The organism is Planotetraspora silvatica, from assembly GCF_016863315.1.
In the GTDB taxonomy this organism is placed as follows: domain Bacteria; phylum Actinomycetota; class Actinomycetes; order Streptosporangiales; family Streptosporangiaceae; genus Planotetraspora; species Planotetraspora silvatica.
On the sequence record NZ_BOOQ01000024.1, the window covers coordinates 167,605 to 249,891 of the forward strand.

An 82,287-nucleotide genomic window follows, 5' to 3' on the forward strand; every position below is an offset into this window, starting at 1 on the left:
CACCGCCCACCCGCGCAGGACCGGTCCGCGGAGCCCCACGTAGAGCCGGTCGCCGTGCTCGTCTGCGACGGCGGCGATGCCCTCGATGTCGAGGCCGTTGTCCTTGCCCGGCAGCTTGAGGAACGGAGCCAGGTGGGGATCGTCGGAGAGCATGTCGGCGAGATTGTCGTGGCCGGAGAGGACGGCGGCCCTGCGATGGCCGTCCGCGCGCACCGGTTCGCCGCCTTGAAGCGGCAGACGCAGGAGCACGAACCGGTTCTCCTCGCGGATCACCGTGGCCAGCCTCTTGCGGGCCCTGTCACTGGAGTGGCCCGGTTTGGCCCGCTTGCGCTTGAGGCTGTGCGAGCCGATCGCCCAGAGCCAGCCGTCGGTTCTGGCCAGACCCTCGATGTCGGCCTCCGCCTCCGGCCCGGCCGGGAGATCCACGAAGTCGGCCAGATTGAAGGTGCGCTGCTCGTCATAGACGCCGTCACGCAACGTCAGCCGCTCGATCGTCGCCGTCTCGTCGCCCGCGATCCACAGGTGCCGTCCGTCCTGGCGGACCGCCGACAGGTTCTCATGAGTCCTGGCGCTCCGGGCGCCCGTATGGAAGCGGAGTTCCACGCAATCTTCACGGTGCACCCCTCCCATCATGACCTCCGGCCGCCAGAAGAGAGCGGCCCGTTCGCTACATAAACCGCCGGAGAGGTGCCCGTGACGGCATGGCGGCAAGCCGGGGCGGCACGGGTCAGGGCAGCCGTGCGCCGGTGAACAACGTGTGGACGGCGGGTTCGAAGAAGACCGCGATGTGAGCGAGACCGGTGGTGTCCATGGTCAGCACATGGACGGCGTGCGGCCGGGGAGTGCCATCGTCCTCGTGCAGGTAGGCCATGACCGCCGGCTGTCCGTTCGCCGCCGTGGGCACCATGGAGAAGCGGCCCGGCTTGCGGAGAACGCGGGTGGCGAAGAATCCCGCGACCGCGCTCCGGCCACGGAACCACTCGACCTGAGGGGGCATTTCCAGAGCGATGTCGGCGCGCATGAGCCGTGTCAGGGCGCCGATGTCGGCGCTCTCGAACGCGGCTACATATCGATCGAGCAAGGCACGCCGGCGTGGTTCCGCAGGTTCGACGACCTTGTCGGCGATGGGCGCGATCTGGGCGATCTGTGCTCGGGCCCGGGGCAGGGCGCTGTTGACCGCGGCGGTCGTGGTGTCCAAGACCTCCGCGGCTTCGGCCGCGGACAGGGAGAGCACATCGCGAAGGATCAGCACCGCACGCCGGATCGGTGGCAGGTGCTGCAGTGCGGCGATGAAGGCGAGCCGTACGGACGTTCGCGTGTCGATGACGGCGGCCGGATCGGAGGCGCCTGCCAGCAGGGCGTCCGGAATCGGCTCCAGCCAGCTCGGCTCGCCGGGCTCGAAACCGTGAGCAGAGGGCATGATCCTGCGCGACCTCTGCTCCAGCGCCGTGAGACAGGCGTTCGTGGCTATCCGGTACAGGTAGGTGCGCACCGAGGAGCGCCCTTCGAAGGCGTCGAAGGAACGCCAGGCCCGGAGAAACGTCTCCTGCACCAGATCCTCCGCCTCGTGCACCGACCCGAGCATGCGGTAGCAATGCACAAGCAACTCGGTGCGGTAGGGATCGGTCAACGCGGCGAACCGGGTCGTATCCGGGCTCATCGTGCCAGTTTGCATCATTGTCTCCTCGCGCCTGCGTACACATACAGACCGTCGTCCCGCACGGAAATCAGCACCCGGACGATGACGAGTTCTCCGCATCGCGGTGGTCTGTATCGGTGTTCGTATCGACGACACAGGAGCTCAGCATGCGACTGCACGACAAGAACGCGATCATCTACGGGGCGGGCGGGGCGATCGGCGGTGCGGTGGCGCGCGCCTTCGCCCGCGAGGGAGCGAGGGTCTTCCTCACCGGCCGCGACCTCGGTCCACTCGAGGCCGCGGCCAAGGAGATCTCCGCTGAGGGCGGGTTCGCCGAGGCGGCGCACGTCGATGCGCTGGACGCCGCGGCGGTGCGCGAACACGCGGACGGCGTGGCACACCGGCACGGCGGCATCGACATCTCCTTCAACGCGATCGGCCTGCCGCAGGCCGGCATCCAGGGCACCGCGCTCGCCGACCTGGAGTTGGACCGCTTCCAGGCACCGATTCACGCCTATCTGACGTCCCACTTCCTGACCGCACAGGTGGCGGGGCGGTACATGACCCGCCAGGGCTCCGGGGTGATCATCACACTCACCGCCGCGCCCAGCCGCGCCGCCGCCCCCTTCGTCGGGGGGATGGCACCCGCCTGGGCCGGGGTGGAGGCGCTGACCCGCGTCCTCGCGGCCGAACTCGGCCCGCAGGGCGTCCGGGTGGTGTGCCTGCGGCCCGACGGCATCCCCGAGACGGCGACGATCGACGTGGTCTACGGACTGCACGCCCAGGCGCTGGGCATCACGCGCGCCGAGTTCACCGATGCCATGCGGGAGCGGACGCTGCTCAAGCGGCTCCCGACACTCGCCGATGTCGCCGGAGGAGCGGTCTTCCTCGCCTCCGCCGACGCAGCGGCGATGACGGGCACGGTGGCGAACCTCAGCGGTGGCTCACTGGTGGACTGACGGGCGTCGCGCTCACCGGGGCGGGCAGGGTGGTGGTTACCGTCAGCCCGCCCTCGGCGTTCGGTGCCGCCGTGACCGTGCCGTCGTGTGCGTCCACGATGGACCTGACGATGGCGAGGCCCAGACCGGTCGACCTGGACCCCGCGGCGCGGTCGGACTTCAGCCGCTGGAACGGCTCGAACAGCCGGTCGACCTCTGCCGGAGGGATGTGGTCGCCGCTGTTGCGTACGCAGATGACGGCCTCCCCGTCGCGGTGAGCGGTGACCACCTCGACCCAACCGCCGGGACGGTTGTGCCGGATCGCGTTGTGCACCAGGTTGCCCACCAGGCGATCCAGCAGAGCCGGGTCGCCCTTGACCGGGGCGGGGCGCAGGTCGGTGGTGATGGTCAACTCGGCGCGTTCGGCTTCGCCGTCCGCCTCGTTCAGCGCCCCGGCCACCGCGACCGCCAGGTCGTACGTTTCAGCGGCGATGACGCCGCTGTCGCTGCGGGCCAGGGCCAGCAGGCCGTCCAGCAGGCGTTCGGCCCGGCCGGTCGCGGTGAGGACGCGGTGTGCCATGGCCTCCCACTGCTCGGGCGCGTTGTGCCGCTTGGCCAGCTGGACCTCGGCACCGGTACGCACGATCGCCAGCGGGGTGCGCAGTTCGTGCGCGGCGTCGGCGACGAACCTGCGCTGGCTGTTGAAGGAGGCCTCCAGTCTGGACACCATCTCGTCGAAGGTGTCGGCCAGCTCCTTGAGCTCGTCATGTGGCCCGGTGAGCGCGACACGCTCGTGCAGCCGGTCCTGCGAGATCCGCCGAGTGGCGGCGGTGAGTGTTCGCAGCGGCCGGAGCATGCGCCCGGCGACGATCCAGGAGACACCGAGCCCCAGCACGGCCGTGACGGCCAGCGCGATCGCCGAGGTGCCGACGGTGCTCAACAGCGTGTCCCTGCGCAACCGGGCGACCTCGGCCATGTCGCGCTGGTAGGACACGTACCTGTCGTCGGCCATCGCCGCATCGAATTCGATCACTTTGTCGTGCCACACCGACATCTCGACCTGGGACGGGGCATTGATGTTGGTATAGAGGCTCTTGTACAAGAGCGCGTAGTTCAGCGCGAGGAGTGCGGCGCAGGTCGCCACGAGCACGACCGCATACACGAGGGTCAACCGCAGCCGGATCGACGGGTGCTTCCACCGCGGCCTCATAGCCGGTACCCCGCGCCGACGACGGTCTCGATCAGCGGCGGGTCGCCCAGCTTGCGGCGCAGCCGGGCCATGGTGACCCGGACGGTGCCGGTGAACGGATCCGCGTGCTCGTCCCACGCCCGTTCCAGCAGGTCCTCAGCGCTGACGACGGCGCCTTCGGCGCCCATCAGGACCTCCAGCACGGCCAGCTCCTTCGTGGTAAGCGGGATGACGCGGCCTCCGCGGGTGACGACGCGCCGAGCGGTGTCGAAGGTCAGGCCGGCCCGCTGGAGCACCCGCGGAGCGTTGTTGGCCCGGCGCGCCAGCGCGCGGATCCGCAGCACCAACTCGTCGAAGACGAACGGCTTGGGCAGGTAGTCGTCGGCGCCGAGCATCAGACCGGCGACCCGGTCCGCGGCCTCCCCGGCCGCGGTGAGCATGAGGATCCGGGCGTCGTTGCCGCCCCCGGTCAGTGCGATGCACACCTGGTCGCCGTGGACGAGCGGCAGGTCCCGGTCGAGCACGACCACGTCGTACCTGTTCGCGGTGGCCTTGTGCAGGCCGTCGAGGCCGTCGGCCGCGAGGTCGACCGCGATGCCCCGGTCCCGCAGCCCGTCGGCGACCTGTACGGCCAGCAGCATCTCGTCCTCGATCAGCAGCACTCGCACACTGACATCCTCCCTGCTTCAGCAGTTTGGGCAATCGGGGATTACACCGGCGTTACAGGCGCTGTGACGGTGCCGTCGCGAGCCGGCTGCTCCACTGGACCCACCGAACCAGAGGAGATCGCTGATGAGAAAGAGATTCCTGGTCGTCTGCCTGCTACCACTCCTGCTGGTCACGGCGGCCGCCTGTTCGCAATCGGATGACGGCGAGGGCGTGGCCTCGGTGGCCGGCTCCGCCGCACCGAGCGCGACGCCGAGCCTGAGCGAGCAGGAGCAGGCGATCAGGTACGCGCGGTGCATGCGGGAGCACGGCGTACCGATGCCCGACCCGCAGGTCGTCGACGGCGACGTCCGGATGGGGGGTGGGTTCGACAAGGAAACGCTGGACCCGGACGTGGGGGCCGCGGCGCAAGAGGCGTGCAAGCAGTACGAGCCTGTCATGCCCGCCGGTCTGGCCGTGGTGAAGGCGGAGTTGGCCCGCGAGGAGTCGCGGTGCATGCGGGAGCACGGGGTGGAGGGCTTCCCCGACCCTGACGCCGAAGCCCATGTCGACGTCTCCGAGCAGGTCCGCAGGGATCCGCAGTACGACCAGGCGGAGGCCTTCTGCAGGGAGTACATCCGGTCGTACCGCCCGAGCGCGGAAGCGACGCCGAGGTGACGAGCCGATCTGGAGCGCGGCGGCGCGGCCGCGCCGCCGCGGTGGCCGGTACGGTCGTGCTCACGGCGGGGGCGGCGACCGCCGCAGCGGTGGGGTTCGGCGGAGACGGCACCGATACGCCGACCATGGCGGACCTGCCGCCGGCCACCGCTCAGGTGACCCGGCAGACGATGCTGGACACCGACGAGGTGCCCGGCGATCTGGGCTACGGCGCCACGACAACGCTGGCCGGCCGGATCGCGGGTGTCGTCACCGAGGTGCCGCTGCCCGGTGACGTCATCCGCCGAGGCCGGCCGATCTACCGAGTGGACGACCGGCCGGTGGTGTTGATGTACGGCGCGGTCGCCGCGTACCGGACACTCGGCCCGGGTGCCGTCGGCACGGACGTACGGCAGCTCGAAGACAACCTGAGGGCCCTCGGATACGGCGGGTTCACGGTGGACAAGACGTACACGGCGCTCACCGCGGCCGCGGTGAGGCGCTGGCAGAAGGATCTGGGCCTGCCGCGGACCGGCCAGGTCGAGCAGGGGCGAGTGCTGTTCGCTCCGAGCACGATCAGGGTCGATGCCGTCACGGCCGGGGTCAACCAGTCCACCGGCGACGGGCAGGAGGTGTTGCGGTACACCGGGACCGGCCGCCAGGTGACGGCCCGGCTCGCGGTGTCCGGGCAACGGCTGGCCCGTAAGGGGATCAAGGTGCAGGTCCAGATGCCCGACGGCAAGAAGGTGACCGGCCATGTGGAACGGGTCTACTCGGTGGTCGAGCAGCCTGCCGACGCGGGCAGCGAGGCGGAGACCTGGATCGAGACCGTCGTCTCGCTGAACGACCCCAAGGCTGCCGTGGGGATCGAGGCGGCCGTGGTCACCGTTGTCTTCACTGCGGCCGAGCGCGAAGACGTGCTCGCCGTGCCAGTCGCGGCGCTGGTGGCTCTGGCCGAGGGCGGCTACGGCGTCGAGGTCGTCGAGGGATCCGCCACGCACTACATCGAGGTGGAGACCGGCCTGTTCGCGAACGGCCAGGTCGAGATCACCGGCGACGGGCTGAAAGAGGGCATGACCGTGGGAGTGCCGCGATGATCGAACTGACCGACGTGACGAAGGTGTACCCCGGTGACGTGCACGCGCTCGCCGGCGTCACCCTGAGTATCGGCGCCGGCGAACTGGTCGCGGTCGTCGGCCCGTCCGGCTCGGGCAAGTCCACCATGCTGCACATGCTGGGCACGCTCGACCGGCCCACCTCCGGCCGTGTGGCCGTCGACGGGTATGACGTGTCGCGGCTGTCCGACAGGCAGCTGTCGGCCTTGCGTGCGAGCCGGATCGGCTTCGTGTTCCAGCAGTTCCATCTGGCTTCTGGCGTACCGGCGCTGGACAACGTGGCCGACGGCCTGCTCTATTCCGGAGTCGGCCTGAGCGAGCGGCGGCGGCGGGCCGAGGCGACGCTGGAGCGGGTCGGGCTCGGACACCGGCTCGGCCACGAGCCGCACGAGTTGTCCGGTGGCGAGAAGCAGCGGGTGGCCATCGCCCGGGCGGTGATCGGCGATCCCGCGCTGCTGCTCGCCGACGAGCCGACCGGCAACCTCGACTCCGTTTCCGGCCACGGCGTCATGGCGGTGCTGCGGGAGCTGCACGCCGCCGGTACCACGGTCGTGGTCATCACGCACGACCGTGAGGTCGCCGCCGGCCTGGACCGGCACGTGCACATGCGCGACGGCCGGCTGGTCGGCGACGGCGCCACCGCGCCGCAGGTTGCGGGGGTGGCCGAGTGATGACCGCGCCACAAACCCGCGCCCGGCTCACGCCCGCCCGGCTGGCCCCACGTGACGTGGTCCGGGTCGGCGCGGCCGGGCTGCGCACCCGACCGGCCCGGGCGCTGCTCTCCGCGCTGGGCATCGCGATCGGCATCGCCGCGATGGTCGCGGTGGTGGGTATCTCGTCCTCCTCCCACGAACAGCTCAACCGTCAGCTCGCCGCGCTCGGCACGAACCTGCTCACCGTCTCGCCCGGACAGGGCCTCAACGGCCAGGACGCGAAGCTGCCCGCCGAGGCCGAGGCGATGATCGCGCGGATCGGCCCGGTGACCGCAGTCTCGGCGACGGGGACGATCCGCGACGCCAGGGTGTACCGCTCCGACAAGATCCCCAAGGTGGAGACCAACGGGCTGACCGTGTCGGCCACCCGTTTGAGCCTGCCGCGGGCCGTCGGCGCGACTCTGCGCGGCGGCGTCTGGCTGAACGCCGTCACCGGCCGGTACCCCGCGGCGGTCCTCGGCGCCGACACGGCCGAGCGGCTCGGCATCGGCCGGCCCAGCCCGCAGACGGAGATCATTGTCGGCGGCGAACGGTTCACCGTGATCGGCGTGCTCAACCCGGTCACGCTCGCGCCCGAGCTCGACACGGCCGTCCTGATCGGCTGGGAGGTCGCCACCGGCCTGTTCCGCTTCGACGGGCGGGCGACCACCGTCTACACCCGGTCACGTGACAGCCAGGTCGAGGCGGTACACGGCGTCCTGGCCGCCACCGCCAACCCGCAGACTCCGGGCGACGTCAACGTGTCCCGTCCCTCGGACGCGTTGGCCGCGAGCCGAGCGGCCGACGTCACCCTGAACGGGTTGCTGCTCGGCCTGGGCGCGGTGGCGCTGCTGGTGGGCGGTGTCGGGGTCGCCAACACCATGGTGATCTCGGTGCTGGAACGCCGAGCCGAGATCGGGCTCCGCCGTTCGCTCGGCGCCACCCGAGGGCAGATCCGGGTGCAGTTCCTCGCCGAGTCCCTCCTGCTGTCCACGCTCGGAGGCGTCGGCGGGGTCCTGCTGGGCATCGCCGTCACCACCGGATACGCCGCCTACCAGACCTGGCCGTCCGTCGTGCCGGCATGGGCGACGGCGGGGGCGCTCGCCGCCACTGTGATCATCGGCGGTGCCGCCGGGCTCTACCCCGCGATCCGCGCGGCCCGGCTGCACCCCACAGAGGCGCTGGCCGCACCATGAGACGTGTGACGCACGTCATATCGATCCCATGTCACGGAAAGGAGGGCGGCTTCCATCTCGTGGTCGTCAGCACGAAGAGAGAGGCACCACGATGAGCACTCGGCACGAAGCCGGCAGGGCCGCGCACCGCGTTCTGGTCCTGGGGGCGGGGTACGCGGGCATGGCCGCGGCGATCCAGCTCGCGGCGCGGGTCAAGCGGCGCGAGGACGTGCGGGTGACCCTGGTGAACCCGCAGGAGCGGTTCACCGAGCGGCTGCGGCTGCACCTCTCGGCGACCGGGCAGCAGGTCGCCGAGATGGACATCCCGGAGCTGCTGGAAGGCACGGGTGCGCAGTTCGCCCGTGGCTGGGTGACGGCGGTGGACCCGGACGCGAAGACCGTCCGGATCGACGACGACCGGGTGTTGCACTACGACACGCTGGTGTACGGGCTGGGCAGCTTGGCCGACACGGCGGCGGTGCCGGGCGTGGAGGATCACGCCTACAACCTCGACAGCGTCCAGGACGCCGAGGTGCTGGCCGACCGGTTGGCCCGGCTCGGCCGCGGCACGGTCGTGGTCGGCGGCAGCGGGCTGACCGGCGTCGAGTCGGCCGCGGAGATCGCCGAGCGGCACCCGGAGCTGAACGTCGTGCTGCTGGGACGGCGGGAACCCGGTGCGGCCATGACCCCGAAGGCCAAGGCGTACCTGCAGGCCGCGCTCGAACGCCTGAACGTCCACGTGCGCGGCGGGATCGAGGTGGTGAAGGTGCTGCCCGGCTCGGTCGAGCTGGCGGGCGGGGAGAGCATCGCCGCCGATGTCGTCCTGTGGACGAGCGGCACGCGGGTGTCGCCGCTGGCGGCCGCCGCGGGTCTGACCGTCGACGAGCGCGGCCGCATCGTCACCGACGCCGCGCTCCGGTCGGTGTCACACCCGGACGTGTACGCCGTGGGCGACGCGGCCGCGATCCGCCAGGGCTACGGCGTCATGCACGGCACCTGCCAGGGCGGCATGCCGACCGGGGTGCACGCCGCCGTGTCGATCTTCCGCACGCTGAACGGCAAGCAGCCCAAGCCGTTCCGCTTCGGCTATTACCACACGCCGGTGAGCCTGGGACGGCATGACGCGGTCGTTCAGTTCACCCACCCCGACGACAGCCCGCGGCGGGTGCATCTGACCGGCCGTATCGCGGCACGGTATAAGGAGACGGTGACCGCCTCCCCCTGGCCGACTTACGGCCGCATGAAGAAGATGCCGGCCTCGGGCGCGTTCTGGCCCCGCGGCGGCCGCTTCACCCGTATCCGGGGCGTGCGGTGACCCACGTGTCTCCGGACCACGACCAGCAGGTGTTCAACGAGCATCGCAACCTGCTCTTCTCCGTGGCCTACCGCATCCTCGGCAGCGCGGCCGATGCCGAGGACGCGGTCCAGGACGCCTGGATCAAATGGTCGGCCGCCGACCGTTCGCAGGTGACCGATCCCAAGGCGTACCTGGCGCGGATCGCGTCGAACCTGGCGCTCGAACGGCTGCGCTCGACCCGGCACCAGCGCGAGACCTACGTCGGGCCGTGGCTTCCGGAGCCCATTCTCACCAGCGGCGACACCGCCGACGACATCACCGGCGCCGAGTCCGTGTCGATGGCGATGCTGGTGGTGCTGGAGACCCTGAGCCCGCTCGAGCGCGCGGTGTTCGTGCTGAAGGAGATCTTCGACTTCGGCCATGCCGAGATCGCGGAGGCGGTCGGGCGTTCCGAGGTCGCGGTGCGCCAGGCCGCGCACCGCGCTCGCGAGCACGTGCGGGCCCGGCGGCCGCGCTTCACCGCGGACCGGTCGCGGCAGCGCGACGTCACCAAGCGCTTCCTGGCGGCCGCGACCGGAGGGGACATCAACACCCTCATGGAACTGCTGTCTCCTGATGTCACGCTGTGGACCGACGGCGGCGGCAAGGTCCGCCAGGCCCTGCGTCCGATCATGGGCGCGCAAATGGTGGCCGCCTGGTTCGCCGCCATCGGCAAGGTCACCTACCAGGGCGTCGAGCCCGCCGACATGAACGCCGAACTGGTCGAGATCAACGGCGGCCCGGGCATGGTGTTCAGCGGCCCGGGTCGTGTGATCGCCACGGTCACCTTCGACTTCGACGCCGACGGCCGCATCATCGCCGTCCACAACGTCGCCAACCCCGACAAACTCCAGGCCGTCGCCGGCGGGACCACCCACGACGTCAGCACGCCCTGAGAGTGTCCCTACAGCGTTGGCGCGAAGTGGCTCCCGGCGGCCTCCCCGGACTCGGCCTGCTTCACATCGGACTGCTTCACATCGGCGAGAACGCGGTCGAGAAGCTCGCACAGCGTCTCGAGCTCGCCGGAATTGAGTCCGGCGAACCACGTGGCGACGGCGGCGTGGTCGCCGACGTTCCGCTCGCGCCAGTACTCCGTGTTGGCGGACGTGGTCATCAGCCTGCGGCGGCGCCGGTCGGCGGGGTCGGTGGCGATCTGGAGCATGCCCTTGCGCTCCAGGGACGCGACGAGCTGGGCGACGTTCTGGTGCGTGCTGCCGAGCACGGCCGCCGCCTCCTTCAGTGACGGTTCGCCGAGTGCGTCCACCACGGTCAGCAGCGCGGCCTGCTGGGTGGTGAGCCCGTCCCCGCGCAGCCGGTCGTCCATGAGATAACGCAGTCGCTGGGCGAGGGCGAGGACCGCTCGGAAGGCGTGCACGTGCGGCTCGGGGGCCTTGTACGGCTCAGACATAGGCAATATATTACCTAATATGATCGCCCTTGTCCCTCATTGCGGATACCTGTCGGAGACCTCGCGGATGCTGGACATCCACCACGCACTGCGCCGCCGCGGTGCCCAGGTCCGGATCGCCACCCATGGCGGCACGCACGAGAACCAGCTCCGCGTGCCGTACGACGTCATCGAACCGCGCATGGACCACGAACGCTGCGTCCGATTCGTCCAGAACGGTCTCGGGCTCGGCCCTCCTGACCAGAGCATGTACACCGATGACGAGCTGCGTGAGCACGCGCTGGCGGAAGCCGCGTACTTCCGGGAGCACGGCGTCACGGTCGCGGTCACCGGGATCGCGCTGAGCACGCTGCTGTCCACACGACTGGCCGGGATCAAGCTGGTGACCGAGCACGCGGGCTCCTGGGTGCCCCCCGTGCTCGACCCGAGGGTTCTGGAGCTCACCTGGTACTGCGACGGCTTCAACCGTGTGGCCGACGAGCTCGGCGTCCCCCGGATCCCCAGCCTGCCCGAGCTGTTGTGCGGAGACCTGACCCTGGTGCCCGAGGTGCCGCAGGTGCTCGGCATACCGGCAGACGAGCTGGGGGACGGGTTCCGATACACCGGCCCGCTGTTCGCCCACCTCGACCTGCCCGTTCCCGACCGGGTGTCCGCGTTCCTCGACCTGCCCGGTCCGGTCGTCTACGTCGCGCTCACGTCCACCTCACCCGACCTGATCAGGCGCATCGTCAGGCAGCTGCACACCCGGGTCCTGGTCGCGGGGACCGTACACGACCTGGCCGACCTGGCCGGAGACGACGTGCTCGTCGAGGGCGTGCTGCCCAGCCACCTGATCATGCCGAGGGTCGACCTCGCGATCACCACGGGCGGGCAGGGCAGCGTTCAGACCGCGATGGCGTCCGGGACCCCGCTCCTCGCGGTGCCGCTGCAGCCCGAGCAGCAGCACAACGTCGACCTGCTTCACCGGCTCGGGGCGGCCGAGGCGCTCGATCTCGACCAGGTCGGCCCGCAGGTCGACGAGATGCTCGGCAGCGGGTCGCATCGCGCGGCCGCGCGACGGATCCAGTCCTGGTATGACGAGGTCGACGGCCCGGATCGGGCCGCGGAGGCGATCATGGAGTTCGCGGCCGCACGATGACGGCAGGCAGGGGGCAGGGGATGGCCGGCCGCCCCACGATCGGGAGACGGCGGCGAATTCCGGTGGCCTGGTCACGAGCGGACGGTTCGTACGTCAACGCCCGGCGGCAGGTTGATCACGAATGCGGAGCGGGGCGAACAACACATGATCTCGCCTCATCTCTCTGGCATGAGGAATTCGGCCCTGGCCTGGCTCGGTCACCCCCTGACCGTCATCGCCGTGGTGATCCTGCTGCTCAACGACCACGTTTTCAAGCCGCTGTGGCCGGGCCCGGTCACGGGCAAGCTCAGCGACCTCACCGGGTTGATCGTCGCCCCGCCCCTGCTCAACCTGTTCATCTGCCGCCCCCGCGTATCCATCCTGCTCACCGGCGCGGCCTTCACCCTGGTCAAGACCACCGCCGTCGGCGCCGTCCTCGCGTCGGAGGCCTGGACCCTCGCCTGGGGTCCCTCCCGGGTTCTGGCCGATCCCACCGACCTCATCGCCCTCCCCGCCCTGTACGCCGCCTGGTGGACCTGCAATCGCCCCGGCGCGCGAGCCGTACGGCTGGCACGGGCCGCGGTCCTGATTCCCGTCACCGTGCTGGCCGTGGCGGCGACCGGCCAGGCGGACATCTTCCGGCCGTACAGCGCCCATGCCGTCGACGTGGTCGACGGCATGATCGTCGTGTCGATCCGCGGTGGATCGTCGATGGGCCCGCGCGTGACGAGCTTCGCCTCCAGCGACGGCGGGAATTCGTGGTCGAGCTGGGCCGTCCCGGTGCCGTCCGATCCGAGGGCGTCGGCCTGCGTGCCCGGCCGGCCGGACCGCTGTTACCGGATCGTCCCCACCCGGCTCAAGGTCGAGGAGTCGAGGAATGGCCGGTGGGCGACGGCGTGGGAGGTGTCTCCCAGTGGACAGGACCGGCTGACGAGAGCTCACGCGACTGAGATCCCCGAGGACACCGAGGCCGTCGCGTCCTTGGGGATCGCGATCCAGAAGTTCTCCGGCGGATACGTCGTGGTCGTCGCCAACGGCGCGGACGGGATCGCCCTGCGGGACACGTCGGGTGCCTGGCGCCGGCTGGGCTGGGCGGAGGACGGGTTCGACTACTCGAGCGCGGTGCCGCTGACGGCACCGGGGAGATATGAGGACTCCGTTCCCATGGCGGCGCTGCTGGCAGCCCTCGCGGCGGGACTGGTGGCACTCGGATGCGATGTGCGAAGGTTCGGCTTCGCCGTGGCCGCGCTGACGCTGTGGGTGGGAGTCTGGTTGTTCTATACGGGGACGAACACGCCGATCCTGTTCAACCCGTTCGCCGTCCTCCTCGCCGTGGTGCTGGTCCCCGTCGGAGGGGTCTCCATGATGGTGAGCGCCGTGCGGGGCGGCATACGGATCCGGGCGTGGGCGATCAGCACGGCCACCGCGGCCGTCGCCTACTACGTGGTCATGATGCCCTTCTCCGCGTGGAGCGCCGGGTGGCTGGGGTACTACTCACTGGCGTCCGGGCTGTCGATCGCCCTGGGGATCGCGGTGGCCTCCGCGGGAGCCCTCGCGGTGATCAAGCTGAACACGCGGCGACCGGCGCCTCGCTTACAGCCACACGCCGATGACCCGGATCAGTGATCTATTACACGATGTGATGTGAAGTACTACGCTTTGTCGCCCGACCTTCGCGCAGAGATAGATCACCTGCTGTCCGAGCTCGAGTCCGTTCGCTGGGAGAACTCATGACGGTGATGACGGGCCTGCTGGACGCCCTGGTCGACGACGCCGGGCTGTTTCCTCCGACCTCGCTCGACATGAGATCGGCGGTAGACCGTCATCGCGGTGACCTGGCCGCCGCCGCACCGATGCTGACCCACCGCCTCCTGTGCCCGGCGGCGCGCATCGGTGAGCTCATCGCGGAACTGTCGGCGGGCGATCGCCTGCGAGTCATCCTGATCGGAGGCGACGACCCGGCGAGGACACAGGACGCCATCGACCAGGTCGTGAGCGACGGCCGGCTCACGCTCGCCGCTGTGGAATGGGCCGTGACCCCCCTGGCGCGACACCGACTCGGCGATGGCCCGCCCTCCAAGGAACAACCCCGTGAGGGCTCACTCGGCGAGGCGCTCCAGGTCGCCCTCCATGCGCTGGACGCGTCACAGGCGGGTCCTCAGGTGCCGTTGTTCGCCGAGGCGGCGGACATCTCAGCCGCGCCGGCCATGACCGCGGCGCTGGCCGGACGCCCGGAGGCCGAGCGGCCGGTCGGACTGAAGTTGCGCTGCGGCGGTGTCCGGGCGGAGTTGTTCCCGGCCCCCGCCGACCTGGCCGCCGCGTTCGTCGTCGCGGCGCGCGCGGGCATCGCGGTGAAGGCGACCGCGGGCCTTCACCACGCGGTCCGCCATGTCGACCAGGCCACCGGGTTCACCCATTACGGGTTTCTCAATGTGCTGCTCGCCTCGGCGCAGGCTCAGCGAGGTAGGCCGGTGTCCGAAGTCGAGGCCGTCCTGCGGGATGACGACGCCGAGAGGCTGGCCACGCTGGCCCGGTCCTTCACGACTGAGGAGGTCCGGCTTGTGCGTGCCGGCTTCTTCTCCTACGGGTCGTGTGACACCTCCCTCCCGGTGCGAGAGGCGGCAGGACTCGGCCTGTCCGTCTGAGCCCGGCGTGGCGTGACCGAGCTCCCCATCCGGTGCCGGGAACCGCTCGGCCGCCGACCTCGCCGGTGGCGTCGGCCACCCTTGGCGGTGCCGGGGGCTCAACCGGTGCCGGCGACGAGCGGGTCTTCCAGGAGCCGTTCGAAGGCGAGTTCGGCGGCGCCCATCAGGGGGACGTCGTCGCCGAGCGCCGGGGTGCGCAACCGGATGTGGTCCCGGCAGCCGGGCAGCGCCATGGTGCTCAGCCGGTTGTGGACCTGGGCGGCGCCGGCGAGGTACAACTCGCGCAGCGTGCCGCCGAACACCACCATGTTCGGATTGAAGATGTTGACCAGGTTGACCACGCCGAAACCGAGCCAGTCCGCGACGTGCCGGATGGCGGCCTCGGCCTCCCCGTCGCCGTCCAGCGCCGCGTGCATGACGGCGAGGACGGCGTCGCGACCGGTGGCACCCGCCCGCCCGGCGCGCTCGAGCAGAGCCTGCTCGCCGATCTCCGTTTCCCAGCAGCCCCGGGAACCGCACCCGCAGGCGCGGCCCTGCGGGTTGACGACCATGTGGCCGGCCTCCCCGCCGTAGCCGCCGTGCCCGGTCACCCGTCGGCCCCCGGCGATGATGCCACTGCCGACGCCCACGTCGCCGTGGAGGTAGATGACGTTGTCGTAGCCCGCCGCGGCGCCGCGGGTGTGCTCCACCAGGGCGCCGACATCGGCCGCGTTCGCGACGACGAGGGGGTGGTCGTGGCCGAGCGCGGAGCCGAGTGCCTCGCCAACTGTTCCGGCCACCCCGCCGACGGGCGAACTGATCCGCACCGCGCCGTCCGCGCCGCGCACCATGCCGGTGACGGCCACTCCACCGCCGACGCAGCGGGAGTCGGCGGGCGCGGCGCGCTGCATGTCCCGCACGAAGCCGGCCAGCGTGCCGACGGTCTCGAAGATCCGCAGCCCGGGTGGGCGATCCGCGGCGCGACTGTCCAGGATCTTCCCGCCGAGGCCGACCCGTGCGGCCCGTAGCCGGTCCACCTCGATGCTCATCGCGTACGCGTGCACGCGGGACGACCGGGGCCGGACGACCAGTGACGGCCGACCGGCACGGCCGGTCTTGCGGGGAATCTCCTCGCTGACCAGATCGGCGGTGGTCAGGTCGGCGGTGAGGGCGCCGATGGTGCTGCGGTTGAGCCCGAGCCGGTCGGTCAGTTCGGCCCGGGACGTGGCGCCGTGGATGTGCACGTACCGGAGTAGCGCGCCCAGGTTCCGCCGGCGGACCTCCTCCTGGCTGGGGGCGGCGATCGTCAGCGCCATGCCGCGCCCTCGCCGGTGCTACGTCGCCCTTGATGTGAAATCGCGGTCACGGGAGAGGTCCCTTTTCCGATCGGGCAACGCCGTTAGACGACAATGTGGGTCCCCGTCGTCCGGGGACCCACGATTTGCCTGACTTCAGCCGAGCGCTGCTACTTCGTGAGCGGGGCCAGGTTGGGGTCGTTGGCGTACGCCTCGACGACGTTGTCCTTGGTCACGATCATCGGGGGGAGCAGGAACGACGGGACGACCTTCACCCCGTTGTTGTACGACTTGGTGTCGTTGACCTCGGGGGTCTTGCCGGCCTGCAGGTCCTTGACCATCTGGATGGTCTGCGCGACCAGGTTGCGGGTGTCCTTGTTGATCGTGGAGTACTGCTCACCGGCGACGATCGACTTGACCGACTCCACCTCGGAGTCCTGGCCGGTCACGATCGGCAGCGGCTTGCCCGCACCCTTGACCGACGTGATGATGGCGCGGGCCAGCGTGTCGTTGGGGGAGAGCACGCCGTCCAGGGTCTTGCTGCTGTAGGTGGAGGTCAGCAGCGAGTCCATCCGCCGCTGGGCGTTCTCGGCCTTCCAGCCGTCGGTGGCGGTCTGCTTGATGTCGGTCTGGCCGGAGCCGACCACCACGTCGCCCGAGTCGATCTTCGGCTTCAGCACGCTCATCGCGCCGTCGAAGAAGACCGCCGAGTTGTTGTCGTCCGACGATCCGGAGAACAGCTCGATGGTGTACGGGCCCTTCGCCTTCTTCTTCGCCATGCCGTCGAGCAGGGCCTGGCCCTGGAGCTCGCCGACCTTGAAGTTGTCGTACGCGACGTAGTAGTCGACGCCCTGGGTGTTCTTGATGAGACGGTCGTAGGCGATGACCGTCGCGCCGGCCTGCTTGGCGGCCTCGACCTGGGTGCTCAGCTGCGCGGCGTCGGTCGCGCCGATGACGATGACCTTGGCGCCCTTGGTGGTCATGGCGGAGATCTGCGCCTGCTGGTCGGCGACGGTCGTGGAGGAGCCGGCGTACTGCACGTCGGACTGGAAGCCGGCGTCCTTCAGGCCGTTGGTGAACAGGTCACCGGCCAGGACCCAGTTCTCCGAGGTCTTCGCCGGCAGGGCGACGCCGATCAGCGAGTTGGCCGGGAAGCCCTTGGCGGCCTCGGTCGAACCGCTGGTGGCGGTGGCGTCGCCGCCCGTACGCTCGGAGGAGCAGGCGGTGAGCGACAGCAGCGCGATCGCGCCGGCCGCCACGCCCCTGACGAGGATATTGCGCATTTCAGATGCCCTTCTTCGATGGAGGACGGGGCGGAGGCTCCGTCCGTGAGGAAGAACGGTGGCCGTCAGCCGGCCACCGGACTCTTGCCGCGTTCCTGGCCCGCTTCGGCGGGAGATTCGGCGCCGGTCGGTGTATCCCGGCGGAATGGGCGCATCAGTGAATCGATGACTGAGAAGCGCCCCTGCTTCTTGTTGTAGGCGTCGAACGCGACGGCCAGCAGCAGGACCACGCCCTTGATGATCTGTACGCGGTCGGACCCCACGCCCATCAGCTGCAGGCCGTTGTTGAGCACGGCCATGACGAGGCCGCCGACGATCGACCCGCTGATGGTGCCGAGGCCGCCGGAGACGGCCGCGCCGCCGACGAAGACGGCCGCGATCGCGTCCAGCTCCCAGCCGATGCCGTCCTGTGGCCCGGAGGCGGCCGAACGGGCGACGAAGATCATGCCGGCCAGAGCCGCCAGGACCGACATGTTCATCATCACCAGGAAGTTGACCCGCTTGAGCTTGACGCCGGACAGCTCGGCGGCGCGGGCGTTGCCGCCGACCGCGTAGATGTGCCGGCCGCCCGCCGTGTTGCGGGTGACGAAACCGTAGATCACGACCAGGACGCCGAGGATGATGCCGGAGATCGGGAAGCTGGTTCCGACCCGTCCACCGGCGAACTGCAGGCTCGCGAACACCACGACGACGAGCGGGATCGCGATCCGGATCACCGAGATCCACATGGGGGCGACCTCGGCCTGCATCTCCCGCCGGGTGCGGCGGCCCCGCCACTCCCGGACGACGACCGCCACGCAGATCACCAGGCCGAGCAGGAGAGTGAGGTTGTTGTATCCGGTGTTCGGGCCGACCTCCGGCAGGAAGCCGGCGCCGATCGTCCTGAACCCTTCGGGCACGGGGATGGTGTCGGCGTTGCCGATGTACTGGTTGCCGCCCCGGAACAACAACATGCCGGCCAGGGTGACGATGAACGCCGGCACCCCGACGTACGCCACCCAGAAGCCCTGCCAGGCGCCGATGAGGGCGCCGACCACCAGGCCGATCAGGATGGCCACGAACCACGGGACCGAGTATTCCTGCATGACCTTCGCGACCACGATGCCGACGAACGCGGCGATCGAGCCGACGGACAGGTCGATGTGCCCGGCGACGATGACCATCAGCATGCCGATGGCCAGGATCAGGATGTAGGAGTACTGGCTCACCAGCGAGATGAGGTTGCCGGGGTTCAGCGTCAGACCGTCGGTGAGGATCTGGAACAGCAGGACGATCGCGACCAGCGTGAAGATCATCCCGAACTGCCGGGCGTTGGAGGTCGTCCCTCCGAACAGGGACTTCTGGAGTTCTTTCACGCGGCTCATGCTCGTTGCGCCTTCTTCACTGAGGTCATCTGCTTCAACAGGAGTTCGGGGTCGGCGTCCTTGCGGAGGATTTCGCCGGTGATGGTCCCCTCGAACACCGTGTAGATCCGGTCACACAGGCCGATCAGCTCGGGCAGTTCCGAGGAGATGACGATGACGCCCTTCCCCTGCTCGGCCAGCCGCTGGATGATGCCGTAGATCTCGTACTTGGCGCCCACGTCGATGCCGCGGGTCGGCTCATCGAGGATCAGCAGGTCGGGGTCGGTGAACATCCACTTGGCCAGCACGACCTTCTGCTGGTTGCCGCCGGAGAGCTTGGTGACCCCCTCGTCGACGGTGGGGGCCTTGACGCGCAGGCTCTTGCGGTAGTTCTCGGCCTCCTGGTACTCCCGCACCTGGTCGACCACGCCGTGCTTGGAGATCTTGGACAGCTTGGCCGACACCATCGAGGTCTTGATGTCGTCGAGCAGGTTCAGGCCGATCGCCTTGCGGTCCTCGCTGACGTATGCCAGGCCGTGCTCGATGGCGTCCGACACGGACTTGAGCACGATCTCCTTGCCGTCCTTGAAGATCTGCCCGGATACGTAGGTGCCGTACGAGCGGCCGAACAGGCTCATCGCCAGTTCGGTCCGCCCGGCGCCCATCAGGCCGGCGAACCCGACGATCTCGCCGCGGCGCACGGTGAAGCCGGAGTGCTTGGCCACCAGGCGCTCGGCGGAGATCGGGTGCCGGACCGTCCAGTCGCGTACCTCGAAGAAGACCTCGCCGATGTCCGGGGTGTGGTCCGGGAACCGGCTGTGCAGCTCCCGGCCGACCATGCCCCGCACGATGCGGTCCTCGTCGACGCCGTCCGCCTTGATGTCGAGGGTCTCGATCGTGCGCCCGTCCCGGAGGATGGTGATGGAGTCGGCGACCTGCGCGATCTCGTTGAGCTTGTGGGAGATGATGATCGAGGTGATGCCCTGCCGCTTGAAGCCGCGGAGCAGGTCCAGCAGGTGCTGGGAGTCGGCCTCGTTCAGGGCGGCGGTGGGCTCGTCGAGGATGAGCAGCTTCACGTCCTTGGCGAACGCCTTCGCGATCTCCACGAGCTGCTGCTTGCCCACGCCGATGTCCTTGATCAGCGTGTCCGGGTCCTCTTCCAGACCGACCTGGGCCATCAGCTCGACGGCCCGGCGGTTGGCGATCTTCCAGTCGATCACACCGCCGCGGCCCGGCTCGTTGCCGAGGAAGATGTTCTCGGTGATGGACATGCCGGGCACCAGCGCGAGCTCCTGGTGGATGATCACGATGCCGGCGTGCTCGCTGGCCCGGATGTCGGAGAACCGGCTCTCCGTGCCCTGGTAGAGGATCTCGCCGGAGTAGGTGCCGTACGGGTAGACCCCGCTGAGCACCTTCATCAGGGTGGACTTTCCGGCGCCGTTCTCCCCGGCGATCGCGTGGATCTCGCCGGCCCGCACCACCAGGTTGACGTCGGACAGCGCCTTGACTCCGGGGAACTCCTTGGTGATCGAACGCATCTCCAGCAGGACGGGTGCGCCGCTCATGACCAGCTCACCTCACTCCGGGCCCGTCCCGGGTACGGCTGCGGGGCGGCGGGGCCGCCGTCCCTGGGCCGCCGGAGGGATCCGCGCGCGTCCGGCTGCAGGGGGCCGCGCCACGTCTCCAATGACATTGTTGCCTCCGGGGGTCGACATCAGTTCAGACAACTTTGACCGCAGCCTGAAACATATTTCGAAGACGAGGGGCTCCACAAAGCCCCGATTCGCTCATTTCTCGAACGATTCGCCTGTGCGGGGAGTGATCGGCGTGTGCTGGTGCCGCAGTCGTGCGCGGTTGCGGGCCGTGGACGACTGTCGACCAGGCCCGGAAGCCTCGTCGTGGGGGGCCGGCGACGATGTCCGCTGGGAACGATCGTGCAGGGACGCTTGGCCCCGGCACCGGCTGACAGGCGTCTCCGCGCCTGCGTGGAGTTCCTGACCGGACACGGTACCGCAGCAGGAGGAGCCGGCGAACATAACGATTGTGGTTCCTCCTATCGGTCGTGACATCGTTGTCAGGCAGGCAGCGGATAGAGACTGCTACCGCGTTACGAGAGTGTCAACTGGACTCGTTCCAATGTGGCCGTTTCGTAACGCGCTTTCGGCGGTCCCGAGGCTCTCACCTCGCATGATCCAACCGGGCCATGGCCCAGCGGGCCCCGCTCACGCCGGGCCGCGGGCGGTCGGTCGTGCCGCGATGACCGCTGTGCGTGACCGGCCGGTCCCGGCTCAGCGCGGCGGGGCGCCCCGCGCCACCAGTTCGGTGGGGAGCACCACCGTACGCGGCCAGGAACGGTCCCCCTCGATCCGGTGGAAGAGCAGTTCGGTGGCGGTCCTGGCCAGCTCACGAGTGTCGTAGGCGATCACCGTCAGCGGGTACGGCACCAGGCGGGCCACGTCGAAGTCGTCGAACCCGAGCACCGCGGCGTCGCTGCCGCGCCGGTGCAGTTCCTCGATCACGCCGAGGGTGATCCGGTTGTTCAGGGAGAAGAAGGCGGTCGGCGGATCCGGTCCTTCGAGCAGTTCGGAGACGACCCGGGCGGCCGCCAGCGGATCACGGACGCCGTCGCGGACCAGCCGGGTGTCGTACGGCACGCCGGCCGGTGCCAGCGCGTCCTGCGCGCCGTCGAGCCGCTCACGCATGGTGTAGACGCCGATGGAGTCGAGCAGGATGCCGATCCGGCGGTGGCCTGCCTCGACGAGCCGGCGGACCCCGGCCCGCGCGCCCCCGCGGTTGTCGAGCAGTACCGTGTCGGCGAGCAGCCCGCCGGCCGGCCGGTCGAGGAAGACCATGGGGGTGCCGAGTTCGATCTCGGCGCGCAGGAACGAGTGATCGTCACCGGCCGGCACCACGAGCAGCCCGTCGACACGGCGGGCGCACATGTCCCGCAGCAGTTGCTCCTCGCGCGCCGGATCCTCTTCGGAACTGGCGATGATGAGCATCGTGTCGTGTTGCCGGGCCACCTCGGCGGCGGCTCCCGCGATCGTCGCGTAGAACGGGTTGGCGATCTCCTCGATCAGCAGCCCGATCGTGGCGTTCGTCTGCCCGGAGCGCAGCGAGCTGGCCAGGGGGTTTCGGCGGAAGCCGAGCTCGGACACGGCGGCGAGCACGCGTTCGACCAGCTCGGGCTGGACGTGCGGCGCGTTGTTCACGACCCGCGAGACGGTTTTCAGGCTCACTCCGGCCAGGTCCGCCACGTCCGCCATGGTGGGCCGCCTCGTACGGCCGACGTCGCTAGCCATGAAGGAACCATACCGGCTCTGACCGCTATTGTGACAACGTTGTCCAAGCCATAGGAGCGCCGCATGTCCGATCTCGCCCTCGCCGTCGACATCGGCGGAACCAAGGTCGCCGCCGCCCTGGTCGCCGCCGACGGGACCGTCGCCGAGCGCGGGGTACGGGCGACGGTCGTCTCACCGGACCCCGAGGTGGTCTGGCGACCGGTGGCCGAACTCGTCCTGGAACTGCTCGCCGTGGCCGGCACGGCGCGGGTGGTCGGCGTCGGCGTGGGCTCGGCGGGCCCGATCCACCTGCCGGAGGGTTCGATCAGCCCGGTCAACATCCCGGCTTGGCGCCGCTTCCCGCTGCTGCACCGTCTCGCGGAGTTGGTCCCCGGGGTCCCGGTCCGGCTCGCCGGCGACGGCAGTTGCGCCGCTGCGGGAGAACACTGGCGTGGTGCGGGGCAGGGCGCCGACGACCTGCTGGGCATCGTCGTCTCCACCGGCGTCGGGGGCGGCCTGATCCAGGCCGGGCGGATGGTCGGCGGCCCGACCGGCAACGCCGGGCATATCGGCCACGTGGTCGTCGACCTGGACGGAGTCCCCTGCCCGTGCGGGGGACGTGGCTGCGTCGAGGCGATGAGCAGCGGGCCGAGCATGGTCGCGTGGGCGCTGGACGCCGGGTGGCGGGCGCCCGTACCGGCGCCGACAGGGGTGGACCTCGCCACCGCGGCCCGGGCCGGCGATCCGCAGGCGTGCGAAGCGTTCCAGCGTTCCGGCCGTGCCCTCGCGGCGGGCATCGTCTCGACGGCGGCCATCTGCGACCTGTCCCGGGTGGTGATCGGCGGCGGGGTCTCGGCCGCCCACGACCTGCTCTTCCCGCCGCTGCGGGCGGCCATCGCCGAACACGGCCGGCTGGAGTTCCTGCGGGGGTTGACGGTGACGACGGCGAGTCTCGGCAACGCCGCCGGTCTGGTCGGCGCCGCGGCCCTGGTGCTCGCCCCGGAGGCGTACGCCGGCCGCGGCGTCGCCTCGCTCGCCTGACCAGACGGACGACCACGGGAAAACGAACGGGTTGTTTCGCGGAGGTTTCGCGGTGAGTCTTGACAACGTTGTCTCAGAGGAACCAGGCTAGCCGCGATCTCCAGCCGGGTGCGCCCTTCCGCGAGCCCGCCATCCCCTTGTGGAGCTTCCGCATGGTCCAAGACCTCCGTCCCTACTCACGGCAGCGGTCGCGGCGGGTCTCGCCGCCTTACGGCACTCCTCCCGGCGCCGACCCACGCTGACCCCCCTCGGAGCCGAACCGCTTGGGCGCGGCCCCGGGCCGGCATACGGCAAGCCGGCCTGGGTGCCCCCACAGGCGACTCGCGCTCCGTCGCAGTCGATCGACTGCGGCAGCCAGGGTCTTCATCCCCCGACGATCGACGCTCTCGACCTCCATCGAGTCGAAAGGCCCCCGTGATGTCACATTCCCCCTTTGCCCGTCTCTTGTCCCTGAGACGGTTGGCCGCCGCGGCCGCGGCGCTTTCACTGCCGGTGTGGGTGCTCGCCGCCGCACCCTCGGCGAGCGCCGCGGCGCAGCCCGGCGACTTCAGCTCCTCGTTCGAGACGGCCGACCCGCAGCCCGCGGCGAGCACCGTCGAGAGCGCGAACGGCAAGCCGGTCCAGGCGAACCTGAGCGGATCCAACCCAGGACTGCCCGGTAGCGTGCTCGGCCAGGTCGGCGTGGTGACCGCGAGCGCGGAGAACCCTCCCGGCGAGGTCGTCGCGAACCTCAAGGACGACGACTCGTCGACCAAGTGGCTGGCGTTCAGCCGTACCGGCTGGGTCACCTACCGGCTGTCCCAGCCCGTCGTGGTGAAGAAGTACGCGCTGACCTCGGCGAACGACGCGCCGGGCCGCGACCCCAGGGACTTCACCGTCCAGGGGTCGAACGACGGCAGCGCGTGGACCGACCTGGACGGCCGGACGGGGGTGAGCTTCAGCGGGCGGTTCGCCACCAACACCTACAGCTTCACCAACACGACCGCCTACAGCTACTACCGGCTGAACGTCACGGCGAACTCCGGTGACTCCATCATCCAGCTCGCCGACTGGAACATCAGCGACGGCTCGGACGTCGTGCGGCCGGCAACCCCGATGGTAAGCGTCACCGGCCCGGGTCCGGTCGACGGCGCCAACATGAAGCCCGGGGCCGGATTCACCGGGGTGACCACGGTGCGGTACGCGGGCTACGCGCAAGCCGGCGGCCGCGCGTACGCGACCAACAAGCTGTACGACGTCGACATCCCGGTCGGGCCCAAGACCCGGCTGTCCTACAAGATCTTCCCCGAGTTCACGGCCGACGACCCGCGGTACCCGTCCACCTACGTGGCCGTGGACCTGCACTTCACCGACGGCACCTACCTGAGCAGCCGTTCCCCCCTCGACCAGCACGGCTACCCGCTCACGGCCACCGGCCAGGGCGCGGCGAAGGTGCTGGTGGCCGACGAGTGGAACGCGGTGCAGTCCGAGATCGGCGCCGTCGCCGACGGCAAGACGATCGACCGCATCCTGCTCGCCTACGACGACCCCCAGGCGACGGACTCGACCCGCTTCCAGGGCTGGCTCGACGACGTCGTCGTGACGGGCGTCGCCGCCCCGATCGACGGCTCCCGCCTGACCAACTACGTCGACACCCGGCGCGGGACCAACGCGACCGGCGGGTTCTCCCGCGGCAACAACCTGCCGATCTCGGCGGTGCCGAACGGCTTCAACTTCTTCACGCCGGTCACCAACGCCGCGGCCAACAACTGGGAGTACGACTACCAGCGGGCCAACAACGCGGCCAACCTGCCCACGCTGCAGGGTCTGGAGATCTCGCACGAGCCCAGCCCGTGGATGGGCGACCGCAACCAGATGTCGGTCATGCCCGTTCTCGCTGGCGGTCCGCTCACCGGAGCGCCGAGCAACCGCGCGGTCGCCTTCAGCCACAACGACGAGATCGCACAGCCGGACTTCTACTCGGTCACGCTGCAGAACGGCCTGAACGCGCAGATGTCGCCCACGGACCACGGCGGCATCATGCGGTTCACCTTCCCGGCCGGGCAGGCCGCCGGAAGCCTCGTCTTCTACAACGGCACGTTCACCATCGGCACGGACGGCACCTTCACCGGCTGGGTCGACAACGGAAGCGGCCTGTCGGCCGGCCGCAGCCGGATGTTCGTGTCGGGCACCTTCGACCGGGCGCCGACTGCGACCTCCGCCACGTCCGCCACCTTCGACACCTCCGCGACGCGGCAGGTGGAGCTGCGCATCGCGACGTCGTTCCTCTCGGTCGACCAGGCGCGCAAGAACCTCGACTTCGAGGTCACCGGCAAGAGCTTCGACCAGATCCACGCCGCCGCCACCGCGGCCTGGCAGGACCGCCTCGGCCGGATCGAGGTGCGGGGCGCGAACGACACGCAGCGGGTGACGCTGTACTCGAACCTGTACCGGCTGAACCTCTATCCGAACTCGCAGTCGGAGAACACCGGCACCGCCGCCAAGCCGCACTGGCAGTACGCCAGCCCGGTCTCGGCGCCGACCGGCACGTCGACCGCCACGCAGACCGGCGCGAAGATCGTCGACGGGCAGATCTACGTCAACAACGGATTCTGGGACACCTACCGCACGGTGTGGCCCGCCTACTCGCTGCTGTACCCGGACATCGCGGCCAAGATCGCCGACGGGTTCGTCCAGCAGTACCGTGACGGCGGCTGGGTCGCCCGCTGGTCGTCCCCCGGCTACGCCGACCTGATGACCGGCACCAGCGCGAACGTCGCGCTGGCCGAGGCCTACCTCAACGGCGTCAAGCTGCCCGACCCGCTCGCCGCGTACGACTCCGCCGTCAAGGACGCGACCGTCGCCTCCGGCCGCAGCGAGGTCGGCCGCAAGGGCATCGAGACGTCGCTGTTCCTCGGCTACACGCCGACCTCCACCGGCGAGTCGGTGTCGTGGGCGCTGGAAGGCTTCATCAACGACTACGGCATCGGCAACATGGGCGCGGCCCTGGCCAAGGACCCGGCCACGCCGAAGTCGGAGCGCGCCAGGCTCAAGGAGGAGTCGGAGTACTTCCTCGAGCGGGCTCGCAACTACGTCAACCTCTTCGACACCAAGACGAAGTTCTTCCGCGGGCGTGACGCCGCCGGCAACTTCCTGACCGGCGACCCGCTCGACTGGGGCGGCGTCTACACCGAGACCAACGGCTGGAACTTCGCGTTCACCGCGCAGCAGGACGGCCAGGGCCTGGCCAACCTGTACGGCGGGCAGAAGGCGCTCCAGGACAAGCTCGACCAGTTCTTCGCCACCCCGGAGAACGCCGACCGCCCCGGCGGGTACGGCACCACGATCCACGAGATGCTCGAGGCGCGCGCGGTGCGCCTGGGCCAGCTCGGCATGAGCAACCAGCCGTCTCACCACATCCCGTACATGTACGACTACGCCGGGGCTCCGTCGAAGACCCAGGCGATCGTGCGGGAGATCCTCCAGCGCCTCTACGCCGGCGGTGAGATCGGCCAGGGCTACCTGGGCGACGAGGACAACGGCGAGATGTCGTCGTGGTACATCCTCAGCTCGCTCGGCATCTACCCGCTGCAGGCCGGCTCGTCCAACTGGGCCATCGGCTCGCCGCAGTTCACCCAGATGACCGTCCACCGCAAGACCGGCGACATCGTGGTCGACGCGCCGGACAACAGCACGAAGAACGTCTACGTGCAGAGCGTGAAGGTCAACGGGAAGACGCAGCACTCGGTGTCCATCGACTCGTCCGAGCTCGCCCGCGGCGGCAGGATCGACTTCCAGATGGGCTCGAAGCCGTCGTCCTGGGGCACCGGCAAGCACGACGCCCCGCCGTCGCTGACCAAGGGCGACGAGGCGCCCCAGCCGTTCCAGGACACCACCGGTCCCGGTCTCGGCACCGCGACCGCCACCGGCGGGCAGGACGCGTCGAAGCTGTTCGACGACACGTCGACCACGCAGATGACCTTCGCCTCCGGTACGCCGCAGGTGAACTGGACCTACCGCGGCGGCAAGCAGAAGCCGGCGTACTACACCCTCACCTCGGGGGCGAGCGCGGGCGACCCGGGGGACTGGCGTCTGCAGGGCTCCAAGAACGGGATCACCTGGACCACCGTCGACTCCCGTAAGGGAGAGGTGTTCCCGTGGCGGAACCAGACCCGGTCCTTCAAGATCGACCATCCGGGGCGGTTCACGCAGTTCCGCCTGGTCGTGACGAAGACCGTCGGCGGCGCGCAGACGAACCTCGCCGAGATCGAGTTGCTCACTGGCGGCGACGTCCAGCTCACCGGGGACGACATCGCGGTGACCGCCGTGAGCGGCGTCCAGGCGAGGTCCGGCGCCGCGGTGTCGGCACCGCTGGCCACCGTCACCGGAGGCGACGCGAGCGGCTACCAGGCCACGATCGACTGGGGTGACGGCACACCGGCCACCCCGGGCACCGTGACCCTGAGCTCGCGGGGCGTCTACGGCGTCAGCGGCTCGCACACCTACGCCACGCCGGGTTACTACCAGGCCGGTGTGACGGTGACCGACGGCGACGGGCAGGGCTCGGACACGGCCGGGGTCCAGGTGGCCTACGCGCCGAGCTCCGGCCTCACCGCGGCCTTCGACACCGTCTGCATCGGCGACCAGGGTGTCGTCGCGGCGAACTGCGACGCCAAGTCGTGGGCGTACTCCCGCGCCGCTCTCGCGGACGCCGGCGTGACCCAGGGCGAGCGGCACGACGTGCCCGGCACGGCGCTGCACTTCACGCTGCCGGCGATCCCGGCGGGGCAGGCTGACGACGCGACCGGCAACGGCAAGACGATCGTGCTCGACCTGCCGGACGACGCGAAGAGCATCTCGTTCATCGGCGTCGGCACGCAGGGCAACCAGAGCACCACGGGCACGGCCACGTTCAGCGACGGCAGCACCGCTGTCATCCCGATCCAGATGAGCGACTGGACGCTGGGCGGCAACCCCAACGGCACGCCGTCCTACGGCAACATCGTCGTCGCCAAGACCGCGTACCGACTGCTCGGCACGAGCCGGGACGGCGCACAGCCGTTCCTGTTCGCCACCGCGCCCTACCAGATCCCGGAGGGCAAGAAGCTCGTCTCGGTGACGCTGCCGACGCAGACCGGCGACCCGGGCTCGGCGGGCAGGATCCACGTGTTCGCCGTCGCCGACGACGGCACGCCGGCCCCCGCGCTCGAGACCACCGCGCCCCAGGCCCAGAAGGCCACCGCGGGGCAGGTCCTCTCGGCGAACCTCGGTTCCGTCGCCGGTGGCGTCCCCGGCTCGGCGGGCTACCACGCCCGCGTCCAGTGGGGCGACGGCACGGTTCCGGACGACGCCGCGGTCGACCCGTCCGGTGCGATCACCGGACGGCACACCTACGCGCAGGAGGGCACCTACACGGTCCACGTCACCACGTGGGACACGCTGTCGAGCAGCACCGAGTCGTTCACCGTGACAGTGGCGCGGTCCGGACGGCAGCCGTCGATCGCGGTGTCCGCCTCGGCCGTCGCCGGTGACCCGATCACCGTCAACGGCAGCGGGTTCGCCGCCGGCGAGCAGGTGACCGTCAAGCTCGACACCGATTCGGCGCGCAGCCTGACGGTCGCGGCCTCGGCGGCGGGAGACGTTCACGCGTCGGTCGCGGCGTCCGACGACGTGCAGCCCGGCCGGTACGCCGTCACCGCCGCCGGCGCGTCCTCGCGGACACCGGCGACGGCCACCGTCCAGGTGACCGAGGAGCCCGCGGCACCGGTTTACCGGCCGGAGGCGCTCGCCTCCGCGACCTCCGGGCCTCGCGGTACGGCGATCGTGATCGACGCCAACGGGTTCGCCCCGGGCGAGGCGATCACGATCACCTTCGGTGACGGCCTGTCCGCCACCACCGTCCACGCGAACGGCGACGGCGTCGTCTCCGGACAGACCGTCAGCGTTCCGGGTACGGCCAAGCCGGGCTCGACCGAGATCACGCTGGCCGGCGCCGACTCGGCGACCAAGGTCGGACTGTCCTTCACGGTCACCAGTCCGAACTGATCCGAGGTAGTCCAGAACCGCCGGTGGGCGGGGCCGTCATCACGGCCCCGCCCACCTGTGGTTTCCGATACAACCGGGTCTGCACGCGGCTCACCGTGACCGGACGGCCCGTCGCGGTCGTGGGGTGTTGTCGCACCCGTGCGGAATACTTGCTCGGTCATGGCTGATTCATTAGACGGTTCGAGGGCTCTGGATCTGGATGCGCCGGCGATCGGCGACAGGTTCCGGCTGTTCAACTTCACCCGCAGAGATGATCATGTCGCCTACCTGTGGGTGCTGCGCGCCATGGAGCGTCTGCGCGCGGTGCATCGCGTCCAGGTGGACGGCGATGACGTGATGGCGGCGCTGCGGGATCTGGCGCTGGTCCACGATGAGGTTCCTCAACTGGACACGGGCCTGCGGAGCCGCTTGGACGCCCTGGCCGACGACGGGATCATCCACCGGCTTGAGGACGCGTCCCGGGCGGGAACGCTGGAGCGCTACCGCAACAGGCAGTCGGTGTACCAGTTCAGCGAGCTCGGCTACCGGGCCTTCGTCGCGGTCGAGGATGTGCTGGCCGCCAGAGTCCGCGACGCGAACCTGTCCCGTCTGGTGTTCTCGGACATCCTCGACGACCTCAAGGCGCTGGCGGCGGCGAACCGTACGGGGGACCAGGAGCAGGTCTATCGGCGACTCTCCCGGTTGAACCAGGTCATGGAAGACATGGTTCGCCGGTCCGCTCAGTTCCATGTGACTCTCAACCAGATCGTCAACTCCACAGAGACCTCACCCGAGCTGTTCCTTCGCTACAAGAACGCCCTGCTGGTCCACATGAGCGACTTCATGGCGGAGCTTGATCGCTACCTGCCGCGATTGGATCGAGCGGTACGGGACGTCGAGGCGACCGGAGTCAACACGATGCTCGTCCGGGCGGCCGACGCCGACGACCGGCCCTTTCTCGGCACCGTCGAACGGATCGAGGACTGGAAGAGACGCTGGCAGGCATTGCGGGCATGGTTCACCTCGACACCGGGTCAGGAGTCCGGGGCCGCTGATCTGCGGCGCGCGACCAGGGCGGCCGTGTCGGGCGTGATCGCGCTGCTCCGCCAGCTCACCGAAGCCCAGCGCGGGGGCGTCAACCGGGCTTCGGAGCTGCGGCATCTCGCCCAATGGATCTGCAACGCCCCCGATGAGGACGCGGCGTACGCGCTGGCGTCGGCGGCGTTCAACGTCGGCTCGGCGCGCCATCTCGGTGGAGCCCACGACGACGTCGAGGAGATCTCGTCGTCGGCCACGTGGTGGGATGCGCCGGGGATCGAAGTCGCACTCACACCGTTCCGGACGGGGCGGCAGGCCGGGCCCGGTCTGCCGCAGCCTGTCCGCTCCGACACGGGACAGCGGGCCGATCTGAGGCGTCGCCAAATCGCGGTCAGAGCAGCCGAGAGGGCGGCCGCCGAGAGCCTCGCGGCACGCGGAGCCCATGACCGCGTTCTCGACGAGGCCGAGACCAGGGTGTTGATGTCCTTGCTCACCAGAGCGCTGGAGGCTCGGTCGGTCGTCGCCGGGCGGCTGAAATCCGGATCCGGGAGCGACGACACCGTGCTGATGCGACTCGTCCCGGATGTGAAGGGCGGCGCCGTCCGGACTCCGCACGGCATGCTGCACCTGCCGGGATTCGCCTTGGAGATCGTTTCGCGTTCCGGGAGGGCACGTGGCTGAGCCACGGGCGGCGGCCGAGGTCCAGGCCGGCGATCTCGGCGCGTACCAGGACGCGGTTCGACTGGTCCTCACCAGTGACCTGATCACCGCGGTTCACCCCCGGCCGGGAGTCCTGGAGCGGGTGTTGCCGTGGGCGGACGAGCTGACGCGTGACCTTCACGATCTGTTCGGTTACACCTTGATCGCGACGACCCGGCACGTGCGGTTGGTCCGTCAGCTCGACACCCTGAATCCGTCCCGGGGGAAGATCTTCACCAACAGGGCGGGTAAGGCGTTCGATCGTCGGCGCCTGGCGTATCTCTGCCTGATCATCGGCTCGTTCCAGAGGTCACGGGTGGAGATCAGCCTGGCCGATCTCGTCCGTCAGTTCGGCCCCGTCGCCAACTCCATCGAGGGGCTCGGCTTCGATCCACTCGTCCCCGGCCACAAGGGAGCAGTCGTCGACGTGCTCGGCTGGCTGGTCGAGCGGGGAGCGTTGAGCCTCTCCGACGGTTCGATCGAGGCATGGGCACGCGGCGGCGGGGGCGACGCCCTGTACGACATCGATCACGACATCTGCGCGATGATCTTCCGGCCGTCGCGTCCGCTGCAACATCTGACCAGCGCGGCCGGCTTGCTGGACGGCACCGGATCCGTCGAAAGAAGGGCGCGGAGGCTGCTGCTGGAGCGCCCGGTGGTCTACTACTCCGACGTCGACGCGGACACGGCCGCGGTTCTCCTGCGCGACGATGTCGCCGAGAACCTGGCCCGGCTCACCGGTCTCGTCGTCGAGCGCCGTGCCGAAGGCGTCCTGCTGGCCGACCCGGTGGGACGGTTCACCGACCGGCCCTTCCCCGGCAGGGGCGCGGTCGTCAACCGCGCGGCAGGTCTCCTGATCGCCAGGATCGCCGACCTCCTTGAGGAAGGCGGCGTGCTGGGGCGCGTTCAGGCGCCGACCGAGGCCGAGGTGCAGCAGGATCTGCTCACACGGATCGACTCGGCGCTGCCGGAGTCCGGGATCGTCCGTGATCTCGCCTGGTCCGAACGGGTGGAGCCGGCCGGACAGGGTTCGGAAGCGCTCGTCTTCGTGGAGCGGCACAGGCTGGAAGAGCTGATCGGGGAGTTGTACGAGCGGTTCGGCGCGGCCTCCTTCACCGGCGCCTGGCAACAGGATCCGCAGGGGTTGCTCGACGCCGCGGTCGCCCTGCTCGAGGACCTGCGCCTCACCCGTTCCGTACCCGGCGGCGTTCTCGTCCTTCCGGCCGCGGTCCGTTATCGCAACATCTCCCTGGCGATCCCGGCGCCGCCCAAAGACCAGCTTGATCTCTTCGATGGAGACCTGAAATGAAGCGGTTCAAACCGTCCCGTGCCGGTTTGATCAACATCTGGGACTACACGGACGAGGAGTTCGTGTTCGCGGACGGCAGGCTGGTGCTCCGCGGCCACAACGGCTCCGGCAAGACCAAGGCCCTTGAGGTGCTGTTCCCCTTCATCCTGGACGGGGTCGTCGACGCTCGCCGGCTGGATCCCTTCAGCGGTGAGAACCGCACGATGAAGTCCAACCTCCTGTACCGAGGGCAGGAGTCGGAATACGGGTTCGTGTGGATGGAGTTCGCGGCGGGCGCACGGACCGTCACGCTGATCATCGCCATGCACGCCCACAAGGACCGGCCGGAGGTCAAGAGATCGTTCTTCGTGACGGCCAAACGGCTCGGCGTCGACTTCGGTCTCTTGACCGACGATTCCCGGCCACTGACCGATCAGCAGCTGAAACGTGCGCTGGAGCCCGAGGCGTGGCACAGCAGCCCCACCGACTACCGAGACGCGGTCGACACCGCCCTGTTCGGGCTGGGGCGCGAACGGTACATCCAACTGCTCGATCTGCTGCTCGCGCTGCGCAGGCCGTTGCTGGCCAAGGACCTGGACCCGGGCAAGGTGTCCGACACCCTCACCGCGGGACTGAGCCCGGTGCCGGAGAACCTCGTCGAGCAGGCCGCGCGCGATTTCGACAACCTGGCCGCCGTCCAGCGCCAAGTCGACGACCTCACGGCCGCGGACGCCGCCGCCAAGGCATTCCTCGAGTCCTATGCCGGCTACCTCCGAGCCGAAGTGCGTTCTCATCTCGACCGCATCGCGAGCCGTACGCAGCAGGTGGTGAAGCATGCCGGCGAGGTCGCGGTGGCGGGAACCGAGATGCGCCGCGCGGATCTCGCGCGGAGCGAGGCGGAGCAAGCACGTGAGGTCGCGAGCGCGGAACAGAACAGACTCTCCGCCAGGCTGGACGGACTCAAGAAGGACGGCGCGTACACCGCTCAGGGAGAGCTCGAAATCCTTCGTGCGCAGGTCGGCAGGCAGGCACAGGAGATCGTTCATGAGCGGGATGCGAACGCCAGATCGACCACGCGCATAGCGGATCTCCTCAAGGAGGCCGACGACGCCGACCGGCGGTTGAAGAGTGCTCGTGACGGCGCCGGACAGTTCGCCTCCGACCGAGCCGAAGCCGCGAGGCTCGCGGGGATCGTGCATGCGGAGGACGACGATCTTCAGGCCGCCAGGGCGCATGTCAGCGCACGCCGGCAAGACGTGGAGGATGTGCGGGCCTGCCTGCAGAAGGTCGGCGACACGGAGAAGGACCGGCGCCGGGCGGAGCAGGCCGTGGACAAGGCCAGGGGGAGGGCCGAGGCCGCGGAGCAGGCCGTCGAGGCCGCAGTTCAGCACCTTGAGGAAACGCGCGCACAGGCGCTGGAGCGACTGCACGCCTGGGCCGGCAGGTGGTCCGCGGACTCCTCGGTGAGCGCGGACGACCTCGCCGTCCTCGTCGAAGGGCTGGACCGCCTGGGGGAGGCGGGCGCCCCGCGCCTCGCGGAAGTCTTCGGTGACCTGACCGAAGAGCGGCGGACGCTGCTCGCCCACGGCGTGGCGGCGTCGGACGCACGGTCGGCGCGACTGGCGGCGGATCTCGAACGGCTGGCCGCGCTCCTGGAGGAGATCGCGGCTGAACGCGACGACGCGCCCGCGCTCGCCGGCGCCCGGCGCGCCGACCGGACGGTACGGCAGGGCGCCGCGCTGTGGCAGCTCGTACGGTTCGCCGACGAGGTCTCGGACGCTGACGCGGCGGCTGTCGAGGGAGCCCTTGACGCGGCCGGCTTGCTCACCTCGTGGATTCATCCCGATCCGCAGCTCACCGCGGCCGCCGTGGAGCATGCCGAGGCCGACGCCTACCTGGTCCCGGCTCCGGCCGGGCTGCGGCCGAGTGGGCCGACCCTGTCGAGCGTCCTCGTTCCGGAAGATCAGGACCACGTCCCCAGTCAGATCATCTCCGACGTGCTCGACTCGATCGCGCTGACCGACGCGCTCATCGGTTCGGCCGCGACGCCCGCGGTCACCAGGCGAGGGCAGTTCACCTTCGGGACTTACCTCGGCGCGCAGCCGAAGACCGCGGCGGAGTACATCGGCGCGACCAACCGCGCGGCTCGCCGCCGGGCACGGATCGCCGAGTACGAGCGGAACATCGAGGCCATCTCCCGGGACCTGTCGGCTGCCCGGGGGGAGGGCGACCGGCTCAAGGAGCGGCTGAATGACGTGAGCCGGGCCAAGTCAGAGCTCCAGCCAGTGGGCACGGACATTCTCACGGCCGTGAGGACGCTGGCGGAGAAATCGACTGTGCTGGCGTTGGCTCGTGCCGAACACAGCGAATCCACCAAGGCCCTGGACGGTGCCGTCGCCGAGGTGGACGCCGAACGCCGCAGGCTGAGGCAGGCGGCCGGGGACCGGAACATGCCCACCGGAGCGACGGAGATCGAGGCGATCGCCGCGGCGATCACGGATTTCATCACCGCCGCCGAACGGCTCTCCGCGCAACGCACGCACATCGCGTCGTCGGAAACGGACCTCGAGTCGCGGCGCCGTACGGTCGCCTCGCTGGAAACGGAACACCGGACCGCGCGCGACAGCCTGGCCGAGAAGGAGAAGGCGCACGAGAGCGCCGCCGAGCGCCTGACCGCCATGGAAGAGGCGCTGAGCGCGCCGCTGAAGGAGATCCTGAGCCAGATCAACCAGGTGGAGCGGGCATTCGCCGTGGCCGGCGACGCCTGGAAGACCGCGGACACATTGGTCCGCGGCGAGCACGACGCCCTGGTCAGAGCCACGTCCGCGCATGAACACGGGACGATGAGTCTCACTGCCGCACTGGGTGAGCTGCTCGACCAACTGGCGGCGTTCGGGCCGCTCGCTCAGCCCGATCTCCGGCCGGTCCTCGGAATGGGCTCGGGGCCGGCGTGGCCGGACCGGGCGCAGTGGACGGGGCCGGACCAGGGCGTGGCCGAGATCATCGAACGGCCGGCCGACCAGGATGCCGCCGCGGTGATCGGATCCGTCCTGCCGGACGGCACGGCCGACCTCCTCCGGCTGTACGAGGCGGCCACCACGGGACGGCCGGCCGGAGAGACGGCCAGGAAGCGTGCTCGTGACCGGATGTCGGAAGCGCTGAACGAGTTCGGCGACGCACTGAACGCCTGCGAAGAGGACTATCGGCTGGACTGGCAACCAGGGGAGTCCGTGGTCGTCGTGCAGGTTCAGGATGCCGACGGCCGTCACCCGGTCGCCGAGTTCGCGCGGCGCATCGCGGACCGCGCCGAAGAACAGGGCGTCCTGCTGGAGGAACGGGAGCGGACGGTCCTCGAGGACGAACTCCTCGCCGGCCTGGCGCAGCAGATCTTCGACCGCGTTTTCGCCGCGAAGGACCTGGTCAAGGGCATGGACGCCGACACCAGATCCAGACCGATGTCGACCGGCACGACCGTGGGCATCCGCTGGGTGGTGGCCGACAAGATCACCGACTCGGAGCGGGAGATGTCCGAACTCCTGGGACGGGATGGCCTGGGGGCCGCCCAGCTGGCCGATCTGCGCCGCATCATCCGGCAGATGATCCGGGAGTACCGGGCCGGCCATCCCCGGGCGACCTACAAGGAGGTGCTCTCCAAGGTCCTCGACTACCGAACCTGGCGTTCCTTCGAACTCCGGCTCAAGGTCCCGGGGCAGGAGGAGGTGCGGCTCAGCAAGAAGCGCCATTCTCAGATGTCCGGCGGGGAGAAGTCCGCTGCGATCCATCTGCCGCTGTTCGCCGCGGCGAATGCTCTCTATTCGTCGGCAGCGGACACCTGCCCGCGGCTGATCGCGCTTGATGAGGCGTTCGCGGGCATCGACGACATCTACAAGCCGGACCTGCTGGGGCTCACCGTCCGCTACGACCTGGACGCGTTCATGACCGGCCACGACCTGTGGGTCCGGTACGAGACGGTTCCCGCGGCGGCCCACTACGACATGCACAGCGACAAGGCGTCGCACACGGTCTCGGCGATGCTCGTCATGTGGGACGGAGCCCAGCTCATCGACTCCGCGGCCGGGTTCTCCGGCAACGAAGAACTGGCCACGGAACTGCTGGGGTTCACCCCGAGCCGGCGTGTACCGCTTGAGGACGGGTTGCTGGGGCTCGCGGAGCCTGCCCCGGAGGGGACGCGTTGACGGATCCGGCGAAGTTCACGGAACCGGGGTTCGCGCGGCTGATCTCCGCGGCGCGTCGATCACTCGAGCGCACGGGAGGGGATCTGGCCTGGGGTGACGTCCACGTGGCCATCGCCTTACCGTTTGCTAGGTGGTGGCTGGTGTTCCTGGGCGGGGTCGTGGCCCTCGTCGGTAGTAGCCTCGGATTCGCCCATCTCCACGATCGCCGATACCGACGTGGTCCCACACCGCACAGGGCCCACCCTCTGTCCCGGTCCAAGCGAGCGGGAAACACCGGGTAGACACCTACGCGTCGTCTGACAAGCCAGATGATTGACCCATGACCAACGAAAAGCCTCTTCGGCGTCGCAACTCCGCGGCCAGCCGCGAACTGCTGCTCCGCGCGGCGAGCGAGCTGTTCGCCGACCGAGGCTACGACCGCACGACAGCACGCGACATCGGTGAGCGCGCCGGGGTCGACCCCGCGCTGATCGCCCGGTACTTCGGTGGGAAATCGGAGCTCTACGTTGCCGTACTGCGCTCGGAGAAGGAATCCGAGCCCTTCACGCCGATGACCAGTGGCGACCGGCTGTCACGCATGCTGGACCGCATTGCGCTCAGCGGTCCCGGCCCCGTCTACCAGGCGGTCATTCGTCCTTACGACAACTCCGACGCGCAGAGGGTGTCCCTGGAAGAGCTGTACCGAAGGGGCATCACGCCATTGAGTGAGCACCTCGCGGCGCGAGGCGAGGAACAGCCGGAACTGCTAGCCGAATTTTTCTTCGCGATGTTCATCGGGGTGATCCTCAGCCGGCATGCCGGGACCCTCTCCCACCTTGCCGGTACCACTAAAGAAGAGCTTCTTGCTCTCCTTCAGAGCGTCATCCCGATGGACCACACGGGCGACTCCGCGGACCATCATGCGCCGGAACGAAGCCACGGCGGGGGACCCTAGCTGTTGCGCGACATGACGTTGGTGATTCACGGGGACGGCAACGATCAGGGCTCCTACGACGGAACTCCGCTGGTCACCCGCCGCTCATAGTGCCCCGAGTGATCTGTGGGGACGGGTTTTCCTCCGTTCGCTTGACAAGGGGGGTCGTTCGTGCTCTCTTGTCATTAAGCGATGACATCGAACGTTGACATCGCCGATGGCATCACCGAGAGCTATCGGAAGACCTCCGCCTCGGTGATGAGCGCCCGCCGTCGCGACTACGCGCCCAGTTCAGCCTGCTTCAAGCCTGATCCTGGTGGGCCGGCCGAAGGACTCCGCAGAGCTTCAAGCGTCGAAACAGAACATCTCGGATTCCCGGCGCTTCGTCACTCGAGAGAAACAAGATCTCCGATTGGAGTGGACATGAGTTTCCTGGATGGTGAGCGGTGGAACGAGAGCGTCACCAGTGGATGGTTCCCGCTCAGCGGCGGAGTGATCTCTGTGACCGAGCCGGCCACGGGGCGGCAGATCACAAGTTTGGGCCGCGCCGATTTCGGAGACCTGGAAAGGTCGGTGGCGCAGGCACGCGAGGCGCAAGCCGCTTGGGCTGCGAGGCCATTCACTGAGCGGGCCGCCGTCCTGCGGCGGGCGGCCGATCTGTGGACACAGCATTCCGAAGGCGTCCAGTACTGGCTGATTCACGAGGCGGGCAGCGTTCGCCTGAAGGCCGAGTATGAGGTGCACGGCGCTGTCCATGAGTGCCTGGAGGCCGCCGCGCTGCCCTCCCACACCCTGGGTGAGGTCCTGCCATCCGACAGTGCCCAGTTGAGCATGACGGTTCGCACACCTGTGGGTGTCGTCGGAGTCATCTCGCCGTTCAACTTGCCGCTGCTACTGGCGATCCGTTCCGTGGCGCCTGCCCTTGCTCTGGGCAACGCCGTCATCCTCAAGCCTGACCCGCGGACCTCGGTCTCCGGAGGCGTCATGATCGCGAGGGTCTTCGAAGCGGCGGGACTGCCTGCGGGGCTGCTGCACGTTCTTCCCGGAGACGGCGACCTTGGTTCGGCCATGGTCACTCACCCCGGCATACGGGCGATCTCGTTCACCGGCTCCACGCAGGCCGGCCGCGCGGTCGGTGAGCTTGCCGCGCGGCATTTCACCCGCGCGCACCTGGAACTGGGCGGTAACAACGCGCTGATCGTGCTCGGCGATGCCGACCTGGACCAGGCCATGAGCGCGGTCGCCTTCGGGAGCTTCTTCAATCAGGGCCAGGGCTGCGTGATCATCGGCCGGCACCTGGTCCACGAATCGATCTATGACGCGTATGTGTACAAGCTCGCCGACCTCGCGTCCGCACTCGTCGTAGGGAACCCGGAGTCCGAAGGAGTGGCGCTTGGGCCGATCATCGACGCCAGGCAACGCGACAGGATCCACTCACTCGTCACGGACAGTGTCGCCGCGGGGGCCCGCCTGCTCACAGGCGGGACCTATGACGGCCTCTTCTACCAGCCCACCGTCCTCGCCGAGGCAGGTCCCGGAATCCCCGCCTACGACAACGAGGTGTTCGGCCCGGTGGTCTGCGTCACCCCGTTCTCCACCCTCGACCAAGCCGTCGAGCTCGCATCGGACACGCAGTACGGGCTCGCGCTGGGCATCTTCACCGCCGACATCGCAACCGGCCTTTCGCTGGCCGAGCGCATCCCGACGGGCATGGCTCACATCAACGACCAGACACTCAAGGACGACCCTCACGCCCCCTTCGGGGGGATGGGCGAGTCGGGCAACTCCACACGCTTCGGTAGCCCCGCAGCAAATATCGAGGCATACACAGACACCCGCTGGATCACCGTCCACGCACAGGTCCCCACCTATCCGTTCTGACCGGATGGACTCGGGATGACTTTCGTTCGACGGTCGCGGGGGGGTGCGTCACATGCTCGATATGCGACTGTTTGTCGCTTTCTGTGGTCGTTTGGTGTGGGCGGCGACGCGGTATGAGGTCAGGATTGGAGCGGCGTGATGGATACGGGCGTGTACGACCACATAGTGGTGGGCGCCGGGAGCGCAGGCTGTGTACTGGCAGCCCGGCTGTCCGAGGACAGCGGTACGCGGGTGCTGCTGGTGGAGGCGGGCGGCCCGTACAGTGCCGAGATCGCGGAGAAGATCGCGTCACCGCTCGCATGGCCCGAGTTGCTGGACAGCACGGCCTGCTGGGGCGACACCACGGTCACCCAGCGGGCCACCGGTACCTCCACGCTCATTGCTCGTGGCCGCGGCCTTGGCGGGTCGTCCGCCATCAACGCCATGATGTTCGCGCGAGGTCACCGTTCGGGTTACGACGCATGGGAAGCGGCCGGCGCCGCCGGCTGGGCCTACGCCGACCTGCTGCCCTACTTCAGGCGCTCGGAGACGGCGCCCCATCGTGATCCCGCCGTGCGCGGTACGGACGGACCGCTCACGCCGATGCCCGCGGACCCGCTGAGCCCGCTGATCCTGGCCGGCCTGGAGGCTGCGGCTCAGTGCGGGCATCCCACTGCACGGGACGTGAGCTCCGGGCTGGAAGAGGGCTTCGGACACCCTGATTGGAACATCGTCGACGGCAGGCGGCAGAGCGCCACGGACGCGTACCTCGCCCCCGACGTGCGCGCGCGGACAAACCTGCGCATCGTCGGCGGCGCCCTGGTACACCGGCTGATCATCGAGCAGGGCCGTTGCACCGGCATCGTTTACGCGCCGCCCGACGCCCCAGGCACCCTGGCGACCGTGCGCTCACGCCGTGACGTGGTCCTGACAGCCGGCGCTCTCGGCTCCGCGCAGCTCCTCCTTCTGTCGGGTGTGGGACCGCGAGAGCATCTGCGCAGCCTCGGCATTCCCGTCGTGCACGACGCGCCGGAGGTCGGCGCGAACCTCCGGGACCACCCGGTCAGCAACCTCGTGTACCGCGCGGCCAAGCCCGTGCCCTCCGCGGGCAACCAGCGCAGCGAGGCATGGGGATTCTGCCGCTCGCCCTACGCGACGGACGGTCCCGACCACCAGATCCTCCTGGTCGACGCGCCCGGCCACCGCTCGCTCGGTCTGGGCCAGGCATATTCCATGTCCGTCGTCCTCGCGCGGCCCGCCAGCCGCGGGACCGTACGGCTCGCGAGCGCCGATCCGCTCACCCCGCCCCTGGTCGACCCGCGGTACTTGCAGGACGGCGACGACCTCAAGATCATGGTTGCGGGCGTGCGGACCGCACGTCGTATCGGTACCGCGCCCTCCCTCGCCCCCTGGTGCCACTCGGAGGTCGCCCCAGGCCGTGGCGCGGACACGGACGAGGAATTGGCCGCGTTCGTTCGGGACGAACTGGGTAGCATCAACCACCCTGCCGGCACCTGCCGCTTGGGAACGGACGAGCGGTCCGTCGTCGACACCGCGCTACGTGTACGCGGCATCGAAGGGCTACGCATCGCTGACGCATCCATCATGCCGGGCGCCTTGGTCGGCTTCCCCAACGCCACCGTCTACGCGATCGCCGAACGCGCCGCGCAGCTGTTGCGCGATGCCCCGGCACCCGGCGGCAACGTCGCGACCCTCCGAGATGGCTCCCACCATGGGATGAGCGAGGGCGTCGGCGAGTAGCAGGGTGGACTCTTCGAAGATCTCTTCTGCGCGACGGTAGGAGCCGCGCGGGTCTCCCGGCAATCAGGCGGATGAATCCCGAGTATTCCTCGCGATAATCCTTTTCGGGGAGTCGGCGCGGCGGGGACCGGCCAGGACGACGGGGGACGGCGTTCGAGGCGGAATGGACAGCCGGATCAGGAAATGCGCGAGGCCACTAATGGTGTCCACGACCACCTATGACGCTCGGTGGTGCCGTCGACGCATTCTCGGATGTCAGCCCCTTCCCCGCAGGTCTTGACGATCGCCCGCCTGCGGTTAACGTATGGCGTAGGTTCGATCGCTTGTGAAAACGGGGTCCGCGCTGCACACGAAATCCTCGTTTCGTGAGGCAGTGCGATGAGGGGTGCGGAAACAAAAAAGAAATTCACTTAATCAGTCATGCAATGGGGAACGTATTCCGGCCGGCGGATGCTCCTCTTCGTCGAGTCGCGTATCCGAATGGACGGAACCGGCGATGGCAAAACGTGGCGTTTCCCTTCTCGATCTGGCGGCTCCGTTCCCCGGCGCCCAGGCACTGGTTCCGGACGACCTCGCGTCCCGGCTCGAGAACCTCGCCGTCGTCTCGCATCAGGCGACGACCAGTCCCGGCGTGATGATCCACTCCGGTGTCGTCCAGCCCATCGCCGACCTCGGCTTCCCTTCCCTGCGCGACTGGGATGTCGAGGTGCCCGGGCTGAACTCGGGACTGCCGTTCCGCCTCGTCCGCACGCGGACGACCCCCGGCGCCGGACAGACCCTCGAGCCCGCCGGGGCCGCCTCGTTCCTCGATCTCTTCGTCGACCGGATCGCCATAACCGTGCCCGGTCTGCGGCCGGCGACGCTCGTGCCGTCCGCTCCCGCCGTCGTCGCACACCTGCTGCCGGACACGTCTCGGAGCAAGGTCCGGATCGTCGGCTCAGGTGTCGTGCGCATAGATCTGTCGGGCGGCGGCGATCTCGTCCGCTTCGTCGACTGGCCGGACCCGTTCGACCCGTCCGCCCCCTCGGGGGCCGTCTACCGGGTCACCTTCGACCCCGTGAGCTTCTTCATCGGGGGCTCCGAGATCGGGATGACGGTGGACCGCCTGGTGTTCGACGCATCCGCAGAAGTCACGCCCCCGGAGATCATCGCCCGCGGCCAGACACCGGGCTGGCAGGGCATCTCGATCGCGGAGGCGACTCTGTTTCTGCCGCCTGACACGCCACTGGTCGACAAGATCAACGTCGGCGTCAAGGACGTCCTGCTCGGCAGCCCCGCGGGCCTGCAGGGGGAGATCCGGGTGGAGCTCGGGCGCACGCCCATCAGCGGCGCCGCCGTGGGGTTCCTCCAGGATTTCGAGGACTCCGAGCAGCCCAGGACCGTCTCAGGATCCGGCCGGGAGCTCACCGTCCCGTTCATCACAGGGACGCCGAGCACCGGCCGGATGCGCGCCAAGCTCAACCCGTCCGCGCTCGGCGCGTCGACCCACCCGCACATGACGTGGACCCTGCCCGACGGCACCCTCGTCGACCAGGACGACTCGGGCTGGTTCACCACCTCTGTCGGCGAGACCATGAGCGGCCGCTTCTCCGAGGAGGTCGACGGTGAGAAGGTGTTCGACTCTCCGACGAGTTACACCTTCGTCCAGTCCGAGGCGCAGGTGCAGCACGCGGCCAAGGTGAACGTGCACGTCGGCGCGGTCGACATCGCGAACGTCGTCGCCGTCGCCGGTACGGCCGAGGATCTGACCCTGCTGGAGTTCGAATCGGCGCTCAACCCGGCCGACGCCGCGAATCTGCGCTGGCAGCACGGGGACGGCGCCGACGCGCACACCCGCACCGGCCCCGACTTCGTCCTCATCCCGAGCACCGACCCCGGCACGAGCCACGTCGTCGTCACCGACCCGGACGAGCGCACCCGCCGCATCCGCGTCGACGTGCTCGCCGAAGGCGGTCTCCTCATCGGTGCCGAGGACGGCGTCCACGACCGCACCGGCGCGCTCGTGCAGGTGCGCGGCGTCGACCAGACCTACAGCCTCAACGCCTTCCACCGCGACGCCTCTCTCGTCCCGTTCACCACGCCGGCCACCGTCTCCGGCGGCACGGCCACCGTCCCGGACGGCGGCCTGGCCGAGGTCACCGTGGAGCTCGGCATCGGAACCGAGCCGGACGCCCCACCGCCGCCGGTGACGGAGGAAGAGGTCCGCCGGCTGGAGATCCGGTTCGACTACGGGCTCAGCAACCCGAAGGCGTTCGGCGCCTACGTCCCCCGCACCCAGGAGGGCGGTGTGGAGGCCTCCGTCCGGGCCTGGGCGGCGTTCTTCCCCGGTGCCACCTTCGTGGTCATCGGTCGTACCTGCGACATCTCATCGGACTCGTTCAACGCCGCACTCGCGACGGATCGGGCGAACGCGGTCGCGGCGTGGCTGCCGGCCGGTACGACCCTGTCCCGTGGAGAGCAGACAGCGCCGAGCGCGCCCATGGCCGCGGCACAGGACGCCGTCGTCACCGCGCCCCCGCTGACGGACGACGCGAAGGCCGCGAAGCGACTGATCGACTGGGAGTACTCCGAGGAGGAGCGGCGGGCCTGGGGCGACGTATCGACCAACAAGACACGCGAGTCCTTCCGGCGCGCCGACGTCTTCGCCGTCGGCGGCACCTATACCCCCCCGGGCGGCGCGGGCGCCTCCGACCAGCGCCTGCCGACCGACACCCAGGAGCTCGACCCCGCGCTGCGGCGCAGCTACATCCCGGGGGAGGACGCCGACGACGTCGCCCTCCCCGCACCCGTCGATCCGCGTCTGGCCTGGCTCGTCCGCCTGCTCGTACGGTGGGACTCTCCCACGGTCACCGACTGGTCGGACGCCATCCCGACCCAGGCCGAGTTCACCTTCGAGTGGGCGACCACGAACGTCCAGACCGTGCCGGCGCCCGGTGGCGGAGACTCGCCGGTGCCGGTCCGCGCGCCCTCCGAGCCCGTCGGGCAACCCTCGACCGAGGTCTACACGCTGACCGGACGCTGGTCCTACGACTCCCGATCGGGGCAGACGGTCTTCTCGCTCTCGATCGCGTCATCGGGCGACCCCAAGGGCCTCGCGGCGATCGACTCGGAGTTCCTCGCCGTCGCCCTCGCACTGGCCCCCGCCCTCCTGGCCGGGATCGGCGCCTCGGGCGTGGACGGCGGAATGGTGCGGGTCGCCGCGCTCGCGATCGCCGCGGGCGTCCTGTCGAGTGTCGCCAAGGACGGCGAGGTCGTCATCCACGCCGCCGAGATCGAGCATCGGCAGCGGAGCCTCACCGACACCACCGGCTTCCGCACGCGCGTCCTGTTCGACTACACCGCATCGCTGGGGCTCGACATCCAGGCCGCGGGCCTCGGCGCGATCGCCACCGACGACGGCCACCCGCTCAAGGTGCGGTACAAGAAGGTCGGCCTGGAGTTCGACGATTCCAAGACCGAGTGGTACGACAAGGTCGGCCTCGTCTACGAGGACGTGTCGTTCGAGGTGGCCGACCCCGGCCGGTGGCAGATCGACGGACCGCTCGGGCAACTCCTCCAGGTCGTCGCCACCCGCGCCGGCGTCGGCTCGACATGGTTCGAGTGCGACCTGGAGTTCGCCCTCGACCTCGGCGTCGTGTCCGTCACCGGTGCCACCGTCCGGTGCACCTTCGGCGATGACGGCTTCTCGGCGGAACTGCGCGGGCTCGGTGTCGGCGTCGACATCCCCGGAGTGCTGCGTGGTGAGGGCCGGCTCGTCCTCGGAGACGGCGGCGCGTTCAAGGCCGCCCTGGAACTCGACCTCGTCAGCGTCGGAGCCAAGGCGATGGGCGCGCTCGCGTTCGATCCGGCACACGACTTCCTGTCGATCGCACTCGGCCTGGTGCTGCCCGTCGGGATCCCGCTCGGCGCGACGGGCCTGGGCATCTTCGGCTTCCTCGGGCAGTTCGTGTCCAACGGCGCCCGCGCGCTGCCACCCGGCTTCGACGACGACCCTGTCGGGCGTGAGATCGCCTGGTTCCGGGACACCCCGTACGAGAACAAGTTCGCCCCGCTGCGCGGCCAGTGGGCGATCGGGCTCGGCATGATCGTCGGGACGCTGCCGGACAGCGCGTTCACGTTCAACGCGACAGGCATGTTCGTCGTCGCCTTTCCCGATCCGACCGTCGTCTTCGGCATCGACGCCAAGCTCGTCGAGAAACCCGCGGTCGCCCCGTGCACACAGGGCGCCCCTGCGGACCCGAGTCTGAGCATCCTCGGGCTGGTCTCCATCGACGATGAGGCGGTCGCGGTCGGCGTCCGCGGCCGGTACACGATCCCCAAGGTGCTCGAGTTGCTCCTGCCGATCGACGGCTACTTCCCCTACCCGTCCACTCCGAAGGACGCCTATGTCCGCATCGGATCCGACGGTGTGGTCAGCGAGGGACGCCCCGGCGACCCGGTGACCATCAAGCTGCTGCCCGGCACGCTCGACGTGTCCGCCTTCTCCTATCTCATGATCGAGGAGAGGAGGCTCCACCGGCTCGGCGGCGATCCGGCGTTCAACTTCGACGGCTTCTCCGTGGGCTTCGGCGCGGGGTGGGAGATCAGGTGGTCGGCGGGCCCGATCAGGCTCGAGGCGTCGGCGAAGATCCTCGTCGGGTTCGGCACGAACCCGTTCCTGCTCAAGGGCGGCATCTTCGTCAAGGGCGAGCTGAGCCTCGTCGTCGTCAAGGTCTCGGCCAAGGGATCGATCGTCGCGACCGTCTGGGACGACGGCGGCTTCTTCCCCGCGGTCAACCTCAAGGGCGAGTTCTGCGGCTCGGTCTCGTTCTTCTTCTTCTCCATCGAGGGCTGCGTCGGCGTCGAGATCGGAGACCCGATCACCCCGGACGCCCCGCCGCCGCCACCGCCGGTCGGCAAGGTGTCACTCACCGACCGGCGCGGCTTCACGACCGCACTGGCGGCCACCACCTCGCCGGGCCTGGAGCAGACCGTCTGGCCCGACACCGTCCCGGTCATCGAGTTCACCCACCACCTGGCCGTCGACCTGAGCGGCGGCGCGTTCAGCCCCGGACCCGGCCCGGCCGGGCCCGCCTGGTCGGGGACGAGCGAGATGAAGTACGCCTACCGGCTGACCGGAGTCGAGATCGTCCCGGACGGCGGCACCCCGCTGCCGGGTCCGCTCGACTCGGGCTGGTGGCTGCCCACCTCACGCCCGGGAGTCCTGAGCGACGGGGACGTCGCCGTCTCGGAGTCCGAGGGCATGTTCCTCGCCCTGCTCGCCTGGGACCCGGGGCCTTGGACGTACTGGCTGACCGACGGCGGCGCGGGCACGGACGCCGACCCCGCCGGCACTCCGGGCCGGCTCTGCGACCCGCCGGCCCGGCCGAAGCCCAACTGCGTGCTCGGCGAACTCGGCCTGCGCGCCGGCGCTGACGACGTACGCTTCTTGACCGCGCAGGCGGGCGAGCCCCCGTTCCCGTCCCGCTTCACACTCCTCGCCCGCGAACGCGCGTACGGGAGGCCGCTCGCCTCGCTGGTGCCGTTCGTGGCGGCGCAGGGATGGTCCCTGACCCCGGGCCAGGTCGACGCCGGCCCCTTCGGGCACGACGTCTGGTGGCTGGCCGCGATCACCCAGCACTCGTTCACCGTGCGGACGACCGAGTTGCGCGGCCGGCTCGCCCCCGAGATCCGCGACGCCGACCTGTCGCTCGTCGTCTGCCGGGACTTCCGGCACCGGCCGCCGGCGGAGCGGCAGCGGACGTGCGCCGTGGTCGCCGACCGGTTCGGGCCCGGCGAGAACCTCGGCACCGCCAACGCCATCGGGCCGGTGAAGATCGACTCCTACTCGACGGACATGCGGACCTTCGCGGGCGTGAACGGCGTCGGCACGACCCTGCGCTACCCGAACGACGGCATGGCGTTCCACCTCCCGGAGGCGGCCGACGAGGTGCTCGTGACCCTTCACCCGCTCGGCAGTTCCGCCGAGGTGCGGGCCTACGACGCCCGCGGGGCCGTGGTCGCGTCCGAGCAGGTCTCCCAGGGCCGCGATCCGGTCGACGTCGTCCTCACGGCGCCGGGCATCGTGCGGGTCGACCTGTACCGCGGCTCCTTCGAGGTCGGCGTGGTCAAGATCTGCTGGGGTGGCGCGGTCGCCGGGCCTCAGCTGCCGGACGACTCCACGACGGGCGCGTTCCCCGTCGTCATGGGAACCGCGGTCGGGAGCGGCGAGCACGAATGGACCCCGACGGTCGAGCAGGAGATCCGCACCGGGGAGGGGATCTGCTCTCTGGTGCGGTACACCCCGCCCGACGCCGAGGCGACCTGGTCGGCGGTCCGCATCCGTGAGTGGTCGGGCACCGGCAAGAACGACGCCGGGCGCGTCGGCCTGGTCCGGCTGTGCGGCGTGAGCGGGTCCGCCGCCGCGCAGGCGGAGGCCAACGCCGCCTTCGCGGCACACCTGCTGGCCACCATCAACGACCGCGCGGCGGCCGAGGAGCCGGCACGCAAGGACCTGCTCGAGGCGAACCGCGGCTACACGATCAACGTGTCGTGGCAGTGGCAGGGCTGGGTGAAGTCCGAGAGCCGGCCCGAGCCGCCGGTCGTGCCGCCGTCCGGTGCCTGGCAGAGCGGGCCGGTGCAGTCCTACCGGTTCAGGACCGCGGCGCGCGCGGTGACCGCCGGGGTCCCGCCGGCGGAGCTGACCGACGAGCGCGACTTCGACCCGCGTTCCCTCCTGCGCTATCTCATCGCGTTCGAGCCGGACACGCACTCCGCGCCGCACCTGCTCGACGACGCCCTCCTCGTCCACCTCGCCGTCGACCACGGCGAGCAGCTCGCGGCGCTCTACGGGCGCCACCTGCGACTGCGACTTCGCCGCACCGACCCGCCGCCGGGCAGCCTGGCGGAGCAGGACCATCCTGACGACGAGACGATCGGCGTCGTCTGGGGGCCCCTGTTCGACGCCTACCGCCCCCTTGGGCAGTCGCTCTTCCTCCAGGCGATCCGCGAGGCGCCCTGCCTGGAGGAGCCCGCGCTCGGCGGCACCACCGGCGAGATCACCGCAGACCTCGTGCCGGGCGCGTGGTACGACCTCATACTCATGGCGACGCCGGCCGCACGGCCCGACGCCGAGGACGTCGTCGTCTCACGGGCCCACTTCCAGGCGTCGCGCTACCGCGACGCCGGCGAACTCCTCGCGGCTCTCGGCTTCGCCGTCCCCGGCCCCGCGGCGTTCATCGCGCCGGACGCCGTGGTCGCCGCCGCCGTGCCGCCCGCACCACTCGCCGTAGGCGACGGAGACCTCGACGCCGCGCTCGCCGCGGTCGGCCTCGATCCCTGGCCACTGGCCGGCCAGGCGCGCACGTCGATCCTCTGGCTCGACGACGCAGGCACGTGGAAACTCGCGGGCCTGCTGCTCGAGGCGCCGGAGGCCATCGTCCGGACGGGCCGGACGGCGCTCGACGTCACGGCCTGCGCCTACGGCGGGGTCACGCTCGGACAGCGCTGCCGCAACCTCGCAGGCACGCGGGTCCTGCTCACGCCGTCCACGCCGGTCGCCGTGACAGGCGCCGACACGATCACCCTCACCCTGACCCGCACGGTGACGGACAGGACGGGGACGGCGTCCTCGACGACGGTCACGGGCCGCCGGTTCGCGATCGACGTCCCGCGCTCGGTTCGCATGGAGGCCGGAGCATGATCACGAACGGAGCGCCGCCATGGGCCTGAGTCCGTCATGGGCCCTCTCGGGCCAGGCCGTCGACGGCGTGGGCGACGCCCATCTCGCCACCGGCGTGCACTACCGGGTGCTCACCAACCCGCTGCTCGGGCTGCCCGTGGTCCCGCTGTCCATCGGCCGGATAACCCTCGGCGAGATGGCCAAGGGCCACACCCGCCGCGACGTCACGTGGGTCGACTCGCGCGGGAACATGCTCACCGCGCCCTTCACCGTGACCCCCGACAACCCGGTGACCGGCCACCTGCCACTGGGCGAGACGTGCTGCTGGGCCGCACTGGAGGGAACGGCCGCCCGGGGCGGCCCGCGCCCGCCCGTCCCGCCTCGGCCGCCGCGCCCGCCTTTCCTCGTGCCGCCTCGTGCCGGTGAGGATGCTCAGACGGCCGACGTGCGGCCCATCGTGGTGCGACCCGGTGCCGGGCCCGTTCCGCAGGCAGGTCTCCCCGCGTCGTTCTGGGTCGAAGGCGTCGTGGCCACGCCGTACGGCGACGCGCCCGTGGCGATCCGGAGCGCCGAGCCCTTCCACGTCTACGCCTCCCATCTCGAGCGCATCGTCGTCCACGGCAACGGAACCGTGACCGGCCTGTCCTGGCTTCCCGCGAGCGCCGTGGACGTCTTCGAGCGGTTCCGGACCGCGCCGCTGCCGACCGGGCCGGGCGTCCGGTACGCCGGACCCGCCGACGGCGAGGACCGGGGCTTCGAACGCGTCAAACGCGGAGCGCCGGCTCGCTTCGGCATGCACGAGTCGCCACTGGCGGCCTCGCCGACCGCCTGCGCCCCGGTGAGCGCGGGCGAGGAGTCCGACCGGGTCGCCGCCCTCACCGGGGAACTCGCCAAGAGCCTCGACCGGCTGGTCAACGACACCTCGGCGCCGCAGCGGCTGCTCACGTCCTCCACGACGGTCCGGGACGAGAACGGCACCGCTCTCGGCGACTCTCAGCGCTACATCCTCATGGACCTCCTCCAGGGTGCCGTCGACCCCGGGGTCGCCCGTTGGCTGGGCTTCCTCGACGTGGATGAGGACGTCCCGCCCAAGAACGTCGTCGTCGCCTACGTGGTCGACGGCCTGTTCGCCCCCGACTGGAAGTCCGTGACCTCGGGCCGCCTGGACCAGACGTTGCCGTTCGGCACCGTCGTCGAGGACGGCGCCAAGGCCGTGATGGAGATGGCGCGGCGCGCGCCCGAGCTGGCGGACTACGCCGCCCAGGTGGCGAGGATGGGCCGCGGTCCCTTCCTCCAGTTACGCGTCGTCCTCGCCGCGACGGCTGGGGTGCCGCTGGATTCCCCCGCCGCCCCCGGATTGGACACGCCGGCCTCCGGCGACTGGCTGCCCGCGACGGCGCCCACCGCCGCCCGCGAGCTCACCGTCTCCATGGAACATCTCGTGCCGGGCGCGGGCCTCGGGTCGGCGATCGCGCAGCCGTCCGGTGACAAACCCCTCGCGCGCAATCCGGAGGAGCCGAAGGGGCGCCGCCTCCTGCTCACCACCCGCCTCGACGACGCGGCGGTGAGGGCGACCAGCGGAATGCTGGCCGACCGGCTCGTCGACGAGCGGGACGGCTCCTGGCAGGTCGCGCAGGCCGACTGGTTCGGGCGCTGGTCGGCCTGGGCCGGAATCACCTTCGCCGCCGCGGCCCGCCCGCGCCCGCCGCGGCCGGTGTTCACGCTGACGACCCGTCCTCCCGTCGTCCCGACGCCGGTCCCCGCAGGCCCGCTCGCCGGTGCCGTACGCGTCGAGGTGTCCGTACCCCCTGTCAGCGGCCTGCCCGCGGGCGGCCGGCTGCTCCGGCACCTCAAGCTCACGGTCACCTCCGGCGGAGTGCCCGTCCAGACGATCCACCCGATCGCCAGTCCTGCCGCCCCTCCGGAGACGCTCGTCATCGAAGTGCCCGGTCCAGCCCTTCCACCGACGGCGAGCGGCACGGTGACGGTGACCGCCGTCTGGACGGACAGCGCGGGCATCGACTCCGGCACCTCCGAGCCGAAGCAGGCGACACTCCACGACCCTCGGCCGCCGGAGCCCGTGATCATCCCGCCGACCCTGACGTACACCGCGCGACCTGACGCGACGGGCCGCGCCCGCACCGCCCTCCGCTGGACGCCCGGCGCGGGGCAGGCCGCCTACCGGGTCTTCGTCGCCGACGAGACGACGTTGCGCGCCAAGCTCAAGGACACCGCGACCGGCGTCATCGCCGAGGGAGACGCGGGCCAGGCTCCCACGAGCGGGCAGGCCGCGGCGCTCCTCGCGGCGCTCGACGCCGCCCCCGACGCGCCGGCGCGTGGTGCGGTCTGGGACGCGGGCCGCCGTCTGCTTCCCCGGCGATGGTGGCTGCAGCTGACCGCCGAGCCGCTGCCACGACCGGTGAGCGGACAGGCCGTGTTCACCCACGACGTCTCCGGCTCGTTGTCGGTCCTCGTGCTCTACCGCGTCGTGGCGGTCAGTTCCGCGAGCGTCGAGTCCGACTTCGCGACCTGCCCGCTGCTGCCCCGTGCCGTGCCGAACCTCCTCGTCCCGCCCGTGCCGACGCTGGACGTCCTGCCCGTCGTCGACGGCTCGGCCGACCTCCTGGCCCGGCTCACCGTCACCGTGCCTGTCGGGCCGACGCCGGCGGTGCGCTATCGGCTTCGCCGGGCGACGGCCACGACCGACCCCGTGTTCATGCCGGTGGTGGCCGAGGGCGCCATCCCGCCTCGGCCGGTCGGCGCCCCGGCCCCTCAGGTGTTCACGATCCTCGACGCGGGCGCCTCGCCGAGTGAAGCGCGCACGACACTGTCCGCGTGGCTGCGCTACAACTGGCGGGTCGAGGTCCAGGGGGCGCCCGCCCCGGGCGGCGGGCCCGCCGGTGAGTGGTCGGCCCCGTCGGCGGCCGCCTCCACGACCGTGATGCCTCCCGATCCACCGGCGGCCGTAAGCGATCTGACGGTCACGCGTGACGCCGATGGCGTCCATGTCCGCTTCGGACACCCCGAGCCGCTCGCGGGCGGTGCGACCGCCGGATACACCGTCGACGTCTACCGCCAGTGCCCAGGCGGGTCGTTGCGGCTGCTCACGAGCCTGCCGGGCCAGGCGCCGCCGCCGACCGGCCGCGGACCCGACGTCACCGGCTCGTTCGACGTCCTGGACCCCGGCGCCGAGGCCGTCACCGGGACGCTCTACCGGGTGGTCGTCACCGATCCGATCGGCCGGGCGTCTCAGCCGAGCACGCCGCAGGAGGCGCCATGACCGCGCTCGTGCCGGACCCGGGCACCCTCGGGCTGGAGTCGCCGACGCTCGGGCCGTGGTTCTCGACGGACGTCACCCTCGGGGCGCCCGGGGACGACCTCGGGGTGGCGCTGACGATCCCGGCGGGCACCGACTGGCTGCCACCCGCCGCCGGCCTGCTGTCCTTCGCGGTGGCGAGCACCACGCTGCCGCCGATCCTTGCGGGGCTACGGGGACCGTCCGGGACCCCTCCCTTCACAGCCGGACGACTCGTCGCGGTGTTCCGCCTTCTGCCGGAGGTCGAGCAGCGTCTGGCCACACTGCTCTCCGACGTTCCCCCTGCCGACGGCACGACCGCGACCCCGGGCCTCGCGACCCGCGACGCCGTACGCACGTTCGCGCTGGAGTTGCCGGAGGATCCACCGACGCTCGCCGTACTCAAGACCCGGGTGCACCCGCCGATCCCGGCCCTGTCCTCGCCGAGCGAGGAGGCCGGGCACGTGGGTCTGAGCCAGGCCGGGGGCGACGTGGACAACGGCGCCGAGCCGATGACGGACCTCAAGCGTCCGGGCCGGTTCTTCGGTCCGCCCGAGAAGCTCCTGACCTTTCCCACGTCCACCGCCGCGACCCTGTACGCCTTCGACGCCCGGGGGCGGGTGATCGACCCCGGCGCGGTCGCGGCGTGGTGGGCCCGGCTGACGAGGACCTTCACGAACCTCTTCGCGGCGGGCGTGACGCAGCGCACCGCCACGGTCGACCCCCGGCTCACCGTCCAACTCGTCGGCCCCGCCGACGCCCCGGCGTCCGCCGCGGTCCTGTCCCGGCTTGCGGCGACCAACGTGACCGGGACGGGACCGGTGCGCGTCCATGGCGGCGGCGACGCGGCCGCCGCCTTCGCCCTGACGGAAGGCACCGTCGACGACGCGCCCCTGCCGCTGATCGCCGCCATGCCCGCCGGGACGTACGGGGCCGCGGTGAACCTCTGGACCGGCGGCGCCGTCGGAGGGGTGACGCGGGACTTCGTCCGAGTGGCTCTCGTCGACGTCGAGCGGCACCTCACCGGTCAGCCGCGAGTGGCCGAATCGGGTGCGAACGCCGAGGCACGGCGGCGCGCCGACGACCAGAAGCGGGCCTCGACACGCACGTTGGCCGCCCAGGCCACGGCGAACGCCGGTGAGAGCGTGCTCCTCGCCACCGCGGACGCCGCGATGAGCGGTCTGCTCGCCGTCCTGTCCGCCGGGCCGGCGACGATGGTGGCCCCGGTGCTCGACCGGGCCGCCGGAGCACTGGCGGCGCCCACGCTGCCCGCCGCCGTCGCTCCGGTGACGCTGCCCGGCCCCGTGACCATGACGGCGCTGACCGGCGGCGGGACCGACGACGACGGCACGGTGGTCGGGCAGCGGGTGCTCGTGCAGACCACGGTCGACCCGTCACTCGCCGGGGCATGGCTGCGGGTGTGGCCGCAGTACTTCGACTCGGCGACGGGCCGGCACGTGCGCGGCGCCGGCGGTGGGGGGCTGGTCGACTCCACGGGTGTCGCGCGCGCCGTCGTCCGGCTCGCTGACGGCGCGGTGGAGCCGGAGAACAGGATGGGCCTGGACCTCATGCTCGTCACGGCCGCCCAGGCCGTGCGCTACCCGGAGGTCCGCCTGGAGAGGCCGGCTCCCGTCGGCGGCGCCATGCCGTCCCTGTCGTCGGTCACTGACACGGTCGTCGCCTGCGAGAGCGGGCAGTCCTTCGCGGGCGGTGTCCCGGCGGGCGCGCTCGCCTCCGGCCTCACGCTGGTGGCCCTGTCCGTTCCGCCGGCGCTGGTCGACCCGGCGAGCATCTCTACGGCGCAGTGGAGTGCGACGACCGTCGCCGCGAGCCTGACCACCGGGGACCGCGTCCAGCTGACCGAGCCCGCGTGGAAGGGCTGGCGCGGCGGCGAGGACCCCGCGACGCTGTCGGGCTCGGCGACGGCGACGCAGATCCTGCGCACCGGGCTGACGCGGCTCACACAGATCGGTGCGCCACTGCCGACCCAGTCCCGCGACGAGGTGGCGGCGGCCATGCTCTCCGCCACGGCGGCGGACGGCCTCGTCGCCGGGGTGCGACCGCTCGGCGCCCACCATGAGCTGCTGCCTCACCAGAACGGACATCCCGGCGCACCCGCCGACGACGAGCGCCACGGGGCCGGCGCCCGGCTCCGCGGCCCGGCCGTACTCGGGCTCGCCGAGATCATCCGGGAGCGGGTGGCGGGCCCGACGACCGCACTCGCCGCCGACGCCTCGACGCCCCTGGCCACGCCCGCCCTCCCGGCCGTCCCCGCGTCGTGGGCGGCGACCCTGCGCACGGTGGGATTCGGGGTCGAGGCCGAGCCGGGCCTCGTCGAGGCGCTCAACCTCGTCGGGCTGGAGGCCTTCCCGCTCGACGGTCCCGTCGACGCGGTCCAGTCGTGGCTGTCCGCGCGCGGCATCACGATCCCCGGTGGCGTCGGAGGTGCGGCGACGAGCATGCTGCGTGCGGTCGACCGGCGCCTGCTCGGAGCCCGCAGCGGCTACAGGGAGGCGGCGACCGCACTCGCCGCCGCGTTCGCCGGGGCCCAGGATTTCGTCTACCTCGAGACCCCCGCACTCGACGGGCTTGCCGTGGGGAGCGGCGACGCGACACTCTCCGTGTGGCAGGCGCTCGTCGAGCAGGTGCGCGCCAACCCCGTCCTCCGTGTGCTCGTCTGCCTGCCGGCCAAGCTTGCGCCCGGCGCCCCCGCGAAGCTGCAGCGCGTGCGGGACAAGGGCGTTCGCGACGCCCTGGACGCCTTGCGCGCGGCCGCGGGCGAGCGGCTGGCGGTGTTCAACCCGGTCACCGGGCCCGGACGTTCGCTGCATCTGGACGCGACGAGCGTCGTCGTGGACGACGCGTGGGCGCTGACCGGCGGGACGCACCTGTGGCGGCGGGGCCTGAGCTTCGACGCCTCGCTCGCGGTCAGCGTCTTCGACGAGCGCCTGACCGGCGGACGTCCGGCGGACGTCGTCGCATTCCGCCGCGCGCTCATCGCGGGGCGGCTGGGTCTGGCCGCGACGCTGCTGCCCGAGGACCCGGCCGAGCTCGTCGCCGCCGTGCGACGGCTTTCCGCCCGAGGAGGAGGACTTCGGCTGAGCCCCGAAACCATCCAGGCACCAGACCCGATGCCGTCCGAATTCGACGTGACGGTCTGGAACCCGGACGGCTCCCCGGCGTCGTCGTTCGACGCCATGGCATGGATCGGCGCGCTCGTGGTCGACGTCCAGGCCGAATTTCAGGCAGAGATATCAGGATCTCCTTGACCCGGTTTCGCGGTCGCCTTCCGTGGAGCCGGTCCACGCGCGGATTCGCTCCGGGCGTCGATGCTCTCCGCTACGCGGGCTTCGGATGGAATGGATGCATTTCGAATAAATTGTGGCTGATCACCGTGTAGGTCGACTCCGGTGCCTCGATCCACTGGCCGGGCAGGTCACGCAGGGGTTCGGACACGATGACCCGCGCGTCGCCGGACAGATCCACGCGCATGAACACTTCGGGATGCAGGTCCCGGAGGCACTGTGTGGTGGTGCTGTGGAAGAGCGATCGCGAACGACGCTCGGTGGAGTAGCGGAACGCCCACAGCCGCTCGCCGTCCGATGTCGCCACCGTCATCTGGACCGGGTGCTCCACGCCGTGCGCCCGTCCCGTCTTCTCCACGAAACCGACCATGCGCTCCACCGCGGCCGGCGGATCCTCGCGCAGCCCGAACGTGAGCGCCAAGAAGAACATGACCTCCGAATCCGTGGACCCCTCGATCGCCGGAAACAGTTCCGGTTCGACGGCCAGAACGAGGTCGCGTTTGAGCCGGCCGAACTGGGAGATCGCGCCGTTGTGCATCCACAGCCAGTTGCCGTGGCGGAACGGATGGCAGTTCGTCTGCTGTACGGCCGTCCCGGACGACGCGCGCACGTGGGCCATGAACAACGGCGACCGGACGTGGCGCGCGAGTTCGCGCAGGTTCCGGTCGCCCCAGGCGGGCTTGGTGTCCTTGAACACCGCGGGCGGCACCTCGACGTCGTCGTAGTAGCCGACCCCGAACCCGTCGCCGTTGACCGTCTCCGCGCCGAGTCTGGCGTGGAGGCTCTGGTGGATCAGCGAGTGCTCCGGTTCGTAGAGCAGCTTCTCCAGATTGATCGGCGAGCCGGAATAGGCCAGCCAGCGGCACATATGTCCTGTTTGCCCATGAATGTCATGCATGGAACTGGTTCGACCGAATCCGGACGTAGGGGGCCTACGGGGAGGCGCAGTCACTCGTGCGTCGAGCGAGCGCCCTGGTCGGTGAGACCGGGGGCCTCCTCGTGACCGAAGGTGATCACGATGTCCCTGCCGTTGGCGTAGCTGACCACAGGCCGCTGGAGCATCTCGCCCACCCTGCGGGCGACCGCCTGGAACAACTCCACCATCTCCTGGGTGTCGGCGGTCACCCTGAACCGCCCCTTCGCGACGAGCGTCTCGGCGACGTAGGGGACGAAGCCCATCTCGCTTCGAGCCTTTTCCTCTGCACTGAGAGGGGTGCGCCGGGGTGCGGGCTGCGTGCCGAGAGGGTGGGGCATCGCTGTTCTCCTCGTGATCGCCGTTCGTCCAGCATGCCATTCGCACGTCCCCTTCTGGACCGCTGCCGAGCATGGGGAGCCGGCGACCTCGACCATCCCACCCGTTCGCCGCTGCGGACACGGGGGACCGTCCGCAGCGGCGCCGTCGCGGTGAGCAGGGTTCAGCCGATGCGCAGGGGAAGCGTGCGGGGGCCGCGGACCTGGCTGGCGGCCCAGGTCACCGCCTCCGGGTCGTGGAGGCTGAAGTCCGGGATCCGTTCGAGCCAGACCTCGAGGGCGACCCGAAGCTCCATGCGGGCCAGGTGGGAGCCGACGCAGCGGTGGATGCCGAGGCCGAACGCCACGTGCCGGTTGACCTCACGGTCGATGACCACCTCTCCGGCCCGGTCGAACTGGGCCGGGTCGCGGTTGGCCGCCGGGAACGGCAGCAGCACCCAGTCCTCGGCCTTCATGTCGACACCGTTCCAGTGCATGTCCTCCTTCACCAGCCGCGCCATCGTCACCGGGGCGTAGACCCGCAGGAACTCCTCCATCGCGGTCGGCAGCAACTCCGGCTCCGCCACCAGGCGCTCCCGATCAGCCGGCGTCTTCGCCAGATGCCACAGGGAGGCGCCGACGGAGCTCCAGGTGGTGTCGATGCCGGCGATGAGCAGCAGGTTGATCGTGCCGAGGACATGGGCGGGTTCGAGTTTCCGGCCCTGCAACTCGGCGTTGAGCAGGTACGTCGTCAGGTCGTCGCGGGGATTGTCGATGTGGTCGCGGATCTGCGCGAGCAGGTAGTCCGAGAGTTTGGTGAACCGCTCGACGCGCTCCTCGCGCGAGGCGTTGATGTTCTCCAGCGCGTTCTCGACGAACGAGCCGAACTTCTCCGAGTCCTCCTGCGGGAAGCCGAGCATGTCGGCGATGACCCGGGTCGGGATGTGCTTGGCGTATTCGCGTGCGGCGTCGACGACGTCCCGTCCCTCGAAGGCGTCGATGAGCGAGTGGCAGAACGCCCGCGTCCCTTCTTCCTGCCGGGAGACGGCGGTCTTGGTGAAGGCCGGCAGCAGCAGCTTGCGCGCGTCGTGGTGGAACGGCGGGTCGGAGGAGATGGGCGGCGCACCGCCCACCGGCGCGAGTTCCTTGGGGGGCCGGACGTTGCTCACGATGATCGCCCGGGAGGTGAAGTGCTCAGTGTCGTAGGCGATGGCCGAGACGTCCTCGTAGCGGGTGGGCAGCCACGCGCCGCCGAAACGGTCGGTGTGCGCGATCGGGCAGCGCTGCCGCAGGTCGTCCTGGATCGGGTACGGGTCGGCGGCCCACGCGGGGTCGACATGGGAGAAGTCGGTCGCCCAGTCGGAGACGGGATCGGTGACGATCTCACTCTGGTAGCCGCTGAGGAACCGTTCCCTCCGCGATTGTTCGAGGTCGTCGCCGAAGCGGTCGTCCGCGGTCATCGTGAGGCTCCTTCGACGGCGATGGCCCGTTCGGGACAGTTGGACGCCGCGAGGCGTGCGCCGGGCTGCCGGCCCGGCGACACGGCGCCGTCGCCCAGGACCATGCCGTAGCCTTCGTCGTCCTCGCCGAACAGGTCGGGGGCGAGGTCGTAGCAGCGGCCGTGCCCGTGGCAACGTTCGGAGTCGATCTTCACTTTCATTGCCTCGTTCCCGTCTGTGTCGTTCCTGTCTGCGTTGTGCTCTCCGGGCCGTGAGTGGTGCCGGTTCGGGTGAGGGCTGTCAGGACGCGGGACGACCGCTTGGGGGTTTCGGCGGGAGCGGCACCGGTGATGCGTCCCATGGCGGTATCAAAAAACCGTTCATTTGATATGTCAAGGCTCGACGCCGGAGCCGGAGGCGGACCCCCCCAGGAGTTTCCGAGCTTCGTGACGCTGACATGAGTCGCGACTTCACACACTTTCGGCGGCGTGCTCTAATGCTTCTAGAATCAAAATCTAGAATCATCTTCCGATAGTTGAGGATGGGGCATGCCGTACCGGATCTATGTCGACGGTGAGTGGGTGGCGGCGAGCGGCGGCGAGGCGATCCCCGTGGTGAATCCCGCCACCGAGGAGGTCGTCGCCGAGGTGCCGCGCAGCGGCGTCAAAGACGTGGCGCGGGCCGTGGAGGCCGCGGCCGCCGCGCTGCCCGCCTGGGCCGCCCGCCCTGCCGCCGAGCGGGCCGCGCTGTGCGCGGCCGTGGCCGGCGCGTTGAAGGAGCGGGCCGACGAGCTGGCCGACACGATCGTGAACGAGCTGGGCATGCCGCTGCCGCTGACCCGGCTCATCCAGGTGGGGGCGCCCATCAATACCTTCGCCTCGATGCCGGAGGTGGCGGCCGGGATCGACTTCGAGGAACGGCTCGGCGGCTCGGTGGTGTACCGCGACCCGATCGGCGTCGTCGGCGCCATCACGCCCTGGAACTATCCGCTGCACCAGATCGCGGCCAAGGTGGCTCCGGCCCTGACGGCGGGCTGCACGGTGGTGCTCAAGCCGAGCGAGGTCACGCCGCTCAACGCGTTCGTGCTCGCCGACGTGATGCACGAGGTCGGATTCCCGCCCGGTGTGTTCAACCTGGTCTCCGGCACCGGACCCGAGGCGGGGGAGGCGCTGGCCGCGCACCCGCTGGTCGACATGATCTCGTTCACCGGTTCCACCCGGGCCGGGCGGCGGGTCGCCGAGCTGGCCGCGGCCGGCGTCAAGCGCACCGCGCTCGAACTCGGCGGCAAGTCGCCGAACGTGCTCCTCGACGACCTGGACGACGCCGCCTTCGAGGACGCCGTGCGCAAGGGCGTGGGGGCGTGCTTCCTGAACTCCGGCCAGACCTGCTCGGCGCTGACCAGGCTGCTGGTTCCGCGAGACCGCCTGCCGGCCGCCGAGCGGATCGCGGCCGAGGAGGCGCGGACCTACTCGCCCGGGGACCCCCGCGACCCCGGCACCCGGCTCGGCCCACTGGTCTCGGCCGTGCAGCGGGACCGCGTGCGCGAGCACCTGCGCGCCGCGGCCGAGGACGGAGCGACGACTCTCACCGGAGGCCCCGACGCGCCCGACGGGCTGGAGCGCGGCTTCTACGTGCGGCCGACCGTGCTGACCGGCGTCGCCCCCGAGTCGCGGATCGCCCAGGAGGAGATCTTCGGGCCGATCCTGGTCATCCTGCCCTACTCCGGCGAGGACGAGGCGGTCCGCATCGCCAACGGCACCCCGTACGGGCTGGCGGCCGGTGTCCGCGCCGCGGACCCGGAACGTGCCCGCCGGGTCGCCAGGCGGCTCAGGGCCGGGCAGATCCGGATCAATGACGGCGCGCACAACGGCCTGGCCCCCTTCGGCGGCTTCAAGCAGTCCGGGTACGGCCGCGAGTACGGCCGCTTCGGCCTGGAGGAGTTCCTCACCACCACGTCCGTGCAGCTCTGAACCGGGGAAGGCCCATGCGAGGCGTCATCCTGCGCGAAGTCGGAAAACCCGTCGAGGTCAGCGACCGGCTGACGTTGCGGCGGCCGGGTCCGGGAGAGGTGCGGGTGCGGCTGCGCGCCGCCGGGGTGTGCCACTCCGACCTGTCGATGTGCGACGGCACGTTGCCCGCGCCGAGGCCCTTGGTGCCCGGCCACGAGGGCGCGGGGGAGGTGGTCGAGCTCGGGCCGGGAGTGGCCGGTCCGCCGGTCGGCACGCACGTGATCCTCTCCTGGATCCCACCCTGCGGGTCCTGCTACTTCTGCCTGGGCGGTCAGCCGAACCTGTGCGTCACCGCCCGAGCCGCCGCGGGGCCGCCCACGCTGAGCCTCGGTGATGAGCAGGCCCACGCCGCGCTCGGCGTGGGCTGCTTCGCCGAGGAGACGGTGGTCGACGCGCGGGCCGCGATCCCGATCCCGGACGACGTGCCGTTCGACGTGGCCGCGGTGGTCGGCTGCGGAGTGCTGACCGGCGTCGGCGCCGTGGTCAACACCGCCGGGGTGCGTCCCGGGTCGTCGGTCCTGGTGATCGGCTGCGGCGGCGTCGGGATCAACGTGATCCAGGGCGCCAAGCTGGCCGCCGCCGCTCCGGTGCTGGCCGTGGACCGCCTCCCCGGGAAGCTGGAGATCGCCCGGCGGTTCGGCGCCACCCACACGACCACCCCGGACGGACTGGCCGACGCGGTGAACGAGCTGACCGAGGGACGCGGGTTCGACTACGCCTTCGAGGTCGTCGGCCGCTCGGCGACCATCAAGCAGGCATGGCAGGCGACCCGGCGCGGCGGGACGACCGTCGTGGTGGGCGCGGGCAGCCTGGAGGACCAGGTGTCCTTCAGCGCCGCCGAACTCTTCGCGACGGAGCGGCGCCTGCTCGGCTGCCTGTACGGCTCCGGCGACGTGCGCACCGACTTCGGCCGCCTGCTGCGGCTGTGGCGGGCCGGGCGGCTCGACCTGGACGGGCTGATCAGCAGGCGCATCACGCTCGACGACGTGGGCGACGCGTTCACGGCGATGGCGTCGGGCGAGGTGATCCGCTCGCTGGTCATCTTCTGAGCGGCGTCTGACGGGCGTGCCTGCCGTCCCCGCCGTCCCGGCCGATGCGCGACCACGTGGGCGAGCGCGCCGAGCGGCCGGCCGAGTTGGTACGGTCGGCCCAAGACGGCGGCGAGCGGGATCAGGCCCTGCCGCCTGACGCGCCGGCTCACTTTCTGCCTGTTGCTTTCCCTGGGCAGCGCGTTGATCACGCCGGACCTGCACGCCGTCGACGACGATGAGTGGGGGACGTCGCTCGCCCACCTCCGACGACACACAGAGCGGAGCACCCGCGATGAAGATACGCATCGATCCTGAGCGGTGCCAGGGGCACGGCCGCTGCTACGACCTCGCCCCTGAACTGTTCAGTGAGGACGACGAGGGCTACGGCCAGGTCATCGGCGACGGCCTGGTGCCGCCGGACAAGGAGCGCGCGGCCCGCCTGGCGGTGTCCAACTGCCCCGAACGCGCGATCGAGATCAGTTAGCCGTCCGAGATCCGGTGACGGGCCGGTAGGAGGGGCTCTCGTCGTCCAGCGGCGCCGTCCGGGTGGCGCGCCTTCTGCCCAGGCAGGTGAGCACGTTCAGCGCGGCGACGGCCGTCATGCAGCCCAGCGTCCACCGGTAGCCGGTGATCAGGTCGGCGACGGCGGCGGGCGAGACCTGCGACAGGGTTCCGGCGAAGACGGAGTCGTGCAGGACGGCGGGGAGCGGGACGGTGATGACGGACAGGACCATGGCGGTGCCCACCACCCCGCCGGTGTTCTGGAGCATGAGCCGCATGGCGTTGACGATGCCCAGCCGGTTGGAGGGGATTCCGTCGAGCAGGACCGTGGTGTTGGAGGGAAGGAAGAGGCCCGAGCCGAGGCCGATGAGCACCAGGAACGCCGCCATCGAGGCGTAGGGGACGGTCACGGAGATCGTGCAGAGCAGTCCGGCCAGACCGGCGGTGGTCAGCGAGGCGCCCATGACCGTCACGGTCCGCGGGCTCAGTCGTCGCTGCAGGAACCCCGACGTCACCGATGCCGCCATCGCCGCGATCGACAGCGGCAGCACCTTCAGCGCCGCCGGCACCGGATCCTCGCCGTGTACGGACTGGAAGAACAGCGACACCAGGAACACCACCCCGATGCGGGCCACCGAGTTGAGGAACGACGCCGCCGTGCCGAGGGCGAACGGCGGATCGCGGAACATGCGCATGTCGACCACTGGATGACGCGCCCTGCCCTCGCGCAGGACGAACAGCGGGAGCGCCAGCACGAAGACGGCCAGGCCGCCGGAGACCAGCGGATGGCCCCAGCCGAGCCGGGTCACCTCCGACAGCGCCAACAGCAGCCCACCGAGACCGGCCAGGACGAGCACGTTGCCGGGCAGGTCGAGGCCGCGGCCGCCGCCGGCGGATCGTCCCCGGGGCAACACCAGCGCTCCCCACACCAGGCAGACCAGGCCGATCGGCACGTTGTACCAGAACACCCACCGCCAGCCGAGGTGCTCGGTGAACAGACCGCCGACCGTGGGACCGACGAGCTGGGCTATGGAGAACGACGCGGTGTAGACGCCCATGCCCTCGCCCAGCCTGGACCGGGGGAAGGCGTCCGTGACCAGGGCGGCGCTGTTGGTGAGCAGCATGGCGGTGCCCGCGGCCTGCAGGACCCGCAGCGCCACGATGAGCCAGGCGTTCGGTGCGAGACCCGCAAGAAGGCTGGCCAGGGTGTAGGTGGCGAGGCCGGCGAGGTACATCGTCCGGCGGCCGAACATGTCGGCGAGCCGGCCGAACGCCACCATGAGCACGGTCGTGGTGAGCTGGAAGGCGATCAGGATCCAGGCCGCGGCGTCGGCGCCGGCGTGCGTCTGCCGTACGACCTGGGGGAGTGCGACGTTGAGCGCGCTACCGCCGAGTGCGGTGAGCACGCTGGCGAGGCTGACTACTGACAGGATGCGCCAGGCGCGGCGGAGCCGCTCCCTGTCGTCACCTACTTCGGCTGACTCGTCCGTGGTATTGGTCATCGTTCGACCGACATGATCGCGCTCCCCGTCTCTCCGGCATCTCGAGTCGTCCAATTCTAGATCCAAATACTAGAATTGTGCTCGGTTTGATTCGGAGGGGGCCGGATCCGGCGGTCAGGTGGTCGGATCCAGTTGCGGGGCGAAGCGGCGGATCAGGGTGATGGCGGCTTCGATCACCTCGTCGGCCTCGGACCGGGTTTCGCAGACGGCCACCTCGCGACCGGCCTCGCCGATGACGACGGTGAGGACCGCGGCGGTGAGGTGATCGAGGGCGGTGTCGCCGGCGCCGAGGAGGACGGCGTTCTGACGGACCCATTCACGGCCGCGGGTACGGCGCATGAGTTCGAAGCCGGGCGGGGCGTCCCCGTCCATGAACAGCCGCGTGAGGTCGCGCCGCTCCCACGAACCCTGCAGGTAGGCGCGGGCGCCGGCGATGAACTGTTCGACCGGGCCCGTGACGCCCGCCTGCCGCGCCTCTGCCACGCTGGACACGGCGGCCTGCTCGTGGGAGCTCTGATGGTCGTCCCAGAGGGCGAGGAACAACTCGGTCTTGCCGCCGAAGTGGTGGTAGAGGCTGCCCACACTCGAGCCGGCCCGTTCGACCACGTCGGCGACGACGGCGTCGGCGAAGCCGTGTTCGGAGAAGACCTCGCGGGCGGCGTCGAGCATGCTCCGGCGGGTCTGGGCGGTGCGGCTCCACTCCCAGGAGCCGCCCTTGGCGGTGGACTTGCGGGTCATCGAAGCTCCCTGCGTCAGCGGGGTCCCCCAGGGGTCCGCAATTTCTAGAATCAAATTCTACGGCACGGTTGACACGCCAGGAGGCCGGAACCCATTCTGGAACCAATTCCTAGACGCTGATTCTAGAAATGAGTCGGACCATGGACTTCTCCCTGAGCACCGAGGAACGGCAGATCCGCGACACCATCCGCAGCTTCATCGAGAGGGAGGTCATGCCGCTCGAACCCGACGTACTGCGCAACGAACGCGCCGGCCGCCCCGGGCTCGAGCCCCAGGTCGTACGGGACCTGCGGCAAAAGGCCAAGTCGATGGGTTTCTGGGGGATCAACACCCCCGAGGAGTACGGGGGAGCCGCCCTCGGCCCGCTGATGTCGGCGATCATCGCGATGGAGATGGGCCGCACGTTCGTGCCGTTCACCTTCGGCGGCACCGCGGACAACATCCTTTATGCGGGCAACGACGACCAGAAGCGCCGCTACCTGATCCCGACCATCGAGGGCGAGCGCCGCTCCTGCTTCGCGATCACCGAGCCGGGCGCGGGCTCCGACGCCCGCAACATCCGCACCCGGGCGGTCAAGGACGGCTCCGAATGGGTCATCAACGGGGAGAAGACGTTCATCACCGGGGGGAACGAGGCCGACTTCGTGATGGTGTTCGCCGTCACCGACCCGGACAAGGGCGCCGACGGCGGCGTCACCTGCTTCCTGGCCGACCGCGACATGGGCTGGAAGTCCGAGCCGATCCCGACGATGGGCCAGTGGGGCCCGGCCTCGCTGGTGTTCGAGGACGTACGAGTGCCCGAGGAGAACATCCTCGGCGAGTTGGGCAGGGGCTTCGAACTGGCCATGCAGTGGATCGGACAGGGCCGTTACATGATCCCGGCCCGCGCCATCGGCTCGGCCGAACGCATGCTGCAGATGGCCGTCGACTACGCCAAGATCCGCCAGTCCATGGGCCACCCGATCGCCGAGTACCAGGCCATCCAGTGGATGATCGCCGACTCCCAGGTGGAGATCGAGGCCGCCAAGTGGCTCACCCTGTACGCCGCATGGCGAGTGCAGCAGCGCATGGACGCCCGGCACGCCTCCTCGATCGCCAAGCTGAACGGCGCGGTCATGGCCAACCAGGTCGTCGACCGGGTGCTGCAGATCCACGGCGGCATGGGGTACACCAAGGAACTGCCCATCGAACGCTGGTATCGCGAGCTGCGATTGCTGCGCATCTTCGAGGGCACCGACGAGATCCAGCGCCGTACCATCGCCCGCAACCTGCTCAAGGGTCATGCCCGCCTGGGCACGATCGGGGAGTGACATGCCTGTCGCAGACCTCTTCAATCCCCGGTCGGTCGCGCTGGTCGGGGCCACCGACAAGTCGGGCTGGTCGATCAGCACATTGACGAACCTGCGCATGCACGGCTTCGCCGGTCCGGTCCACCTGGTGAATCCGCGCGGCGGCGTCGTCCACGGCGAGCGCGCCCACACCAGCCTGTCGGCCATCCCCGAGCCGGTCGACCTGGCCTACGTGATGGTGCCGACGACGGCGGTGCTGCCGGTACTGGAAGAGGGCGCCAAGCTGGGCATCCGCAGCTACGTCATCCTCACCGCGGGTTTCGGCGAAGTCGGCCCCGAGGGCGCCGCGATGGAGGCGGAGATCGCCGACTTCATCCGGGAGAACGGCCTGACCGTGCTGGGCCCCAACGGCAACGGCTTCATCAACGCCGCGGCCGGCATCACCCCGTACGGCCTGCCCATCCCGCCGCCGCTGCTGCGCGGCTCCGTGGGCGTGGTGCTGCAGAGCGGCGCGCTGGCCAGTTCGGTGCTCGCCTTCGCCCAGGCCCGCAACATCGGCATCAGCCTGCTCACCTCGATGGGCAACGAGACGACGCTGACCGTCACCGACGTGATGGACTACCTGGTCGACGACCCGGCCACCACGTCGATCGCGCTGTTTCTGGAATCGGTGCGCAACCCGGCCGAGTTCGCGCGGGTCGCCCGGCGGGCGCTGCTGGCGGGCAAGCCGGTGGTCGCGCTGAAGATCGGGCGCAGCGCGGTCGCGTCGCACACCGCCCAGGCCCACACGGGTGCGCTGGTCGGCGACGATCGGGTGATCGACGCCGCGTTCCGGCAGCTCGGCGTCCTGCGGGTGCGGTCGCTGGAGGACCTCATCATCACCGCGGGCCTGCTGGCGGAGACCGGGCCGCTGCCGGGGCGGCGGATCGGCGTGGTCACCCCGTCGGGCGGAGCGTCGGAGATCATCGCGGACCGGGCGGAGGACGAGGGGCTGGAGCTGCCGTCGTTCGCGCCGGACACGGTCGCCAAGCTCGAACAGATCGTGCCCGCCTTCGCGACCGTGCAGAATCCGCTGGACGTCACCGGCTACATCCTCATCGACAGGACCCTGCTCGGCCGCGCCCTGGAGGCCGTGTCGGCCGACCCCGGCATCGACGCGATCATGCTGCTCACGGAGCCGCCCCGCACCGCCCCGCGGGACCCGGCCGCCACACTGGCGCTGTACGCGGCCAACGCCAAGCGGATCGCTGAGGCGCCCGTCCCCGTCTTGGTGGTGTCGAACGTCCTCACCGACGTCACCGAGTTCGGCCGTGCCGTACAGGAACAGACCGGCTTCCCGCACGTCGCCGGCGGCATCGAGCACGGCCTGCACGCCATCGGCGCCGCCGTCCGCTGGTCGGAGTATCACCGTGCCGCGCTGGCGGGCGAGGCGGCCGGGTCACCTCCCGGGCCTGCCGCCCGTCATGTCGTCGGCGATGTCGCCCGCCACGTGGAAGGGGCGACCGGCGTCTGGGCCGAGCACCGCGCGGCGACCTTGCTGGCCGAGGCCGGAATTCCGATGGTGCCCTCCGAACCCGTCCACGACGAGGACTCGGCCGTGGCGGCGGCCGACCGCATCGGGTATCCGGTGGTCCTCAAGGCATCCGCCGAGGGACTGGGGCACAAGAGCGACATCGGCGGGGTACGCCTCGGTCTCACCACTCCGGATCAGGTGCGCCACGCCTACCGTGAGGTCGTCGCCGCCGCGACGGCCGCGAGCACGGGTCCGCCCGTGCGGGTGGGCGCGCTGGTCCAGCCGCAGCGCTCCGGCGGGGTCGAGATGCTGGTCGGGGTCGTCCGCGACCCCGGGTGGGGCCTCACCCTGGCGGTGGGGCTCGGCGGGGTGTGGGTCGAGGTGCTGCGGGACACCGCCCTGCGCGTTCTTCCGGTGGGCGCCGACGAGGTACGGCTGGCGCTGACGGAGCTGCGCGGGGCGCGGCTGCTCCAGGGGGCCCGCGGCACCGAGCCCGCCGACCTGGACGCCGTCGCCGATGTGGTGGTGCGCGTGGCGGACCTCGCCCAGAGCCTGGGGGAGCGGCTCGAATCGCTGGAGATGAACCCGCTGCTGGTGGCGGGCTCGCGGGTGGAGGCCCTGGACGCGCTGATCACCTGGCGCGGGTGAGCATGCGCGGGGCCGTTCGCCCTGCGCCGATCCCGCCCGAGTGAGCACCGCCGTGATGACCGCCGTGCGACACCGGTCATCACGGCGGTCTTCGCCATGGAAACACGCCTGCCGTACATGCCGGTGTGAGTGCGGGACCGCCGGCCGCCGGGGTTCGACGGCAGGCGCCCATGCGAAGCGCATCCCCGAAGTGCGTCCCTCGGCGATGACGGGCAGGACTCTCTCACAGCCCCTTGACTCGGACAGTGAGAGAGCGGACGATCCGTAGAAATAAATTCTAGAGTCTCCCTCTAGAACTGGTCACCAGAGCCCAGCTCGACCAGAAAGGCCTAGTCATGAGACTGTCCTATGTCCGTGAGCTCGGCGAGTATCCGACCGGCGCCCGCCGCATGAAGATCCTCACCATGGCCGTCCTGGCCATCCTCATCGGCTCCTACGAAGCACAGATCGCGCCCGTGGTGCCACTGCTGCTCAAGGACCTGCACATGTCCCTGGCGACCTACGGTGCGGTGTCAGGGGTCGCGGTGGTCGCCGGCGCCATCGCCTCCGCGGTGGGCGGCAGGCTCACCGACCGGCTCGGCCGGGTGCGGCTGCTGGTCCCGCTCATGCTCCTGACGGCGGTGTGCTGCTTCGCGATGACACTCGTCAACAGCCCGCGCGACCTGCTGATCGCCCGGATCGTCCTGTCCTTCATCGACGGCGTGGCGATGGCGAGCACCGCGCCGCTGGTGCGCGACTTCTCCCCGCGACTCGGCCGCGCGCAGGCGTTCGGCTTCTGGACATGGGGACCGGTCGGGGCGAACTTCCTCGCCGCCGCCCTCGCCGGCTGGACGCTGCCGATCTTCGACGACTCCTGGCGATCGCAGTTCGTCATCATGGGCTGCATCTCCCTGGTCATCTCCCTGGTCATCGCCTTCAACATCGCCGACCTGTCGCCCGAGTTGCGCGCCCGCATCCAGCACACCGAGAGCGACGCCGCCCACGTGGTCGATCTGGCCCAGCCCGCCAGGGTCCGGGCATTGTTCGCCCAGCGCAACATCTGGGCGCACGTGATCGGCATCTCCCTCTGGCTGGTCCTGTACATCACTTTGTCGCTGTTCGGCCAGACCATGCTCGTCGGAGCGCTGGGCATCACCACCGCGCAGGCGTCCACGGTCATGACGGCCTTCTGGATCCTCGACCTGGTCGTGCTGGTCGCCATCGGCCGCATCTCGGACCGGACCGGGCTCCGCAAGCCGTTCGCGCTGGGCGGCACGGTCGTGGGCGTGGTCATCACCGCCTACTTCGTCTATCTGCTGGGTCAGAAAGACGTCTCGCTCGGTCTGCTGATGATCGTGGGCGCGCTGCTCGGCGGGTCGCTCGCCGTCGCGTACGCCCCTTGGATGGCCAACTACTCCGAGGACGCCGAGGACGTCGATCCCCGGCTGCAGGGGACCGCCTGGGGCCTGTTCGGCTTCATCACCAAGGCCGTCGCCGTGGTCGGTCTGCTGATCATCCCGCCGGTGGTCGAGAGCACGAGCTGGCAGACCTGGCTGATGATCTCACTCGGCTGTCTCGTGCTGTACATCCCCACGATCTTCCTGTTCAACGGCCCCTGGCGGCGCGAATCCGTTCCCGCCGCCCTGCCCGCTCCGGCCGTGCTGAAGATGGATTGACGCGGCCGCGATCGGGCGCACTCCCCGGGAGTGCGCCCGATCAGGCGTTTCCAGCGGCCTGGCTTCCGGAGAGTTCGCCGGCGACCGTATGGGGTCCGGCGTTCTTCGGTGGTGAGGGAGAAAGCCGGCCGTCGAAGGTTCACTTCACACCCATTGTCCTGCCGCTTTGATGGGTGCCCAATTTTTTGGAACACGGCTCTGGCAATACCCTCGGATTGGCGACCCGGGAGCGAGAAGCCGCGGGAATTCTACAATTGTGTTCATTCAACGGAACAGTGAATCGGGGGCGGTGATGGCACGCAAGGCGAACGGCGGAGGCGCCTGGCGATGGAGCCGTACTGCGGAGACCCGGCGGGTGCTCCTCAATGCCGCCCGTGAGGTCTTCTGCGAGCAGGGCTTCACCGACGCGAGCATCTCCGATGTGGTGAGTCGCGCCGGTTCGAGCACCGGCAGCCTCTACCACCACTTCGGGGGGAAGGCCGAGCTGTTCCTCGCGTTGTGGGAGGACCATCGGACCACTCTCGAGCAGGCCGCGGCGGCCGCGGTCGCCGCGGCGCGCGCGGACGGCGAGGACGATCCGCTCAACCTGTTCACCGCGGGCGCCCATGCGTTTCTGGAGGGCTCGTGGCAGCGGCGTGACCTGACCCGCCTGTTCATGGACGGGGACGCCCCACCCGGCTTCGAGTTGATCCGTCGCACCAGCGGCCGGGAATGGGTCCGGCAGAACGCGGTGCTCCTCGGCGCCGGCACCAGTTCGGTCGACCGGATGACCGTCATGGTGCTGACCGGGCTCATCGGTGAGGCCGGCCGGGAGATCGCCACGTCGGCGAGCAAGCGGGAGGCCAACCGGATCGCGGACGCCGCGATAGTGCTGATCCGCCGCCTCGACCCTCTCAGTCGTACGGCTGAGCCCGCGACCTGATCTGGCGGGGCCCCGCGGGTATGTCGGCCGTCGCGGAGCCCGGAGTTACCGGACCGCGCTCCGCATCGCGGACATCGCCTGGGTGAGCCGCCCGCGTCCGTCCAGTACTAGGTCGCCGGGCCGGCGCGTGCGCTGTGCCGGCCGGTCTCCCGCTGATCTACCGTTCGCGGCACTGGCATGTCGCGTAGATCGCTCTATTATCGAATCAGATTCTAGTATTGCGCTCTACTATGCCTGCGATGCGGTGTGCGCGACGGGCATCCAGCGTGACCGGGAGGAACGCCGATGTCCGAGCCGACCGAGCAGGCGCGACTGAGTTATGCGTGGCGGGTGTTGTCGGTCGTGAGCTTGGCGAGCATCCTGATCGCCCTGGGCAGCAGTTCGCTGAACGTGGCGCTGCCCGAGGTGGTCCGGCATTTCCATGCCAGCGCCACGGCCGCGAGCTGGATGTTGTTGTCGTTCATGTTGGCCACCACCGTGTTGATGGTGGTGTTCGGGCGGCTGGCCGACATGTTCGGCCGCCGCTCCATGTATCTGTGGGGGCTCGCCACCTACACCGGCTCCAGTCTGCTGCTGGGCTTCTCCCCGGACGAGTGGTACGTCGTGGGCCTGCGGGTCGTGCAGGCGGCCGGGGGCGCGATGTTGCTGACCAACAGCGCCGCGCTGCTCACCGACGCCTTTCCGCGGCGGCACCTCGGCCGTGGCATGGGCATCTACATCGCCTCCTTCTCTGTCGCCCAGCTCGTCGGCCCCACCCTGGGCGGCTTCCTCACGCACCGGTTCGGCTGGCAGTGGGTCTTCTGGTACAACGTGCCCGTGGGGCTGATCTGCCTCGCCTGGGGTTGGGTCACGCTGCGCCGCACCGAGGGATCGGCCAGAGACCGGGGCATCGACCTGCCGGGCAACCTCCTGGTGCTGGTGTCGCTGGGCGGGCTGCTGTTCGGGCTGTCCCAGGCCGGTGACCGCGGCTGGACGGACCCGGTGGTCCTCGGCGGGGTGGTGGTGTTCGCCGGTCTCGTTCCGGTGTTCGTCCGCGTCGAGCGGCGCAGCCGGCATCCCGTGGTCGACGTGGGGCTGTTCGCCGACCGGGTGTTCGGTCTCAACCTGCTGGCCTCGTTCCTCAGCACGGTGGCGAGGATGGCGGTGGTACTGCTGATCGCGCTCTTCTACCAGGCGGTGCACGGTGAAGATCCGGTGTCGGCCGGGCTGAAGGTGTTGCCGCTGTCCGTCGCCATGATGATCGCCTCGGTGTGCGCGGGACCACTGCACGCCCGGCTCGACGCTCGCGTCGTCGGCCTGCTCGGCAATGTCACGGGTACGGCGGGCCTGGTGGTGCTGCTCCTGTGCATCTCCGCCGACGCCGGGTACGCGCCGATCTGTGGTGGCATGGTGCTGGTCGGTGCGGGCGCCGGGATGTTCATGCCCGCCACCGCCACCGCCCTGCTGGACGAACTGCCCGCCCACCGGGTGGGCATCGTCAACGCCATGCGGCTCATGGTGCAGAACGCCGGAGTCGTGGTGAGCAACGCACTGGCCCTGTCCCTGATCACCAGCCCGTTGCCGGCCGCCCTGCGGCCTGAAGTCTTCGCGGGCACCCTGTCCCGTGTCTCACCCGCGGATGTCGGCCACCTGGTCACCGGCTACCGGCTCACGCTGGGGGTGCTGACAGCCGTCTCCCTGCTCGCCGTGCTCGCCTCATTCGGCGGCCGCCGGAAGGCCGGCAGGCAGGACCGCCGGTCCCGGCCCGAGTCGCTGGCCTCCACCACGGGCTGATGTACTAGTGATCGACTGTATTTTAGAATTTTCCTCTAGAATTTGTTTCATGCGAGATCCGCCCGAATGGGCGGGGTCCGGCTCTGCCAGGGCAGCAGAAAGATCACCAAGAAGGCTGGTGCAATTTCTCGTGATGGGCTTTCAAACCGACGACTACGCGGTGGAGTTCAACCGGCGGGTCGTCCTCGTCACCGGCGGCGCGTCCGGAATCGGCCTGGCCGTCGCGCGGCGTCTCGCGGCCGGAGGCGCGGCCGTCGCCATCGCCGACCACAACGAGGCGGGCGCCAAGCAGGCGGCCCAGGAACTGATCGCCGCCGGTGCGCGAGCGCTCGCGGTGCCCGTGGACGTGACCGAACCCGAGTCCGTCCGGGCGGCGGTCGACGTCACCATGGAGGACCTGGGCGGGCTGCACCTGGCCGTCAACAACGCGGGAGTGGCCGGAAACATCGGCGGGCACACGGGCAACTACGACCTCGCGGACTGGCGCCGGGTGATCGCCACCAACCTCGACGGCGTCTTCTACTCCCTGCACTACGAACTGCCGGCGATCCTCGCCTGCGGCGGTGGCGCGATCGTGAACATGGCCTCCGTCCTGAGCGCCAACGGCCTGCCCGGATCCGCGGCCTATGTCGCGGCCAAGCACGGCGTGCTCGGGCTGACGAAGACCGCCGCACTGGAGTACGCGCCTCTGGGTGTGCGGATCAACGCGGTCGGGCCGGGTTTCGTCGACACGCCGCTCCTCGCGGGAGTGGACCCCGAACAGAAGCAGGCGCTGGCCGGGTTGCATCCCGCCGGCCGGATCGGCCGCGCGGAGGAGGTCGCCGAGTTGGTGGCGTTCCTGCTCTCGCCGCGCGCCTCCTTCGTCGTGGGCAGCTACCACCTCGTGGACGGCGCCTACTCCGCCCGCTGACGTCGGGCCGTCCGCGGTCACCCCGGGTCGATGGTCGCGGTGCCCCGGTCGATCACGACCGTGCCGTCCTGCTTGGCGGTGCGGAACATCGCGGTGTCGCCGTCCACCCACATCGACACGGTCAGGGACTCCCCGGGGAACACCGGCGCGCTGAACCGGCCCGACATCGCGGCGAAGCGGGCCGGATCGGAGCCGGCGAGGGTGTGCAGCAGGGCGCGCCCGGTCACCCCGTAGGTGCACAGGCCGTGCAGGATCGGGCGGTCGAACCCGGCGCGCGCGGCGAACGCCGGGTCGGAGTGCAGTGGGTTGCGGTCCCCGGACAGGCGGTAGATCAGCGCCTGCTCCGGGCGGGTCCGGTAGGTGACCTCGTGGTCCGGCGGCACGTCGGGCACCTTCCAGTCCGAGCCCGGCCCACGTGCCCCGCCGAAGCCGCCCTCGCCCCGGATGAACACCGAACTGCGCGAAGTGATCATCGGCTCCGCCGAGTCCGGATCCACCGCGAGCGCCTCGCTGACCACCAGGGCTCCCGAACCCTTGTCGTAGATGCCGGTCACCTTCGAGGTGATCCGGACCGTGCCGGCCGGCGGCAGCGGCCGGTGCAGCCGGAACTCCTGCTCGGCGTGCACGAGCATCGCCCGGTCGAAGTCGCCCAGATCCCGCCCGCGGGCGCCCTGCGCGGCCAGGACCGCGAACGTGGGCAGGACCTGTTGCCGGACGTCCGCGGAGTTCTCCGTCGTGAAGGCCAGTTCCCTGGTCGGATCGTCCAGTCCCGCGCCGACGCCCACCGCGTAGAGCAGGGTGTCCTTGCTGGTCCAGCTCTTCTCGACGGGCTCGGACTCGACGCCGATCACGTCGTGGTTCAGTGACATGTGCCCTCCTGGATGCCGATCCGCCCGGCCCGGAAATCCTAGAATAATGTTCTATTATTGGATTCGCATGGCTTCCGCTGTCAAGACCGGCAGGGATGTGCCGGATTTCCGGCCGGACGATCAGTCCCCTCTTGACAGTGCCACCCGTCGGCCTAGAAGCTAATTCCAGAACTTCATTCTAAAATCATCCCACCGCAGAGAGGCTGGTGTGGCCATGGGCCGGCTGGACGGACGGGTCGCGATCGTCACGGGCGCAGGCAGGGGTATCGGTGCCTCTGTGGCGCGGCTGCTGGCGCGCGAGGGCGCCCAGGTCGTGGTGAACGACCTCGGCGCGCAACTCGACGGATCAGGAACGAACAGCGGGCCGGCGGCGGGAGTGGTCGATGAGATCACCCAGGCCGGCGGCAAGGCGATCGCCGACTTCTCCGACGTCTCCGACCACGCCGCGGCCGAGCAGCTGATCGGCACCGCGATCGGCGAGTTCGGCCGGCTGGACGTGCTCGTGAATGTGGCCGGCATCCTCCGTGACCGGATGGTGTTCAACATGGCCGAGCGCGAGTGGGACGACGTGATCCGGGTGCATCTCAAGGGCACGTTCAACACCACCAAGTTCGCCGCCGCGCACTGGCGGTCGCTGCGCGACGCCGACGCGCAGAACCGGATCATCAACTTCACCTCGGTCTCCGGGCTGCACGGCGCGCCGGGGCAGCCCAACTACGCGGCCGCCAAGATGGGCATCGTCGGGCTGACCTACTCCTGCGCCAATTCGCTGGCCAGGTACGGCGTCACGACCAACGCCATCTCACCCGGCGCGGCGACGCGGATGACCGCGTCGATCCCGGATGAAAAGCGCCGTTCCCCCGCATCCGCCACCGACGAACACTCGCCGGACAACGTGGCGCCGGTCGTGGCGTACCTGGCCGGCTCCGAGTCCGGGTGGATCAACGGGCGAATCCTGCACTCGGCCGGGTACCAGCTGGCGCTCTACGACAACCCGCAGCCGATCAGCCGGATCGCCGGCACCGGCCCGTGGGACCTCGACACCCTGTCCACTCACATCGAGCAAGCCTTCGGCCCGCTGCTCGGCCGCTGAGAGGGCGAGATGGGCGTACTCGACGGCCGGGTCGCACTCGTGACCGGGGCCAGCAGAGGCATCGGCGCCGCCATCGCGGCGCGGTTCGCGGCCGCGGGCGCCCGCGTGGCGGTCAGCGCGCGGACGACGGCGGCGGGCACCAGCCGGCTGCCCGGCACGCTGGGGGACACGGTGGGTGGCATCCGAGCCGCGGGTGGGACGGCGGAGGCCTTCGCGGCCGACCTGTCCGTGCGGGAGGACCGTGAACGGCTGGCCGAGCAGGTGCGCGAGCACTACGGCGACGTGGACATCCTGGTCAACAACGCCGCGGTCACCTACTTCACCCCGGTGGCCGACTTCACCGAGCGACGCCGGGCGCTCATGTTCGAGGTGCAGGTGGCCGCGCCCATGCATCTGGCGCAACTGGTCATCCCCGGTATGCGGGCGCGGGGGAGCGGCTGGATCCTGAACATCTCCTCCGTGGCCGCCCGGCACCCGGTGATGCCGCCGGGCCCGCACGCGGGGCGGGGAGGCACCGTCTACGGCATGTGCAAGGCGGCCATGGAGCGGTTCAGCACCGGCCTCGCCGCCGAGCTCCACACCGACGGAATCGCGGTCAACTCACTCGCCCCGACCCAGGTGGTGCCCACCCCGGGCACGCTGTTCCACCACCTGACCACCGAGGACGACCCGAACGCGGAGCCGCCGGAGGTGATGGCCGCCGCCGCGCTGGCCCTGTGCCGGGCCCCGGCGAGCGAGCTGACCGGTCGTATCGCCTACTCCCAGCAACTACTGGCCGAGCTCGGGATCGCGCGTCCCACTCGCTGAAACCGTCACCGAAGGAGTTCCGTTGTCCGCCAGAGCAAAGCCGGCACCCGTGCCGACACCGGAGACGCAACCCTACTTCGACGCCGCCGCCGAGGGAGAGCTGAAGATCCAGCGCTGCCTCGACTGCGGCAAGCCGTTCTTCTACCCGCGACCGTGCTGCCCGTTCTGCGCCTCCGACGCGCTGGAATGGATCACCGCCAGCGGCCGCGGCACGCTGTACTCCTACACGATCAACCACCGGCCGGCTCCAGGCTTCGAACAGGACGCGCCGTACGCGATCGCGGTGGTGCAACTGTCCGAGGGCCCGCGCATGATGGCCAACATCGTCGGCATCGAGAACACCCCGGACAACCTGGTGCTGGACATGGACGTGGAGGTCACCTTCGAAAAGCGCGGCGATGTGACCATTCCCCAGTTCAGGCCGGCGGGAAGGGAGGCGATCTGATGGCACGGGGCGACGTGGTGATCGTCGGCGCGGCCGAGACCGACGAGGTCGGCGTGCTGCCCGGGCACTCCACACTGCGGTTGCACGTGGAGGGCGCCCGCAACGCGGTGGCCGATGCCGGCCTGCGCATGTCCGACATCGACGGCATCGCCAGCGTGTCCGCCCCTGGCCCGATCCAGGTGGCGCACACGCTGGGCATCAAGCCGCGATGGATCGACGGAACAGGAGTGGGCGGCACCTCGTTCCTGCTGCACGTCCGCCACGCGGTGGCCGCGATCCGAGCCGGCCACGCGACCACGGTGCTGATCACCCATGGGGAGTCGGGCAGGTCCCAGGTCGGCTCCGCGCGTGGAGCCTTGCCGGCGTCGAGCCCCAACGCCCAGTTCGAGGCGCCCTACGGGGTCCTGGGGCCGCCGACCATGTTCACCATCCCGTTGCTGCGCTACATGAAGGAGTTCGGGCTGACCGCCGAGCAGTTGGCCTACGTTCCGGTGGCGCAGCGCAAGTGGGCGGCCCGCAATCCGCGGGCCCGCTACCGTGAGCCGATCACCGTCGAGGACGTGCTCGACTCGCGGATGATCTCCTATCCGCTGCATCTGCTGGAATGCTGCCTGGTCACCGATGGCGGCGGCGCCCTGGTCATCACCTCGGCCGACCGCGCAGGGGATCTGCCGCAGCCCCCGGTGCACATCCTGGGCACGGGGGAGACCTTCGAGTCGCCGCTGATCTCCCAGATGGAGGACTTCACCACGTCCGCGGCGTTCCGGCGGTCCAGCGCCGAGGCGTTCGCGGAGGCCGGCATCACGCACGGCGACGTCGACCATCTGATGATCTACGACGCGTTCGCGCATGTGCCGATCTACGGATTGGAGGACATGGGCTTCGTCGGCCGCGGCGAGGCCGGGGCGTTCATCGCCGAGGGCAACACCGAGCCCGGCGGAAGGCTGCCGCTGAACACCAACGGCGGCGGGCTGTCCTACACCCACACCGGCATGTACGGCATGTTCCTGATCCAGGAATCGGTGCGGCAACTGCGCGGGCAGGCCGCGGCGCAGGTCCCGGGTGTGGAGATCAGCGTCGCCCAGGGCAACGGCGGCATGTTCACGGCCGCGGGCACGCTCGTGCTGAGCAACCGCACGCCGTGATCGCCCCGCCGGACCCGTCCCGGCCCGTCCCGCCGGGCCGGGTCCGAGTCGACTGTCACGTGCACACTGTCGAATCCGGTGACGCCGTCACCACACTCGACCAGTTGGCCGAGCGGGTGGCGGTCCACCGGATCGACGTGGTGTGCATCACCGACCACAACCACCTGGCGGGCACCCCGGAAGGGCTCTCCCGGGCGATCGGCGCCCGGGCGGTGCTCGGGGAGGAGATCCGCACCCGCTCCGGCGAGCTGATCGGCCTGTTCCTCACCGAACGCGTGCCGTATGTGCTGCCCGCCCGCGAGGTGGTCGAGTTGATCCGCGCGCAGGGCGGCATCGTCTGCGCGCCGCACCCCTACGACCCGCTCCGCGCCGGCGTGGGCGCCGACCTGGACGCCATGTGCGACGCCGGCCTGATCGACGCGGTCGAGGTGTTCAACGCCAAGATCGCCGACCCGGAACACAACCGGGCGGCAGTGCGCACCGCTCGGGCGTACGGCCTGCCCGGTACCGTGGGTTCGGACGCGCACGACCCGCAGGGGGTCGGGGCCGCCTACCTGGAACTGCCCGACTTCGATGGTCCGAAGTCCTTTCTGGACGCCCTGCACGAGGCGGAGCACCGCGGCGAGTACAGGCCACACGCCCCCCGCTACACCCCCGGTCCTCCGGCGGCGTCACGGCCCGGCCGAGACCTCGGATCCCGCGGCCGCTCATCGGGGTCCGCGTGAGATGCCGCGTTTCACATCAGACGTGAACAGCTATCGAGGATGGGTCCCGATGCCTCTTGACCTGCAGATACGCGCCATGCTCGAGCGTGCTGCCGCCGCCCCCGCCATCCCCCTGAGCCAACTGCCGCCCGCCGTCGTCCGCGACGGCTTCCGAGCATCCATCCTCGCCTCGCTCGGCGAGGGCTACGAACCCCTCCCGCTGGCCGAGGTCCGCGACCACACGATCGACGGCTCCGTACCCGTGCGGATCTACCGGCCGCGAACCGAAGCCACAAGCATCCCGGTCGTCGCGTTCTCCCACGCGGGCGGATGGGTGCTCGGCGATCTGGAGACCCACGACGAGGTCTGCCGCCACCTCAGCCGCTCGCTGCCGGCCGTGGTCGTCGCGGTGGACTACCGCCTCGCGCCGGAGCATCCGTACCCGGCCGCCGTCGACGACTACTGGACGGCGGTGTGCTGGCTCGCCGAACACGCGGCCGATTTCGGCGGAGACGCCGACCGTCTCGCCGTGATCGGCGACAGCGCCGGAGGGAACCTCGCCGCCGCGGCCGCCCTGCGCGCGAGGGAGGCGGGCGGCCCGCCTATCGCGGTCCAGGCGCTGGCCTACCCGACGGTCGACGCGACGCTCGAATACGGCACACGGCCGGGCGGTTCGTACACCACCTGTGGTGAGGGCTACGGGCTCACCCTGTCCACCATGCGGTGGTTCGTCGACTGCTACCTTCCCGACCCCGCGGCCCGCATCGTCCCGGACGCCTCGCCCCTGCTCGTCGACGACCTGTCCGGTCTGCCCCCGGCGATCGTGGCCACCGCGGAGTACGACCCGTTGCGCAGCGAGGGCGCGCACTACGCGCACCGGCTCGCTCAGGCCGGTGTCACCGTCACCCACCTCGACCTCGACGGGCTCGTGCACGGCTTCCTCTACCAGACCAGGGTGTCGCGCTCAGCCGACCGGGCCCGAGAAGCGTTCGTGGACGCCGTCCGCGAGGCCCTCGGCGCCCGGCTCGACGACTCGACGGAGGTGCGGGCATGACCGGAACGACCAGCACAGAGCCGATCACCGACGGGGACGACGCCATCCGGCGGGCACTTCTCGACGCCGAGCTTCCCCCGCTGCTCGCGGCCCTGGCGATCGCCACCGATGATCCGGCGCTGCTGCCCGGCCACCTGCGCCCGGCCACGATCAACAGGCTGGTGCCGCAGGGCGGCTACTCCGCGGAACAGCAGGACGAGGCGCGCTCCCTCGCGTTCGCCGCGCTCACCGCGATCCGCGACGGCCGCCTCAGGCCCCGGCGGATGTCGGCGGGCGGCGACGAGATGTTGCGAACGGCGGGGTTCCTGGCCGGAACCGACGCCGAGCGCTACCTGCCGCTGCTGATGGACGAGCTCGCCGCGCCGGACGACCCTGCGGCCCCCCGATGGCAGAAGAGTGAGCTCGCCCCCGATCGCCTCTTCCATGTCGTCATCGTCGGCGCCGGGATGTCCGGCCTGCTGGCGGGGTACCGGCTGGGGCAGGCCGGCATCCCGTACACGATCGTCGAGAAGAACGACGACGTGGGCGGCACGTGGCTGGAGAACACCTATCCGGGCTGCCGCGTCGACGTCAGCAGCCACCTGTACAACTACTCCTTCTTCAAGCACGACGACTGGCCCCATTACTTCTCCAGCCAGGACGTGCTGCTGGACTACTTCCGGGAGTTCGCCGACCGCGGCGGCATCCGTGAGCACATCCGGTTCAGCACGGAGGTCATGGCCGCCGAGTTCGATGACGACACGTGCACGTGGACGGTCCGCGTGCGGACGCCGAGCGGCGGCACCGAGCTTCTCGGCGCCCAGGCGGTCATCTCCGCGGTCGGCCAGCTCAACCGCCCCTCCTACCCGCGCATCGAGGGCAGGGACGACTTCACCGGGCCGAGCTTCCACTCGGCGCGCTGGGACCACGGCATCGACCTGAACGGCAAGCGGGTCGCGGTGATCGGCACGGGAGCGAGCGCCTTCCAGTTCGTGCCTGAGATCGCCCGTACCGTCGGCGGCATGGTCGTCTTCCAGCGCACCGCCCCCTGGCTCGGACCGACACCGGACTACCACGCCCCCGTCTCGGACGGCCTGCGCTGGTTGTTCCGGCACGTCCCCGGCTACGCGCAGTGGTACCGCTTCTGGCTGTTCTCCAGCTCGGTCGAGGGCGGACTGCCGACCGTGGACGTCGATCCCACCTGGCAGGGCGGCGAACGTTCGGTGTCCGCCTCCAACGACGAACGACGTGCCCTGCTGACCATGTACCTGGAGCACATGTTCGCGGACCGTCCGGACCTGCTGCGCGCCGCGATCCCCGACTACCCTCCCGGCGCCAAGCGGATGCTGCGCGACAACGGCGTGTGGGCCGCGGCGCTGAAGCAGGACAACGTCGAACTGGTCACCGACCCGATCAGCCGCATCACCGAGCGCGGGATCGCCACCGCCGAGGGCGAATACGAGGCCGACGTCATCATCTACGCCACGGGATTCTCCGCCTCCGACTTCCTTCTGCCGATGACGGTGACCGGCCGCGACGGGGTGGACCTGCACAAGCGCTGGAACGGCGACGCGCGCGCCTACCTCGGCATGACCGTGCCGGGATTCCCCAATCTCTTCCTGATGTACGGGCCGAACACCAACATCGTCGTCAACGGCAGCATCGTCTTCTTCTCCGAATGCGAGGCGCACTACATCCTCGAATGCCTCCGCTCGCTCCTGCACGACGGGCACCGCGCGCTGGACTGCCGGGACGAGGCGCACGACGCGTACAACGAGATGATCGACGCCGCCAACCGGCGACGGGCCTGGGGTGCGTCCGCTGTGAACAGCTGGTACAAGAACGCCCTCGGCCGTGTCTCGCAGAACTGGCCGTTCACCCTCATGGAGTACTGGGAGCGGACCCGGACTCCCGACCTCGGCGACTACGACCCTCTCTGACATCAGGTTTCGACGCTGATCCCGGGCATCGGGCAGAGCATCTGCTGTTTCGCCTCGAAGTGTTTCGTCGCGCTCCAGGGGACCGTCTTGCCGGGCGGGACCTTCACGAGGGTCTGCGCGAAGTCCAGTGTCGTCGCCTTGGTGGTGGTGAAGTACACGACGATCTTGTAGGTGACCGTCTTCGTGCCGGGATTCTTCGCCGTTCCCTTGGCACCCCAACCGCCCGGTACGGCGTCACACTTCGTCTGAACGATGTTGTCGCGGATGCCGGGGTCGTTGGCGAGCTTCGTCGGGAGCGGGTTCGCCGCGATGTTCGGCGCGGACGGCGCCGGAGTCGGCGATTTCTGCGGCGCTTCGCGCGCGGCGTCCTCGCTGGACGAACATCCGGCGACCAGGGCGGAGGCCAGCATCATCGCCAGGGGGGCCCGCACCACCGAAGGCGACACATATCTCATGTTCATTCAACGAACCCCGCGGTATCTGCGTCGATATCGAATTCATCGGCTGATGCGACTTCGCGGCATCAGGCGAACGGTGAATGTCAGATCGCCCACGATCCTAGGGCCGCTCCCGCCGGCCGGCATTCTTCGTTGCGTATCGATGACCCCGATTTGATGGGATGTTCGCGTACGCGGGATCGAATTCTTTCCGCTCGTCTTTTATGGCGGATAAGGCGGAAATGGCGCCATGCCGGCGTCATGAGCGCAGAGCCGACCATTTCCTGCTCTTCGCCTCCATAACCGCGGTCCTCACCCAATCGCGCTGTCCGCCCAGATCAAACGACGTCAGATGAGGATGCAGGACGGATTTCACGCCGTGGCATCGGTGATGACCGGAGTCGGCGCCGGGACGACCTGACACCTTCACATCGGGGGACAACGCCGGCGTGATGACGGAGTTGATCAAGTGATGGTCTCCACCGGCCCGATTGAGCCGGATGGGATAGGTGATGACGGCGGTTCGATGGGCCTTCAGCGTGCCCTCCCAGGTGAGGGTCGCGGACGTGATCTCCACGCTGCCCTTCGAGGCCTTGACGCCGCCGCGGTACACGCCGTCGTCCAGGACACCGGACAGATCATTCGTGATCTTGACTTCGGTGAGCTTGGACGAGCCGGTGTTGCGGATCCTGATCGTATAGAGGACCACATCACGCAAGCGCGGCTTGTCCTGCGGGCACACGTACTCGGGTATCAACGGCAGCCCCCGGTAGACCGTGACCGTCGCGGTCGAGGCGGTGGAGGTGGTGACCGCTCCCGACGTCCGGCGCCCTGACGCGGTCGCGGTGTTGACGATGGAGTCGGCGGCGATGTCGGCCCGCGTCACCGTGTAGCTGCCGGTGCATGTGGTCGAGGTTCGTGGCGGGAGTGTCGTCATCGGGCAGGTGATCACCGGCCGTGTTCCGGTGCCGGAGAAGGCGGTGTCGGTCGCGGTCACGTCGGTGAGGGTGACGTCCCCGGTGTTGGCGATCGCGTAGGAGTACGTGATCCGCTGGCCTGCCGACGTCACCCTCCTCGGAGTCGCCGTCTTCACAAGGGTCAACGACGGGTCGGCGGTCGCGGTGACCGTCGCGGTCGAGGCGGTGGAGGTGGTGACCGCTCCTGAAGGCAGCGTTCCTGAGGCCCTCGCGGTGTTCACGATCGAGCCCGCGTCGACGTCGGCCTGGGTCACCGCATAGGTGCCCGTGCACATGGTCGAGGCCTGCGGCGCGAGTGTCGTCATCGGGCAGGACACCGCCGGAGGTGTTCCGGTGCCGGAGAAGGCGGTGTCGGTCGCGGTCACGCCGGTGAGGGTGACGTTCCCGGTGTTCCTGATGGCGTAGGAGTAGGTGATCGTCCGTCCGGCCGTTCCCACGGTGCTGGGGGAGGCCGTCTTCAGCAGTGCCAACCCCGCGGCGGGCTCGGCTGTGACGGTCGCGGTCGAGGCGTTCGAGGTGATGGCGGTGCCGGTGGGCGGTGTGGCTGAGGCGGTGGCGGTGTTGACGATGGAGCCGGCGTCGATGTCGGCCTGGGTGACGGTGTAGTCGCCGGTGCAGGTGGTGGACGCCAGGGGAGCGAGTGCCGTCATCGGGCACATGATCACCGGGGGTGTTCCGGTGCCGGAGAAGGCGGTGTCGGTCGCGGTCACGTTGGTGAGGGTGACGTTTCCGGCGTTCATGATCGCGTAGGAGTAGGTGACGATCTGGCCTGCCGAGGTGACCGTGTCCGGGGCCGCCGTCTTCGTGAGGGTCAACGACGGGTCGGCGGTCGCGGTGACGGTCGCGGTCGAGGCGTTCGAGGTGATGGCGGTGCCGGTGGG

The 82,287-nt window shown here is 70.1% G+C and carries 56 protein-coding genes (1 of these 56 only partly in view); 37 read left to right on the plus strand and 19 right to left on the minus strand.

Annotated elements, in window-relative coordinates; all coding sequences use genetic code 11:
- Positions 1-621: the 5' portion of a DUF3616 domain-containing protein gene (locus Psi02_RS19005; protein WP_239094985.1), read on the minus strand. Its footprint begins 387 nt before the window's first position; 621 of the gene's 1,008 nt are visible here — the first part of the coding sequence; the start codon lies at positions 619-621; its stop codon lies off the left edge, out of view.
- A 106-nt stretch (positions 622-727) separates the two neighbouring features.
- Positions 728-1,678, minus strand: a complete 951-nt coding sequence (locus Psi02_RS19010) for a sigma-70 family RNA polymerase sigma factor (protein ID WP_203975908.1) — start codon at positions 1,676-1,678, stop codon at positions 728-730.
- Positions 1,679-1,806: 128 nt separating this feature from the next.
- Between Psi02_RS19010 and Psi02_RS19015 the strand changes: the two genes are divergently transcribed.
- The gene (locus tag Psi02_RS19015; RefSeq protein WP_203975910.1) at positions 1,807-2,598 is read left to right on the plus strand and encodes an SDR family NAD(P)-dependent oxidoreductase; all 792 of its coding nucleotides are present in this window, start codon (positions 1,807-1,809) and stop codon (positions 2,596-2,598) included.
- Here Psi02_RS19015 and Psi02_RS19020 read toward each other — a convergent pair.
- Together Psi02_RS19020 and Psi02_RS19025 are read right to left on the minus strand one after the other, a co-directional pair.
- On the minus strand, positions 2,573-3,787 hold the full coding sequence (locus Psi02_RS19020) for a sensor histidine kinase (protein ID WP_203975911.1): 1,215 nt from the start codon (positions 3,785-3,787) through the stop codon (positions 2,573-2,575). The two genes, Psi02_RS19015 and Psi02_RS19020, sit on opposite strands and share 26 nt — an antisense overlap.
- On the minus strand, positions 3,784-4,434 hold the full coding sequence (locus tag Psi02_RS19025) for a response regulator transcription factor (RefSeq protein WP_203975913.1): 651 nt from the start codon (positions 4,432-4,434) through the stop codon (positions 3,784-3,786). The genes Psi02_RS19020 and Psi02_RS19025 overlap by 4 nt, the downstream gene beginning before the upstream one ends.
- A gap of 124 nt (positions 4,435-4,558) precedes the next feature.
- Here Psi02_RS19025 and Psi02_RS19030 point away from each other — a divergent pair, with 124 nt between their 5' ends.
- The 6 genes from Psi02_RS19030 (at position 4,559) to Psi02_RS19055 (ending at position 10,282) form a co-directional block, all read left to right on the plus strand.
- Positions 4,559-5,089 carry a hypothetical protein gene (locus Psi02_RS19030; RefSeq protein WP_203975915.1) on the plus strand — a complete coding sequence of 177 codons (531 nt, stop codon included), beginning with the start codon at positions 4,559-4,561 and terminating at the stop codon, positions 5,087-5,089.
- The gene (locus Psi02_RS19035) at positions 5,086-6,165 is read left to right on the plus strand and encodes a peptidoglycan-binding protein (RefSeq protein ID WP_203975917.1); all 1,080 of its coding nucleotides are present in this window, start codon (positions 5,086-5,088) and stop codon (positions 6,163-6,165) included. Before Psi02_RS19030 ends, Psi02_RS19035 begins: the two co-directional genes overlap by 4 nt.
- On the plus strand, positions 6,162-6,854 hold the full coding sequence (locus tag Psi02_RS19040; protein WP_203975919.1) for an ABC transporter ATP-binding protein: 693 nt from the start codon (positions 6,162-6,164) through the stop codon (positions 6,852-6,854). The genes Psi02_RS19035 and Psi02_RS19040 overlap by 4 nt, the downstream gene beginning before the upstream one ends.
- The gene (locus Psi02_RS19045) at positions 6,854-8,071 is read left to right on the plus strand and encodes an ABC transporter permease (RefSeq protein ID WP_203975921.1); all 1,218 of its coding nucleotides are present in this window, start codon (positions 6,854-6,856) and stop codon (positions 8,069-8,071) included. Before Psi02_RS19040 ends, Psi02_RS19045 begins: the two co-directional genes overlap by 1 nt.
- A gap of 91 nt (positions 8,072-8,162) precedes the next feature.
- A complete protein-coding gene (locus Psi02_RS19050; protein ID WP_203975923.1) occupies positions 8,163-9,365 on the plus strand; it encodes an NAD(P)/FAD-dependent oxidoreductase in 1,203 nt (400 codons plus the stop codon).
- Positions 9,366-9,370: 5 nt separating this feature from the next.
- The gene (locus Psi02_RS19055) at positions 9,371-10,282 is read left to right on the plus strand and encodes an RNA polymerase sigma-70 factor (RefSeq protein WP_203975926.1); all 912 of its coding nucleotides are present in this window, start codon (positions 9,371-9,373) and stop codon (positions 10,280-10,282) included.
- Positions 10,283-10,290: 8 nt separating this feature from the next.
- Here the strand turns inward: Psi02_RS19055 and Psi02_RS19060 are convergent, their stop codons facing one another.
- A complete protein-coding gene (locus tag Psi02_RS19060; RefSeq protein ID WP_203975927.1) occupies positions 10,291-10,794 on the minus strand; it encodes a MarR family winged helix-turn-helix transcriptional regulator in 504 nt (167 codons plus the stop codon).
- A gap of 19 nt (positions 10,795-10,813) precedes the next feature.
- Here Psi02_RS19060 and Psi02_RS19065 point away from each other — a divergent pair, with 19 nt between their 5' ends.
- The 3 genes from Psi02_RS19065 (at position 10,814) to Psi02_RS19075 (ending at position 14,556) form a co-directional block, all read left to right on the plus strand.
- Positions 10,814-11,932 (plus strand): glycosyltransferase, encoded by a 1,119-nt coding sequence (locus tag Psi02_RS19065; protein WP_203975928.1) that lies wholly within the window; start codon positions 10,814-10,816, stop codon positions 11,930-11,932.
- A 168-nt stretch (positions 11,933-12,100) separates the two neighbouring features.
- Complete coding sequence (locus Psi02_RS19070; RefSeq protein ID WP_203975929.1) at positions 12,101-13,537, plus strand: hypothetical protein; 1,437 nt, start codon at positions 12,101-12,103, stop codon at positions 13,535-13,537.
- Between the two features lie 104 nt (positions 13,538-13,641).
- Positions 13,642-14,556 (plus strand): hypothetical protein, encoded by a 915-nt coding sequence (locus Psi02_RS19075; RefSeq protein WP_203975930.1) that lies wholly within the window; start codon positions 13,642-13,644, stop codon positions 14,554-14,556.
- A 98-nt stretch (positions 14,557-14,654) separates the two neighbouring features.
- Here Psi02_RS19075 and Psi02_RS19080 read toward each other — a convergent pair whose 3' ends face one another.
- The 5 genes from Psi02_RS19080 to Psi02_RS19100 all read right to left on the minus strand — a co-directional run bounded on the left by Psi02_RS19080 (position 14,655) and on the right by Psi02_RS19100 (position 21,758).
- Positions 14,655-15,851 (minus strand): ROK family protein, encoded by a 1,197-nt coding sequence (locus Psi02_RS19080; RefSeq protein ID WP_203975931.1) that lies wholly within the window; start codon positions 15,849-15,851, stop codon positions 14,655-14,657.
- A gap of 149 nt (positions 15,852-16,000) precedes the next feature.
- Positions 16,001-17,113 (minus strand): substrate-binding domain-containing protein, encoded by a 1,113-nt coding sequence (locus Psi02_RS19085; RefSeq protein WP_203975932.1) that lies wholly within the window; start codon positions 17,111-17,113, stop codon positions 16,001-16,003.
- Between the two features lie 65 nt (positions 17,114-17,178).
- Entirely contained in the window at positions 17,179-18,468 is a 1,290-nt protein-coding gene (gene mmsB / locus Psi02_RS19090) for a multiple monosaccharide ABC transporter permease (protein ID WP_203975933.1), read from the minus strand.
- A gap of 5 nt (positions 18,469-18,473) precedes the next feature.
- Positions 18,474-20,021 carry a multiple monosaccharide ABC transporter ATP-binding protein gene (gene mmsA / locus Psi02_RS19095; RefSeq protein WP_239094987.1) on the minus strand — a complete coding sequence of 516 codons (1,548 nt, stop codon included), beginning with the start codon at positions 20,019-20,021 and terminating at the stop codon, positions 18,474-18,476.
- 723 nt (positions 20,022-20,744) lie between these two features.
- Entirely contained in the window at positions 20,745-21,758 is a 1,014-nt protein-coding gene (locus Psi02_RS19100; RefSeq protein ID WP_239094988.1) for a LacI family DNA-binding transcriptional regulator, read from the minus strand.
- Positions 21,759-21,821: 63 nt separating this feature from the next.
- Between Psi02_RS19100 and Psi02_RS19105 the strand changes: the two genes are divergently transcribed.
- The 11 genes from Psi02_RS19105 to Psi02_RS19155 all read left to right on the plus strand — a co-directional run bounded on the left by Psi02_RS19105 (position 21,822) and on the right by Psi02_RS19155 (position 54,760).
- Positions 21,822-22,778 carry an ROK family protein gene (locus tag Psi02_RS19105; RefSeq protein ID WP_203975935.1) on the plus strand — a complete coding sequence of 319 codons (957 nt, stop codon included), beginning with the start codon at positions 21,822-21,824 and terminating at the stop codon, positions 22,776-22,778.
- A gap of 444 nt (positions 22,779-23,222) precedes the next feature.
- On the plus strand, positions 23,223-28,802 hold the full coding sequence (locus Psi02_RS19110; RefSeq protein WP_203975938.1) for a GH92 family glycosyl hydrolase: 5,580 nt from the start codon (positions 23,223-23,225) through the stop codon (positions 28,800-28,802).
- A gap of 159 nt (positions 28,803-28,961) precedes the next feature.
- Complete coding sequence (locus Psi02_RS19115; RefSeq protein ID WP_203975939.1) at positions 28,962-30,500, plus strand: TIGR02677 family protein; 1,539 nt, start codon at positions 28,962-28,964, stop codon at positions 30,498-30,500.
- Complete coding sequence (locus Psi02_RS19120) at positions 30,493-31,827, plus strand: DUF2398 family protein (RefSeq protein WP_203975941.1); 1,335 nt, start codon at positions 30,493-30,495, stop codon at positions 31,825-31,827. The genes Psi02_RS19115 and Psi02_RS19120 overlap by 8 nt, the downstream gene beginning before the upstream one ends.
- Complete coding sequence (locus Psi02_RS19125) at positions 31,824-36,002, plus strand: SbcC/MukB-like Walker B domain-containing protein (protein ID WP_203975943.1); 4,179 nt, start codon at positions 31,824-31,826, stop codon at positions 36,000-36,002. The genes Psi02_RS19120 and Psi02_RS19125 overlap by 4 nt, the downstream gene beginning before the upstream one ends.
- 319 nt (positions 36,003-36,321) lie before the next feature.
- Entirely contained in the window at positions 36,322-36,936 is a 615-nt protein-coding gene (locus tag Psi02_RS19130; RefSeq protein ID WP_203975945.1) for a TetR/AcrR family transcriptional regulator, read from the plus strand.
- A gap of 402 nt (positions 36,937-37,338) precedes the next feature.
- On the plus strand, positions 37,339-38,796 hold the full coding sequence (locus tag Psi02_RS19135) for a benzaldehyde dehydrogenase (RefSeq protein WP_203975947.1): 1,458 nt from the start codon (positions 37,339-37,341) through the stop codon (positions 38,794-38,796).
- Between the two features lie 138 nt (positions 38,797-38,934).
- Positions 38,935-40,536 carry a GMC family oxidoreductase gene (locus Psi02_RS19140; protein ID WP_203975949.1) on the plus strand — a complete coding sequence of 534 codons (1,602 nt, stop codon included), beginning with the start codon at positions 38,935-38,937 and terminating at the stop codon, positions 40,534-40,536.
- A 496-nt stretch (positions 40,537-41,032) separates the two neighbouring features.
- A complete protein-coding gene (locus Psi02_RS19145) occupies positions 41,033-48,217 on the plus strand; it encodes an OmpA family protein (protein WP_203975951.1) in 7,185 nt (2,394 codons plus the stop codon).
- Positions 48,218-48,236: 19 nt separating this feature from the next.
- The gene (locus Psi02_RS19150) at positions 48,237-51,476 is read left to right on the plus strand and encodes a hypothetical protein (protein ID WP_203975953.1); all 3,240 of its coding nucleotides are present in this window, start codon (positions 48,237-48,239) and stop codon (positions 51,474-51,476) included.
- Positions 51,473-54,760, plus strand: coding sequence for a phospholipase D-like domain-containing protein (locus Psi02_RS19155; protein WP_203975955.1), 3,288 nt, complete (start codon positions 51,473-51,475; stop codon positions 54,758-54,760). The genes Psi02_RS19150 and Psi02_RS19155 overlap by 4 nt, the downstream gene beginning before the upstream one ends.
- Before the next feature lie 70 nt (positions 54,761-54,830).
- Here the strand turns inward: Psi02_RS19155 and Psi02_RS19160 are convergent, their stop codons facing one another.
- The 4 genes from Psi02_RS19160 to Psi02_RS19175 all read right to left on the minus strand — a co-directional run bounded on the left by Psi02_RS19160 (position 54,831) and on the right by Psi02_RS19175 (position 57,686).
- The gene (locus tag Psi02_RS19160) at positions 54,831-55,664 is read right to left on the minus strand and encodes a class II glutamine amidotransferase (RefSeq protein WP_203975957.1); all 834 of its coding nucleotides are present in this window, start codon (positions 55,662-55,664) and stop codon (positions 54,831-54,833) included.
- An 80-nt stretch (positions 55,665-55,744) separates the two neighbouring features.
- Entirely contained in the window at positions 55,745-56,050 is a 306-nt protein-coding gene (locus Psi02_RS19165; RefSeq protein ID WP_203975959.1) for a hypothetical protein, read from the minus strand.
- Between the two features lie 161 nt (positions 56,051-56,211).
- A complete protein-coding gene (locus Psi02_RS19170; RefSeq protein ID WP_203975961.1) occupies positions 56,212-57,486 on the minus strand; it encodes a cytochrome P450 in 1,275 nt (424 codons plus the stop codon).
- Positions 57,483-57,686, minus strand: a complete 204-nt coding sequence (locus Psi02_RS19175; RefSeq protein ID WP_203975963.1) for a ferredoxin — start codon at positions 57,684-57,686, stop codon at positions 57,483-57,485. The genes Psi02_RS19170 and Psi02_RS19175 overlap by 4 nt, the downstream gene beginning before the upstream one ends.
- 327 nt (positions 57,687-58,013) lie before the next feature.
- Here Psi02_RS19175 and Psi02_RS19180 point away from each other — a divergent pair, with 327 nt between their 5' ends.
- The 3 genes from Psi02_RS19180 to Psi02_RS19190 all read left to right on the plus strand — a co-directional run bounded on the left by Psi02_RS19180 (position 58,014) and on the right by Psi02_RS19190 (position 60,989).
- A complete protein-coding gene (locus Psi02_RS19180; protein WP_203975965.1) occupies positions 58,014-59,435 on the plus strand; it encodes an aldehyde dehydrogenase family protein in 1,422 nt (473 codons plus the stop codon).
- 14 nt (positions 59,436-59,449) lie between these two features.
- On the plus strand, positions 59,450-60,523 hold the full coding sequence (locus Psi02_RS19185; protein WP_203975966.1) for a Zn-dependent alcohol dehydrogenase: 1,074 nt from the start codon (positions 59,450-59,452) through the stop codon (positions 60,521-60,523).
- Positions 60,524-60,797: 274 nt separating this feature from the next.
- Complete coding sequence (locus Psi02_RS19190) at positions 60,798-60,989, plus strand: ferredoxin (protein ID WP_203975967.1); 192 nt, start codon at positions 60,798-60,800, stop codon at positions 60,987-60,989.
- Here the strand turns inward: Psi02_RS19190 and Psi02_RS19195 are convergent.
- Complete coding sequence (locus Psi02_RS19195; RefSeq protein ID WP_203975968.1) at positions 60,982-62,508, minus strand: MFS transporter; 1,527 nt, start codon at positions 62,506-62,508, stop codon at positions 60,982-60,984. The genes Psi02_RS19190 and Psi02_RS19195 overlap by 8 nt on opposite strands.
- A 114-nt stretch (positions 62,509-62,622) precedes the next feature.
- Entirely contained in the window at positions 62,623-63,246 is a 624-nt protein-coding gene (locus Psi02_RS19200) for a TetR/AcrR family transcriptional regulator (protein WP_203975969.1), read from the minus strand.
- A 140-nt stretch (positions 63,247-63,386) separates the two neighbouring features.
- On the opposite strand from Psi02_RS19200, the gene Psi02_RS19205 reads away from it, so the two are divergent.
- The 6 genes from Psi02_RS19205 to Psi02_RS19230 all read left to right on the plus strand — a co-directional run bounded on the left by Psi02_RS19205 (position 63,387) and on the right by Psi02_RS19230 (position 71,956).
- Complete coding sequence (locus tag Psi02_RS19205) at positions 63,387-64,556, plus strand: acyl-CoA dehydrogenase family protein (RefSeq protein WP_203975970.1); 1,170 nt, start codon at positions 63,387-63,389, stop codon at positions 64,554-64,556.
- Position 64,557: 1 nt separating this feature from the next.
- Positions 64,558-66,696, plus strand: a complete 2,139-nt coding sequence (locus Psi02_RS19210) for an acetate--CoA ligase family protein (protein ID WP_203975971.1) — start codon at positions 64,558-64,560, stop codon at positions 66,694-66,696.
- Between the two features lie 335 nt (positions 66,697-67,031).
- Entirely contained in the window at positions 67,032-68,351 is a 1,320-nt protein-coding gene (locus Psi02_RS19215; protein ID WP_203975972.1) for an MFS transporter, read from the plus strand.
- A 292-nt stretch (positions 68,352-68,643) separates the two neighbouring features.
- Entirely contained in the window at positions 68,644-69,273 is a 630-nt protein-coding gene (locus tag Psi02_RS19220; RefSeq protein WP_203975974.1) for a TetR/AcrR family transcriptional regulator, read from the plus strand.
- A 285-nt stretch (positions 69,274-69,558) separates the two neighbouring features.
- Positions 69,559-71,046 carry an MFS transporter gene (locus Psi02_RS19225; RefSeq protein WP_203975976.1) on the plus strand — a complete coding sequence of 496 codons (1,488 nt, stop codon included), beginning with the start codon at positions 69,559-69,561 and terminating at the stop codon, positions 71,044-71,046.
- 133 nt (positions 71,047-71,179) lie between these two features.
- A complete protein-coding gene (locus Psi02_RS19230; RefSeq protein WP_203975979.1) occupies positions 71,180-71,956 on the plus strand; it encodes an SDR family NAD(P)-dependent oxidoreductase in 777 nt (258 codons plus the stop codon).
- 17 nt (positions 71,957-71,973) lie between these two features.
- On the opposite strand, the gene Psi02_RS19235 is transcribed toward Psi02_RS19230, so the two are convergent.
- Positions 71,974-72,825 (minus strand): MaoC/PaaZ C-terminal domain-containing protein, encoded by an 852-nt coding sequence (locus Psi02_RS19235; RefSeq protein WP_203975981.1) that lies wholly within the window; start codon positions 72,823-72,825, stop codon positions 71,974-71,976.
- Between the two features lie 214 nt (positions 72,826-73,039).
- On the opposite strand from Psi02_RS19235, the gene Psi02_RS19240 reads away from it, so the two are divergent.
- Genes Psi02_RS19240 through Psi02_RS19270 form a run of 7 tightly spaced genes read left to right on the plus strand, consistent with a single transcriptional unit; the run spans position 73,040 to position 79,992 of the window.
- A complete protein-coding gene (locus Psi02_RS19240) occupies positions 73,040-73,918 on the plus strand; it encodes an SDR family NAD(P)-dependent oxidoreductase (protein ID WP_203975991.1) in 879 nt (292 codons plus the stop codon).
- A gap of 9 nt (positions 73,919-73,927) precedes the next feature.
- Entirely contained in the window at positions 73,928-74,725 is a 798-nt protein-coding gene (locus tag Psi02_RS19245) for an SDR family NAD(P)-dependent oxidoreductase (protein ID WP_203975993.1), read from the plus strand.
- Between the two features lie 22 nt (positions 74,726-74,747).
- The gene (locus tag Psi02_RS19250; protein ID WP_203975995.1) at positions 74,748-75,170 is read left to right on the plus strand and encodes a Zn-ribbon domain-containing OB-fold protein; all 423 of its coding nucleotides are present in this window, start codon (positions 74,748-74,750) and stop codon (positions 75,168-75,170) included.
- The gene (locus Psi02_RS19255; protein WP_203975997.1) at positions 75,170-76,315 is read left to right on the plus strand and encodes a thiolase C-terminal domain-containing protein; all 1,146 of its coding nucleotides are present in this window, start codon (positions 75,170-75,172) and stop codon (positions 76,313-76,315) included. The genes Psi02_RS19250 and Psi02_RS19255 overlap by 1 nt, the downstream gene beginning before the upstream one ends.
- A 59-nt stretch (positions 76,316-76,374) precedes the next feature.
- Positions 76,375-77,040 carry a PHP domain-containing protein gene (locus Psi02_RS19260; protein ID WP_203975999.1) on the plus strand — a complete coding sequence of 222 codons (666 nt, stop codon included), beginning with the start codon at positions 76,375-76,377 and terminating at the stop codon, positions 77,038-77,040.
- 49 nt (positions 77,041-77,089) lie between these two features.
- Positions 77,090-78,073 (plus strand): alpha/beta hydrolase, encoded by a 984-nt coding sequence (locus tag Psi02_RS19265; RefSeq protein WP_203976001.1) that lies wholly within the window; start codon positions 77,090-77,092, stop codon positions 78,071-78,073.
- Positions 78,070-79,992: a flavin-containing monooxygenase gene (locus Psi02_RS19270; RefSeq protein WP_203976002.1), complete on the plus strand. Its 1,923-nt coding sequence runs from the start codon at positions 78,070-78,072 to the stop codon at positions 79,990-79,992. The genes Psi02_RS19265 and Psi02_RS19270 overlap by 4 nt, the downstream gene beginning before the upstream one ends.
- A 2-nt stretch (positions 79,993-79,994) precedes the next feature.
- Here the strand turns inward: Psi02_RS19270 and Psi02_RS19275 are convergent, their stop codons facing one another.
- A complete protein-coding gene (locus tag Psi02_RS19275) occupies positions 79,995-80,438 on the minus strand; it encodes a hypothetical protein (RefSeq protein ID WP_203976004.1) in 444 nt (147 codons plus the stop codon).
- 250 nt (positions 80,439-80,688) lie between these two features.
- On the minus strand, positions 80,689-82,287 hold a 1,599-nt coding region (locus Psi02_RS19280), incomplete at its 5' end, for a CLIPPER-2 domain-containing protein (RefSeq protein WP_203976006.1).

Excerpts from the sequence above, each read along its gene's own strand:
- Psi02_RS19010 (WP_203975908.1), bottom strand. The coding sequence starts at position 1,678 with ATGATGCAAACTGGCACGATGAGCCCGGATACGACCCGGTTCGCCGCG.
- Psi02_RS19015 (WP_203975910.1), top strand. The coding sequence starts at position 1,807 with ATGCGACTGCACGACAAGAACGCGATCATCTACGGGGCGGGCGGGGCG.
- Psi02_RS19020 (WP_203975911.1), bottom strand. The coding sequence starts at position 3,787 with ATGAGGCCGCGGTGGAAGCACCCGTCGATCCGGCTGCGGTTGACCCTC.
- Psi02_RS19030 (WP_203975915.1), top strand. The coding sequence starts at position 4,559 with ATGAGAAAGAGATTCCTGGTCGTCTGCCTGCTACCACTCCTGCTGGTC.
- Psi02_RS19040 (WP_203975919.1), top strand. The coding sequence starts at position 6,162 with ATGATCGAACTGACCGACGTGACGAAGGTGTACCCCGGTGACGTGCAC.
- Psi02_RS19045 (WP_203975921.1), top strand. The coding sequence starts at position 6,854 with ATGACCGCGCCACAAACCCGCGCCCGGCTCACGCCCGCCCGGCTGGCC.
- Psi02_RS19050 (WP_203975923.1), top strand. The coding sequence starts at position 8,163 with ATGAGCACTCGGCACGAAGCCGGCAGGGCCGCGCACCGCGTTCTGGTC.
- Psi02_RS19060 (WP_203975927.1), bottom strand. The coding sequence starts at position 10,794 with ATGTCTGAGCCGTACAAGGCCCCCGAGCCGCACGTGCACGCCTTCCGA.
- Psi02_RS19065 (WP_203975928.1), top strand. The coding sequence starts at position 10,814 with ATGATCGCCCTTGTCCCTCATTGCGGATACCTGTCGGAGACCTCGCGG.
- Psi02_RS19070 (WP_203975929.1), top strand. The coding sequence starts at position 12,101 with ATGAGGAATTCGGCCCTGGCCTGGCTCGGTCACCCCCTGACCGTCATC.
- Psi02_RS19075 (WP_203975930.1), top strand. The coding sequence starts at position 13,642 with ATGACGGTGATGACGGGCCTGCTGGACGCCCTGGTCGACGACGCCGGG.
- Psi02_RS19080 (WP_203975931.1), bottom strand. The coding sequence starts at position 15,851 with ATGGCGCTGACGATCGCCGCCCCCAGCCAGGAGGAGGTCCGCCGGCGG.
- Psi02_RS19085 (WP_203975932.1), bottom strand. The coding sequence starts at position 17,113 with ATGCGCAATATCCTCGTCAGGGGCGTGGCGGCCGGCGCGATCGCGCTG.
- mmsA (WP_239094987.1), bottom strand. The coding sequence starts at position 20,021 with ATGAGCGGCGCACCCGTCCTGCTGGAGATGCGTTCGATCACCAAGGAG.
- Psi02_RS19100 (WP_239094988.1), bottom strand. The coding sequence starts at position 21,758 with ATGGCTAGCGACGTCGGCCGTACGAGGCGGCCCACCATGGCGGACGTG.
- Psi02_RS19105 (WP_203975935.1), top strand. The coding sequence starts at position 21,822 with ATGTCCGATCTCGCCCTCGCCGTCGACATCGGCGGAACCAAGGTCGCC.
- Psi02_RS19115 (WP_203975939.1), top strand. The coding sequence starts at position 28,962 with ATGGCTGATTCATTAGACGGTTCGAGGGCTCTGGATCTGGATGCGCCG.
- Psi02_RS19125 (WP_203975943.1), top strand. The coding sequence starts at position 31,824 with ATGAAGCGGTTCAAACCGTCCCGTGCCGGTTTGATCAACATCTGGGAC.
- Psi02_RS19130 (WP_203975945.1), top strand. The coding sequence starts at position 36,322 with ATGACCAACGAAAAGCCTCTTCGGCGTCGCAACTCCGCGGCCAGCCGC.
- Psi02_RS19135 (WP_203975947.1), top strand. The coding sequence starts at position 37,339 with ATGAGTTTCCTGGATGGTGAGCGGTGGAACGAGAGCGTCACCAGTGGA.
- Psi02_RS19140 (WP_203975949.1), top strand. The coding sequence starts at position 38,935 with ATGGATACGGGCGTGTACGACCACATAGTGGTGGGCGCCGGGAGCGCA.
- Psi02_RS19145 (WP_203975951.1), top strand. The coding sequence starts at position 41,033 with ATGGCAAAACGTGGCGTTTCCCTTCTCGATCTGGCGGCTCCGTTCCCC.
- Psi02_RS19150 (WP_203975953.1), top strand. The coding sequence starts at position 48,237 with ATGGGCCTGAGTCCGTCATGGGCCCTCTCGGGCCAGGCCGTCGACGGC.
- Psi02_RS19155 (WP_203975955.1), top strand. The coding sequence starts at position 51,473 with ATGACCGCGCTCGTGCCGGACCCGGGCACCCTCGGGCTGGAGTCGCCG.
- Psi02_RS19160 (WP_203975957.1), bottom strand. The coding sequence starts at position 55,664 with ATGTGCCGCTGGCTGGCCTATTCCGGCTCGCCGATCAATCTGGAGAAG.
- Psi02_RS19165 (WP_203975959.1), bottom strand. The coding sequence starts at position 56,050 with ATGCCCCACCCTCTCGGCACGCAGCCCGCACCCCGGCGCACCCCTCTC.
- Psi02_RS19170 (WP_203975961.1), bottom strand. The coding sequence starts at position 57,486 with ATGACCGCGGACGACCGCTTCGGCGACGACCTCGAACAATCGCGGAGG.
- Psi02_RS19175 (WP_203975963.1), bottom strand. The coding sequence starts at position 57,686 with ATGAAAGTGAAGATCGACTCCGAACGTTGCCACGGGCACGGCCGCTGC.
- Psi02_RS19180 (WP_203975965.1), top strand. The coding sequence starts at position 58,014 with ATGCCGTACCGGATCTATGTCGACGGTGAGTGGGTGGCGGCGAGCGGC.
- Psi02_RS19185 (WP_203975966.1), top strand. The coding sequence starts at position 59,450 with ATGCGAGGCGTCATCCTGCGCGAAGTCGGAAAACCCGTCGAGGTCAGC.
- Psi02_RS19190 (WP_203975967.1), top strand. The coding sequence starts at position 60,798 with ATGAAGATACGCATCGATCCTGAGCGGTGCCAGGGGCACGGCCGCTGC.
- Psi02_RS19195 (WP_203975968.1), bottom strand. The coding sequence starts at position 62,508 with ATGACCAATACCACGGACGAGTCAGCCGAAGTAGGTGACGACAGGGAG.
- Psi02_RS19200 (WP_203975969.1), bottom strand. The coding sequence starts at position 63,246 with ATGACCCGCAAGTCCACCGCCAAGGGCGGCTCCTGGGAGTGGAGCCGC.
- Psi02_RS19205 (WP_203975970.1), top strand. The coding sequence starts at position 63,387 with ATGGACTTCTCCCTGAGCACCGAGGAACGGCAGATCCGCGACACCATC.
- Psi02_RS19210 (WP_203975971.1), top strand. The coding sequence starts at position 64,558 with ATGCCTGTCGCAGACCTCTTCAATCCCCGGTCGGTCGCGCTGGTCGGG.
- Psi02_RS19215 (WP_203975972.1), top strand. The coding sequence starts at position 67,032 with ATGAGACTGTCCTATGTCCGTGAGCTCGGCGAGTATCCGACCGGCGCC.
- Psi02_RS19220 (WP_203975974.1), top strand. The coding sequence starts at position 68,644 with ATGGCACGCAAGGCGAACGGCGGAGGCGCCTGGCGATGGAGCCGTACT.
- Psi02_RS19225 (WP_203975976.1), top strand. The coding sequence starts at position 69,559 with ATGTCCGAGCCGACCGAGCAGGCGCGACTGAGTTATGCGTGGCGGGTG.
- Psi02_RS19230 (WP_203975979.1), top strand. The coding sequence starts at position 71,180 with ATGGGCTTTCAAACCGACGACTACGCGGTGGAGTTCAACCGGCGGGTC.
- Psi02_RS19235 (WP_203975981.1), bottom strand. The coding sequence starts at position 72,825 with ATGTCACTGAACCACGACGTGATCGGCGTCGAGTCCGAGCCCGTCGAG.
- Psi02_RS19240 (WP_203975991.1), top strand. The coding sequence starts at position 73,040 with ATGGGCCGGCTGGACGGACGGGTCGCGATCGTCACGGGCGCAGGCAGG.
- Psi02_RS19245 (WP_203975993.1), top strand. The coding sequence starts at position 73,928 with ATGGGCGTACTCGACGGCCGGGTCGCACTCGTGACCGGGGCCAGCAGA.
- Psi02_RS19255 (WP_203975997.1), top strand. The coding sequence starts at position 75,170 with ATGGCACGGGGCGACGTGGTGATCGTCGGCGCGGCCGAGACCGACGAG.
- Psi02_RS19265 (WP_203976001.1), top strand. The coding sequence starts at position 77,090 with ATGCCTCTTGACCTGCAGATACGCGCCATGCTCGAGCGTGCTGCCGCC.
- Psi02_RS19270 (WP_203976002.1), top strand. The coding sequence starts at position 78,070 with ATGACCGGAACGACCAGCACAGAGCCGATCACCGACGGGGACGACGCC.